The 115,343-nt window shown below is 40.1% G+C and carries 100 protein-coding genes and 2 pseudogenes (1 of these 102 running past the window's edge); 40 read left to right on the forward strand and 62 right to left on the reverse strand.

The window, feature by feature from the left end; translation table 11 throughout:
- From VB733_RS07625 to VB733_RS07635, 3 genes and pseudogenes are all read left to right on the forward strand, one after another.
- A pseudogene (locus tag VB733_RS07625) lies at nucleotides 1-214 on the forward strand (hypothetical protein); the annotation flags it as partial.
- 290 nt (nucleotides 215-504) lie between these two features.
- Nucleotides 505-798: a hypothetical protein gene (locus tag VB733_RS07630; protein ID WP_323339481.1), complete on the forward strand. Its 294-nt coding sequence runs from the start codon at nucleotides 505-507 to the stop codon at nucleotides 796-798.
- Entirely contained in the window at nucleotides 795-1,214 is a 420-nt protein-coding gene (locus VB733_RS07635; protein WP_323339482.1) for a type II toxin-antitoxin system VapC family toxin, read from the forward strand. The genes VB733_RS07630 and VB733_RS07635 overlap by 4 nt, the downstream gene beginning before the upstream one ends.
- Before the next feature lie 162 nt (nucleotides 1,215-1,376).
- Here the strand turns inward: VB733_RS07635 and VB733_RS07640 are convergent.
- The 3 genes and pseudogenes from VB733_RS07640 to VB733_RS07650 all read right to left on the reverse strand — a co-directional run bounded on the left by VB733_RS07640 (nucleotide 1,377) and on the right by VB733_RS07650 (nucleotide 4,248).
- Nucleotides 1,377-2,200: pseudogene (locus VB733_RS07640) on the reverse strand (Rpn family recombination-promoting nuclease/putative transposase).
- A gap of 116 nt (nucleotides 2,201-2,316) precedes the next feature.
- Complete coding sequence (locus VB733_RS07645) at nucleotides 2,317-3,498, reverse strand: MFS transporter (protein WP_323339483.1); 1,182 nt, start codon at nucleotides 3,496-3,498, stop codon at nucleotides 2,317-2,319.
- 9 nt (nucleotides 3,499-3,507) lie between these two features.
- Complete coding sequence (locus VB733_RS07650; RefSeq protein ID WP_323339484.1) at nucleotides 3,508-4,248, reverse strand: SDR family oxidoreductase; 741 nt, start codon at nucleotides 4,246-4,248, stop codon at nucleotides 3,508-3,510.
- Nucleotides 4,249-4,339: 91 nt separating this feature from the next.
- Between VB733_RS07650 and VB733_RS07655 the strand changes: the two genes are divergently transcribed.
- Nucleotides 4,340-5,242, forward strand: coding sequence for a LysR family transcriptional regulator (locus VB733_RS07655; protein WP_323339485.1), 903 nt, complete (start codon nucleotides 4,340-4,342; stop codon nucleotides 5,240-5,242).
- A gap of 383 nt (nucleotides 5,243-5,625) precedes the next feature.
- Nucleotides 5,626-5,826 carry a hypothetical protein gene (locus VB733_RS07660; protein ID WP_323339486.1) on the forward strand — a complete coding sequence of 67 codons (201 nt, stop codon included), beginning with the start codon at nucleotides 5,626-5,628 and terminating at the stop codon, nucleotides 5,824-5,826.
- Between the two features lie 224 nt (nucleotides 5,827-6,050).
- Here VB733_RS07660 and glnA read toward each other — a convergent pair whose 3' ends face one another.
- The gene (gene glnA / locus VB733_RS07665) at nucleotides 6,051-7,469 is read right to left on the reverse strand and encodes a type I glutamate--ammonia ligase (RefSeq protein WP_323339487.1); all 1,419 of its coding nucleotides are present in this window, start codon (nucleotides 7,467-7,469) and stop codon (nucleotides 6,051-6,053) included.
- A gap of 435 nt (nucleotides 7,470-7,904) precedes the next feature.
- On the opposite strand from glnA, the gene apcB reads away from it, so the two are divergent.
- The 3 genes from apcB (at nucleotide 7,905) to VB733_RS07680 (ending at nucleotide 10,689) form a co-directional block, all read left to right on the forward strand.
- Nucleotides 7,905-8,414 (forward strand): allophycocyanin subunit beta, encoded by a 510-nt coding sequence (gene apcB / locus VB733_RS07670; protein ID WP_096614579.1) that lies wholly within the window; start codon nucleotides 7,905-7,907, stop codon nucleotides 8,412-8,414.
- Between the two features lie 317 nt (nucleotides 8,415-8,731).
- The gene (locus VB733_RS07675; RefSeq protein WP_323339488.1) at nucleotides 8,732-9,385 is read left to right on the forward strand and encodes a hypothetical protein; all 654 of its coding nucleotides are present in this window, start codon (nucleotides 8,732-8,734) and stop codon (nucleotides 9,383-9,385) included.
- Between the two features lie 338 nt (nucleotides 9,386-9,723).
- A complete protein-coding gene (locus tag VB733_RS07680) occupies nucleotides 9,724-10,689 on the forward strand; it encodes a lysophospholipid acyltransferase family protein (RefSeq protein WP_323339490.1) in 966 nt (321 codons plus the stop codon).
- Between the two features lie 61 nt (nucleotides 10,690-10,750).
- Here the strand turns inward: VB733_RS07680 and VB733_RS07685 are convergent, their stop codons facing one another.
- Nucleotides 10,751-11,614: a DUF6671 family protein gene (locus VB733_RS07685; RefSeq protein ID WP_323339491.1), complete on the reverse strand. Its 864-nt coding sequence runs from the start codon at nucleotides 11,612-11,614 to the stop codon at nucleotides 10,751-10,753.
- A 68-nt stretch (nucleotides 11,615-11,682) separates the two neighbouring features.
- On the opposite strand from VB733_RS07685, the gene VB733_RS07690 reads away from it, so the two are divergent.
- The gene (locus VB733_RS07690) at nucleotides 11,683-12,075 is read left to right on the forward strand and encodes an MAPEG family protein (RefSeq protein ID WP_323339492.1); all 393 of its coding nucleotides are present in this window, start codon (nucleotides 11,683-11,685) and stop codon (nucleotides 12,073-12,075) included.
- A 98-nt stretch (nucleotides 12,076-12,173) separates the two neighbouring features.
- Here VB733_RS07690 and hemJ read toward each other — a convergent pair whose 3' ends face one another.
- Nucleotides 12,174-12,764, reverse strand: coding sequence for a protoporphyrinogen oxidase HemJ (gene hemJ, locus VB733_RS07695; protein ID WP_323339493.1), 591 nt, complete (start codon nucleotides 12,762-12,764; stop codon nucleotides 12,174-12,176).
- A 966-nt stretch (nucleotides 12,765-13,730) separates the two neighbouring features.
- Here hemJ and VB733_RS07700 point away from each other — a divergent pair.
- Nucleotides 13,731-14,027 (forward strand): hypothetical protein, encoded by a 297-nt coding sequence (locus VB733_RS07700; RefSeq protein ID WP_323339494.1) that lies wholly within the window; start codon nucleotides 13,731-13,733, stop codon nucleotides 14,025-14,027.
- A 190-nt stretch (nucleotides 14,028-14,217) separates the two neighbouring features.
- Here the strand turns inward: VB733_RS07700 and VB733_RS07705 are convergent, their stop codons facing one another.
- On the reverse strand, nucleotides 14,218-15,390 hold the full coding sequence (locus VB733_RS07705; RefSeq protein ID WP_323339495.1) for a glycosyltransferase family 4 protein: 1,173 nt from the start codon (nucleotides 15,388-15,390) through the stop codon (nucleotides 14,218-14,220).
- A gap of 104 nt (nucleotides 15,391-15,494) precedes the next feature.
- Between VB733_RS07705 and VB733_RS07710 the strand changes: the two genes are divergently transcribed.
- Entirely contained in the window at nucleotides 15,495-16,430 is a 936-nt protein-coding gene (locus tag VB733_RS07710) for a tetratricopeptide repeat protein (protein ID WP_416336301.1), read from the forward strand.
- A 100-nt stretch (nucleotides 16,431-16,530) separates the two neighbouring features.
- On the opposite strand, the gene VB733_RS07715 is transcribed toward VB733_RS07710, so the two are convergent.
- The 3 genes from VB733_RS07715 to VB733_RS07725 form a co-directional block, all read right to left on the reverse strand.
- Entirely contained in the window at nucleotides 16,531-18,075 is a 1,545-nt protein-coding gene (locus tag VB733_RS07715) for a sensor histidine kinase (RefSeq protein WP_323339496.1), read from the reverse strand.
- 144 nt (nucleotides 18,076-18,219) lie between these two features.
- A complete protein-coding gene (locus VB733_RS07720; protein WP_323339497.1) occupies nucleotides 18,220-19,305 on the reverse strand; it encodes an iron ABC transporter permease in 1,086 nt (361 codons plus the stop codon).
- Nucleotides 19,306-19,415: 110 nt separating this feature from the next.
- Complete coding sequence (locus VB733_RS07725) at nucleotides 19,416-20,654, reverse strand: ABC transporter substrate-binding protein (protein ID WP_323339498.1); 1,239 nt, start codon at nucleotides 20,652-20,654, stop codon at nucleotides 19,416-19,418.
- A 220-nt stretch (nucleotides 20,655-20,874) separates the two neighbouring features.
- Between VB733_RS07725 and VB733_RS07730 the strand changes: the two genes are divergently transcribed.
- Entirely contained in the window at nucleotides 20,875-22,377 is a 1,503-nt protein-coding gene (locus VB733_RS07730; RefSeq protein WP_323339611.1) for a serine/threonine protein kinase, read from the forward strand.
- Between the two features lie 57 nt (nucleotides 22,378-22,434).
- Here VB733_RS07730 and VB733_RS07735 read toward each other — a convergent pair whose 3' ends face one another.
- Nucleotides 22,435-24,063 (reverse strand): cyclic peptide export ABC transporter, encoded by a 1,629-nt coding sequence (locus VB733_RS07735; RefSeq protein WP_323339499.1) that lies wholly within the window; start codon nucleotides 24,061-24,063, stop codon nucleotides 22,435-22,437.
- Nucleotides 24,064-24,621: 558 nt separating this feature from the next.
- Here VB733_RS07735 and hpxZ point away from each other — a divergent pair.
- A complete protein-coding gene (gene hpxZ, locus VB733_RS07740; protein WP_323339500.1) occupies nucleotides 24,622-25,008 on the forward strand; it encodes an oxalurate catabolism protein HpxZ in 387 nt (128 codons plus the stop codon).
- Between the two features lie 39 nt (nucleotides 25,009-25,047).
- On the opposite strand, the gene VB733_RS07745 is transcribed toward hpxZ, so the two are convergent.
- The 6 genes from VB733_RS07745 to VB733_RS07770 all read right to left on the reverse strand — a co-directional run bounded on the left by VB733_RS07745 (nucleotide 25,048) and on the right by VB733_RS07770 (nucleotide 31,448).
- Entirely contained in the window at nucleotides 25,048-25,437 is a 390-nt protein-coding gene (locus tag VB733_RS07745) for a VanZ family protein (RefSeq protein ID WP_323339501.1), read from the reverse strand.
- A 395-nt stretch (nucleotides 25,438-25,832) separates the two neighbouring features.
- Entirely contained in the window at nucleotides 25,833-26,096 is a 264-nt protein-coding gene (locus VB733_RS07750) for a hypothetical protein (RefSeq protein ID WP_323339502.1), read from the reverse strand.
- A 62-nt stretch (nucleotides 26,097-26,158) separates the two neighbouring features.
- Entirely contained in the window at nucleotides 26,159-27,232 is a 1,074-nt protein-coding gene (locus tag VB733_RS07755; protein WP_323339503.1) for a S1C family serine protease, read from the reverse strand.
- A gap of 916 nt (nucleotides 27,233-28,148) precedes the next feature.
- Nucleotides 28,149-30,026 carry an ABC transporter ATP-binding protein gene (locus VB733_RS07760; protein WP_323339504.1) on the reverse strand — a complete coding sequence of 626 codons (1,878 nt, stop codon included), beginning with the start codon at nucleotides 30,024-30,026 and terminating at the stop codon, nucleotides 28,149-28,151.
- A 282-nt stretch (nucleotides 30,027-30,308) separates the two neighbouring features.
- On the reverse strand, nucleotides 30,309-30,869 hold the full coding sequence (locus VB733_RS07765) for a single-stranded DNA-binding protein (RefSeq protein WP_323339505.1): 561 nt from the start codon (nucleotides 30,867-30,869) through the stop codon (nucleotides 30,309-30,311).
- Between the two features lie 390 nt (nucleotides 30,870-31,259).
- Complete coding sequence (locus VB733_RS07770; RefSeq protein ID WP_323339506.1) at nucleotides 31,260-31,448, reverse strand: hypothetical protein; 189 nt, start codon at nucleotides 31,446-31,448, stop codon at nucleotides 31,260-31,262.
- A 108-nt stretch (nucleotides 31,449-31,556) separates the two neighbouring features.
- Between VB733_RS07770 and VB733_RS07775 the strand changes: the two genes are divergently transcribed.
- Complete coding sequence (locus VB733_RS07775) at nucleotides 31,557-32,270, forward strand: rubrerythrin family protein (RefSeq protein ID WP_323339507.1); 714 nt, start codon at nucleotides 31,557-31,559, stop codon at nucleotides 32,268-32,270.
- Nucleotides 32,271-32,274: 4 nt separating this feature from the next.
- On the opposite strand, the gene VB733_RS07780 is transcribed toward VB733_RS07775, so the two are convergent.
- The 5 genes from VB733_RS07780 to infC (VB733_RS07800) all read right to left on the reverse strand — a co-directional run bounded on the left by VB733_RS07780 (nucleotide 32,275) and on the right by infC (VB733_RS07800) (nucleotide 37,840).
- The gene (locus VB733_RS07780; RefSeq protein ID WP_323339508.1) at nucleotides 32,275-32,511 is read right to left on the reverse strand and encodes a hypothetical protein; all 237 of its coding nucleotides are present in this window, start codon (nucleotides 32,509-32,511) and stop codon (nucleotides 32,275-32,277) included.
- Nucleotides 32,508-32,960, reverse strand: coding sequence for a cyclic nucleotide-binding domain-containing protein (locus VB733_RS07785; RefSeq protein WP_323339509.1), 453 nt, complete (start codon nucleotides 32,958-32,960; stop codon nucleotides 32,508-32,510). Before VB733_RS07785 ends, VB733_RS07780 begins: the two co-directional genes overlap by 4 nt.
- A gap of 191 nt (nucleotides 32,961-33,151) precedes the next feature.
- Nucleotides 33,152-36,193: an MFS transporter gene (locus VB733_RS07790; RefSeq protein ID WP_323339510.1), complete on the reverse strand. Its 3,042-nt coding sequence runs from the start codon at nucleotides 36,191-36,193 to the stop codon at nucleotides 33,152-33,154.
- Nucleotides 36,194-36,533: 340 nt separating this feature from the next.
- The gene (gene infC / locus VB733_RS07795; protein WP_323339612.1) at nucleotides 36,534-37,073 is read right to left on the reverse strand and encodes a translation initiation factor IF-3; all 540 of its coding nucleotides are present in this window, start codon (nucleotides 37,071-37,073) and stop codon (nucleotides 36,534-36,536) included.
- A 233-nt stretch (nucleotides 37,074-37,306) separates the two neighbouring features.
- A complete protein-coding gene (infC, locus tag VB733_RS07800; protein WP_323339511.1) occupies nucleotides 37,307-37,840 on the reverse strand; it encodes a translation initiation factor IF-3 in 534 nt (177 codons plus the stop codon).
- Between the two features lie 915 nt (nucleotides 37,841-38,755).
- Here infC (VB733_RS07800) and VB733_RS07805 point away from each other — a divergent pair.
- Together VB733_RS07805 and VB733_RS07810 are read left to right on the forward strand one after the other, a co-directional pair.
- Complete coding sequence (locus VB733_RS07805; RefSeq protein ID WP_323339512.1) at nucleotides 38,756-39,703, forward strand: alpha/beta fold hydrolase; 948 nt, start codon at nucleotides 38,756-38,758, stop codon at nucleotides 39,701-39,703.
- Nucleotides 39,704-39,940: 237 nt separating this feature from the next.
- Nucleotides 39,941-41,212 (forward strand): FAD/NAD(P)-binding oxidoreductase, encoded by a 1,272-nt coding sequence (locus VB733_RS07810; RefSeq protein ID WP_323339513.1) that lies wholly within the window; start codon nucleotides 39,941-39,943, stop codon nucleotides 41,210-41,212.
- A gap of 171 nt (nucleotides 41,213-41,383) precedes the next feature.
- Here the strand turns inward: VB733_RS07810 and VB733_RS07815 are convergent, their stop codons facing one another.
- Nucleotides 41,384-41,839 carry a hypothetical protein gene (locus tag VB733_RS07815; RefSeq protein ID WP_323339514.1) on the reverse strand — a complete coding sequence of 152 codons (456 nt, stop codon included), beginning with the start codon at nucleotides 41,837-41,839 and terminating at the stop codon, nucleotides 41,384-41,386.
- 89 nt (nucleotides 41,840-41,928) lie between these two features.
- Nucleotides 41,929-42,414 carry a hypothetical protein gene (locus VB733_RS07820; protein ID WP_323339515.1) on the reverse strand — a complete coding sequence of 162 codons (486 nt, stop codon included), beginning with the start codon at nucleotides 42,412-42,414 and terminating at the stop codon, nucleotides 41,929-41,931.
- A gap of 509 nt (nucleotides 42,415-42,923) precedes the next feature.
- Here VB733_RS07820 and VB733_RS07825 point away from each other — a divergent pair.
- Nucleotides 42,924-46,037, forward strand: coding sequence for a hypothetical protein (locus tag VB733_RS07825; protein WP_323339516.1), 3,114 nt, complete (start codon nucleotides 42,924-42,926; stop codon nucleotides 46,035-46,037).
- 171 nt (nucleotides 46,038-46,208) lie between these two features.
- Here VB733_RS07825 and VB733_RS07830 read toward each other — a convergent pair whose 3' ends face one another.
- The 8 genes from VB733_RS07830 to VB733_RS07865 form a co-directional block, all read right to left on the reverse strand.
- Nucleotides 46,209-47,594 (reverse strand): UDP-glucose/GDP-mannose dehydrogenase family protein, encoded by a 1,386-nt coding sequence (locus tag VB733_RS07830; protein WP_323339517.1) that lies wholly within the window; start codon nucleotides 47,592-47,594, stop codon nucleotides 46,209-46,211.
- Between the two features lie 110 nt (nucleotides 47,595-47,704).
- Entirely contained in the window at nucleotides 47,705-48,667 is a 963-nt protein-coding gene (locus tag VB733_RS07835; RefSeq protein WP_323339518.1) for a UDP-glucuronic acid decarboxylase family protein, read from the reverse strand.
- 416 nt (nucleotides 48,668-49,083) lie between these two features.
- Nucleotides 49,084-51,219, reverse strand: a complete 2,136-nt coding sequence (locus VB733_RS07840) for a cation:proton antiporter (protein WP_323339519.1) — start codon at nucleotides 51,217-51,219, stop codon at nucleotides 49,084-49,086.
- Nucleotides 51,220-51,408: 189 nt separating this feature from the next.
- The gene (locus VB733_RS07845; protein WP_323339613.1) at nucleotides 51,409-52,065 is read right to left on the reverse strand and encodes an HAS-barrel domain-containing protein; all 657 of its coding nucleotides are present in this window, start codon (nucleotides 52,063-52,065) and stop codon (nucleotides 51,409-51,411) included.
- An 82-nt stretch (nucleotides 52,066-52,147) separates the two neighbouring features.
- Nucleotides 52,148-52,342, reverse strand: a complete 195-nt coding sequence (locus VB733_RS07850) for an NAD(P)H dehydrogenase subunit NdhS (RefSeq protein ID WP_323339520.1) — start codon at nucleotides 52,340-52,342, stop codon at nucleotides 52,148-52,150.
- 90 nt (nucleotides 52,343-52,432) lie between these two features.
- Nucleotides 52,433-53,743, reverse strand: a complete 1,311-nt coding sequence (rodA, locus tag VB733_RS07855) for a rod shape-determining protein RodA (protein ID WP_323339521.1) — start codon at nucleotides 53,741-53,743, stop codon at nucleotides 52,433-52,435.
- Nucleotides 53,744-53,857: 114 nt separating this feature from the next.
- The gene (locus VB733_RS07860) at nucleotides 53,858-54,931 is read right to left on the reverse strand and encodes an Mrp/NBP35 family ATP-binding protein (RefSeq protein ID WP_323339522.1); all 1,074 of its coding nucleotides are present in this window, start codon (nucleotides 54,929-54,931) and stop codon (nucleotides 53,858-53,860) included.
- A 221-nt stretch (nucleotides 54,932-55,152) separates the two neighbouring features.
- Entirely contained in the window at nucleotides 55,153-55,677 is a 525-nt protein-coding gene (locus tag VB733_RS07865; protein WP_096614518.1) for a polyketide cyclase / dehydrase and lipid transport, read from the reverse strand.
- Nucleotides 55,678-56,710: 1,033 nt separating this feature from the next.
- Here VB733_RS07865 and hemF point away from each other — a divergent pair.
- Nucleotides 56,711-57,784 (forward strand): oxygen-dependent coproporphyrinogen oxidase, encoded by a 1,074-nt coding sequence (gene hemF / locus VB733_RS07870; RefSeq protein WP_323339523.1) that lies wholly within the window; start codon nucleotides 56,711-56,713, stop codon nucleotides 57,782-57,784.
- Between the two features lie 267 nt (nucleotides 57,785-58,051).
- On the forward strand, nucleotides 58,052-58,417 hold the full coding sequence (locus tag VB733_RS07875) for an STAS domain-containing protein (protein ID WP_096614520.1): 366 nt from the start codon (nucleotides 58,052-58,054) through the stop codon (nucleotides 58,415-58,417).
- 115 nt (nucleotides 58,418-58,532) lie between these two features.
- Here the strand turns inward: VB733_RS07875 and VB733_RS07880 are convergent, their stop codons facing one another.
- A complete protein-coding gene (locus VB733_RS07880) occupies nucleotides 58,533-59,135 on the reverse strand; it encodes a chromophore lyase CpcT/CpeT (protein ID WP_323339525.1) in 603 nt (200 codons plus the stop codon).
- Nucleotides 59,136-59,356: 221 nt separating this feature from the next.
- On the opposite strand from VB733_RS07880, the gene psb29 reads away from it, so the two are divergent.
- Nucleotides 59,357-60,049, forward strand: coding sequence for a photosystem II biogenesis protein Psp29 (gene psb29 / locus VB733_RS07885; RefSeq protein ID WP_323339526.1), 693 nt, complete (start codon nucleotides 59,357-59,359; stop codon nucleotides 60,047-60,049).
- 134 nt (nucleotides 60,050-60,183) lie between these two features.
- On the opposite strand, the gene VB733_RS07890 is transcribed toward psb29, so the two are convergent.
- Entirely contained in the window at nucleotides 60,184-61,854 is a 1,671-nt protein-coding gene (locus VB733_RS07890) for an iron uptake porin (protein WP_323339527.1), read from the reverse strand.
- Nucleotides 61,855-62,289: 435 nt separating this feature from the next.
- On the opposite strand from VB733_RS07890, the gene VB733_RS07895 reads away from it, so the two are divergent.
- Together VB733_RS07895 and VB733_RS07900 are read left to right on the forward strand one after the other, a co-directional pair.
- The gene (locus tag VB733_RS07895) at nucleotides 62,290-63,243 is read left to right on the forward strand and encodes a metal ABC transporter substrate-binding protein (RefSeq protein ID WP_323339614.1); all 954 of its coding nucleotides are present in this window, start codon (nucleotides 62,290-62,292) and stop codon (nucleotides 63,241-63,243) included.
- 109 nt (nucleotides 63,244-63,352) lie between these two features.
- Nucleotides 63,353-64,144: a metal ABC transporter ATP-binding protein gene (locus VB733_RS07900; protein ID WP_323339528.1), complete on the forward strand. Its 792-nt coding sequence runs from the start codon at nucleotides 63,353-63,355 to the stop codon at nucleotides 64,142-64,144.
- Nucleotides 64,145-64,195: 51 nt separating this feature from the next.
- Here the strand turns inward: VB733_RS07900 and VB733_RS07905 are convergent, their stop codons facing one another.
- Genes VB733_RS07905 through ndhC form a run of 3 tightly spaced genes read right to left on the reverse strand, consistent with a single transcriptional unit; the run spans nucleotide 64,196 to nucleotide 65,791 of the window.
- Nucleotides 64,196-64,696, reverse strand: coding sequence for an NAD(P)H-quinone oxidoreductase subunit J (locus VB733_RS07905; RefSeq protein ID WP_416336300.1), 501 nt, complete (start codon nucleotides 64,694-64,696; stop codon nucleotides 64,196-64,198).
- On the reverse strand, nucleotides 64,689-65,438 hold the full coding sequence (locus VB733_RS07910) for an NADH dehydrogenase subunit K (RefSeq protein WP_323339529.1): 750 nt from the start codon (nucleotides 65,436-65,438) through the stop codon (nucleotides 64,689-64,691). Before VB733_RS07910 ends, VB733_RS07905 begins: the two co-directional genes overlap by 8 nt.
- On the reverse strand, nucleotides 65,429-65,791 hold the full coding sequence (ndhC, locus tag VB733_RS07915; protein WP_096614526.1) for a photosynthetic/respiratory NAD(P)H-quinone oxidoreductase subunit C: 363 nt from the start codon (nucleotides 65,789-65,791) through the stop codon (nucleotides 65,429-65,431). The genes VB733_RS07910 and ndhC overlap by 10 nt, the downstream gene beginning before the upstream one ends.
- 220 nt (nucleotides 65,792-66,011) lie before the next feature.
- Here ndhC and VB733_RS07920 point away from each other — a divergent pair, with 220 nt between their 5' ends.
- From VB733_RS07920 to VB733_RS07945, 6 genes are all read left to right on the forward strand, one after another.
- Nucleotides 66,012-66,407 (forward strand): rubredoxin, encoded by a 396-nt coding sequence (locus tag VB733_RS07920; RefSeq protein ID WP_323339530.1) that lies wholly within the window; start codon nucleotides 66,012-66,014, stop codon nucleotides 66,405-66,407.
- Nucleotides 66,408-66,589: 182 nt separating this feature from the next.
- On the forward strand, nucleotides 66,590-67,609 hold the full coding sequence (locus tag VB733_RS07925) for a photosynthesis system II assembly factor Ycf48 (RefSeq protein ID WP_323339531.1): 1,020 nt from the start codon (nucleotides 66,590-66,592) through the stop codon (nucleotides 67,607-67,609).
- A gap of 315 nt (nucleotides 67,610-67,924) precedes the next feature.
- A complete protein-coding gene (gene psbE, locus VB733_RS07930; protein WP_096614529.1) occupies nucleotides 67,925-68,173 on the forward strand; it encodes a cytochrome b559 subunit alpha in 249 nt (82 codons plus the stop codon).
- Nucleotides 68,174-68,182: 9 nt separating this feature from the next.
- Complete coding sequence (psbF, locus tag VB733_RS07935) at nucleotides 68,183-68,320, forward strand: cytochrome b559 subunit beta (protein ID WP_096614530.1); 138 nt, start codon at nucleotides 68,183-68,185, stop codon at nucleotides 68,318-68,320.
- 21 nt (nucleotides 68,321-68,341) lie between these two features.
- Complete coding sequence (locus VB733_RS07940) at nucleotides 68,342-68,461, forward strand: photosystem II reaction center protein L (protein ID WP_323339532.1); 120 nt, start codon at nucleotides 68,342-68,344, stop codon at nucleotides 68,459-68,461.
- A 149-nt stretch (nucleotides 68,462-68,610) separates the two neighbouring features.
- Nucleotides 68,611-68,730, forward strand: coding sequence for a photosystem II reaction center protein J (locus tag VB733_RS07945; RefSeq protein ID WP_096618353.1), 120 nt, complete (start codon nucleotides 68,611-68,613; stop codon nucleotides 68,728-68,730).
- 209 nt (nucleotides 68,731-68,939) lie between these two features.
- On the opposite strand, the gene VB733_RS07950 is transcribed toward VB733_RS07945, so the two are convergent.
- Complete coding sequence (locus VB733_RS07950) at nucleotides 68,940-70,229, reverse strand: Glu/Leu/Phe/Val dehydrogenase (protein WP_323339533.1); 1,290 nt, start codon at nucleotides 70,227-70,229, stop codon at nucleotides 68,940-68,942.
- Nucleotides 70,230-70,595: 366 nt separating this feature from the next.
- Nucleotides 70,596-71,414: a M15 family metallopeptidase gene (locus VB733_RS07955; RefSeq protein WP_323339534.1), complete on the reverse strand. Its 819-nt coding sequence runs from the start codon at nucleotides 71,412-71,414 to the stop codon at nucleotides 70,596-70,598.
- Between the two features lie 334 nt (nucleotides 71,415-71,748).
- Between VB733_RS07955 and VB733_RS07960 the strand changes: the two genes are divergently transcribed.
- From VB733_RS07960 to VB733_RS07975, 4 genes are all read left to right on the forward strand, one after another.
- Complete coding sequence (locus tag VB733_RS07960; protein ID WP_323339535.1) at nucleotides 71,749-72,357, forward strand: hypothetical protein; 609 nt, start codon at nucleotides 71,749-71,751, stop codon at nucleotides 72,355-72,357.
- 178 nt (nucleotides 72,358-72,535) lie between these two features.
- Nucleotides 72,536-73,495, forward strand: a complete 960-nt coding sequence (locus tag VB733_RS07965; RefSeq protein WP_323339536.1) for an AEC family transporter — start codon at nucleotides 72,536-72,538, stop codon at nucleotides 73,493-73,495.
- A gap of 151 nt (nucleotides 73,496-73,646) precedes the next feature.
- Nucleotides 73,647-74,249 (forward strand): adenosylmethionine decarboxylase, encoded by a 603-nt coding sequence (speD, locus tag VB733_RS07970; RefSeq protein ID WP_096614535.1) that lies wholly within the window; start codon nucleotides 73,647-73,649, stop codon nucleotides 74,247-74,249.
- 212 nt (nucleotides 74,250-74,461) lie between these two features.
- Nucleotides 74,462-74,794, forward strand: a complete 333-nt coding sequence (locus VB733_RS07975) for a hypothetical protein (protein ID WP_323339537.1) — start codon at nucleotides 74,462-74,464, stop codon at nucleotides 74,792-74,794.
- A 296-nt stretch (nucleotides 74,795-75,090) separates the two neighbouring features.
- On the opposite strand, the gene VB733_RS07980 is transcribed toward VB733_RS07975, so the two are convergent.
- Together VB733_RS07980 and VB733_RS07985 are read right to left on the reverse strand one after the other, a co-directional pair.
- Nucleotides 75,091-75,936 carry a M56 family metallopeptidase gene (locus tag VB733_RS07980; protein ID WP_323339538.1) on the reverse strand — a complete coding sequence of 282 codons (846 nt, stop codon included), beginning with the start codon at nucleotides 75,934-75,936 and terminating at the stop codon, nucleotides 75,091-75,093.
- 2 nt (nucleotides 75,937-75,938) lie between these two features.
- Complete coding sequence (locus VB733_RS07985; RefSeq protein ID WP_323339539.1) at nucleotides 75,939-76,358, reverse strand: BlaI/MecI/CopY family transcriptional regulator; 420 nt, start codon at nucleotides 76,356-76,358, stop codon at nucleotides 75,939-75,941.
- 373 nt (nucleotides 76,359-76,731) lie between these two features.
- Here VB733_RS07985 and VB733_RS07990 point away from each other — a divergent pair, with 373 nt between their 5' ends.
- A complete protein-coding gene (locus tag VB733_RS07990; protein WP_323339540.1) occupies nucleotides 76,732-77,472 on the forward strand; it encodes a 2-phosphosulfolactate phosphatase family protein in 741 nt (246 codons plus the stop codon).
- A gap of 274 nt (nucleotides 77,473-77,746) precedes the next feature.
- Here the strand turns inward: VB733_RS07990 and VB733_RS07995 are convergent, their stop codons facing one another.
- Complete coding sequence (locus VB733_RS07995; RefSeq protein WP_323339541.1) at nucleotides 77,747-78,109, reverse strand: Lin0512 family protein; 363 nt, start codon at nucleotides 78,107-78,109, stop codon at nucleotides 77,747-77,749.
- Nucleotides 78,110-78,335: 226 nt separating this feature from the next.
- On the opposite strand from VB733_RS07995, the gene VB733_RS08000 reads away from it, so the two are divergent.
- Together VB733_RS08000 and VB733_RS08005 are read left to right on the forward strand one after the other, a co-directional pair.
- A complete protein-coding gene (locus VB733_RS08000) occupies nucleotides 78,336-78,884 on the forward strand; it encodes a hypothetical protein (protein WP_323339542.1) in 549 nt (182 codons plus the stop codon).
- Nucleotides 78,885-79,108: 224 nt separating this feature from the next.
- Nucleotides 79,109-81,769 (forward strand): bifunctional serine/threonine-protein kinase/ABC transporter substrate-binding protein, encoded by a 2,661-nt coding sequence (locus VB733_RS08005; RefSeq protein WP_323339543.1) that lies wholly within the window; start codon nucleotides 79,109-79,111, stop codon nucleotides 81,767-81,769.
- A gap of 277 nt (nucleotides 81,770-82,046) precedes the next feature.
- On the opposite strand, the gene VB733_RS08010 is transcribed toward VB733_RS08005, so the two are convergent.
- Together VB733_RS08010 and mnmG are read right to left on the reverse strand one after the other, a co-directional pair.
- Nucleotides 82,047-83,381, reverse strand: a complete 1,335-nt coding sequence (locus VB733_RS08010; RefSeq protein WP_323339544.1) for a hypothetical protein — start codon at nucleotides 83,379-83,381, stop codon at nucleotides 82,047-82,049.
- Nucleotides 83,382-83,693: 312 nt separating this feature from the next.
- Complete coding sequence (gene mnmG / locus VB733_RS08015) at nucleotides 83,694-85,616, reverse strand: tRNA uridine-5-carboxymethylaminomethyl(34) synthesis enzyme MnmG (protein ID WP_323339545.1); 1,923 nt, start codon at nucleotides 85,614-85,616, stop codon at nucleotides 83,694-83,696.
- A gap of 171 nt (nucleotides 85,617-85,787) precedes the next feature.
- Here mnmG and VB733_RS08020 point away from each other — a divergent pair, with 171 nt between their 5' ends.
- Nucleotides 85,788-86,297, forward strand: coding sequence for a MogA/MoaB family molybdenum cofactor biosynthesis protein (locus VB733_RS08020; protein WP_323339546.1), 510 nt, complete (start codon nucleotides 85,788-85,790; stop codon nucleotides 86,295-86,297).
- A gap of 218 nt (nucleotides 86,298-86,515) precedes the next feature.
- On the opposite strand, the gene phnE is transcribed toward VB733_RS08020, so the two are convergent.
- The 6 genes from phnE to dnaK (VB733_RS08050) form a co-directional block, all read right to left on the reverse strand.
- Entirely contained in the window at nucleotides 86,516-87,295 is a 780-nt protein-coding gene (gene phnE / locus VB733_RS08025; RefSeq protein WP_323339547.1) for a phosphonate ABC transporter, permease protein PhnE, read from the reverse strand.
- Nucleotide 87,296: 1 nt separating this feature from the next.
- Nucleotides 87,297-88,025: a phosphonate ABC transporter ATP-binding protein gene (locus VB733_RS08030; protein WP_323339548.1), complete on the reverse strand. Its 729-nt coding sequence runs from the start codon at nucleotides 88,023-88,025 to the stop codon at nucleotides 87,297-87,299.
- Nucleotides 88,026-88,125: 100 nt separating this feature from the next.
- Nucleotides 88,126-89,097, reverse strand: a complete 972-nt coding sequence (locus tag VB733_RS08035; protein ID WP_323339549.1) for a phosphate/phosphite/phosphonate ABC transporter substrate-binding protein — start codon at nucleotides 89,095-89,097, stop codon at nucleotides 88,126-88,128.
- Between the two features lie 424 nt (nucleotides 89,098-89,521).
- Nucleotides 89,522-90,469: an SPFH domain-containing protein gene (locus VB733_RS08040; protein ID WP_323339550.1), complete on the reverse strand. Its 948-nt coding sequence runs from the start codon at nucleotides 90,467-90,469 to the stop codon at nucleotides 89,522-89,524.
- Nucleotides 90,470-90,635: 166 nt separating this feature from the next.
- Nucleotides 90,636-91,631, reverse strand: a complete 996-nt coding sequence (locus VB733_RS08045) for a J domain-containing protein (RefSeq protein WP_323339551.1) — start codon at nucleotides 91,629-91,631, stop codon at nucleotides 90,636-90,638.
- Nucleotides 91,632-91,955: 324 nt separating this feature from the next.
- Nucleotides 91,956-94,265: a molecular chaperone DnaK gene (dnaK, locus tag VB733_RS08050; protein ID WP_323339552.1), complete on the reverse strand. Its 2,310-nt coding sequence runs from the start codon at nucleotides 94,263-94,265 to the stop codon at nucleotides 91,956-91,958.
- Between the two features lie 242 nt (nucleotides 94,266-94,507).
- Here dnaK (VB733_RS08050) and VB733_RS08055 point away from each other — a divergent pair, with 242 nt between their 5' ends.
- Nucleotides 94,508-95,356 carry a M28 family peptidase gene (locus tag VB733_RS08055; RefSeq protein WP_323339553.1) on the forward strand — a complete coding sequence of 283 codons (849 nt, stop codon included), beginning with the start codon at nucleotides 94,508-94,510 and terminating at the stop codon, nucleotides 95,354-95,356.
- Between the two features lie 61 nt (nucleotides 95,357-95,417).
- On the opposite strand, the gene VB733_RS08060 is transcribed toward VB733_RS08055, so the two are convergent.
- Complete coding sequence (locus tag VB733_RS08060; RefSeq protein WP_323339554.1) at nucleotides 95,418-98,555, reverse strand: pentapeptide repeat-containing protein; 3,138 nt, start codon at nucleotides 98,553-98,555, stop codon at nucleotides 95,418-95,420.
- A gap of 170 nt (nucleotides 98,556-98,725) precedes the next feature.
- Between VB733_RS08060 and VB733_RS08065 the strand changes: the two genes are divergently transcribed.
- A complete protein-coding gene (locus tag VB733_RS08065) occupies nucleotides 98,726-100,510 on the forward strand; it encodes a DUF3685 domain-containing protein (RefSeq protein ID WP_323339555.1) in 1,785 nt (594 codons plus the stop codon).
- A gap of 120 nt (nucleotides 100,511-100,630) precedes the next feature.
- Here VB733_RS08065 and VB733_RS08070 read toward each other — a convergent pair whose 3' ends face one another.
- The 9 genes from VB733_RS08070 to VB733_RS08110 all read right to left on the reverse strand — a co-directional run bounded on the left by VB733_RS08070 (nucleotide 100,631) and on the right by VB733_RS08110 (nucleotide 109,764).
- Complete coding sequence (locus tag VB733_RS08070) at nucleotides 100,631-101,257, reverse strand: PEP-CTERM sorting domain-containing protein (RefSeq protein WP_323339556.1); 627 nt, start codon at nucleotides 101,255-101,257, stop codon at nucleotides 100,631-100,633.
- 748 nt (nucleotides 101,258-102,005) lie between these two features.
- Nucleotides 102,006-103,535 carry an NAD(P)/FAD-dependent oxidoreductase gene (locus VB733_RS08075; protein WP_323339557.1) on the reverse strand — a complete coding sequence of 510 codons (1,530 nt, stop codon included), beginning with the start codon at nucleotides 103,533-103,535 and terminating at the stop codon, nucleotides 102,006-102,008.
- Nucleotides 103,536-103,775: 240 nt separating this feature from the next.
- On the reverse strand, nucleotides 103,776-104,864 hold the full coding sequence (gene cobD / locus VB733_RS08080; RefSeq protein ID WP_323339558.1) for a threonine-phosphate decarboxylase CobD: 1,089 nt from the start codon (nucleotides 104,862-104,864) through the stop codon (nucleotides 103,776-103,778).
- Between the two features lie 29 nt (nucleotides 104,865-104,893).
- Nucleotides 104,894-105,178, reverse strand: coding sequence for an HU family DNA-binding protein (locus tag VB733_RS08085; RefSeq protein ID WP_323339616.1), 285 nt, complete (start codon nucleotides 105,176-105,178; stop codon nucleotides 104,894-104,896).
- A gap of 646 nt (nucleotides 105,179-105,824) precedes the next feature.
- Nucleotides 105,825-106,736 carry an alpha/beta fold hydrolase gene (locus tag VB733_RS08090; RefSeq protein ID WP_323339559.1) on the reverse strand — a complete coding sequence of 304 codons (912 nt, stop codon included), beginning with the start codon at nucleotides 106,734-106,736 and terminating at the stop codon, nucleotides 105,825-105,827.
- Between the two features lie 196 nt (nucleotides 106,737-106,932).
- Nucleotides 106,933-108,021, reverse strand: a complete 1,089-nt coding sequence (rsgA, locus tag VB733_RS08095; protein WP_323339560.1) for a small ribosomal subunit biogenesis GTPase RsgA — start codon at nucleotides 108,019-108,021, stop codon at nucleotides 106,933-106,935.
- Nucleotides 108,021-108,275: a sulfurtransferase TusA family protein gene (locus VB733_RS08100; RefSeq protein WP_323339561.1), complete on the reverse strand. Its 255-nt coding sequence runs from the start codon at nucleotides 108,273-108,275 to the stop codon at nucleotides 108,021-108,023. Before VB733_RS08100 ends, rsgA begins: the two co-directional genes overlap by 1 nt.
- Entirely contained in the window at nucleotides 108,272-109,417 is a 1,146-nt protein-coding gene (gene dnaJ / locus VB733_RS08105; RefSeq protein WP_323339562.1) for a molecular chaperone DnaJ, read from the reverse strand. The genes VB733_RS08100 and dnaJ overlap by 4 nt, the downstream gene beginning before the upstream one ends.
- Nucleotides 109,418-109,563: 146 nt before the next feature.
- Nucleotides 109,564-109,764, reverse strand: a complete 201-nt coding sequence (locus tag VB733_RS08110) for a hypothetical protein (RefSeq protein WP_323339563.1) — start codon at nucleotides 109,762-109,764, stop codon at nucleotides 109,564-109,566.
- A gap of 45 nt (nucleotides 109,765-109,809) precedes the next feature.
- Between VB733_RS08110 and VB733_RS08115 the strand changes: the two genes are divergently transcribed.
- Nucleotides 109,810-109,971, forward strand: coding sequence for a hypothetical protein (locus VB733_RS08115; protein ID WP_323339564.1), 162 nt, complete (start codon nucleotides 109,810-109,812; stop codon nucleotides 109,969-109,971).
- Nucleotides 109,972-110,073: 102 nt separating this feature from the next.
- Here VB733_RS08115 and dnaK (VB733_RS08120) read toward each other — a convergent pair whose 3' ends face one another.
- Both dnaK (VB733_RS08120) and grpE read right to left on the reverse strand, forming a co-directional pair.
- Nucleotides 110,074-112,032 (reverse strand): molecular chaperone DnaK, encoded by a 1,959-nt coding sequence (gene dnaK, locus VB733_RS08120; RefSeq protein ID WP_323339565.1) that lies wholly within the window; start codon nucleotides 112,030-112,032, stop codon nucleotides 110,074-110,076.
- A 312-nt stretch (nucleotides 112,033-112,344) separates the two neighbouring features.
- Nucleotides 112,345-113,085 carry a nucleotide exchange factor GrpE gene (gene grpE, locus VB733_RS08125; protein ID WP_323339618.1) on the reverse strand — a complete coding sequence of 247 codons (741 nt, stop codon included), beginning with the start codon at nucleotides 113,083-113,085 and terminating at the stop codon, nucleotides 112,345-112,347.
- A gap of 301 nt (nucleotides 113,086-113,386) precedes the next feature.
- On the opposite strand from grpE, the gene VB733_RS08130 reads away from it, so the two are divergent.
- Nucleotides 113,387-115,343: the 5' portion of a GspE/PulE family protein gene (locus VB733_RS08130; RefSeq protein WP_323339566.1), read on the forward strand. The gene runs 59 nt beyond the window's last position; the window shows 1,957 of its 2,016 coding nt (coding positions 1-1,957); the start codon lies at nucleotides 113,387-113,389; its stop codon lies beyond the right edge, outside the window.

Here is a 115,343-nt window from a genome sequence, read left to right on the forward strand (position 1 = left end):
TATTAGCTGCTGCGATCGCGTAAACGCTATCTTTTTCCTGACCGAAATCGTAGAATTTGAATGTGTAGATTATAACTGCGTATATTACGGAACCTTGGAGTGTACGATGACAGCCGAACCCACGATTAAATTTACTTTTGCCGTTGATGATCCAGAGTTGGATGATGAGAGACGCTTTCAGAAGTTATTTAAGTGCGATCGCAATCTCCCGTAGGTTGGGTGGAGGCTTTGCGTAACCCAACATAACTGAGGGGGAAAAACTAACAAATTTTCAACTACTCTAAATATAGAAATTAAAATGTTGGGTTACATTACCCTCCGGGAAGCAAGCTACACTCCACCCAACCTACGATAAAATATCTACTCACTCTGCTAGTAGAGTCGCATCGATTCGTAGGCTGGGTTAGACGCACAACTATCTGTAAATTTAATCAATAATCTTCAATGCATCGTAATCCAACATTTTATAATTAGGGAGTATTTCGTGATGAAAACTCAACCCCAATGACATTACAAGAACTACAAAAACAGGTGTTACAACTACCAATTTCCGAACGTTGGCAATTAGTAGAAGCTCTTCTTACCTCTCTACAACAAGAAACAGATTCAGAGGGAAAACCCAGAAACCTCTCCAGACTTCGAGGAATCACAAAAACCGCAAATATCTTGGGTGAGTCTCAATTCTGCAAATCCCTAGAAAAATTTCGTCAGGAACAACAATTAGAAGTATCAGGTATTGAACCTGAAATTTTTGCAGATGTGCGAGATTCTTCACCTGGACGTGAGGTAAGTTGGTGAACTTGCGCTTTTTATTAGATACTAATATTCTATCCGAGCCATTGCGCCCAATTCCTAACTCAAATATTCTCGAAATGCTGGGACGACATGAAAATGAAATAGCAACAGCCACTGTTGTTTATCATGAACTACTTTTCGGGTGCTACCGTCTTCCAGAGTCTAAAAAACGTCAAACTATAGAAAAATATCTCCAAGAAGTAGTAGAGCCTAATATACCATTACTGCCATACGATACTAATGCCGCTAAATGGCACGCTACAGAAAGAGCGCGTCTGGTAACTATTGGCAAAACACCATCATTTGCAGATGGGCAAATTGCTGCGATCGCTCAAGTTAACGGTTTGATTATTGTTACTAATAATGTGACAGACTACGCTGATTTTCTCGAACTAAAAATTGAAAGTTGGTTTATATGAACCTAACAAAAACTATTACGTTCTTCAATTCAGTGACATGAGCAAAGAGTAAAATCGCATTGATTTATAGGGATTTATAGGTTGCGTGAAGACGCACAAGTATCTGTAAATTTAATCAATAATCTTCAATGCGTCGTAACCCAACATTTTCCCTACGATTACTTAACTGCTTGTATTTCGTTCAAGCCAAGTAACTAAATCAGATACATTTGAAAAACTTAAAAATTCTTCCCCCAACGCTTCTAATTATTCAGTAGATAATATTCTGATCCGCTCAATTATTGATGAATCTATCTCACCAAAACGTCGATTTAACTGTCGATTCAAAAAGCGAAAAGCTTCCTTCTGCTCACCCTTCTGGAAAATATCCTGATAAATAACTGATTCCTGCATAATATCCTCACTTAATAACTGACGAATCAAACCCTTCTCAAACCGTAAACCTGCTAAAATCTCAATATATGCTGCCGTATTTTGCCTTGTATCCCTATCTGAAATTTTAGCGACTTCCTGAGCAATCTGCGATAATAAATCTCGCGGGGAATCAGTTCGACACAAAGGTGCTAACGGTAACAATGCCGAATTATTCAAAAATAAGCTTGAATCTTGCTCCCACATTCTTACTGCACGATAGCGATGTCTAGTTCTATCATCCACGTATTCTTCAGTAAAAGCGATTTCATCATCCGTCTGCTGCAAAAATATTACAACCTGTACAACTGGACACTTATATTGACGTTTTAACCTCACAGAATAATCTAGCATTCGGAAAGGAATCGCTGGATTTGACTGCGTTAAAGTCTGAAATTCAATATGCAAAATCTGATTAGCAGTTTGTAGAAAAGTTACAGAATCTGCACGAATTGGTTCTAAACTTAACTCAGTTTTTAAACCTTAACATTGGTCGATTCTTCAGCAGTTAACCACCTAACAAAATCTGCTGGATATTTTTCTGCCAGCACTTTACAGACATTATCGAAACTCACAATAATAACCCAATTAATATCATGATTATATTATTAAGTCGGGATAAATCGATTTGTAGGTATGGGTGGAGATGCACAAGCTGTTAGCGAAATATGTCGTAAATACGTTTGGGAAATTAACGCCATTTCCACAAGGTAATTAATGCTACTGCTGCCAAAACTAACATCAATCCTCCTGCGGATGCGTAGGTGTTAGCTAAACCGATTCTTCCACTCAAAGGTTGACTCAACACAGGTGAGAGAAATTGTCCTAAAAATAGTGATGTTGTCACCCCACTTAAAATTTTGCCTCGCATTGCATCAGGTGTAACAGAAGTCAAGCAAAAATTCATATTCGGCATTAATAAGCCTAAACCTGAACCTGCCACAGCTAACCCTAACAATACTACTGGATAGGCTGTTCCCAAACTAATGAAGTAGTAACCAATGCCCATATTTAGGAAAGCAATACCGTAAATGGCGGTAAAGCTGAGTTTAGCTTTGATTTGTCTGTATAATAGCGAAGCGATCGCTGATAATAGAGTTGCAAGTGCGATCGCAATTCCACTTTCAGATGCACCTGCACCAAATAATTGTTTGAGATAAAACGGTAGTTGTACGGGAATTAAGTAAAATACAACCTGTGTAATAATACCAACGCCGTAAGTAATAAATACTAAATTTAATGGTAGATATTGCGGTGTATCTGAAACCATTTCCTTTTCTACTGTTACAGGTTGGTTGCGCTTCGGTTCTGTCAGAAAAATTAAGGCGCATGGTACAAGTAGCAGTGAAATTAAGTAAATACCGAAGGGATAACGCCAATTTCGGTCAGCAATAAACCCTCCAAAGGAGAGAAAAAATACACCCCCCAACCCCATAAAAGCTGCTTGCAATCCCAAAAAATGCGCCCTTGCTGTACCAATATAGTAATCTGCAATTAATGTCGTGGCGGTAGTCATAATACCCGCAACGCTAATACCCAGCAAAGCCCGTCCAACTAAAATTAAATTCAAGCTATTCAGAACTAAACCAGAGCTTCCCGCCAATCCGTAAAGAATTAAGGCTAAAAGTAATAACGGTTTACGTCCAAATCTGTCAATAATAATACCGACTAGTGGCGCACCCAAAGCTATAAATAATGCTGGTAATGTTAATGCTAATCGAACTAAATAATCAGCATTGGGGATGTTAGCAAAATATTCCCGCATCGCCGGTAAAGAGGGAGCAATTGTTGCACCAGACATCACCGTGAGGGTGCTAATTATTAAGAGGGTACTTTTGGCGGAGATTGAGTGAGGATTGGAGGATTGATGCATTCGTTTGGATTAACTCACTGGTAACATTTGTGCTAAAGCTTTTTCCACTGCTTTCGGGTCACTTAGTAACTGTGCAGCTAACTGCTGTGCCTGTTCACCGGGATAAACGTCCTCTACTCCGTCCACAACTGCTTGTAGTCCTTCCCTAACCACTTCTGCGGGAGCAACCTTTGGTGGAGGATAATCTTTACTCATTCCCGTATCTACTGTACCTGGCATCACACCAACAACTAGGGTTCCTTGGCTAGCTAACTCAGCCCTCACCCCTTGCGTCATGGAAAATGTAGCGGCTTTCGCTGCACAGTAGGAACCGTTTGCGGGCAGGTTGACTTTTGCCAAAATAGTCAACATATTGACAATTGCCCCACCACCATTAATTTTGAGAATTGGGGCAAAAGCACGGCACATTGCTAATGTTCCCAGATAGTTAATCTCTATTTCTGTTCTAGCTGCTGATAGGTCTTTGGACGCAATTAAGCCTTGATTGAACAAAATACCCGCATTGTTAATTAATAGATTGACATCAGTACATTCTGCTGCGGCTTGGGCAATGGAAGTTTCATCAGTAATATCAAGCTCGATCGCCATAATTGTTTTGGGGTTTGTCGCCACTAAACTCTCTAGTTTCTGGATATTACGGGCACAAGCATAAATTTTCCCAACTCCACTATTCTGCAATCCTTCAATCCAATAACCACCAAGACCACCATTTGCTCCGGTAACAAGAGCCACAGCATTTTCAAGTTTCATGGGTATGTTTTTGATTCTTCTCTAATAATTTATGGTAAAGCTGGTATTTAAGTCTAATGCCTTCTGAGCAAGGAATCGATAGTTGAAAAGCATGAGTGAAAATATAGAATTACGTCACTTGAGATATTTTTTAGCTGTAGCGGAAGAGTTAAATTTTGGTCGTGCGGCAGAAAGATTAAATATTACCCAACCATCCCTCAGTCGTCAGATTCAAAATCTAGAAAAAGAACTGGATATCTTATTATTTGAACGTAACCAACGTCAAATCAAATTAACTTTACCTGGTGAAATTTTCCTCGCAGAAGTCGAGCAAATTCTGATACGCTTCGACCAAGGAATAAGAGTAGCAAAAAGAGCTAGTCTTGGGGAAATTGGTCAGTTAACAGTTGGGTTTCAAGGGTCATCAATGTATGACATTATACCAACGTCTATCAAAGCATTTCGCGATCGCTTTCCTGACGTGGAGATAGTTATGCAGCACATGACTACGAGCGAACAAGTCCTCGCCCTTGGCAAAAATGATCTTGACGTTGGTTTTGTCACACCACCCATCACCGATACAAATTTAGAGGTGGAAATCTTGCTTCAGGAACCTCTAATTTTGGCTTTACCAGAAAACCACCCTTTAGCAGCACAGCCGGAAATTGCGATCGCTACACTCGCTAATGAACCGTTAATTTTAGCTTCTCGCGATCGAGGTTGTGGATTGTATGAACAGATTTTTGATATTTACCAAAGAGCCGGTTTACGCCCAAATTTTGTCTGTGCAGCTAGAGAAATGCAAGTAATGTTGGGATTTGTGGCTGCGGGAATTGGTATTTCTCTACTACCATCCCATGTGAAAAACTTTCAACGTACAGGCGTTGTTTATCGCGTCTTGACTCCTGAAGCACCAATAGCGGGATTAAGTATTGCTTGGAAAGCTGAAAATTTAACACCAGCATTATCAGCCTTTTTAGAAATTATCAGGAGTCTGGCAAAATCGCTTGCATAGCCCTGTTTTGTCACTCTCGGAAAACAATAATCTCAGGCTGATTCTGAGACTTTGATTTAATCAAGGTTTGAGGCTTTATTTTCTAACAGAAACTAAAATTTATAGACAAAACTTGGAAATTAAAGCCCTGTAACTGTTTGGGCGATTAGATTCTCCCAATCTGACAAAAGAGGGATAGTGACAATAAAACTGATGGGATGGAGAGAAAAATTAATTGGGAATTCATGCCATTGATGAGCCGGACTTGACTTGATGAGGGCAATGACAAATTGTAAAGTTTTATAAAAAAGTATCATTGTGTAACACCTGTTACAGAAAAATGTGAGATAGTATTTAAAGAGAAGAGAAAAATCTAGATTAAAAGATTAAGAGAGGACTCAGTTATGTCTACACAAGAAAAAGCTCGTGCATTGATGCAAAGCCACTATCAAAGCGTTAAAAATCGCCAGCAATCGATGCTAGAACGTGCAGGACAAGAGATTGGTCTTCCTGGAGATGTTTCTGAGTATTGGAACCCAGTTCAGGGCAAGATTGACCCTAGCAAGCGAATGATTTGCGATCGCAGTAATGCATCGATGAGTTAAATTGGTTATTCGTGATTTGATGATTGCTTAATAGTTGCTGGTTATTAGTCACGGGAAAAAGTCATAACCGGAAACTAATCACTGACTAACAGACAAAAAAAGCCACCCATATTGTTGACGGGTGGCTTAAATTATGATTTATCTCGTTGATTACAGTTATGTGTCAATGATTTAGTGACTAAAAATTAACCATTAACTATTAAACGATTACCCCAAAAAACAAATTAACAATCGTAGTAGAGAGTAAATTCGTGAGGATGGGGACGCAGACGCATCGGGTTGACTTCGTTATCTAGCTTGTAAGCAATCCAGTTTTGAATAAAGTCTTCGCTAAATACTCCACCAGCAGTCAAGAAAGCGTGATCTTGCTCCAAAGCTTCCAATGCCGCATCCAAAGAACCAGGAGTCGAAGGAACTTTTGCCAGTTCTTCTGGGGAAAGTTCGTAAATGTTCTTATCCAAAGGTGCGCCTGGATCGATTTTATTTTTAATCCCGTCCAAACCAGCACAAAGCATTGCCGCAAATGCCAAATACGGGTTAGAAGTCGCATCTGGACAACGGAATTCTAAGCGCTTTGCTTTAGGATTGTTTCCAGACAAAGGAATCCGAATCGAAGCCGAACGATTACCTTGGGAGTAAGCCAAGTTAACAGGTGCTTCGTAACCGGGAACCAAGCGCTTGTAGGAATTGGTAGTTGGGTTAGTAATTGCCAACAGTGCAGGTGCATGTTTGAGAATACCGCCGATGTAATGCAGCGCCATCTCGCTCAAACCAGCATATTTATCCCCTGCGAACAGGGGTTTACCATCTTTCCAAATTGATTGGTGACAGTGCATACCCGAACCATTATCGCCAAATACAGGCTTGGGCATGAAGGTTACGGTTCTACCGTATTTCTTGGCAACGTTCTTGATGACATACTTGTAAGTCATCAACCAGTCAGCAGCTTGAATTAATTTACCGAACTTGAAGCCGAGTTCGCATTGCCCCCCAGTTGCTACCTCGTGGTGGTGTTTCTCGATGGGTACACCCAACTCTTTCATCGTCAGCAGCATTTCCGTCCGCATATCTTGAAAAGTATCAGTAGGTGCAACGGGGAAATAGCCTTCTTTGAAACGAGGTTTGTAACCTAAGTTACCACCAGCTTCAGTTCTACCAGAGTTCCACTTACCTTCTACAGAATCGACGTAGTAGTAGCCAGAACTTGCATTTTGGTCGAAACGAACATCATCAAAGATAAAAAATTCCGCTTCTGGACCAAAGAATACTGTATCACCAACACCGCTAGCAATTACGTAATCGATCGCCCGTTGAGCGATCGAACGAGGACAGCGATCGTAAGCTTCACCAGTACGAGGCTCGGCAATACTACAAATGATACTCAATGTCGGTTCTGCCATGAAAGGGTCGATCCAAGCAGTATTGGCATCGAGAACCATTGTCATGTCCGAAGCTTCGATCCCTTTCCAACCCCGGATACTGGAACCATCGAAAGGTACGCCTTCGGTAAAGCTGCTTTCATCAATTTGGTCTTGGTACATAGTCAAATGCTGCCAAGTTCCCAACATATCAATGAATTTCAGATCGATCATCTGAATTTTTTTGTCTTGAATCATTTTCAAGACTTCTTGTGGGGTTGTCATGGTTACTCCTTATCTCCCGGTTATTTCAATCCTCAATTTCCAATCCAGGGAAATTGCCATTTTAGTTATACTCTTCAACGCATTGTTACTCAATGCATTGCTGACCCTGTTGGTCTAACCAAATTCTGAGACACCTGGAATATCCTATGAATAGGCAGTCGATAAAAACGTGCCTTTTGATACAGAACTAAAGTTTTAAAGGTTATATTAACCTTTACCCAGTTATAACTATACAAAACTACAAAGTAGATTTCACAGGGACAACTTTGGCTTAGAATCCTTTATTAGAAGAATGTTTCTCTGCCACCCGAAATATAGTTAAAGATATTTTAGTGGTAAGAAAGTAACGTCAAAAGTTGCTTATGCATTTATTGCATAATTGGCAGCAAAATTAATATCAAAGCATACAAAAGGATTGATTGGGAGATAAAAGGAATGCGGGACGCTGTTACAAGCTTAATTAAGAATTATGACGTTGCCGGACGTTATTTTGACCGGATTGCCATAGATGATCTGAAATCATATTTTGAAAGCGGAACCGCACGGATACAAGCGGCAGCAGCAGTTAATGCTAACGCCGCAGCAATTGTCAAGCAAGCTGGCTCGGCTTTGTTTGATGAACTGCCCGAACTGATTCGTCCGGGTGGGAATGCTTATACTACCCGTCGTTATGCGGCTTGTTTGCGCGATATGGATTATTATTTGCGCTATGCCACCTATGCACTTGTAGCTGGTAATATGGATGTTCTCAACGAGCGAGTATTGCAGGGCTTGCGCGAAACTTATAATTCGTTAAGCGTGCCTATTGGTCCTACAGTTCGCGGTATCCAGATTATGAAGGATATCGTCAAGGAACAGGCTGCTGCTGCTGGAATTGCCAATACTAGCTTTATTGATGAGCCTTTTGACCATTTAACTCGTGAGTTAAGCGAGACAGATATTTAGGATTTTAGGTGGTGCATTTTGTGGAAAGTCGGCGGTGTCGGTTTCTGCCCCGCTAAACTTTCCAAGACTGATTTTGGATTCTACATTCTTGGATTCTAAATTTTTAGATTCTAGAATATAAATATTTTCGCGCTTGCATCTTAGCAGGTGCGATTTTTTATGCAGCAACTGATGTCGGGCTGATGGGGGGACGCGGAGAAAAATGAATGATGGGAAGAATTTGTCCATCATAAGTGTTAGCTCGGTACTGTGATTTGCGGAATCATCCCTAGGAATACTGATGTTAATTAGTACGCTGTTGCTGAGAATTTTTCTAAATGGCTGCAAAAGTAAGGCTGACTGAGGAAGATAAACAAGGTTGTAGAGAGTTTGCTGAGATTTATGCAGACACTGTTGGCGATATTTATGCTCAGAACAGGAATCAAAGAGACATTACAATTATTGTCAATCAAGCGTATTGGGCAAAGTTAGCAGAATTAGCTGTTGAGAGAGAAATCCAGAGGATAGGGGTAAAGATTACTGAAGGGGTTGATTTTTCCATTTATCAGAGGCATCAGAAAAGTTTTGATGCGGATATCAAAACGGTAAATGCCAGAATCCATGTCAAAAGTGTACATTGCGATCGCTCGGAAAAGTCATGGGCTTTTCAAAAAACAGACCCGGTGGTATATGAACCAGAAGATGATGAAATTTTAGTATTTTGTGTCACCTATCCAAACTACGTGGAAATAGTTGGTGCTTGTCTCGCCAGAGAAGCTTTAAGTTTCTACGCACCTCCCCGTAAAGATGAGTTATCGGCAACTAAAGAATGTTTATATTTTCAGAATCATCCTCACAAGCGTGCAGTTCCACAAATATCTCAAATTATTAAGTCTTTAGAAACGGTTTTGAAAGCTAGGCAGGAAAATAGAGTTGCATACACTGATAAATCGCGACAATTGATGCGGGATTTTGCTTGGAAGGAATTTTAAGCGTAATTTGCAATCAAAATCAAATGCCTTCCTCCAGATAATGCACCAGTAGTCCAAAAAATATCGAGTGCATTTTCAAATAACCACATGTATGACAATTAAGCGTCTGTCTACCAAAATTAAGAAAAATTATTTTTATTTCTGGGGATTTCTGGATATTTCTAGAGTTATGGCGGATTTTCGGAAGGACATTAGCAAAAACTGTCTAGGTGATATCCCTTGGTTACTTGATTTCCGGTAGTTTAGTTATATACCTCAATCAATACTAATTATTTCCCAACTGGGATTGAAATCGTATTACTAATTCGCAATTATTATTTCCAGCTAGAGAACTGACAATGAACTCTACTTTGCATTACCACCAGACAGTTAAGCCAGCATTACTTGTTAACAACCAAGTTAATAATCAATCCGAATTAACAGCAGAAGCAATCCAACGTGCCCGTGAAGGCGTAGATTTTGCCCGCGATCGCATTTCTAATCAAATAATAGAACAGGTGCTATCATCGCAGCAAGCATTGGCGGAAGGCGGCAAAGAGTGGAAAATTAGCGGTGAAATTCGGCGTGTGGTAATGCGGATAATTATAAATACTTTATTTCGCGTTAAAGTTGAAAATAGCGATCGCATTCCGAATACTCCGGTGTTGATAGCGGCAAATCACCTCAACCATATTGATCCATTTTTACTACTATCGGAATTACCCGCAAAACCATATTTTCATATTTTGGGTGATGCTCGTACTTTATATAACAATAAATGGAAGCGAATCCTGTTGCATTTTGCAAAGGGAGTGATACCTCTGGAAAGAATGTGGAAGGAGGAAATAGCAGTCATTGCCGCAGCAAAAGCTGGACGTGAAGATTTGACAGAACTTGCTGCGGATATCGAAAAGTATGTGCCTAAGGGAAATTCTATCGAATCAATGCGGAGATTAGATCGAATTGTTCAGGGAATATTTAATCGTGGTGACAGTGTTTTAATTTTTCCTGAAGGTAAATTAGGTAATGTTGAAGGGCAGGTATTACCATTAAAACGTGGTGCTGCAATTTATGCATTACGCTCCGGTGTCCCAATTTTACCTATTGCCCTAATTGGAACAAAAGACCTATTTTTCCGTAAGGAATTAATTGTGAGAATTGGGGAACCTTTGATTTTTCCACAGTCTCATCGACTCAAGGCAGAGCAAATTCAAACAGTAGTAGACGAGTTACAAGTAGCAATACAAAATTTATTACCAACAGATTATTCTGAGCCAGTTGGGAAGAAACCTTTACGGAATTTTTTAAACCATTTGTTTTGGTAAGTGGCTAATCATAGGAAATGCATCTTCAGGTTAAAACTGTATGATTAACTAATCACTATATTTAAGGATTACAATACATACATTGTCCCGGCTCGGCAAGTTCAATCCCATCTGGAAATAATTTTTCTTGCTTAAATCCACATCGTTGACATTGATAAATTACCGCTTTCGTTAATAAAGTTGGTGCGTTGCACATTGCACAAGGTAAACCTGGAATTCGTTGTGTAATTTCAAAACCAGGTGTGGCACACTGTGGGCAAGAACTGTTAATTTTACTAATTAAATTGCGAGTTGCTTTGGCAATATTCTTCATCCGAGTCGGGTTATACATTGCTCTCATATCTGTTTCAAGATGAGCTTTACCTGTTGGAGAATTGTTCAATGTAAAATTTACGGCTTCGACTAGTTTTTCTTGAGTATTAATACCTTTAAATACTTCATGATGCTTTTGAGGATTTTCATTCAACATGACAATTAAAGCATGTTCGGGAAATCCTACCTTTTTCGCAAAAATCAATGCATCTTCTAAGTTATCTATGACTTGATGATTGTGATTGGTTTCAATGGAAAACTCTTCCCCAATTATCTCTAAATCCTGTTCTTTATCAATCAATATAACTATTTCTTTATTACTAGAAATATATGGCAGATGGGGATGGGGAGCAAAACTACCTTCACTGGCGATCGCAATTTTTGCACCTGTTATTTCTAAGGCTTTTTCAGCTTTGAATCTTGCCGCTTCAATTTGCGTTCCGACTCGTTTAATTTCTCGACTAAAAGTTCCAAAAATATCTGTATTAAAATCTTCTGGAATTATTACTTCCATTCCTAATTCTTGTTTGAAAATCGGTGCAATAACTTGCTCTTTTTTATGCATAGTTGCCAGTATTGCCTGCCGATTGGTAAATAATGACTGTTTTTGCATTTTTACCCTTGCCAAAAAGTTACAAAATCAAGTTTAGAATTAAACTAGTTTCATCAAAATATTTAGATATGTCACCCTGGACTAGTCTTGTAACTGCTTCTACACTCCTAGTTTATTTTGTACTCACAATCAATGTTGGCAGAGCCAGAGCTAAATACAAAGTACCAGTCCCACAAATGTCAGGGGAACCTAACTTTGAGCGAGTGTTGCGGGTTCAACAAAATACCTTAGAACAGATGGTTTTCTTCTTACCTGCACTATGGCTATTTTCTTTCTACGTGAACCCTTTATGGGGTGCGGGTATTGGTGCAGTTTGGGTTTTGGGACGTATTGCCTATGCTTGGGGATATTATCAAGCTGCGGAAAAGCGAGCGCTCGGTTTTGCCATTAGCTCTCTGTCTGGGATTGTGCTGCTCTTAGGCGCGATTGTTGGCATTATTTTATCTTTAGTCTCAAAATAAAGTCTCAAAATAACACCATTAAAAATTTACTACGGTGCGTTACGCGATCGCGCAACGCACTCTAAATTTCCGAACTCTTCACAACTCCCATTGGAAGATTATGCTTGTTCTGGCAATTGTTGAGTATTTGCAAGTTCGGCAAGTTCTTTTTCTTTGTCCAGACGACGTTTGCGAGCGTAAAGTTGTATGGTTACTGCCATCAGCAGAACTAAACCAAAAATTACCCAGGTTGTCATGTCTACTGGGAGGTTATTTTTGAAAATCACCAACATGACAATAATTACCAGTAATACTGTAGGCGCTTCGTTCATTGCCCGCATTTGCTGACTTGTCCATTGACAAGTTCCTTGTTCCAGTTGCCGCATTAGGCGTTTGCAATAGTGGTGATAACCTAGCAATAAAGCAACAAAGCCAAGTTTGAAGTGCATCCATGTTTGATGTAACCATTCCGATTGTGTCACCAATAATCCGATCGCACAAGCAACTGTTACTAGCATACCTGGTGTGGTGATGATGCCGTAAAGCCGCTTTTCCATGATGGTGTATTGCTTTTTGAGGATACTTTTGGCGGGTTCTGGTTCCTGTTCGGCTTCGATGTGATAGATAAATAGACGTACTAAATAGAATAATCCGGCGAACCAGACGACAACGCCAATGATATGAAATGCTTTAAACCATTGATATGCCATTATGTATAACCTGCCTTTTGTTATCCTCGCCTTGAGGCTGCTAAATACTAGGTTACAGGGGTAAGGGGATTTTGAGAATGCTATAGATAGTATGCTGGAAGTGCGATCGCTTGATTTGATCAGCTATTTAACAATTTGCAAGATTTTGTTGTTTCTAAAATCAAGATTTTTTAAGGATATCTCTAGATGGAGGTTTATACCAATTCACAATTCGCAATACTCGCTCCGCGAGAAGCAAGCTACGCAATTCGCAATTAAGAAATCCTGATTTTACAAGGGTTTCAGAATTTGGATATGTTTCACGATTTTAGTGAAATGGTATTAGATGAAGTTTTATATCATGTTCGACTAATCACTTACAATTAAAATTTCTCCGTGTCCCCGCGTCTCCATGCCAGTCTTAATAATAAGTATTCAACCAGAGATGATATTACTTCTGTTTCCGTCTTAACCCTGATTGACAATCTTTAGTCACCAAGGTTAATTTATTTATAACAGACGTTAGATATAGTAAAAACTGTAGCGTAAATATTCAGGGAATTATTGCAGTAGTATTTCGCCCTTCCAAGACTATGATGACTGTAATAATCCCTATAACTATCGAAATATTGTAATTAATTGGATTAATTTCATAAAATTTTTATTTATTTAGGTCAATATTTACTAGAGTAAAACGCTAATTAATACTTTTTAATCTTTCCAGAGCAAATTTATATTTCAGTAAATATCCGCTTCAAAAAATAATCTTTCTCCAACTATATTTAATTTAGTTGCGCTACTGTTTCTGGTAGGTTTATCAAACTTCTGTCGTGATTGGCTGAGACAAAGACTGTGAAATTTGAAGTTTTTAGTTATTCTTAATGGCGCAACTGTAACTTTTTATTAATTTGATTTTGCAGTTTTTGAAAACTCTAATTTTTGAACTTAATTTTCTGATTTTTTTAACAATTCATTAATAGGAGTCAAATGTATAAATATACAACTCATCTGCTAGCTTTGGGTCTAGTGGCTAGTTCTGCTATGGTGTTAAACCCATGTTATGCACAAACAGCTACTCAATCTCGTGATGGTGAAAGTAGTAATTTAGAAAAGCTGCCTGCTGTATCGCAAGGGAGTTCAGAAAGTGAAAATAACTCCAGCCAAGATAAGTCAGTATTATCTTCAGATACAGTCAGTCAAGCCTCGCCAGAAAGTACAACTGTCGCCAATTCTAATCCACGTATTCCCATTAGCAGTAGAATTTTTCCGACAATGCAACAGTAATTATTACTTGGATGTTCACAGAATTGATGGAGACAGAATTGATTGAGTTTTTGTGATTCCCTGCTGTCCAAATAACACCACTTGCCTGTTTTGAATCGGATAATACTTAGGTGATAATAGCAATTTAAGAGCAATTGATTAGAGACGTGGTGGAGAACGTCTCTAAATTCATTGAAGCGAAAATCTAGATTTAAAAATCAATAAACAACCGAGAATTTTCTGTTCCCAAACAAACTTGCTCATAACGCTTACCTGCGCTTTCCCAAGTAAATTCCATTTCTACAAGTTGCCTAGCATGATGAGATAATTCTTCTCGCAGATGGGGATTATCAAATAGGCGGCTAATCGCGGCTACATACTCACCCTTTGTATTCGCACGTAAAGCTCGCAGAGGTACATTATTAGAGTCTACAGCCAAACCTTCCAAACCGCGATCGCTTCCTACTACGGGTACACCAGCTGCCATTGCTTCCAAGGTTTTATTTTTGATGCCAAAGCCAGTTCTTAGGGGTACAATGCAGGCAGTAGCGGCGTGTAGAGACTCTACCATTGATGGGACTTTTCCGGTGACGATGACACCAGGATTTTTGGCTAAGTCTTGTACTTCTGGTGTTGGACGCGCCCCAACAATGCTAAATGTCGCTTGAGGATAGCGATTTTTGATTTCTGGAAATACCTCCAAAGCAAAAAAAGTTGCGGCATCGATATTGTGGGAAGCATCCATTGCACCGACAAAAATTAAGCCATTGTCAGCGACATCATAACTACGATAGGGGAATAATTCCAAATCTACACCATTGGGAATTACCTGAATATCAATATCAGGACGAAGTTTTAAAAACTCATTTTTGTCATCTTCCGTCGTCACGACTATATTCTGAAATTTACTGCAATAGCGACGTTCATAGCGGCTCAGAACTAAATTCAAGTATAGGCGATCGCGCAATGCATAGGAAGATGCGCCCATCTCTAAATGATTTCGTACCCATCCGTATACTGAACTATGGATGTCTATTACTGTATTTATACGGTTGCGAAATTCTGGTCTTACATATATCTCGTTAACGCTATGTTCGCAAGTAATCACATCACATTTGTCCTGCGTTACATACTCATCCACAATTTGCTGAATTTCTGGGGAATAGCGATATAAAACATTGGCAGGAGTGGCTTTCAGCAAGGATTCTGCGAATCTCCCTGCCTTTGCAAATATCCCTGCAAAATGATTCTCACTCTTTATCTCTCCTGGAAGTGGAAAGACAATTAATTTGTATACCCATGAACGCAGTTCTTCTACTTCTACATCGGTGACATCTTGATGACGCTGTGTGACTAAAGTGACTTCATGATTAAATTGTCGCAACTCGTAATAGTGGAAATCGGATATTACAGATAGCTGGGTTTTGGGGAAAAGGGACTAATTACCAAAACTTAGGGGAGTATGAACAAGCGATAGAGTGTTTTCAGATACAGTATGCCCTGGCTTGCGAGATGAATGAACGCAGCTGGCAAAAAAGCGCTCTCGGTTCCTTGGGGAATGTTTATCAGTTTTTAGGAGAATTTTCAAAAGCTTTAGATTATGAAAATCGGGCTTTGACAATTGCTCGTGAGTTGGGAGAAGTAAAAGCAACAGCAGACTCTTTGGTTAACTTGGGAAGTATTTACCTACAATTACGTGGTTGGGAAATGGCAATTGATTTGTGTAATCAAGCCTTGGCGATCGCGTGGGAAAATAATTACCGAGATTTAATTATGGTGAGTCTCCATAGTCTTGGACAAGCATATAAGGGTATAAATCAATACGCCAAGTCCAAGGATTATCTGTTAAAAGCATTGGCAATTTCTGATGAGATTGGCGAAAAGCGGGTTAGAAGTGCAATTTTGCAAGGATTAAGCGATGTATGCAGTCAAACAAACCAAATTGAACAGGCGATTGAATATAATATCGAATCTCTAAATATTAGTAGGGAAATTGGTAATCGCTTTGGAGAGGCTGCTGCATTATCGAGAATTGCGATTACTTATCAGAATACTGGCAAAAATAATAAAGCATTAAGCTACTATCAACAGTCCTTGACTATTTTGCAAAAAATTGGCGCGAAACAAAGCCAGGAACAATTATTTTTTAACATTGCTACTATATATTATCGTGAGAAATTGTATGTGAAAGCTCTAGGTTTTTTGCGTACAGCTTTAATCTTGAGTGAAGAATTAAAAATAGTTCCTAAACAAGCAAAGGTTCAACTAGCGATAGGTGCAGTATTTCATAAGTTAAATCAACATGAGGATGCTATTTACCATTATCGTCAAGCATACCAAATTTACAAACGCTTGGGAGATGAAAGACAAGCTCAACAAATGCTCAAAACAATGCACAAATTGGGTGTGGAGCCTTCTATTTAATTTTAAGTTAATTTAAAATTTAAAATTTTAAGTTAATTTTTTAGTTAAAATGATGCCTAAATTCACTCCTCTTGATTACATTTTCTTTGGTAGTTTAATATTATGCTAACTGAGTAGGAATTTCAATCACAAATTCGCATCCAGATGTGGATTGTGTAGATTGGAAATAAAGCTTACCTTGGTGCGATCGCGTAATAATTTGATGTCCAATCGATAATCCTAGTCCTTTACTACTACCAATAGCTTTTGTCGTAAAAAAGGGTTCAAATACCTTTGTTTGAATCTGCGGATTGATGCCATTACCATTATCAATAATTGAGATACGAATCCATCCTGGTTGATATAATTGGCTACGAATTATAATTTGACCTTTGAGGATTTTTGATGCTTCAATTGCTTCAATTGCATTCTTAATTAAACTCATAAAAACCTGATTTAGTTGACTGGGATAACAATCAACTAAAGGTAACTGACTATATTCGCGAATTACCTCAATTTTCAGACTTTGGAGATGATGTTGAAGTAATAAAATTGTACTTTCTAATCCACTATGAATATCTATCTTTTTCCGTTGTGACTCATCTAAACAGGAAAATGCTCGCAGTCCCAAAACTATTTCTTTAATCCTTTCTGTGCCTACATACATCGACTGTAGAGCTTTTGTAATATCTTCGCTGATAAAATCAAAATCTATTTCATCAAATTTGTCAAGAATAATGGCAGGAGCAGGAACTACTTCTTGTTGATATAAATCAATTATATCCATCAGTTCCTGACTATATTGTTGGATATGAGTTAAATTTCCGCGAATAAAACTCACAGGATTATTAATTTCGTGAGCTATACCAGCAACCATTTGCGTTAAGCTAGATATCTTTTCATCTTGAATTAGTTTTTGTGCTTGTTGTAACTGTTGAATCGATAAATTGAGTTCATAATTTACAGTTTCCAGTTTAGCTAATGCCAAATTGCGATCGCGCAAATATGTTTGCAAAATACGTAATACCAAAAACCAAAATGGGATTAGTAAAGATAAGGTTAATGCCATTAAGATAAATGATAAACTTAAGTCTTGATGGTAATTCTCAGTCTGCAATTTTAAAATTTGTTGAATTTGTTGATTGCGTTGTTCTACACCTTGAGCATAAATTTGCTTTTGTTTTTGATATTCTGGACTGGATAGTAGCTCTAATGCAGATTGAGATTGATTTTTTTGGACTAATTCAAACGAACGAGTCTCCATTTCAACTAATTTTTGATTGGCAATATCAACTTGTTGTGCATCCTGACTTGAATATACTTCTGGAATTAGATTAATTGATTCTTTGATTGCCGCATCTAAATCAGATTCAAATTGCTTATATCTTGCTTCCCAAATCCGATTTCCCGTCGCCGCATTCATTCGCGCAGACATCGTTAATACTTCATCTAAATAAGTAATGCGATCGCTCAATTTTTGTAACCGTAATTCTTGTTGACTAATATAATGAAAGTTTTTGTAAGTACGCCAATTCATCACGACTTGGGGTATGAATAGCCCTAAGGTAAGTGTGACTGCGACTACAATACAGTAAGAAGGGCGTTGGTATACAATCGCCTGAATATCCTGAAACCATCGCGTTTTGTGCGAGTCTACATCGACCATGAGGTATTTTTATATAAGTATATGTCAGTGCTAGTAAAGTATATAATAAAACTGAATTTAGATTATGCAGGTTTTAGGGACGCATATAATTACAAAATAAATAGAAATATTTTGACGTTGTTGAATCCGGGTATGATTTGATTTTTAGACTACATAATACCGTCGTAAAATTACCCAAGCAACCACAGGTGTACCAATTAAAGCAGTGACGGAGTTCAGAGGTAAAACAGTTTCATATCCTGGTAGCACACAGATTAAATCAGCAATTAGTGCCAATATAGCCCCCATAATCATCGTAGCAGGTGCTAAAATCCGATGGTCGTAGGTATTAAACAGACTTCTACATAGATGGGGAACTGCTACACCCAAGAATGCGATCGGTCCACAAAATGCTGTAATTACACCTGCTAAGATTGAGGCACTAGTAATTACCCAAAATCTCGTTTTTGGCAAATTTAATCCTAATGTTAAAGCATAGGATTCACCTACGAGCAACACATTTAATGGTTTCGATAACACTACGGCAATTATCAAAGCTAATATTACCACCGTTGCTAAAATGGGCATTTGTTGCCATGTTACGCCCGCAAAGCTACCGAAAGTCCATTGCAGATATACTTGGATTTTTTGAGTATCGCTAAAATGTAACAAAATGCTAACTAAGGCACTCGTGGCATAACCAAATAATAAACCCAAAATTAATAGTGTCATTGTATCTCGGACACGGCGCGATACAAGCAATACTAAACCTAGCACGGCAGCAGCACCTAAACTTGAGGCAATAACTAAACTTAAATCACCAAAAATACCCAAAGTTGGAAAAATTGTCCCCATCCCAGCTAGATTTACTGTGAGTACCAGCAAAGCCACACCTAGGGAAGCACCCGAACTAATTCCTAATACAAAAGGTCCTGCAAGTGGATTTCTAAAAAGTGTTTGCATCTGTAATCCACTGATACCTAAAGCAGCACCAGCAAGCATAGCAGTAATCGCTTTTGGTAATCTAAATTTAAAAATAATGTTTGTCCAGCTAGGTTTTTCTGATTCTCCACCCAACAAAATTTTGATGACTTCAGTTATGGGGATTTGTACTGAACCAAGAGTAATATCTAATAAAAAAGCTAGACTTAAAATTCCAAATATTATTAAAAATAGTAGAGAATTTCTCTTTTTGAAAAGCTGCCGAATATACCTCAAAATATATATAAAAATTCTTGTTTTAATAAACATATATAGAACTATTATTTGATTTTTTTAGCGGTAGTGTAGGGAAAATAAAATATATTTTCAGTCATTCGGAGAGATATTCACAGCTTATTCAGGCGAATATGATATCAAAACTAATTCACATGACGATAAAAAACTAATTTATGTTTTGGTAAGATACCTGGGTGAAAAATTTTAATTAGATCAGATAAAACTACATCAGGATTGCTAATGCCTCCTTCCCAATAGTCATTGCCACCACTTTCATTGACTCGTGCATTATTATTGTATAAATTTCCATTTTTAACAGCTTTAAAATCACCATAACGATTATCTTCAGATAAGATATCTTGTTTCTGTTGCCACTGGGGATTAAAATTTAACCAGTAGTCTGCATTATTGGCGCGATCGCTAATTGTTTCAAAGGATAGGGGTAAACTACCAGAAGACTGATTATCCCGCCATAAATAATTTGCTCCTGCATCTTCCAGATACTTCGCTGCATAACTTTTACCACCTGATATGTACCAAGTGCCTTTAAAATTTGAACCAACAAATACCGTTGGGCGTGTTTTAGTAGACTTGGCTTTTGTCGCTATTTCTGTATATCTTTTGGCGGTTTTTGTAAAGATTTCTTCTGCATTCTTTTCCTGATTAAAAAATAGGGCAGTAAATTTCAACCATTCGCTTCTTCCTAAAGGTGAGTCTTCCATATATTCGGCATTAATTACCACTTTTAAACCAGATTCTAACAACTTAGGATAACTATCTATTGTGGGATTCCCAGAACCGTAAGTCATAATTAATTCTGGGTTTAATTCTAATACTTTTTCAATATTGATACTATTATCACTACCAACAGTAACCAGTTTTTCAGCTTTCATTTTTGCCACAACTTCTGGTGTATTTACGGTTTTAGCATCACTAATACCAATTAATTTATCAACTAATCCCAATTTAGCTAAATGGGGTAAATGAGTTGTGGAAAGAGCAATCACAGAATTAACAGGTACATTAATTATTTGGGTATTGTTTAAATCTTTTTGAGAAAAATCTTGTGGTAGTGGAGTTCCGCACTGTACTAAAATATATTGAAAAGCGGTTGTTGCATCTTTCCAAGGTTCCTTGATGGTAACTATTTTATAGTTTTTGTGATATTCAACATTAAAACCTTTAGCATAGGTAATGTTGATTTTTTCGGAAAAATAATCACGATTCCCATCATATTGCTGCACACAAGCCGGATTCATCGTAGTTTGTATTGGTTGTTGAATCTTATTTTCTTGGTTGTTGCAGGCAATGATTAATATAGAGATAATCAATAGATTGAACCAGAAAATTGCTAATTTTGAATAATGTCTTTTGTATGTCATTATAATCCGAATTTATGATAGGAATTTACGATAGAAATTTATGATGCTTTTTGGACAAATATCTCTAACCAAACTCACCCCTAACTTCTACAAAAAGTCAGGGATATCAAAACTTAACCGGATATTTCTGGAAAGCAAGTGTATCAAAAAGCAGCAAGGTTGAAGCAATCGAGTCTTTTCCTGCTAGATTACTCTCATATTGCGACTATTATCACCTTACATGAGCTACTGCATTAATCCCAATTGTCCAAAACCTGAAAATCTTGGAACCATTATGTTTTGCACAGCTTGTGGTTCCGACTTGCTGCTGGAGGGTTGCTATCGCGTCACAAGACTACTGAGCGATCGCAATAAGCCCAGTGGCTTTGGTACAATTTATGAGGTGAGTGATGGTGGTAAAGTCAAAATTCTTAAGGTTCTACACAACAACCATCCTAAAGCGATCGAACTATTTCAGCAAGAAGCTGAGGTACTTAAGCACCTCAAACATCCCGGTATTCCTGGTGTGGAAACTGATGGATATTTCCAGTTTCCAATTAGCGATGGTATGGTTTTGCACTGTTTGGTGATGGAAAAAATTGAGGGGATGAATTTAGAAGAATGGTTGAAAACACGCAAGTTACAACCAATTACTGAACGAGCGGCACTACGTTGGTTGAAACAATTAATTGAGATTTTACACCAAGTTCACCAACAAAATTACTTTCACCGCGATATCAAACCAGCAAATATTATGTTACGTCCTGATGGACAGTTGGCATTGGTTGATTTTGGAACTGCAAGGGAAGTATCGCAAACTTTTTTGCAAAAATTAGCGGGGCAACAGGTTACAGGAATTATTTCGGCTGGATATACACCAATGGAACAGGTGAATGGGAAAGCAGTTCCGCAATCTGATTTTTTTGCTTTGGGACGTACTTTTGTTTATTTATTAACAGGTAAATCTCCACTTGCATTTCCCGAAAATCCTCAAACCGGTGATTTAATTTGGCGTAGCGATGCACCACAAATATCAGCAGCTTTTGCCGATTTAATTGATTATTTGATGCAACCATTTCCCGCAAAGCGCCCTCAAAATACCCAAGAGATATGTCAGCGCTTACAAGCAATAGAGCAAAATTTACCATATTCTGAATCGACAACCCAAAATTTAGATAATCCAGCTATCTCCAATAAAAGTAACTTTGATTCACAAACAGAAGCAGAAACAATAGTCACTCATACATTAACTAATTCATCTAACCGTAAAAAATCATCGGGACTAAAACTATTAGTTGGTGGAGGAATTTTATTATTAGGATGTGCCAGTCTAATTTACGGAATTCAATCCAATCGTAATCAAATATCTTCAAAAATCTCTGTAGAAATTGCATCCCAAGCAACACCTAATCAAGCAATTAAATCACCAGCAGACTTATCTATTCCTCCTGTGAATACACAACCTCAAGACACAGATAAACAATCTTCTACAAATGCACCAGCAAATACTATCTCTACCCCTTCTCCAATAGCAAAACTGCATTGTACTATTGAAGTAGCTGACCCCCAAGATACGACTTTAAATGTGCGATCGCAACCCAATAAAGATTCTGAAAAAGTTGGCGAATTACCCAACGGGACGAAAATATCAGTGATTAAAAATCAACAAGGTTGGTATCAAATAAATTATCCTTTAAATGGCTGGGTTGCTGCTAACAGGACTCGCCAAATTTGTGTGCGCTAATATGTTTAATTATTTAGGAGTTATTTTCTTAATATTTTTATTTAAAAATCAAACAAATTATACAAAATCATGATTCCGCTTGTCATATTCTATTTGTCCATAATCTAATTTAATCACGCGATCGGCAACAGCAAAATAATGATCATCATGACTAATAACCAAAACTGTTTTCCCTAAATTTTTGAGATTCATGATAATTTGTTTATAAAAAATCTCTCTAAAAATTGGATCCTGATCTGAAGCCCATTCATCAAATAGATAGATAGAACGATTCTCTAAATATGCTGCGAGCAAAGCGAGTCGTTTTTTTTGTCCTTGCGAAAGTGATATTGTTGATAGTTTCTTATTTTTAATCTCAACTTTATCGTCAAGTTTTAACTGCTGCAAATATACTTGAGCTTGCTGATGAGAGAAATTATTATTGATTCCAGGAACTCTGTCAAACAAGTAATAATCAGCAAAAACCGCAGAAAAATGCTGGCGATACCATTCTCTATTATCGTTATTAATTACCTTTTTATTCAGGTGAATTCTCCCTGATTCCGGTACATATAAACCTGTAATTAGTTTAGCAAGTGTTGATTTACCGCTACCATTGCCACCAACAATAAATACTATTTCCCCTTGATTAAAACTTAAATCTAAAGGTCCCAAAGTAAATTTACTATCTTCCTTTTCCCCTCTGTAGGTGTGGGTAACTTGCTGTAATTCAAGCTGATGCCAATTGTTCATAATTGGATGTAAAATCAGCGTATTTGCCTCTTTTTGTGCAGCTAATTCTAAGCCTAGTTTTTCGATTTTTTGTAATGCCACATTAGCTCTTGCAAGCTGCTGTAATTTATCTAAAATACTTTGCATTGGCAACATCATATAAGTCAAGGTAAGTACATAACCTGCCAAAACAGATGGATTAATATTCAGAAATTGTGGGACTACAAATAGTAACAAACCAATTAATATAAAAAATAATAAATTTCCCCAACCAGTAGAAATTGAATATGTAAATAACGCTGCTGCATTTTGATTGCGAGACTTCGCCGCACTTTCCTGCAAATCCTCGCGAAAAAAATCTTGGCGACGGCTAGCATTTAATTTTAACTCTTTAATTCCATCAGTAATTGCCCGAAAATGCTTAAACAAATTATCTTGTTCATCCCGTGCTAACGTTAAAAAATAATCAGCACGATTAATTAATAATTGAACGCTACCAACTCCTATCATCAAAAAACCAATTGTAAAAGCAAATGCTGCACCCGACAACCACAGCATATAAGCTAAACAACCGACAATAACAGCAATATCAACACAAATAAATGGAATTGCATAAACTGTATTTGATAATGTTGTCACATCTTCAGTCAAGGTTGCTAAAAGTTTGCTAGCACCAAGTTCCTCAAGATGACGCAATGGTGAGAATAAAATCCCTTGACTTAATTGCAAACGCAAACGATAAACAGCATTTTGTGAAAGCTTAATTAATAAGACTTGTGAAATAATACCGCTCACAAGAACTATTAGTGCCAAAATCGGAAATTGCCAAGCTAAATCATCGGTGGAATTACCGCTAATTGTACTGTTAATTAATGCAATTAATCTCGCAGAAGTTCCACCGCTAATTAAACCTGTTAAAATTGCGATCGCGACCTGTAAGGAAGAAGCCCGCAACAATAGCCAAATTAAGTTCATTTATAATAACCGCAATGGTCTTAGTTTGGTTTGAATCCAACCAGCAATGCTAATTCTAGCTACTTCCAGTAACAATCAATCCCTAATAAGGACAGTAATCGACTGTTTCCTGTTCCCAAGTCAAGAATGTATTTCGTGTTTTTTGTACGAGTTATAAAAGTGCAGCTTCACCCTCAGTATGATGAGGAATGGAACCCGATAGGGGCTAAGTAGTTTAAAGCATGATTGGCAGATGTTCACAGATTTATATGATTCATGGGAAGCTATTGCAACCGCAATTTTTTTACCCTAACAAAGAAAATTAATAAATAATTTTTTCGGCAAAGTTTCTTATTAAGAACATCTCTTTTGTAAAAGATAATACATTTTTATTTGTCCAGAAGTTGCATATCTGTGAAAAATATTGAACTTCCAGCTTTTGGTGAGCAATAGCAGTAATTATCTCTAAATACATCCTACTTGCGGTATTTGCGATCGCCTTCTGCTCACAATAATATGCTACGAATGTCTATACTCTTGTATAGAATCAACAATTAATCACACAATGGAGAAACTGTAGTGGTAGTTATTAATAATCCCACACTGGTAGCCGAGTTAACTGATTTATATCTGAGATATGAGGATGCACTTTGTCACAATAAGTTAGACATCCTGAATGAATTATTTTGGAATGCACCAGAAGTCGTCAGGTTTGGAATTACAGAAAATTTGTATGGTGGTGATGAAATTAGCAAATTTCGAGCTACTCGACCTGATTTTAAAATTGATCGCCAAATTTATAATCTCAAAGTAGTCGTCTTAGGACAGGATTTCGCAGCCATAACATTAGAATTTCGTCGGATTATTGATGGGATTGAACGTCGAGGCAGACAAAGCCAAATGTGGTTTCGTCTCCCTGAAGGCTGGAAAATTGTCTCTGCACATGTTTCTTTATTGCCTATTTAATTTTTCAATTTTTATGTGATTTATTCTAATTTATCTAATTTATTTAATATTTGAGACACGCCGGATGGGTGTTTTTTCTGCTAACCATGTAAATAGGATAATGCCGCATATATCTGCGGCTAAATCAATTATATCTGCACTACGATGGGGTGTATATTTTTGGATAATTTCATCAATTATGCAAAATAAAAAAACGATAACAGGTGCTAAAGGTAATGCAGTATTTAATATGTGTAGTTGGCGCTTATTCAATGCCAGATGACTTAAATATGCGGCAATCCCTAAGAGAAGAAAATGCAAAATTGTGTCGTAGTAGGGAACTTGAGCAATTTCTGTAGGGATAATTTTCAGATAAGCTGACATCGAGATAGCCAATAAAATCCCTAAATAAAACCAGAAAGCTGTCACCCAAAAACGACTTGATTTCATATAAAATTGTTCAAAAACTGGAGTTATATTTACCAGTTATAATCATTATTCGCAAATATAAATAATGCTTTCGCAAAAGTTAATGTTGTTTCTTGTAAAGTTTTTGTAAAATTTAGAGAGCAATTTGTCTAACTAAAACAATGACGATAGATATTCAGTGGAACTTTTCCGAAATTACTAGCGTCTCAATTGTAGTATCGGACATAACGCTAAATACCCTATACTTAACTTCCTATAACTAGCCTTGGGAACTATATCCCTGACAAACCCAGCCATCTAATTGATGTGACTGGGTTTTTGGCTTGATGTTTTGCTTGGTTTTGAGCTTGTAATATTTAGGGAATTTGGTAAAAGAGAAAAGGTAAATGTTGTTAATTATCAAATCCAAAATATTTTTATCCAGCCTGAAGATTAGCTTGTTCTTGTAACCAAGGGTCTACTGGTTGTCCGTCTTTGCGTCGTAGTTCAATTTCAACCACCATGACTGATTTAGAACCAGGAGGTGCTGGTTTTTGTTTGAACTGTACATCATATTCCATGGGTTCATGTCCCTTTTCCTTGAGCCAATCATGTACTTTTGTAGTTGCAAATAGCGATTGTCCTTGTTCAAACATTCGCGTAATTTGCATTTGCAGCGAGTAAGGATTTAAACGACCCATATTTCACTACCTCTGTATTATTTGTTTTTTCGCTACTCTCAATATTACTTGCCTTCTTTCCCCTACTGTAATGGTGATTCTTCTGGAATAATATCGATCGCCAACTTTTGATGACGACGCAAAATAATTAAACGTGATTTCTGACGAAACGCTCCTGCAACTCCTGACATTCCCAATTGTTCGTGTGTTAGGTATTTGTGTAGCTCATCTACACTACCAATTGGCTGTCCATTAAATCCCACTATCACATCTCCAGCTTGTAAACCTGCTTTTTGGGCTGGGCTGTTGACTTCGGTGGAAATTACCAAAATACCTCGCCCTACTGATAACTCGTGGTACAAAACAAGCTTGCGTGGTAACTCGACATTTTGCCCAGCAATACCAATGTAAGCGCGTCTAACTTTTCCATCCCTTAATAATGCGGGAATGACAATTTTGGCTGTATTAATTGGCACTGCAAAACATAAGCCTTGAGCGGAAAGGATTACTGCTGTATTGACACCAATTACCTCGCCGTGGGAAGTTACTAAGGGACCACCAGAATTCCCAGGATTTAGGGCAGCATCAGTTTGAATCATATTATCAATTAACCGACCTGTGCGACTTCTAAACGATCGCCCAGTCGCACTGATAACACCACTAGTTACTGTAGCTTGAAAACCGTAGGGATTACCAATAGCAATGGCTAGTTGTCCCACCTGCAAAGAATCAGAGTCACCAAAACGGGCACTAACTAGGTTAGGTGCATGAATTCTAATTACTGCTAAATCAGTATCGGGGTCATCACCGATTAATTGTGCCTCGTAATTGCTACCATCAGCAAGCGTCACCTCAATTTTACTAGCTTCGCTCACCACATGACTATTGGTGAGAATATACCCATCGGGTGTAAAAATAAATCCAGAACCATTTCCCTGTACTTCCTGAGTATAGGTTTGGGAGTTGCGGCTACGTCCCCTGACTTGACGTTGTACATCAATATTGACGACTGCCGGACTAATTTTTTGAACAACCCCAATTACAGCTTGTGAATAAGCATCAAGCAACTGCTCGTCAGCATTCAACATATCTCGCGGAATCTTATTTTCTCCACGCGCCAAATAATCGTTCGACACTTGTCGCAGATTTCCTATCATGTCTGCCTTTCCTATAGTTGCATGGTGAAAAGAGAGTTTTTGTTTGCTATGGACTGTTTAATTAAGATTTGATTCAGGGTTTTTCCTCGCCAATATTTCTCAAGTTCTACTCCGTCGATTTTGTTGAGAAGGAGGAAGATAAATCCTATCGTTGTGCAGGAAGTTGTTGAGTGCTGCGATTAGAAATCATGTAAAAAGAAGTAGTGCAAGCGTCTCGCTTGCTATTTTCCAAAGGTGGGCAAGATATTCCAGAGTTTTCCGTGAAGAACATCTCCCCGGAAACTCCTCTCCACACTACTTGTTCAATTTATTTTTATACGAATACTTACTGAATTTTTGCTGTAGCTTCCCGCACTATTATCTGATAATTTTGTTGTGTTGGTGACTACTAGTAAGTAGGAAGGTGCAATTAAATATAAAACCTCTGTAGGATGGGTTAGCGCAGCGTAACCCATGCAGAATAAGACTTTGATGCGTTACGGCTATGCCTAATACCAATTCACAATTCGCAAGTCGCAATTCGCAATTAAAAAACTTAGATGCAGCAAAGCTTTCAGGATTTACATCTGTATCAGATTTTTCGTGAAATGGTATAACACATCCTACCTTTGATTAAACCTGGCTACTTATTGAAGAAGTAAAACATCAGAAAGCAGTAATTTTAAATAATTACTAATACTTGTAATAACTTATATCCCCAACTTTTCAGTCAGGGATATTTTTGACTATATTTAGTAATTAACCCTCTTTTGTCAGATTGGGAGAATCTAATCGCCCAAACAGTTACAGGGCTTTAATTTCCAAGTTTTGTCTATAAATTTTAGTTTCTGTTAGAAAATAAAGCCTCAAACCTTGATTAAATCAAAGTCTCAGAATCAGCCTGAGATTATTGTTTTCCGAGAGTGACAAAACAGGGTTAAGAAGCTTTCGCTTGTCTTTGCTGAATCCTTTCAGGGCTGCCTGTGGGGATTGAGGCAATTAACTTTTGTGTATATTCTTCTTTTGGTTGGCGATATATTTCCTCGGCTTTTCCTTGTTCAACAATTTGTCCCTTATTCATGACTAAAATGCGATCGCTCATAAATTTAACGACGCTCAAATCATGGGAAATAAAGATATAGGTTAAGCCAAATTCTTCTTGCAATTCCTTCAATAAGTTCAATACCTGCGCTTGTACCGACACATCCAACGCAGAAACTGACTCGTCACAAATAATAAACTTGGGATTTAATGCCAAGGAACGGGCAATACAAACCCTCTGGCGCTGTCCTCCCGAAAACTGGTGCGGATAACGGTTCATTGCATCTGCACTCAATCCCACCCGTTCGAGGAGATAGGCTGCACGTTCACGCCGTTCTTTTACCGTTTTGCCCTGTTTGTGAATTACTAACGGCTCCATAATCGCATCCCCCACTTTCATTCTTGGATCGAGGGCACTAAATGGATTTTGAAAAACGATTTGCATTTCTCGCCGTAATATTTGCATTTCGTTACCTTTTAGCTGCGTAATATCACGGTTTTCAAAAATAATTTGTCCGCTTGTCGGTTCAATCAACCTGAGTAAAGTGCGTGCCAATGTACTTTTGCCACATCCCGATTCCCCCACTAAGCCCAAGGTTTCGCCACGCTTAATATCAAATGACACATCATTTACTGCCATAAAATAGCGCTTTGTGCCGCCAAAGACACCTTTGATGGGGAAACCAACTTTGAGATTTCTGATTTGTACTAGCGCTGGTTCTTGTTCTAATCTGGAAAGACGAATATTAACTTCTTCAGGAGTGATTTGGATCGGGTCTTCCGGTGATTTCGCTTGAATTATCACTTCTCCCGTTTGGGTTTCCTCGACGTTCATGTAATCGGAAACTGTTAGGAGTTTGTGCGGACGACTATCAAGTGATGGACGACACGCAACTAAACCTTTAGTGTAGGGATGTTTGGGGTTGTGAAAAATATCTCCAGAATAGCCTTCTTCCACAACTTTACCTTTGTACATGACGGCAATTTTATCCGCAATTTCCGAGATTAATCCTAAATCGTGGGTAATAAAAATCATCGCCATGTTGCGCTGTTGCTGTAATTCCCGCAGCAAATCAATAATTGTTGCTTGTACGGTTACATCTAAAGCGGTTGTCGGTTCATCGGCAATTAATAACAAGGGGTTACAAGAAATCGCCATCGCAATCATTACCCGTTGCAACTGTCCTCCGGAAAGTTGGTGCGGATAGCGTTCTAATATCGAGTCTTTGTGCTGTTTAACTAACTCGGTAAGTTTTTCCGTTCCCAGTACTTCTCCCGTCTGCTTGGCTGTTTCCAGGTATTGTTCTTGCAGTTGTTCATCGCTGGGGAGAAGTTTTACTTCCTGTAAGCCTGCGATCGCTTTTTGTTTGGCTTCGGTAATTGTGATATTTTGATGGCGTAAAATCGCTTCGGTAAGTTGATAACCAATTGTAAATACTGGGTTTAAGGAACTCATCGGTTCTTGGAAAATCATGGCAATATCGCCACCCCGATAAAGTTGCATTTCTTTTTGCGGTAGTGTCACTAAGTCAATTGGGTTGGAATTTGGTTGGGGAAAAAATAATATTTCTCCATTCGTTATTTTTCCCGGAGACTGTAACAACCCCATCACCGCAAAGGATGTAACAGATTTACCACTCCCCGACTCCCCCACAATTCCTAAGGTTTCGCCACGCTGCAAATCAAACGAAATGCCATCAACGGCTTTTAGGCTTTTGCCATCTCCTGCAAATTCAACTCGCAAATTACGAACCGATAGAATTATGTCTTTCATAGAAGTCGGTAGATTTATTTAATTAAAAATAATTGGATTCTAACAGTAGATATAGAAATTTGACATTGATTAGCGAAAAAATACGGGGACGGGGGAAAAGAGGACACGGTGACATAGGAACGCGGGGACGCGGGGACGCGGGGAAAAGGGGAAAAGAGGACACGGTGACATAGGGACGCGGGGACGCGGTGAAAAGAGGACAAGAGAAAATATTTCTCCCCATCTCCCCATCTCCCCATCTCCGCGTCTCCCCATCCCCCCATCTCCCCATTTCCCAATTTCCTAAAACGGAATATCATCCTCATCAGGTGCGTCCATTGCTGGATAGGTGCTTGGCTCAAAGTTTCTTTGGGGTACACTTTGGGTATATTCGTTGTTCATGACACCAACGTTAGTTCTTGTGGGTGTTGGTTCTGATACTGGTGATTCGTAACTGGGGGCGTTATTTGCAGGTGGATAATTTGTGGCTGGAGTATTTGTTGCTGGGTAATTCGTTGGCGGGTAATTTGCTGCTGGAGTATTTGTCGCTGCGGTTGTCATCATTGCAGCACTAAGGGAATGGATTTTTTGGACGGTTAATTCTGCTCGTGTTTCTTTAAAGCCTTCGCGCTGAATCTTATTCATCCCCAGTCTACCTTCGATTAACACGCGATCGCCTTGATGATAATTTGCGTGAATTTCTTTCGCCATGTTACCCCAGCCTATTACTCGTAACATACCTGGTGGATCATCAGGACGCGATGCGGGAAACTGCACCATCATCTCCGCCAATTCTAATCCGTCGGGAGTATGTCGAAGTTGGGGAGGGTTGGTAATTTCTGCCATCAAAATACAATTATTCATGGAATTCTTCTCCTGTTGTCAAAGCACTAATTTACATAAGCTAAAGACAGCTTTGCTCGCTGTCATTAAATACCAAAGTCAAGATTCACAAGTTACATATCAAAATTATATAAATCCAAAATTTGCTGTTGGGAATTTTGAAAATGGATGTGGCTAATTAAACAATTAGAGTCGGTATGGCAATCAGCAAATCATTTCTTTTTCCGGAAACTCCTAAATTTACAAGTCTGATTCGCCAGCTAACTTCTGCATTCTTCTACTAGCTGTATATGACTACCACATATTTATTTTGCTACTAATTATTGTAAGAAATCTTAATTCATTCTCAATTAATTCCATGTTTATACCCTTGGCATTTCATCATTTCTAACATAAAAGTTAAGCAGGAAGTTAAGCAGAAATCATTTGAGTCATTCGATTGTGGCTAAATCGATGTTTGAAAAAGCAAATTTTAATCATCCACTGTACCATCTCTAGTAGTGCAATTGTACCATGTCGTGCGATCGCATGTTTTTGATTCGACTGGATTTCCGCAAGTAGAAGGAAATTTCTCCAAATCCTGATTTTTTTTGTTTTCATTGGTTAATATAGGAGAATAGTCATAGTCGTAACGAGTATGACTTAATTAAAGCAGCCATTCACAGGCGGTTTTTTTGGTGACAAGAGAGCGAACACAGAGAGAAAACTATGGATTTAACAAACTCGAATACTGCAAAAAATTTAGAAGCTGCATTTGGTGGAGAGTCGATGGCGAATCGCAAATATTTATTTTTTGCCGAAGTGACTCGTCAGCTGGGAATGAGCGAATTATCGAAGTTGTTTCGGGAAACAGCGAATCAGGAAACCGAACATGCATTTGCTCACTTTCGCTTAATGCATCCAGAATTGGTAGTAGACGATGTCGCATCTTTAACACCAGAACAAAAAAAAGCGATCGCATCTCGGTGTTTAGAGTTAGCGATTGAAGGTGAAACCTATGAGTACATGACAATGTACCCTGAATTCGCACAGCAAGCACGTACAGACAGAGATGGGAATGCGGTAGTGGAATTTGAAGCACAGGAAGTTGAATCCCGCGAACACGCACAAATATTCCGCAAGGCTGTCAGTAATTTTGGGTTTTTAACCAGTATTGAAAATTACCACGCCAAAAAATATACGGAAGCATTACAAGCTTTAGATGGAATTGCAGCAGCACCAAAAGTCAAAAGTGACAATCCTGCTACACAAAAATGGATTTGTCGCCAATGTTCGATGATTTATGATCCAGCCATAGGGGATGTGGATTCAGGAATTGCGCCAGGGACAGCTTTTGACGCGATACCCGCAGATTGGAAATGTCCGATTTGTGGTGCTGAGAAGAAAATGTTTGTACCCTATGAAGAAGCTGTAGCAGCGTAGTTTTTTAGGTGGAAAAGTAGATGGGGAGATGGGGAGATGGGTAGATAGGGAGACGCGGAGATGGGGAGACGCGGAGATGGGGAGATAGGGAGATGGGGAGATGGGGAGATGGGGAGATGGGGAGATGGGGAGATGGATAGAAATATAAAGATGGGGAGAAATATTTTCTCTTTTCCCCTTGTCCCCTCATCCCCGCGTCACCGCGTCCCCCCATCCCCGTGTTCTCTTTCCCCCGCGTCACCGCGTCACCGCGTCCTCTTTTCCCCGCCCATGTCCACCTTCATTGAGATTGCGGATACGACGGGAGAGAGCGCGGATAATATTGAGGGAAATTTCAGGTGTTTCTTCAATTGCTTCGTAGAGTTGTTCTTGGGTTAATTCCAAGCATTCGCATGGTTCTAAGGTTGTAGCGGTAGCGGAACGGGGTTGAGCATCGAAAATTGCCATTTCCCCAAAGGATTCGCCTTTGGTAAATACTGCTAACTGTCGGTCTTCAATATGAATTTTGATGCGACCAGAAATTACAATAAAAAGCGATCGCCCTTCTTCTCCTTGGCGAAAAATAGTATGGTTAGCGGGAAATCTGAGTTCATCCATGACGGAGGTAAGGCGGACAATAAAATCGTCGCGCAGTTCTTCAAATATGGGGATGCGACGTACAAATAATAAACGGTCTACACTGGTTAACATTTTTGATGAATTGATAATAGTTGAGTGGTGAATTAGTCTACTAAATTCTCTGATAATCAAAATATTTATAAAAAAATATATTTGCTGATAAAAATATAAAAAATCTCCATTTTAAATATTAGTGTTCTGTATTGTTTATTTTGTCATCCTAAATATTAAATATCTTATGAATATGCATTGTCCATTAATTATTAATTATTAAGTCTTAACCCATATTTATTTATTAATTCCTTAATTTGTGCAGTAATTAATGGATGTGAGTCTTTTTGAAGTTGAGGTAAGAGTTCAATCAAGACTCGACTGGAAGCCATACTGAGATATGCGATCGCAGCTTCGCGGACAAAACTGGTGGGATGACGCAAATGTTTGGTAATTTGGGGAATCGTTAAACGAATTTTTGCCGCTTGAGCAAAATGGAAGCAACAAGCTAAACACCAATCTGAAAGTGAATTTTCCAGGGTGAGTAACTGACGAAGGCGATCGCTAATTATCATTGGCTCATACTGGATAATTTTTTCATCTATTAAAATGTGCAATTTTTCTTGGGGATTGCGCTTATCGAGAATGTCGATCAATACAGATTTATTGGGTAATGTAACTGTATGTTCTAATATTTCCAAACCCCGTGCTAAATTTACAGATGAAATTGATAGGAGATTGAATCTAGCTGCTTGCATTTTTTCGTGGGAATAAAGCAACTTTAATAGCATTAACAAACGCTCTTTAACATCATTTTCTAAATCTATTAATGCTGTTTGTAATAAATGACTAATCAACGTTACCTTCTGACTAGCAAAATCACTGTTAAATTCACCATTTTTATCTTCTAAATAAGTGGTATATACTTCACCTTGTGTTTGAAAATCAATATAACCAGCGTAAATTTCACCCAAAAATCCTAATTCTTCATCGATTAATCTTTCGACTGTTGCTTCATAGGATTTATCTAGCAAACTAGAAATACCATCCTGCTGTCTACGTTTGAGCAAACTACGTAAAATGCGATCGCGATTTGTCCCTTTAGATGTTTCTAAGTGTTCCCACAGCGCGTCAATTGCTTCTAATGTCGGAATTTGAGCGATGGTTAGCCATGTATATGTTTTGACACTTTCCGGCTTGTATTGGTTGGTAGCTACGTCCAAAAGCATTGGTAAAGCTTCATTTTCCAGTGTCACAATTGCCCGCATGGCAGTATTCCGAGTTGATTTATAATACAAACCAGCGAAAAGTGCCGAATAATAATCTTCTAAATGGGTAGCAGCAATCATTTCTAAGACAGCACAGCGCACCCGTAAGGATTTATCCTGCAATAAGGTGGGAATTAATAGGCGTAGTGTTTGTAAATATATTGCTCCGCTTAATGCTCGCACCGCGTTTACCCGTTCCTGTTCTTGGGAATGCGTCAGCATTGTTTTCAGAGTCCGGGTGGCAGTCACCTTTTGTTGAGTTGTTCCTTGACGTAGCAGCAACGTCGCAGCTGTAGCGCGAATTAGGGAATGTTGTTCGGGGTAAAGGAATTGTTCCAACTTACTTAAATTAGGATTTTCTTCCACTAACCAGACATAACGCAAAGCCAGTGCAAAGACTTCGGGAGTGACTTCTGTCTTGGAGCCTTGTAACAAGGGTTTCACATCAGCTAAGTATACGGGGCTAGCTCCGGCTCTGAGCATCACCTCTAAAGTCGGTGTCTGTAATTCCGAAGGTAATTTAGTTAACAAAGGTGCGAGAATTTCCACTGCTCCTGGTGGATCAATTTGGGCGAGCAAGTCGATACAAGAATGTTTATCGGCAACAGAACCAGCTTCTTTCAAGGTTTTGACGACAGCTTGTTTAAAGGTTCGCACATCCACATCCACCCCTATTAGTTGTCCTCTTCCCGCACTTAAAACCAACAAGTCTACATAGCGTGATCGCAATATCCAAAGTATTCCTAGACATAAACCAGATACAATTGTTGTCTCGACAACTAATACCCAATTTTTATCTAATGGAATGGGGATTATATATCTTCCCAACCAGATAGTGGCAAAAATGACGACACCAGCGATGCCTGTACCCCAAGCTTCGGCAATTCCTCCTGCTAATGTTTGGATGTAACTACGGAATTTGTCTGGGATTGGTTGGAATAATAAGGGACTACCACTGACAACAAATGTATAACGCAGCAGTTCATCAATGAATTTCAGAATTACCAAGCCCCAAAAAAAACTATTACCCTGTGTCATCGGTAACAAACCCAGCAACAGCACCGACGAGGGTAACAAAATTCCTACACAAATTGGTAAACTTGCTGATGTAAAAAAGACTCCAAACTTTTCTAAAATCCGACTGGAGATAAACAACTGCATGAATAGTTCGCATAGCCCAGTAATCCCGCCAAATATCCCTAAAAAGCTGGCAATTTCTTGATCGCTATAGTTAATTTCAATTTGGGTGAGATACTGAAAATCGATTAATACACCAATTATTTGTAATAGTCCAAAAAAGGCAAACAATAACAGCGAGTATTTCTTTAACTGGTTGGAGAGAAGGGGTTTACTTTGAATTTGAGCGATCGCCGCTTGTTTGCTTAAATGATCGGGGAAGGCTGTTTTGTAACGATGGCTGAGATAACGTAAAATCAGCGCCCCTGCGATAATAAAAATTGCCGAAATGGGAATGATGATATTGTTGAGTCCGACAAATATCACCAGAAAGGGCAAACTAAAACCACTGAAAATATCTGCGACTAGTAACCCACTACTGATGATGGGATAGGTACGCTTGATTTCACGAATATTAAAAACTTGATTTGCGGCAATTGAGGTGTTGAGATCATTGAGAACATAAAACGCATCAACCCATAACCTGAGTAAAAAGACTACTCCTATAGTCAAGGCAGGAATTTCTAAACCCAAACGCAGCAAAAACAAGGGGATAAACATGCAAGGTGCGATCGCAGCTACCACCCAACGTAAGGGCATGATTTTTTGTAGCCAGGAGTAAAAAAAAACCAATAGGGTTCCCATACAAGCACTGGCAATATAAATCACAGGCAGCCACGTTGCCCCATATTTATCCAAAAACAAAGCAACTGTACTATCTTCTGTCCACCGTAATCCCACTGATGTCGCAGTATAACAAGCGAACATTAACCAAGTGCGATCGCTCTCCTCTGGACGGAGATTCACCCATTGTAGTAATTGCCCAATAACACCTTTATATGCAGCCAACCAGTGATTTTTTAGTTTCATGCCATTCTACTTTCTGCTGTAGTCACCCTGTCGAATCAAGAAGGAATGAGGGAAGACGGGGAAATATATCTATTTATCATTAATTCCTCTCCGCGTCCCCCTATCTCCCCATCTCCGCGTCAGTTTTACTCTTAATTAATTTAGGTAAACCTAATCCCACTCCCTAGTCATAAAAAAATCCTGAGCAACTGAGTATTATTTTTCCCACTCAGCGCTCAGGAATATCATTTTTTACTTAAATTTTTGTGATTAGTGATTGGTGGTTGGGTAAGTAATTAAATATTAGTTTCCCAGCACCGATTAACTATATAACCACCAAATACTAACCATTAACTAAACATCATTTCTTGGGTGCAATCAGCATCATCATGTTCCGCCCTTCTTTCTTCGGTGCTTGCTGCACCTCTCCATAGGGTTCCAAATCAGCAGCCATGCGCTTCAACAAAATTTCTGCTAAATGACTATGCTGAATCTCCCGACCCCGGAACATTACAGTCACTTTGACTTTATCATTATCATTCAGAAAGCGTTCGGCATTTTTGACGCGCACATTATAGTCATGTTCTTCTATTTTGTAACGCATCTTAACTTCTTTGACATCTTGGGTTTTCTGCCCTTTGCGGTCTTCCCGCGCTTTCTTCTCTTGCTCGTACTTAAATTTACCATAGTTGATAATCTGACACACTGGAGGATCAGCCTTATCAGTCAACAATACCAAATCCAGACCTTTCTCCTCAGCTATAACTAGCGCTTCTTGGGGAGACATAATTCCCAACTGGGTTTTATCGGAATCAATTAACCTAATCGCAGGAAAGCGAATACGTTCGTTGATTTGGGGTAGGTCGCGGGTTCGTTTTTTCTCAATCACAGGCGTTTTTATTGGTGTAAACTCTTTAATTAGGGTTAAATTTTGGACTTACTACTGGAAACTCTATTGAACTGAACTTAACTCTGTTTCTCGATTGTCTTTCGGAGAAGTTAAGAGACGCACTTCCAAATAAAATACCAGCTAGATAGGTTATGATAAACCGCAAAAGCGAGAAAATTCCATAACCCGATTGGCACATTATTAACAAAGCATCTCTCTAACCATTATCATATTCCCTTTCTTGATTATTTCTTCGGAGAGATGAGCATCATCATGTTCCGACCTTCTTTCTTCGGCATCTGCTGTACCTCACCCACTGACTCTAAATCACTAGCCATGCGCTTGAGTAAGGTTTCCGCCAAATCGCTATGTTGAATCTCTCGACCTCGGAACATGACGGTGGCTTTTACCTTGTCCCCATCTTTCAAGAAGCGCTCCGCTTGCTTGACACGAACGTTGTAATCGTGTTCTTCTATTTTGTAGCGCATCTTGACTTCTTTCACGTCAGCAGTATGCTGCTTTTTCCTCGCTTCCCGTGCCTTTTTTTCTTGCTCAAACTTATATTTTCCATAGTCCATAATTCGGCACACAGGAGGTTCGGCTTTGTCACTCAGCAGCACCAAGTCCAACTCGTTTTCATCGGCTAGCTTTTGTGCTTCTTGTGGTGTCAAAATACCCAACTGGGAACCATCCGTATCAATAACCCGAATTTTGGGGAAGCGAATCCTCTCGTTAATTTGGGGCAAATCGCGGTTTCTTCTTTTCTCAATCACAGACATGTATGATTTGTAGGAGCTGTTTATTTTTATAGTTTGGGTTGATTTGGAAAACTACGCCTCAGAAGAAAAACTGAGATAAGCAATGCAGATGCCTGCCTAGGAATCTACATGAAAAACCTATGTTTATAGGGTAGCGAATTTGCACAATAAATGTGCGATCGCTCTATGTTGCCATTCTACTCACTCTCCAAGTTTTTCTCTCAAATCGTTAACCTAAATTACACAGCAGCAGCAAACTTTAAATTATTGTAACACTTTCAGTTCCATCATTGATGTGTCTTGTATACCGTAATTTCACTTAATGATTGTAGTATATATAGCAATGTTGAAATGTAGGTTGTTTTAGCATCTTAATGATGAAGTCTATGGAAAAAGTGTTTGCAGACATCCACCTTCTATAGGCACTGAGATGCCGTTTTCAAAAGTGCTTTGTAAAACCACAATGTTAAAATTCTTTGCAAACCTTAATTTACAATATTTAATATATTGTTCAATTATCACTGCTCAGGGGTAGCCTGTTGACTATCGGTTCCCAGGCAGAGCCTGGAGAACCAGTTGACAACACAAAAATTGTAGGAACAAAATGTGGGCAAATCCTACCAAAGTCAACACCCTAGCTCAGGGGTGACATTTTTCAAGCTCTGATGATGAATAAGTATTGTGATATATATCTGAGTTATCTGATAGCGCTTTCTCTAAAATCTGGCAACACATAAATCTCCCTTTCTCTCCGTCTCCGCACCCTCGCCTCATTATCTGTTACTTGCTTTTGGAGAATTGGTATGAGTCTGTCAGGTTATTCTACTTGCCCTCGCAACTGTTATCTCGCAACTGTTATATTGAAGGTGAAATGATTAATACTCAGAATTTAATCCTCAATCTCCTCCATGGGGAAATTTTCAGGAAGTGCGAAAAATGCTGATAGAGTGGCAGCACAGAGTCGGGAATCAACGGGATTGGGTTTGGCGAGGTTGGCAAACACGTTACACGTATATTCGTCATGCCAGTCAAAATCCAGAAGCAACACCAATAATTTTGCTACATGGTTTTGGTGCTTCCATTGGACATTGGCGACAAAATCTGGAAGTCTTTAGCCAACAACATACTGTGTATGCCTTGGATATGTTGGGATGGGGTGCATCTGAAAAAGCCCCGGTAAATTACAGCGTCCATCTGTGGGCGGAACAGGTATACGACTTTTGGAAAGTATTTATTCGTAAGCCAGTAGTGATTATTGGTAATTCATTAGGTTCCTTAGTATCAATTACCGCAGCCTCAGCTTATCCGGATATGGTACAAGGATTGGTAATGATGAGTTTACCAGATCCCTCCTTAGAACAGGAAGCGATACCGCCATTTTTGCGCCCTACGGTATTAACAATCAAGAATTTTGTCGCTTCACCATTATTTCTCAAACCCTTATTTTACTTCTTGCGGCAACCGGGAGTCTTGCGTCGTTGGGCTGCGATCGCCTATGCTAATCCCGAAGCTATTACCGATGAACTTATTGATATATTTGCATCTCCAGCACAGGATAAGGGTTCAGTAAGGGCATTTACAGCTTTATTTAAAGCCAGCATTGGTGCCAACTTTAGTCCCAGTGTCAAAGCTATCCTCCCCAACCTCAATGTACCCATGTTATTAATTTGGGGTAACAAAGATAGATTTGTTCCACCTTCGTTAGCACCCATCTTTGCCCAATACAACACTAAATTAGAAATTCTCAACCTGGATAACGTTGGGCATTGTCCTCACGATGAAAGTCCAGAAGAAATCAATCCCATCATTCTCGATTGGATTAGCAAGAGTTGTAAGTCACCTGTTCCTGTAGCTCAAGATAGTCTTGCTGACGCGGAGACTTAGAGACGCGGAGATGCGGAGAAATGTTAATTATCAGATTAGCAGAACATGATATGAATACAAACTAATACAAGCGTACTTTTGTTTGCTTTCTAAAGAATCATTACAAACTTAGTGTTTTAGGCATTGTTAATTGGGAGAATCTTCCTCTTAGGAATTATTTTACTTCGCAGTGAAATTACTTGCGATCGCTATTTTCCATAAATTTACCTATCTTCCCCTCTTCCTTTCCCCTAAACAATGACTGACAATTCAACCGTCAACCAAAAGCTACACCATCAAATACTCATCATCGGTGGAGGTGCTGCTGGAATTACAGTCGCATCACAACTACTTGTCAAGAATCATCAACTAGATATTGCCATCCTCGAACCCTCAGACAAGCACTTTTACCAGCCAGCATGGACTTTAGTGGGTGGAGGACAGTTTCGCATCGAAGATACAGTTAAACCAGAGGCTCTGTGTATTCCCCCCGGTGTCAGATGGATTCAAGAATCAGCCGTTAAACTTGATCCCGATAATAACACCGTCATTACCAACCAAGGTAAATCCATCAACTACGATTATTTGATAGTGTCTCCCGGCATTCAAATTGACTGGCATTTAATTGAAGGTTTGCAAGAATCTATTGGTAAGGATGGAGTCTGTAGTAATTACTCATTTGCCCATGCAGCCTACACTTGGGAAGTAATTCGCAACTTTAAAGGTGGAAATGCCATATTTACCTTCCCCGCAACCCCCATCAAATGCGGAGGAGCGCCTCAAAAAATCATGTACCTAGCAGATGACGCATTCCGTAACGCTGGGATTCGGAACCAAACGAATGTTATGTTTTGTAGCGCAGTTGGTGCAATTTTCCCCGTTCCTGCCTATGCACAGTCATTACTCAAAGTAGTAGAACGCAAAAATATTCAACTTCAATTCAAGCACAATCTCCGGGCAATTCGGGCGGCAACCAAAGAAGCTGTATTTGATGTGACAACCGATGCAGGAGTCGAACAAGTTGTAATTAAATACGACATGATTCATGTGACTCCACCCATGAGTCCACCAGATTTTATTAAAAATAGTAAATTAGCGGTTGCCGATGGTGCTGGTAAAGGTTGGGTAAATGTGAACAAAGATACCTTGCAGCATCATGTTTACGGCAATGTATTTAGTTTAGGTGATGCTTCTTCACTACCAACCTCAAAAACTGCCGCAGCAATTCGCAGACAAGCACCAGTATTAGTGGAAAACCTGCTAGCTTTGATGGAGGCAACAGTTCTAAAAGCGCATTACAACGGTTATACTTGCTGTCCATTGATTACAGGGTACGGCAAAGTCATCATGGCAGAATTTGATTATACCAACCAACCCATGTCTACCTTCCCATTCGATCCTAGAAAGGAACGTTACAGTATGTGGGTGGTGAAACGTCATATTTTGCCTTGGGTTTACTGGAATCGGATGTTGAAAGGCAAAAAGTTTGAAGGCGATGCGTTGAAAATCCAAGGTTGGAAGCCTGTTTAGTTAATTGGGAATGTAGATTAAATAAAGTACAAAAGTAGTAAAAAAGTAGGGTGCTGTTAGCCGAGTGTAACGCACCATTCTCAATCAAATCGAAAGTTGAACTGGATTAAATCTATTTCAATCTATTTTAATTTATTTCAAAATATATACTCAAAAATTTGCTGTATTTATCTAATCGATAACAGTAAATTTAAAAGTATACCGATAATTTCCCACCTTCAAACGACTACCCTTATCCACATATAAATTAATTGATAAAGCAGTGGTTCCCGCAGGTAGAGCCAAAGGAGCCTCATTAGACTTAGTCGAATCACCCATTGCTGTTGTCACCGTTGTAAATGCTGACACAGGTTTAAATTCAGGTCCCCCCACCTGAATAGGAGCAGAAACAAGCAACTTAGCAGGTTGGCTACAAGTGACATCCATCTTAATCGCTGCACCACCAGCACTTTCAAAAGTAACTAACTTACTTGGCATTACTCGTCCCTCGGTGACTAATTGACCACCAGCACCTTCCGAGAAAGTACATACCTTGTTAGTTTCAGATGCTACTGATTTTTGCAACCAAGCTACAGGAATAGTTATGATTACTAGCAAAAATAAGAGCGATCGCATTTGCACCATCATCTGCTTTTCCTCAAATTTTAAAATATATTTGTAATCCAGAAAAATAAATAAATATAACCTAAATAAAGATAAAAAAATCAATTCAAATTTCACTGAGGAGTAACAGTAAGAGTAACAGTAAAGTTATATGTGCCAGGACTAATTACACCACTATTTTTTCTTGCTTCCATATCAACTTTAACCTCCCCAAAATAACCATCTTCTTCACTATCTGTTAGAGTTTTGCTAAGTTTTCCAGGATTAGCAGTATCTAAATCTAATTCTACATTCTTTGCTGTCGCAGATAATATATCTCCTGAATCTATAAATGTTGTTGTACCACTATTTTGTACAGGTTGAACAATCGCAACAACAGCTGAACCAGTACAGTCGATGGTGACAATCCCAGATATTCCACCAGATATGGTACTACTAAGAGTCTTGCTATCATTTGTAACTCCTAGTTTTCCATTTTGTACTTTCTCCACAACACAACTACTTGTTACTTTTGTATCTAGAGTTGGTTCTGGTTCTGCTTTAGCGCTTTCAGGGAAAGTAGTACCACTTACAAGGATAAAAATAGAGCCTAGTAACAAGTGATAAATTTTGTATAGGTATCCGTGCATATATGGAAATATGTAGCCACTAGCAACGGTTATAGATTAACTCCTATCAATAATCTTTGCTTTCAGTGATATCACGTATTTTTAGACATCCTACTTCTCCAAAAAATCGAGAATATGTGCCTTTACAAATGATTTATGTCCAATAATCTCACACAAGAATCTGAGTCAAACCTAGTGTAAATACTGATGCTTTCATTAGTATAAAATATAATAATGGTAATCTAATTTAAGAATCTATTTTCCTAAAATTCAAACCTATTCTTCTTATTGATATGAATCAATTAGAAATGAATGGTTTCATAATTTTATGAAAGTCTATTTATCTTAACAAGAGATAAATTTTCTTCATTTAATAAGCGCTGAAATATAGATGCACTATCAAATTTCAGTAACACAATGAACGCTTTAGATTTGTTGATTTAGCAAAATAGGTATATTTCTACTTAGTTTTAATCACAATAATAGAAAAATTTTTATATATGTCGATAATTTTAACTGGTACACAATACGACGAAAATTTTGATGGTATTATCTCTGGTCTACCTTCTGGCTGGTTGGTATATACAGGTGCAAATACTACAACTGTTGGAACTCTAGGTAGTTGGACAACGGCAACTGTGACTTGGGCAGACACAGCAGGTGCTTTTAAAAATTTTGCAGCAAATGACAGTGGTCTTACATCAAATTCTTCACCATCAGTTCAAAATTCAGCTACAGACAGAGCATTAGGTATCCGTCAGACAGGTAGTTTTGGAGACCCTGGAGCATCCTTTGTGTTAACTCTTGATAATACAATTGGATTCCAGAATTTTGGGCTTTCTTTCAAAGCTCAGATGCTGAGTGTTCAAGATCGTTCTACAACTTGGACAATTGATTATCGAATTGGAAATTCTGACAGTTTCAATATTCTTGGAACTTATTCAGACCCAGGTACATTTGGCTCTTCGACTTTAAATTTTTCAAATTTCGGCACTGATATTAACAACCAGTCAAATCAAGTTCAAATCAGAATATCTGCACTATCTGCAAGTACAGGTAGTGGTAGTCGAGATAGCTTTGGGATTGATGATTTTCAACTGACTTATACTCCTGTTGAAAGTAATAGTAATCCTCCAGTTGTGACTTTACCTGGTGCGGCAACTATTTCTTATGTGGAAAATACCGGAAATCAGCTTGAAAATATAATTCTTGATGCTAACGCCACAGTTACAGATACTGATTCGCCTAATTTTAGTGCTGGTAAACTTATCGTTCGTTTTACTGCGGGTGGTACTGCTGATGACCGTTTAGGTATTCGCAACGAGGGTACTGGAACAAGTCAAATCAATCTTGATGGTAAGGAAATTTACTACGGTAGTGACAAGATTGCTAGCTTCAGTGGTGGTATCGGAACTGAAAATTTAGTCATTAACCTAAACGCTAATGCAACTCCGGAAGCAACTCAGGCTTTATTACGTAATATTACTTATACAAATACTTCTCAAAATCCTTTAACACCTAACCGCACTCTTGAATTTATTTTGAATGATGGTAGTGGTGGTATTAGTACAACAGTTACAAAGACAATTCAAGTCGCAAGTAATAATGATGCACCTCTTGTTGGTACAACCACAATTTTGTACGATGGGGCTTTAGGAACACTACCGCAAAACCAAGATTTAAAATACTTTGGATCGGGCGTGACAACTATTAGTGGTGGTGTTACAACCTTAAATACATCAGCAGATTTTAACTTCCAGGCAGGATTTTCTAACTACTTGGGAACAACTAATTCTTCTTCATTTGTACTCGATCGCACAACAGGTTATACCATCAGTTTCAGTGCCAAAGTTACAGATGAAGCACGAACTACAACGGCTAACAAAAATAACGATGGTAAGGATGATAGGGCAGGATTTAGTGTTATTGCTATCAGCAGTGATGGTAAATATGGTATTGAACTTGGTTTCTGGAAAGACCGGATTTGGGCACAAGATGATGGTACTACGCAAAAAAACCCTTCTCTAGAACCAGATACAGCCCCAGCCAGCAATTATCGTACTCTCTTTACTCAAGCTGAAGGTGTAAGTTATACCACCACTAGTTTAGTTAGCTATGACTTGACGGTGCTAGGTGATACTTATACTTTGTTTGCCAATGGTAATGCTATCCTCAGTGGTAAATTACGGGATTATAGTGCTGTTCCCAATGGACTACTTGATGTTTACGAAAACCCAAACTTTATCTTTTTTGGCGATAATACACCTTCTGCGAGAGCAAATATTGATTTAGGAAAGGTGGCTGTTACTACTTACGATACACTTTCTGCTGTATCAGTTAATGAAGATGAATCTTTTGTAATTCCCAACCTCCGTATTGACGATGTAGATGCGGGAAGTAGTGATATTTCTGTAACTTTATTGGCTTCTCAAGGAAATTTAACACTAAATAGTACCGTTTCCGGTGGTGTTACAGCAGGTAATATTATTAACAATGGTACAAATAATGTCACGCTAACAGGTACTCTGAGCCAAATCAATACTACCTTGGCTGCGACGAACGGACTTGTTTATAAAGGCAATCAAGACTTTTTTGGTAATGACACTCTCTCGATTACTGCTACTGATGGGGTAACTCCAAGTACCCCAAAAGCAATATCAATCAATGTGAATCCCATTAACGATGCTCCTACTTTCTCTATTGGTGGAAATCAAAGCGTCAGAGCAATTTCTGGTCAAATAGTGACAAGAACTATCCAAGGTTGGGCTTACAATTTTAACCCTGGTGTAAACGAAACACAAACTAATACTGGATATATGGTTAGCTTAGTCAACCCATCAGACTCTAGTTTCTTTACCGAAACTCCAACAATTAATACCAATGGTGACTTAACTTACACTTTAGCGAGCAATATTACTGGTAATGGTAGTAAAACCATAGATTTTCAGGTTCAAGCCGGAGATAGTGAGGGTGGAATTTCGCAAGCCAAAACCTTTAAAATAACGGTTACTAGTGGTGCTATTAATTTTGTCACAACCAATCCGACAAATAACAATATTGCACTTCCTACACCTAATCCTGATATTCTCATGGGAACCGATGGGAGCGATCGCATTGATGGTTTAGCTGGTGATGATACTATCTATGGTGGTTTGGGTAATGACCGCATTATTGGTGGAGCAGGAAATGATATTCTCTACGGTGATTTGCCCAATATGCCAAGTTATGCGTTAGTAAATGGCTTTACGTTTGATGACATTATTCAAGGTAATGCTGGCGATGACACCATTTATGGTGGTTGGGGTAATGACACGTTGTATGGCAATGATGGTAATGACACCATTTGGGGTGGTGCTGGTAATGACACCATTTGGGGTGGTGCTGGTAATGATACTTTTGTTTTGAATGCAACTGACCAAGGTACAGATACCATTCAAGATTTTACACTTGGGGAAGATATATTTGGTTGTGCTGGTGGTTGGGGATATGCTTCGCTCACATTTACACAACAAGGTAGCGATACTTTAATTAAAGCTGGGAATCTAAATTTAGCGATTGTGAAAAATATGACTGTATCGAACTTAGATAAGTCGGCTAATTTCCTTAGCATCTAACATTGAGTGCCCCTCCGGGAAGTAAACTAACGTGAGTTCGACGAATAGTATATTGTTAATTTTTTTAAGTGATGAATAATGCCGCCAATCAAAAAATTAGCGGCATGACGTTGTTATATTTCTTAACTAGTTAGCTAACGGACGCGATGTATCGCGCCCCCACATTATTGACTATCGACCAACCCCAATATATTGGAAGCCAGCTTTTTGCATTGTTTCAGGATTCAGGAAGTTACGACCATCAATAATTACAGGATGGCTCATAAATTGAGCCATTTTTGCATAATCTAGGTTTTTGAACTGATCCCACTCGGTGACTAATACCAAAGCATCACAACCATCAGCCAAACGTTCAGCATCAGTTTCCACCAACACACCAGAAAGACCGTGGCGCATTCCAGTTTGGGAGATAATGGGGTCGTATGCTTTGACTTTTGCACCCAAACGGTTAAGTTGTTCAATGAGATTCAGTGCAGGTGCATCGCGTAAATCGTCGGTATCTGGTTTAAAGGTTAAACCCAATAAACCAACAGTTTTACCCTTGAGAATTTTCAATGCTTGCTGAAGTTTTTCCAGAGCAATTAAGCGCTGACGTTCGTTAACACTAACAGCTGCTTTGAGTAATTGCGCTTCATAACCGTAGTCATCGGCTGTATGTACCAACGCAGATACATCTTTGGGAAAGCAGGAACCACCCCAGCCAATACCAGCATTGAGGAATTTGCCACCAATACGGGAATCCAAGCCAATACCTTTAGCCACTTGAGTGACATCAGCACCAACACGATCGCAAATGTTAGCAACTTCGTTAATAAAACTGATCTTGGTTGCTAAGAAAGCATTAGCGGCATATTTAATCATTTCTGCCGAACTCAGATCAGTTGCCAGTACAGGTACAGCAGGTAAAGATTTATCTTCCGCAAACTGGCGCTCAACAATCGGTGCATATAATTCCTGCATTAATGCGATCGCTCTTTTGCTATTGCCACCCAAGACAATGCGATCGGGATTAAATGTATCATATACAGCCGAACCTTCACGTAAGAATTCGGGGTTACTGACGACATCAAATTCAGGGGATTCAGGTAAACGTTCTGCGGGGGCACTACCTGCTGTCACCAATTGTTTTTGGCGTTCAGCAATACCATCCAGTACAATCATCCGCACCCAGTCACCGGAACCGATGGGTACTGTCGATTTATTCACAATAACTTTATAACCACCCTTAAGATTGGCACCAATACTACGAGCAACAGCTTCAACATAACGTGTATCGCTTTCACCTGTAGGTAGTGGTGGAGTTCCCACCGCAATAAATAAGATTTCGCCGTGGGCAACACCCGCAGCAATATCAGTCGAAAATTCAATTTTTCCCGATTGAATTGCCGACTGCATGATTTCTGATAGTCCCGGCTCGAAAATCGGCGACTGCCCAGCTTTCATGATTTTGACTTTTTCTTCGTTGTTATCAATACAAATAACATCATGTCCAATATGTGCCAAGCAAGCACCTGTTACCAAGCCAACATAACCAGTTCCAATTACACAAACACGCATTCGTTCCAATCCTCGCTCTACAAAAGGGGTAGTATCAAATCAGACAAATCATCAAGAGATTTGTCACCTGTTCAATCGCCAATATTATGATTCCCAGCGACAGGTCTTTACTAACTGCGACTGCTAAGAATTGCCGAATCAGTATTCTTGTTCATGCGATCGCGGAAATCTTCGATGGTCAGTTTTAATCCTTCTCGTAAAGGAATAGTAGGTTCCCAATTTAACAATGTTTTGGCTTTGGTGATATCGGGGCGGCGACGACGAGGATCATCAGCAGGCAGAGGTTCAAAATTAATCTCTGCACCCGGATTCACCATATCTCTCACAGCTTCTGCCAGTTGCAAAATCGTATACTCACCAGGATTACCAATATTGACAGGACCAACGTAATCGCTATTCATTAATCGAATAAATCCTTCGATTAAGTCGGAAGCGTAGCAAAAACTACGGGTTTGCGAACCATCTCCATATACAGTTAGGGGTTTACCCTGCAAAGCCTGAACAATAAAATTACTGACGACCCGACCATCATTTTCCAGCATTCGCGGACCGTAAGTATTAAAAATGCGAACCACCCTAATATCTACTTTGTTCTGGCGATAATAATCAAATGCCAAAGTTTCAGCAATCCGCTTACCTTCGTCATAGCAAGCCCGCAAGCCAATTGGATTGACATTACCCCGATATTCTTCATGCTGGGGATGAATATCCGGGTCGCCATATACTTCACTAGTAGATGCTAAAAAGAATCTTGCTTTGACACGCTTTGCCAAGCCCAACATGTTTAGGGTTCCCATAACATTTGTCTTCACCGTTTTTACCGGGTTGTACTGATAATGTACGGGGGATGCTGGGCAAGCTAAATGGTATATTTGGTCAACTTCTAAGCGAATCGGCTCTGTGATGTCGTGGCGGATGAGTTCAAAGTACGGATGACCTATCCATTGCAGGATATTGCGCTTGTTACCCGTATAAAAGTTATCCAAACAAATGACTTCATGTCCAGCAGTCATTAATCTATCGATAAGATGGGAACCAAGAAACCCAGCTCCGCCCGTCACCAAAATTCTCATACTTTTCCTACGTTTAGAGATATTTGCAATCGCAGTTGCGCTTGTTACTAGAGTACCCAGCCTTCAATCAAAAATTCATCAAAAATATACTTTGCCAGTAACTTTTTGGAAATAGTAAACAAACACTTACTATTTTAGCTACACGGTCACTATTGAGTTTTGGTAAATGCCATTAGCAAAATAACAAATTATTGTTGACCCAATATGAAGTTATTTTAAAGATTTACAAAATCTTTAAACTTTAGGAATTTTTTAAACTACATGCTGAAATCGTGGTATCAATACCAAAAAGTGGTTTACAAATAAGGAAAATACGTAATAAATATTGTTAAATTTGATGTATATAGGCGGAGAAACATTTCTTTTTCGCAAATCACCTTATTCCCAAGGTGAATAGTTTTGGGAAGATATTGTACTTAAACAATAGCAGTAGTATTTGCAACTCCAGTCGCCAGGGCTACAGGTTGTCCGCGTTGGGGTTCTCCCAGCATAACTATAGAACAACTCAGTTGTCTGGCAAGTTGGGTTGTCACATCGCTAATTGCCAAGCCACCTGGTATGGTTCTGTTGCGAATGAAGGGTAACACAACTAGATCGTAAAGTCTTGCGGCTTGCAGAATTGCTTGAGTGACGTTGTCGTGGGCGATGATTTGAATATCTGGTGGATTTAATGGTGCTAATTTTGATACTAATAACCTGAGTTGAGAACGTTTAGCAGCGATTTTACTCGAACTGGTGCGTCGTTCGCAGACATTTAACACTGTCACCTGTGCTTGATTCGCCTCTGCAAGAATTTGGGCAAAATGTACAGGTTGCAACGTTGGTGACGTTAAGTTTTCTATGGGTACTAAAATACGCTGGATTTTCTTCGGAGATTCCACGAGTCTGGTGACAGCGACTGGACAGTGGGATGACCAAAGCACACTATCAATAACATTACCAAATAATCTTGCCCACAATCCCGTGCGTTTTCCCCATCCCATGACAATTAAGCTGGCTCGTTGCTCCCGTGCTGCTCGACATATTCCTGGGGCAAAAGCATCATCGATACGCAACAATGACTCAGAATTGACACTTAATACTCTTGACAATGCATTAGCTTTGATTAATAGTCGCTCACTACGCTGTAGTGATGCTTCTAACTGCGGTGCGTCCATATGTGCCGCAGCAGTGGCGATCGCCAGAGGTATAATTTTACCGTTTCCTTGTTTTGCCAGCAATGCTGCCATTTCAATTAAATATTGCTGGGTTTGAGGATTATAGATGGGTACGACAATTGTATATTGATTTTTGCCTGGACTTAGTGATGGATATAACACTGACTTGACGGAGGTGGGGATTTGAGTCAGCGATGAATTTAAACCGACTGCAACCCGACTAGTAATCAAAGGTCCTAAAGTCGAAGTCACCAGCATTAAGATAATAATGCTTGTGAGTAAAGTTTCTGAGACTAAACCAGTTCGATATCCAACCAAGGTTGCGGCTAATGTGGCTCCCACTTGCGGTATTGAAAGTGACCACATTGTCATCACTTCCTGCCAGTTGTAGTGATAAATTAATTTTGCCAATAATGCTGCGATGAATTTACTCAGTACCAATCCGGCAACAATAAACAAAGTTAATTGCAAGGCGCTGATATTTCGGGTAAGTGCAGTGAGATTAACTAACAATCCTAAATTCACAAAGAAAATGGGGATAAATAAAACATTACCAACAAATACGACCTTTTCTTTAACTGGTCCTTCCCCTAAGGTTTCATTGACTGCCAATCCCGCCAAAAAAGCTCCAACAATTTTCTCTATGCCAATTAATTGTGCCCCCACAGCAGCTAGAAAAACAGCCAAAAGCACAAACAAAAATTGATTCCCTTCCTCTTCTCCTGATCTTCTCAAAAATTCCTTCCCAGCCCAATCGAACCCAACTAATACTACTGTTGCGTATATTGTCAAACAGCCTAATAGAATCATTAAACTGGAAGGATTTAAGTGGGCTGTGTGCACAGCGATACAAACTGCGAGCAACAATAATGCACTGATATCAGTAAAAACAGTAGCGCCGATTGTGACTATTACAGCCTCGTTATTCACCACCCCCAGACGATTAATAATTGGATATGCCAGTAACGTATGGGAAGCAAATAAAGAGCCAATTAATATTGCGGCATTCCAATCAAACCCAAACATCCGTCCCACGAAAGTACCAACAATGAGAGGAACTCCAAATGTAAAACTCCCAAAACCCAAGGAACGATTCGTGGTGTGACGAAACTGATTAATATCTATTTCCAGTCCAGCAACGAACATCAAATAAACTAAACCAATCTCCGATAGCACTTTCATCATCACCAAATCGGAATTTAGTAGATTCCATCCACGTGGTCCGAGTATTACCCCTGCGATTAATAAACCCACCATTCCCGGTAGTCGTAATCTTGCAAATATTGTTGGTACAACTAATATGACTACCAGTAAAATCGCCAAGGGAACAATTGGCTCTTTGCTGAGAACGTTTGCTGTTGGCTCTAAAGCAAGTACGTGAGAGATAAGTTCCATAGGTAGGTTGGGGGGGGACATTGGGGCACGACTGGGCAAAAAGCTATAAGACGTGTAGAAGCACTGGACTTTACGCCACTTTACTTGGGAAAAATCGTCATTCTGAACAAAAATATAAAAATATAATACAAAAATACTAACAATTAATCTTGATGATATATCTATGTATTCTTTAGGAGAATTTACTACCTATGGGTGAATTTGACTCAGTATAAACCGCAGGCGGTCATAATCATCTTTTAAAAGTATACTCAAAGTTCTCCCGGCTTGGATAAGCCAATCGCGGTCAGCTTGACGTAGTTGGTAGACTTCACGGATTGCTGCTGCAATCAATGACTCAACGGGGGCGCTACTGAGAGAAAGTAAAGTACGTAAAAAATCTAGTTCCTCCGTAAACTTAACTATGTTTTTGGCTTCGCACCGATAAACTGCTTGGTGAATTTGCGGTGGACGTGGTGGTAGATATTGATACATTTTATTGGGGAAAGAGGCATGACTGGCTGATGTCTCAAATCCGACAATAGCAGCCCGAAATTCAGTTTTGAGCATTGCAAAGATTTGGGGTTGTTCTTCGCGTAAGTCAGCAAGTGACATTCCCAAAGCTCTTGCTCGGTGTACAGAGTCAATGGGTGAAGTCGTAGCGTGGTAGACTACCGCATAAACTTGGTTGCCTGATTCCTCATCTTGTGACTGGATCCAGCTACCGAAAGGGGGCATTGAGGGAAAGCTCAAGTCATCGGGCTCGAGACATTGAGCTAAAAACTCGCTGGTTGCAGTCTCAATCACCTCTGCAATGTGATGAGGATGGCGATCGCGACTATCAAACTGTGGTAAAGGAAGGCGCATAACTATCGAAGTTAAGAGTTGTGAGTTATGAGTTGTGAGTCCAGAAATCATTGACTCCTAACTCCTAACTTGTTACTAAAATTTATTTACCTTTTTTGCGTGTTGCCGCTTCAACAGCTTCTAATTCCGATAGGCGGAAAGTAATTAATTTATCCCAATTGCCGCCTTCAAACAAGACTGCAACTTTGCCATCACTCACCCGTTGGACAAGTCCTTCAAAGCGGTAGTAGGTATCGGCGGGATTTTTGACACGAACTGTAGCTCCAGGTAAAATCATGGTTTGAACCTTTATAAGTTTCCTTTTCTCTAGCTTAATACTTGTTAGTAATCTCTTGGCATTAAGGTAAAGGGTAATTAGTCATCATCCCTAAGACCAATATTTCTTGCGATTGCGATAATTGGCAACAGATTCAACAATCCCTAAGGAAATGAAGTTAGTTAGCATCGCCGATCGCCCATAACTCATCCACGGCAAAGGAATACCTGCAACGGGTGCTAGTCCCACATTCATGCCAACGTTGACAATTACTTGGAACACAATCATTGACAACACGCCAATTGCGAGGAGCGAACCAAAATTATCTTTGGCATTTTGGGCAATATGTAACAGTCGTAGACAGACTACAGCAAACACAAACAGCAATACCAAGCAACCAATAAAGCCAAATTCTTCACCAACTGAGGAAAAGATAAAATCTGTATGCTGTTCGGGAACGAAGTTTAATTGCGTCATTGGACCTTTATTTAAACCCCAGCCAAACCATTCTCCAGCACCGATTGCAATTCTTGACTGATATTGGTGATATCCGGTTCCTAGTAAATCAGTATCGGGATTCAGGAATGATGTGAGTCGGTTTTTTTGATAGGGCTTTAAGTTATCCCAAAGGAAAATACTAATTTCACCGCCCAACATATTCAGTGCCCAAGCACCAATCGCACTCAAACCATATCGCCGCCAAGGTAAAGTTTGCCAGCCGACAATACCCATTGCCACTGCCCAAATTAAACCTAAAGGACCAAAAACTAAATATTTGGTAAAGGCAATAGTAAAGGGCCATTGAATACTAAATAAAATGGCAGCGATAATTGGTGATATCAGCAGCACCAACCAACCAGGATTGGCATTTGCCCAATACAACATTCCCAAAACGATCGCCCCAAATACTAGCGATGTTGCCAAATCTGGTTGTAAAAATACCAATGCCCAAGGAACTACCGTAAAAGCCAATACTCGAAACACCGCAGGTAGAGTGGAGGCTGTTGTTTTATGGAGTAAAGCTGCCAAGGTAATAATCATGAAGATTTTGGCAAACTCCGATGGCTGCACGTTAAACCCCAGGATGCTAATCCACCTTTGTGCCCCTTTGGCTTTACTACCAATGAGCATGACGGCAATTAAACTAAAGTTAGTCAAACCATAGGTAAACCAGTGGAATTGCAGGAAATTTTCGTAGCGAATCCGGGCTAGCACCAAGGCAATCACAGTACCAATTCCAGCAACCAGCAAATGCCACCACCAGTCAACTAATCCTTGGGCTAACTCCGTACTCCGAATCATAATTCCGCCGAAGAAGCTAATCCCGACGATTAAGAAAAATAATAACCAATCAACCTGTTGCCAGGGTTTAAGCCAGTAATTCCAACGTGAATTGGGGCGCGAAGCCTTTTTTAATAACATTGTGCGATTTTAGACTTGAGCTTTATATATATTAAATTTAGCTATCACCAATTAGCCATCACTAAAATCTGTATTCCCAGGTATCACCTGAGAACCAGAATGAAAAATTGATTTTTAGACTAACGCTGCAACCGATACTTTACCAGCGAGATTGAGAGCGATCGCACGTAATGCTTTGGCACTGGCAGAGTCGGGGTCTGCAACTACAATTGGTACACCATTATCACCACCAATCCGCGTAGATATTTCTAGGGGTATAGTTCCCAGCAATGTTACTCCTAACTCCTGGGCGGTCTTAGCACCACCTCCGGAACCAAAGATATCGTATTGTTTTTCGGGCATGTCAGGGGGAATAAAGTAGCTCATATTTTCCACTATTCCCAAGACGGGCACGTTTAATTGTTGGAACATCCGCAACCCTTTACGTGAATCTAACAGGGAAACTGTTTGTGGTGTAGTTACAATCACTGCGCCTGCCATGGGTACTGCTTGTGTCAAAGTTAACTGAGCATCACCCGTTCCCGGAGGCATGTCCACGATTAAATAGTCCAGTTCTCCCCAGTCTACTTGGTATAAAAATTTGCGAATAATCCCGTTCAACATCGGACCACGCCAAATTACAGGTTGGTCTTTGTCAATCAAAAAAGCCATTGAGACTAATTTGACACCGTGATTAAAGGCAGGTTCTAAAATTTCGCCATTGGGGCTAGAGTGAACTACAAGTTGCGCGTCGGATAAACCGAGCATTGTCGGGTCGTTGGGACCATAAATATCGGCATCGAGCAAGCCAACTTTCGCACCTGTCTGAGCGAGGGCGACGGCAATGTTGACTGCAACAGTGCTTTTCCCGACTCCACCTTTACCGCTAGAAACTGCCAGAATATTTTTAACTCCAGGAACTCCGGTGCGGTCAGGAACACTCTTTTGCTGTGGGGTTTCCGCAGTTACTTCAACAGCAACATTAGTTACTCCTGGTAGCGTTTTTACAGCTTTTTGGCAATCCTCAACGATAAATTCGCGCAACGGACAAGCGGGAGTTGTTAGCACTAAGGTAAAGCTAACATTGCCACCGTCATCTATTTGGACGTTGCGAATCATGTTTAGTTCCACAAGACTTTTGCGGAGTTCGGGGTCTTGTACTGGTCGCAAAACTTCGAGAACCGACTGAGAATCTAAAATTTTATTCATAAGTGTTTTCAATCTTACTGCCGCAAGATTTGTTTACATTCCAGCAATTTTTCACTATTTGCATCTTAAACTGTTTGCGGCTTGGTTTGAGACTGATTCCGAGCGATCGCACATTACTATATTTGCTGGTTAGTCATTGAGTATGGGTTCTTAGTCAGGAACATTTGTCACAATCAATACTTGTTAATCACTAACCATTCCCCAGCAGTTACTAGTCAATCTTAAAAATCAAAACAACCATCTTTTAAGGATTTTCTTTTTCGAGATACCGCTTTCAAGGCTGTTTCTTCGACTGCGTCAACTAAAGCACGTGCCACGCGATCGGCGTACGGGCGCGATAATAACCAGATAATTGGCGATAACCAACCTTTGAGAGTGACTGAGTAGGATAAACAGGTACCACATACCGTTGATTCGACTTTGTAAATAATGCGCTCTTCTATACCAGGAATTGCTAATATACGAATACTGAGTAATTCTCTCGGATTTACTCGCTCCACAAATATCCGAATCGGAATTGGTGACAGCCGTGTTACCGCTTGATATATTAATCCTGGTTTTGGTACTAAACCATAGGGAACATTTGTACTTTTTAATAAGGGATGCCAAGAAACATCCGCAATGTCCACTACTTTTTGCCAAAGTTCATCGACTGAAGCGGAACTAATTTCGCGATAGGTTCGCACCAGAGAAACGCAAACACGACGACTTTTGCGCTGGATGAATTTGGACAAACAATTATGCATTTTCGCAAACCCCCTCACTACACACTTTTGGCTACTATTTTTGGCTACTTTGGTTGAATCAACAATACAGCGTTTTTATTTGAGTGAAGTATGCTTCCTCCCACCATGCATCTGTGAGTTTATTCTGTTGTCTGTACTTCCGACAATTTGAAACTGACTGTATTACATTTATTGTTTTTGGGAATCACTATAATTTCTGGCAAGCTAAAATTATGTATCTAAAATTGATCTAGAAACTATAATATTTTGCTTGTAGAAAGCTGAGAAACAGGTCTCTTGATCGTAAAGTAGGCTGTTTAAATCTTGACATCTTCCTCCTTTGGTTGGAAATGTTAATTATTTTGATGATAGGGATGATTCTGGATATAGATTTTTACTAACTAAGTCTACAGATTATCTCAAACAGATGGGCTTTGGATGGGTGAAAAGCTAAAAATATATGGGATTCCTGGAAAGATGTTTGTAATCTACTATTAGCGTCCGTGCTACCTTCTGCAATCTCGCTCTTTCAACTCTGAACTGACCCCAATCACAATTGCTTCCCATTCCCGTTGCAAATATTAATTAAGTAATTCTTACTTTTGTTTCATTTTGTATATTTTTACATCGAGCATCTTCATGGTGAGTAATGGCTTTCCAGATAGGGTAAATGCAGCTTTAGTATGGCTACAGATTTATCGTTCAAGCCAACCCTCTGACCGCTAGAAGCACTGATATAAGAGGATTGAGAGGAATTAGCTCAACCCAGGAATAGGGCTAAAATTGTCGAGGAAATTAGTGATTTTGCCGAAAAATTAAAATATTTATCACTAAACCTTCATGCAAGCAAGTTTAAAAATAATAAATCGTATACAAGTGCGTACACAATTTAAGGGAAAATAGCTTTTACCGACTATTTTTTGTGTGTGTCAATGTTTGGGTTGTACACATTGAGGTCAAAGTGGGGTGGCTGATGACGATTTCGCGTCTGCTGCACCTGCGTAACGGATTAACAACCTTATTGGTGGAAACTGTAATTTAGGTTCTGGAATTTATGTTGATTAACTCGCAATCCCCCACTGTGCAAGAAGAAGCACCATCAAAATTTTTACCACCAGCAAATGCCAAAGAGCGAGTCAGCGCTTTCATGCGTCAGTTACAAGACGAAATTACTCAGAGTTTGGAAGTTGTTGACGGTGCGGGTAAATTTCAAGAAGATAGCTGGGAACGTCCTGAAGGTGGTGGTGGGCGATCGCGTGTTTTACGTGATGGAGCAATCTTTGAGCAAGCTGGGGTGAATTTTTCGGAAGTTTGGGGCGACCATTTGCCTCCATCGATTCTGGTGCAGCGCCCAGAAGCAACGGGTCATCGTTTTTATGCGACGGGAACATCAATGGTGTTACACCCACGCAATCCCTACATACCCACGGTGCATTTGAATTATCGCTATTTTGAAGCGGGTCCAGTCTGGTGGTTTGGTGGTGGTGCCGACTTAACTCCCTACTATCCTTTTGCAGAAGATGCAAGTCATTTTCATAAAACTTTTAAACAAGCCTGCGATAAAAATCATTCAGAATATTACCCAGTATTTAAGCGTTGGTGTGACGAATACTTTTATTTAAAACACCGGGGAGAAACAAGGGGAATTGGTGGTTTATTCTTTGATTATCAAAATGGTCAAGGAGAATTGTATCCAACTGCCCATAACAGCGTTTCGCCAACTTACAGTATTGATAGTGAAGCTGCTACCTATAGTCAGAAACTCGGAGCGATCGAACCTCGCGGTTGGGAAGAGTTGTTTGCTTTTATTCAAGATTGTGGTCGGGCATTTTTGCCTGCATACGAGCCAATAGTTGAAAAACGACGCAATATCGAGTATGGCGATCGCGAAAGAAATTTCCAACTTTATCGTCGTGGTCGTTATGTTGAGTTTAATCTGGTTTACGACCGAGGTACAATTTTTGGCTTGCAAACCAATGGTCGGACTGAATCAATCCTAATGTCGTTACCTCCTTTGGTACGTTGGGAATATGGGTACCAACCCGAACCTAATACCCCCGAAGCCGAACTATACGAAACCTTCCTCAAACCCCAAGATTGGGCAAACTGGTCGCCAAGTCAGACCTAAAATCCCTGGGTATAAACCAGAATTAATAGCTGTAGCTTGTTTTTGCAGGCTACAGCTTCAATGTGTCTAAATATTTCTAAATCTTTTGGAGATTGGGTAAAATTTATACGGATTGTGAGTAAATAAATTAGAAAAACTGGATGCTGTCAAAAATACAGGTTATAAAAAATACTAGTGAAGTATTTTTTTTGATGGCTAGTAGCTATCAAAAATCAATCAGTTATATGCAAACTTCAGTAGCTTAAGAGGGTAAGGGGGGATTCTGTGATGATACACATTGACCAAAAAATTTATGCCATCCAAGATGGTAATGATGTAATCGTGCTGACACCATTAGGTCGTTTGGACATTACCACAGCTTGGCAATTTCGCTTAAAGTTACAAGAATGTATTTCTAAGCTGAGTCGTCATGTAGTCGTCAATCTCGGTCAAGTTAACTTTATTGATAGTTCGGGTTTAACTTCCTTGGTTGCAGGAATGCGGGACGCTGATAAAGTTAAAGGTAGTTTCCGAATCTGTAATGTTCATCCAGAAGCCAAGTTAGTTTTTGAGGTGACAATGATGGATACTGTATTTGAAATATTCGAGACAGAAGAGGAGGCTTTAGAGGGTGTACCTCGCAGTTTAGTCTAAGTACCACCTGTGTGCGATCTCTACAAAATTGCCAATTTTGCAAATATTTCCATCAAACCTTAATTTTGTTGATTCAAGTCCACAAGCTCACAACTTCTTTTGACAAAAAGTTTAACTAAAAGTTAAATTGCTTTCTCTTGGTGTAGCGATATGGTCCTAAAATCGCTCCCCAAGTAGCTTTTCCCGAATTTGGGTCTATTCCTTTATCATAAGTTTTTAATTCTTCTTGAGTCACTTCCAACCCTAATGAGACTTGGATTGTGTCCCCCTGGTAAGTGAAAGTGCAACAGGCTTGAGGTGGTGGCGTAGCCAAAAAATGGTAGTGATTTGTAGCCAGTTCACGAACAGAAACGTTTAAAATGCAACCTGGTAGTAATTCTAATTGTTCTGGTGAGAGGTGTTTTAATAAACTTGGGTTATAACCTCCACCAGCTAATGAAAGTGGGTCTTTTGGCATATAGTATTGAACTTGTAATGGCGCTTCGGGATGATTATTTTCTCGCAGTCGCATGATGCGCTGGCGGTAGGGTTGATCAAGTTTGAGTATATTTGCTTGTTCGGCGAATATTGTCAGGCTATCTTCGGAAAATATAGGTAGGGGAATTTGCCATAAACGCAAGTGAACATACCAGACAGGGTTATCGAGTGCCTGTTCGCGATTATCAAATTCACCTGCAAGGTAGTTGGCGAAGGATAGTAGCTGCTGCGAAAGATGCATATTGTGATGTATTATTAAGTTTAGTTGCTTATGGCTAGTAATCAAAATCTCGTTTTTTTGCCAAAGCAAAAAAATTTGCTGAAAATTGTTGTAGCTATAATTATCCTAAATTGTTAGGTAAGTTATCAAGTTTCATCACTAATTGAAACTTAGCAAGTGCAACTTCGCCAACTTGCCAGCACAATAGAAAATGAATACCAGTCGCCCTTAGAATTATTTTTGTGAATAACGTCCGTACTGTTTCCGATACAAAAAAAACTTTCTACGCCCTTCACACCCGTCCGGTTAACACTATTTATCGTCGGGTTACAGAAGAAATGATGGTAGAAATGCATCTACTATCTGTGAATGTTGATTTTAGCTACAATTCAATTTATGGTTTGGGCGTAGTCACTGCGTTTGACCGCTTTATGCAGGGTTATCAACCCGAAACCGATAAAGCCTCAATTTTTAACGCCCTTTGTCAGTCAATCGAAACAAATCCCGAACAGTATCAGCAAGATGCTCACAGATTGCAAGAAATTGCCAAAAGTCTTCCTGTCAAAGACTTAGTTGCCTGGCTGAGTCAAACCCAGCCTCTAGAGCGGGATGGACAATTGCAATCGGAATTACACACTATTGCCAACAATCCCAAATTTAAATACAGCAGGTTGTTTGCGATCGGTTTATTTTCATTAATTGAGGCAGCTGATCCGGAATTGGTAAAAGACGAAAAACAACGTACCGACACCTTTAATGCGATCGCTCAAGGTTTGCATATCTCTGATGATAAACTCAACAAAGATTTGGAATTGTACCGCTCAAACCTAGACAAAATGGCGCAAGCAATGGTAGTCATGGCGGATATGGTAGCAGCCGATCGCAAAAAACGCGAACAACGCTCTCAACAGCAATCACAACAAATTAGTAGCTAGGGAAACAAGGAGAACAAGGAAAAGAAAAAGTGATATTTCTACCCTTGTCTTCCCCTCCCCCCATTAGTTTGTTTGTGGGGTTTCCCCCACTCTCACCATTTTTTACAATTGCGATAGCTTCCTACTTCGTGGAACTAGAAGCTAAACGTAGTCCGTAATGCACCAATGACAACAGCATCGTTATTCTGATTGTGGTCGGGTGCTGTTAGCCAAATGATACCAGGGGTAATGGTAATGTTATCGGAGACTTTGTATTGGTAGAAAGCTTCGATGTGGTAGGAAGTATCTCGGTCTTTACCATATCCATCAATACTAGAACCTGTGACTTTTGGCTCCATCCCTACAATGACACCAGCCAAGTTACCTTTTTTACCCAAGTCAGGGAAACCGAGAGTTACTGCCCAATTCCAAATATCCAGGCTACCACGTTCAACCAATCCACCTTTAGTGGAAACGTTACGGGAATTTGTGTATCCCACCCAACCACCTAAAACAATATTATTACTGATACCCAAGGAAGCCTGTAAACCATAGGAGTTACTGGAGAAGGGTACATCTAAAGCATCTTCTTCACCATTGCCATCAAAGTCGAATGTACTCAATCTAGAAATTGGATTTGCTCGCGAGCTACCAGCACCAAGTTCTTGCTTATAAGAATTAATGTAGGTCAAACCTACTGAAATGCGATCGCTCGGTTTAAAGGTTAATTGGGCTAAAGCTCCGTAAGCGCCATCGGTTAAACCAGATTTTGGTGCCGGATTATTCGACTCACCAGCTAAATATCCTAAACTCAGAGACAATTTATCCCCAAAATTTTGGGTTATCCCTAAGCCTGCGCCATCCATTTGATAGTAAATTGGGTTGCGAGTACCAAAGGTTGACAACGCTCCAAATGCCCCATCACCATCGAAGATATTGATTGTGCTAGTTATATCATCAGCAGCACCAGCATTGGCGATCGCAATTACTTCCGTACTTTTACTCAGAGGAAATTTGTACCATAAAGCATCAATGACTGCATTCATGCTGCCGTCATCACCAGCGAAAAACAAAGAACCTTCCGGTGTCCCAAGTTCGGGATTAAGAATGTTGTTTGCTTGAATCCGCGTAAATAGGGTATCTTCCCCAGAAAAACTAGTAACCAGTTCTATCCGTGCCCTGGCTCCCAAGGTGGTGTTGTTATCATTTTTGGGGCTGACACCATTCACATTGTCACCGCTAAAGACATCGCTAATGACACCAACCACCTGACCTTGCAACTTAGTTGTCGTCGAAAATTGATTCGCTTCTAACTCTGCTGTTCTGACTTCTAATGTATCAACACGTCCCCGCAACGTTGCTAATTCTGCTGAAAACTCTTCTTGCAACCTACGTAACCTGTCTAAATCTTCCTTAGTAACTAAATCACCCGTCGCAGTTGCAATTAATTCATTTACCCGTTCCAAACAAGCATTCAAACCAGCAGCAAACTCGTACCGTGTCATCGCTCGGTTCCCACGATAGGTTGCATTCGGATATCCTGCAATACACCCATAGCGCTCAACTAAGGATTGTAGTGCTTGAAATGCCCAGTCTGTTGGTTGTACATCAGATAGTTGGGAGACCGAAGTCACCTGTGAGATTATGGTTGGTTGGGGAATGTTGCTAGTTAGATTAACTGGAGTGTTTGTAGAATCTTTCGATACTGATAACGCTTCTTGAGCGATCGCGGAGTGACTGCCAAGAAGTATGACTGTTGAATTAACTAGGATAGTTGCAACAAACAGCCCTGGATTAGCAACTAAGAATTTTTGAAAATTTTGCATGATACCCCTAAGATTCCTATTTTATTGACAAAGATGTGCTGTCTGTGGCGATTATTTATTAACAAATAATCTCATTAGATTATCAGATTTGAAGACGTAATTAACTAGATTTTCAATCAAGAATCTAGAATAGGGAATTTTTGACACTGGATGTGAAAAATGCATCAATGCAATGCCAAAGTATTGATTCCAGATAGATTTCAATATGGATTTTAGGTAGTATAGTCTATAGATAATGAGAATAATTATTGCAATAGTATATATTTACATTACAATTAGCTTTGTTGTCAATAGTGACTGTTCTCTGACGAAGAAGGGTAAAAAGGAATGGAAATAAAAAAGACTGTTACTGAAAATCACTTGTTTGTAAACTGGTATCGCCAAAGAAGAATTAATATTCAACCTCGCACCATCAATTTATTGGTGTTGTTTGTCATGGGGTTTGTCGTAGGTTGTAACCAATCCGCTAGTAACCAAGTTACGACTACGGAGACTTCACCTCCAGCCCAAGAAGTGACTGCGACACCTTCAATCACAGCAAACTCAAACAAAAAAAAAGTTGTGACAACGTTCTTGCCGATGTACTGGTTTACTAAAGCAGTAGCAGGAGAAACAGCCAATGTGGAAATCTTAATCAGACCAGGGACAGAAGTTCACGAGTATCAAGCGACACCAGAAAATGTCAAAGCAATTGTAGATGCAGATATACTGGTGAAAAATGGTCTAGGGCTAGAAGAATTTCTCCGAGATACAGTCAAAAATGCTCAGAACAAGAAATTAACAGAAATAGATGCAAGTAAGGGGATTCAAGTTTTGAATAAAACCTCTCCCGTCGAAAAAGTAGTGAAAGAAAAAGGACATGATCATGACCACGAACACGCAGAAGGAAATCCCCACGTTTGGATAGACCCGGTTTTAGCAAAGCTGCAAGTAACTAACATTCGCGATGGTTTAATTACGGCAGACCCAGCCAATAAAGAGATATATACAGCAAATGCAGCAGCATATATTCAAGAACTGGACAATTTGAACAGTGAATTTCAGCAAGTGTTACAAAAAACACCCAACTGTACTTTCATTACCTTTCATGATGCATATCCATATCTAGCCAAGCGCTACAACCTCCAACAAGTTGCAGTTGTGGAGATACCCGAAGACCAACTATCGCCAGATGAAATTCAAAAAGTAATTAATACTGTCAAAAAATATAAAGTCAAAACTCTGCTGGGTGAACCAGGCACAGATAATAAATTGTTGAATAGTCTTTCTAAAGACTTAAATTTGACATTACAAGAAATTGACCCTTTAGAATCAGGTGAACAAAATCCCCAATATTATTTTCAAGCAATGAGAAAAAATTTGCAAAGTTTGGAATCTGCCTGTAAATGAGTTAGGAGTTAGGAGTTAATGGTTAATGATCAGAAGCTATACAACAGTAGCTAATAGTCAATCATTAATCATCATTAACGTGCAATCTATCAATAATTATTTTTGAGCAATGACAATTGATGCTGCTGTTCTGAAAGTCGAAGGTTTAACTGTGTTCCAAGGTAATTATTTGACACTTCGTGACGTTTCATTTGAATTACTACCAGGAACTAACACTGCAATAGTGGGTCCCAATGGTGCGGGGAAAAGTACATTAGTGCAAGCTATTTTAGATTTAATTCCCCATAGTAGCGGTACAGTTAATATTTTTGGTCGTCCGATTTCACGTTTAGGTAATTTGCGTTTACAAATAGGCTACATGCCGCAAAATTTTATTTTTGACCGTAGTTTTCCAATTTCGGTTGGAGAATTAGTTGGTTTGGGATGGGTAAGAGAGGCAAAAAGTGGAAACAGAAACAATAAAAAGCGATTATTACGGAATTTATTTCAGCCGGATCGACAAAAATTAGCAGCAGTGGAAAAGGCTTTGCAACGAACCGATGCATTACATTTACGAAATCAAGCCATCGGCACCCTAAGCGGAGGACAATTCAAACGGGTATTACTTGCTTACTGTTTAGTAATGCCGCGAAAATTGCTAGTATTAGATGAAGCCTTTGCTGGAGTAGACGCACAGGGTACGGCTGAATTTTACGACTTACTAAATGAATTAAAACAGCAAGAAGGATGGACAGTTTTGCAGGTTTCCCATGATATTGATATGGTAAATCGACATTGCGATCGCGTTATTTGCCTGAACCAAACTATAGTTTGTACTGGCAAACCAGAAATTGCGCTTTCACCTCAAAATCTTCTCGCTACCTACGGTCCTAATTTTAGTTATTACCATCACCGACATTGATGCAAAATGAGGGTTAATTGATGAAATTAACCCTCTGAAAATATCACTTAATTAATAAGCATCTTGTAACTCGTAGAAATCAGGGGAAACATAATCTTTACGTAATGGATATCCCACCCAATCTTCGGGCATCAAAATCCGTTTTAAGTTGGGATGTCCTTCGTAAACAATCCCATACATATCGTAAGATTCCCGTTCCTGCCAATCGGCGGTTTTCCAAATCCAGTACACTGAAGCGACTCTTGGATTCTCACGAGGTAGAAATACTTTAATTCGTACTTCTTCGGGTCTGTCAGCGTTATCACTGACCTTAATTAAATGATACATGCTGACTAAGTCTTGTCCTGCTCCCATATCAATACCACACTGGCATTGTAGGTAATTAAATCCGTAGGCATACAAAGCCGTACAAATTGGTAGCAAGAAATCAGCTTCAACTTTGATAATCTCAACGTTGTTACGATCTAACTCCAACGACTCATGTTCAAAGCCATTGTCAGTCAGCCATTGAGACACTTTACCCACTTGTGCTATTGCTTGTTCTTCAGCCACGTTTGGTTGCCTCCCTCTGCTTTTGGGATGTGAGCAGCGCTGGCGGTACGGGCATACCCATGCCTTCAGTTAGTTCTTTGGGTGGGGTGTAGCGAGTATCTGACTGCATATACTTACCAGTCAAAATTGGCTCAACTTGCTTCATGTTATGCATAGTGCTGTAATAGCGGTGAGTTTGTTTAATAACTCCGCGCTCCTGCATCGAATCGTCAGATATTTTCTTCCGTAGCTTAATAATCGCGTCCATAATCGCTTCTGGACGGGGAGGACAACCTGGTAAGTAAACATCTACTGGTATAAGTTTATCCACGCCACGCACTGCACTTGGTGAGTCAACGCTAAACATTCCACCAGTAATCGTACAAGCCCCCATGGCAATCACATATTTAGGTTCGGGCATTTGTTCGTAAAGACGCACCAACTGGGGTGCCATCTTCATCGTGATTGTCCCTGCCGTGATGATTAAATCGGCTTGGCGGGGGCTAGAACGGGGAATTAGTCCAAAACGATCAAAATCAAATCGCGAGCCAATCATGGCTGCAAATTCAATGAAGCAGCAAGCTGTACCAAATAGTAGGGGCCACAAACTCGAAAGTCTTGCCCAGTTATAAAGGTCATCAACGGTTGTTAAAATGACATTTTCCGACAGTTCTTGGGTGACTGTCGGACGCTGAATCGGGTTGAGAATACGCTCTGTTTGCTGCTGGGCGATGTCTTTCGCCGAATTAGCATCTAAGACCATTCCAAAGCTCCTTTACGCCATGCGTAAACTAGGGCAACTACAAGAATTGCGATAAATATTAGCGCTTCAATAAACGCCAACAAACCTAGACGGTGGAAAGCAACCGCCCAAGGATATAAAAATACAGTCTCGACATCAAAGACTACAAAGACAAGCGCAAACATGTAGTAACGAATGTTGAACTGAATCCAGGCTCCGCCAATCGGCTCCATTCCGGATTCATATGTGGTGCGCCGTTCTGGGTTGCGACTGCTGGGTCGCAGGAGTTTTGACGCACTCAGAGCTAGGGCTGGTACTAGGCTACAAATAATCAGGAAGCCTAGAAGGTATTCGTAACCGCTAAGGACAAACACAATATATATCTACCGCCAGAGTGAAATTGAGTGAATTAACCTTGTTACCTTAATTTACATACATTATATCGTCTTGGGATTTTTGAATCTTAGAAAACAGATGCAGAGGTAATTTGAATCGTTTTTGGTTGTGATAGAAAAACCTAACAGTTGTGTCATAATTTGTAACGTATATTTAATATTTCACCTCGCCTGTCAATTACCCATTGCATCTGTAACCATGAGCGAACAAGGTAACGAACCAGCAGTCGAAGCGACTGTTGAGACAAATGTTGAGACAGACGTTGATACGCCTGTGGAAACAACAGAGTTAGACCGCTACGAGTGTCGAGCCTGCGGTTACGTGTACGAACCGAATAAGGGAGATGATAAACGCGATATTGTTGCGGGTACACCTTTTGAGGAGTTACCAATCAATTGGCGTTGTCCAGTTTGTGGTGCGAAGAAAGCAGCTTTTGCCAATATTGGACCTGCTGGTCTCGCATCTGGTTTTAAAGAAAACCTCGGTTTTGGATTAGGCGTAAATAATTTGACTCCAACACAAAAGAATATTTTGATTTTCGGTGGTTTGGGAATAGGTTTTTTACTCTTTATCAGTTTGTATGGTTTGCAGTAAAGAAGTCAGAAACGGGGAAATGTAGAGAGACTAGAGATATATGTGTCAGAGAAAAGGGTAAGTATTACAGTTTACAGTCAATATCCGTAACTCACCTTCTTTAACTCTTTTTCATAACCCCATTTTGTAACCCATACCTCAATTTCATTAGATAAATTTACATCAATACCAACAGAATACTGATGCTGGCAATTTCAAGATTTTGGCGAAAAATATTGGCTGTAGTGGTGGTTGTTTTGGCTTGCGTCGGTTGCAGCAGTGTCCCCTCTACAGGATACAATCCTTGGGAATTAATTTCTGTGCCTACGGAGGCAAAACTACTTGACATTGCCTTTGTAGATGCTTCTCCCCACGGATTTTTGGTAGGTAGCGATTCGACTTTGCTGGAAACAAAAGATGGTGGAAATAGTTGGGATACGATCGCACTCCAACTTGATGAGGAAACTTTCCGCTTTAACTCGGTAAGTTTTTCAGGTAAGGAAGGTTGGATTGTTGGCGAGCCTTCATTAATGTTACATACCACTGATGAAGGTAAGTCTTGGTCGCGCATTCCCCTCAGCGAAAAATTACCAGGTAGCCCGATCAACATTGTTGCTTTAGGTACAAATAAAGCTGAGATGGTCACCAATGTTGGTGCTATCTATGAAACTAATGATGGTGGTAAAAACTGGAAAGCTCAAGTTGCCGAAGCCGTTGGTTTCGTTCGTAATATCAAGCGATCGCCTGATGGTAAATATGTCGCTGTATCGGCAAAAGGTAACTTTTACTCAACCTGGGAACCAGGACAAGCTGCTTGGGTTCCTCACAACCGCAATAGTTCACGCCGAGTCGAAAATATGGGCTTTACCAACGACGGACAAATGTGGATGCTTGCCCGTGGTGGTCAAGTTCAGTACAGTAATCCCGAAAATCCCGAAGAATGGCTGGAAGCACAATACCCTGAACTTTCTACCAGTTGGGGTTTACTAGATTTGGCATATCGCACCCCCGATGAAGTTTGGGTAGGTGGTGGTAGCGGTAACTTGCTACGGAGTGCTGATGGTGGTAAGACTTGGGAAAAAGACCGTGATGTTGAAGAAGTTCCTGCCAACCTTTCTAAAATCGTCTTTTTATCACCCGAAAAAGGTTTTATTATTGGCGATCGCGGTGGCTATTTACTCAAATATCAATCCAATGTTGTATCTGAAGGTAAATCAGCTTAATGGGAAGGTAGTCAAGTTGTGACGCGGTGACGCGGAGATCGGGAGACAAAAAAGAATTGTAGAAAACTTTCATCTCCGCCTCTTCACCCAATCAATATCCGTTAAAAAAAAGTTTTCTGAGAAACACGTTGCAAGTTGTAACTCTTTCTTAACTTTGTAGGATAATAAACTCATTAAGCCATTAAACTATCAACGTTTGGCTCTGAGCTAAGTGTATAATTCTCTCTTAATAAAAGAAAATAAACACTGACTGCGAAATGCCAAAAGCGTTGTCACGGTTTGCGTTCCCACGTTTAAATTATAGGTAGGAAAAAAATGTCAGGTACCACTGGAGAACGTCCCTTTGGGGATATTATCACCAGCATTCGTTACTGGGTAATCCACAGCATCACCATTCCAGCATTGTTCATTGCTGGTTGGTTATTTGTACAGACTGGTTTGGCGTATGATGTTTTTGGTACACCCCGTCCCGATGAGTATTTTACTCAAACGCGGCAAGAAGTGCCCATCGTCAATAACCGTTTTGAATCAAAAAATCAAGTCGAAAAATATATTGGTAAGTAGCCTGAGATTATGACTAGCGGCAATAACATAAACCAACCTGTTCAGTATCCTATTTTTACGGTTCGTTGGCTTGCGGTTCATACCCTCGCTGTACCCACCGTCTTCTTTTTGGGCGCGATCGCGGCTATGCAATTTATTCAACGCTAAGAACACAGCTAGGAGAAACTCATGGATAGATCGCCTAACCCGAATAACCAACCAGTTGAGCTAAACCGGACTTCATTATTCCTGGGTTTATTGCTCGTTTTCGTACTGGGAATTTTATTTTCTAGTTACTTCTTTAACTAGGTAGCTAGCTTGTAAATAAATTTGTTTTTTGTCCTTGTTATTTGTTGTAGCTGAGGGTAGGGTGCTAGCACCTCGATGACAATCACTAACTAACCAAATAACTAGTGACTAAATCATTGTTGTTAATTTTTGTGAAGGGAGGAAAAGCTGTGTCTGGAAGTGGGAGAATTCCCCTGTGGATTGTAGCGACAGTCGCAGGATTAGGCGTGATTACTGTAGTAGGTATTTTCTTTTATGGAGCTTACGCAGGAATAGGTTCTTCAATGTAATCTCATGAGAACCGATTGTGCAACGCTGATGGCTAATTGTATCTACAAATTTAGCTATTAGTCATTAGCATGAAATGATACACATAATTTGTTGCTGGTTGTGAGTAATTTTAATAATTGTTTGAAAATCAGCATTGGAAAAACCGTCTATCTATAAAGGTAGGCGGTTTTAATTATAATTAAACGTCACGGTAAATTATTTAGTTGTTCTAAGGATACAAACCTCTATCCGTCAGAGCCTTCGCCACTCTACCTACACCCAAAGTATAAGCAGCTAAACGCAAAGGAATCTCTCTTTTTCTTGACTGTTCTACCACTTGATGGTATGCGTGAACCATCAAATTTTCCATTTCCCGATTAACCCGTTCCTCATCCCAAAATAGATAGGACAAACCCTGTACCCATTCCAAATAACTCACAACCACACCCCCCGCATTTGCCAAAATATCGGGTAATACAATCACTCCTCGTGCTTGTAAGGAGCGGTCTGCTTCCAAAGTTACAGGACCATTCGCGGCTTCCGCAACTATCTTAGCTTGCACCTGATTCACATTTTCTTCCGTGATTTGGTTTTCCAAGGCTGCGGGAACCAAGACATCACAAGGTAAAGTTAATAATTCTGCGTTACTAATTGCTGTTGCCTGGGGATAACCAATTAAACTTTGGTGGTTCGCCATCATGTAAGCTTTAACTGCGGGAATGTCCAAGCCAGTTTCCGAGTAAATGCCAATTGTACTATTTGATACCGCAACAACCTTAGCTCCGGCTTCGTAGAATAACTGTGCTGCGGCACCACCGACATTACCAAAACCCTGAATTGCCACTCGTGTGCCATGCAAAGATTTACCCAAATCTTTCAAAGCTTCCCTAACAACAATCATTGCACCACGCCCGGTTGCCATTTCCCGTCCCAAGGAACCACCTACGGATAGAGGTTTACCTGTCACCACTCCTGGGACTGCATGTCCAACATTCACGGAATATGTATCCATCATCCAAGCCATTTCGCGCGCGGATGTTCCCATATCCGGTGCTGGTATATCTACGGAGGGACCAATGTCTTTAATTAACTCGCTGATAAACCGCCGGGTAATGCGCTCCAGTTCGCCAACACTATAATTTTTAGGAGCGATCGCAATTCCTCCTTTTGCCCCACCATAGGGTATTCCCAATAATGCACATTTCCAAGTCATCAACATTGCCAAGGCAGAAACTTCGCGTAATGTGACAGCCGGATGGTAACGAATACCACCTTTATAGGGTCCCAAAATATCTGAATGCTGTACTCGATGTCCGGCAAAAACTCGAATTTCACCATTATCTAATTTGACAGGAATCGATACTGTAATTACTTTACGTGGGTTGCTTAAGATTTCTAATATACCTTGGTCTAGCTTTAATTCACGTGCTGCGGCTTCAAGATAGCTACAAGCTTGATCAAATGGGCAAATATGGGCTGGAGTTGGGGTTTCAAGGGGCAACAAGGAAGTCGAAATCATACGTTGCTCTCCTAATAGGAAGTAGATTTATGTGTAGATTGAACAATAAGGAATCGGTTGTTGGCAGTCAGAATTCAGTCTGGAAATTTTGTACGAGTGACGGGATGTCTCAAAGTTTGCATACTCCGCCTTAGAAGTGTTTTGATTCCATCGCTTGATTTATTCTGACTTATGCTGCTTTTCCTTTATATATTCGATTATCCAGCTTTTTTGGAGAAAATGAGATTTTTTGTAAAATTCGTTACAGTTTTTCGGTTTTTAGTTTGGTAATGAAAGTCAAAAAAATGTAGAATCATGAAACCAGAGATACACATAGACGAACACAGGTATAGAATTTATATAATATCTGTGTTCTTTTTCTAAATATTAAGGTGTTGGTACTGGTTTGACATTTTTTGCCTTATAAAAAGTCTCTAAACTTTGTGTATCACCAACAAAGCGCCAGTGCCAGGGTTCGTAACTTACACCTTGAGGATTATTTCTAGGGAAAGATAATTCAAAGCTGAATTTGGCAGCATTTTGTGATAACCATTCGTAAGCCTTGGTTTTCTCAAAATTTTCGCTTAAATTTGTTGCTGGAACATTACCGTCACCAATATCAACTGCATAACCTGTGTGATGTTCACTATAACCAGGTGGTGCAGAGAGTGATGCGCGTTCAGCTGGAGTTTGGTTGCGTTGGGCACCCACGGTAAAGAATAATTGCTTTTGTTCTTGAATCGAGCGGAAAGCAGAAATTGGGACTAAATTCACTCCCGCGCTGCGTGCAGCTTGTTGCATTGCCTGGAATTGTTGTGCAGCTGTTTTCCGCATTCGCAAGCGTCCATTGAGGGAAATAGATGCGAGTTCCGTTTCTGGTGCTTCTGGATAGGGAAAATGCCCCAGTAAGGCATCATTGGTTTTTGCTTGATTATCTCCTGGAATCGGTGATGAGGAGGATGCAGCATTTGTGTTGGTGGAGATAGGTTGTTGATTTGTGTCTTTTTTTTGTGCGGTAATAAAAAAGAGAAATCCACTAGCGATTGCTAGGAATACAAATCCGACAACACCACCCACAATTAGTAGCGGTAATCTGAAGCGACTTTTTTGTGATACATCAGGAGTATCGCGTAACGCTGCTGGAATATCGTCACCAGAACTAGATGATGAATTTTGCGGTTTTCCAGAAAACCCACCGTTATTCAAAGGTTAACTCCTGCTTTTGTTAAATTGCCATAACCGATTGTAGTCTGGGAAATAAATAACGCAATAGATAGTTTGGAATTGGGAATTGGGCAATGGGTAATCAAGCCCAGCTAATTACTTAAGGATAAAATTTTCCATGCCTCCATATCTCCATATCTCCATATCTCTATATCTCTATGTCTCTGCGTCAGCCTTAATAATAAGTCTTTAAGCGTGATATATTGCTCAAGTCGCCAGAAGTGTTTGATTGGCTACGAGAAACGAGAATAGCTACCTTTCTAATAGCGGCTATAATAGTTTGGTATAATCCTAGCCACCACAACATAAAATTACTGTGTCATACAGCGATTTTAAAACTCTTGATCGAGCAATTAATGACTTAAATCTGATTCTTGAGGAAAGTCATAGCTTATTTAGTCAAGTGATTCCAGTTAAGCCATCTCAACGATTGCAAGAAGCCCTCGAAGAAACTTTAGAATTAGCGACTAATATTAGTACGGAAAAGGCAAGGTCTGAATTAATTATTACTCCAATTCTTCTGGAAGTGAGAAGAATGTTTCCCGGTAAAATTGGTTATTTTTCGGGCAATTCATTTAATGTTGACGAAAGTAAGGGACTCACTGGTGTCTGTGATTTTATTTTGACTGCTTCAGAAAACCAGTTATTAATTACTGCTCCAGTCATGGCAGTAGTTGAGGCTAAAGATAATGACATTAAGTTAGGTTTAGGACAATGTGCAGCAGAAATGGTAGCTGCTCAAGTATTTAACGATCGCAAAGGACAATCAAAAACAATTTATGGTGTAGTATCAACTGGTACGCTGTGGAAGTTTTTAATGCTCGAAGCCGAAATCCTCAAAATTGACAGGACTGAGTATTTTATCACCCAACTCGAACAAATTTTGGGCATTTTAGCTGAACCATTTAGGGGTTTAAGTAATTAGGTTTAAGTAATTAGGTTTAAGTAATTAGAATATAGAGGCGCAAGCGATTTCTAAGGAATGTAAATTAAATAAATGCCAAAATTAGGGTGCCATTAGCCCAGCGTCACGCACTATTTCATATTCGTTCAGAATTGTAAGTTATTCAATTCTAGTTCCTCATCAAGTAATTCAAAATTGGATGACTCATCTTTTAGAACTTTACGCCAAGTTAATCGGCTTAGGTTTGATTGGTTTTATTTTGGGGCGAAAACTCCCGGCGGCGATTCCGGCACGTTTAGGACAGTTTTTGTTTTGGGTGGGTGTACCGACAAGTATTGTGGCGTTTTTGCGGAAGACTGATTTATCAGAGCAAGTTTGGATTGCTCCGGCTGTGGCGTATGCTGCGATTTTACTTGGTGCAGTTGTGGCTGTGCTTGTCATCTACTTGAGAAGCACTTGGGCAAACAAAGTGATGTCCAAATCAACCCAGGGTAGTTTAATCTTGGCAGCGATGGTTGGCAATACAGGATATCTCGGTTATCCAATTGTGTTATCCCTGGTGGGGACTCAATATTTTGCTTGGGCGCTATTTTATGATTTACTCGGCACTACTTTGGGCGCTTACGGTTTTGGGGTGGCGCTAGCAGCAAAATTTGGCAACGGCAGTCCAGATAATATTACTAACAGCATTAATAGTAAACAAAATAGCGATCGCTCAAGAGTTCTTAAAGCAATTCTCATCAATCCGGCTTTGTGGAGTTTCGGCTTGGGTTTACTATTACGTCAAGTTACATTACCAAACTTTGCTGTGTCTGGTTTAGATTTTATCGCTTGGAGTGCGATCGCGACATCTCTAATTTTAATTGGGATGCGATTGAGTCAACTCAGTTCTTGGGGAAGTCTCAAATTAGCCAGCATAAGCTTAACGATTAAGATGATTTTTATTCCCTTGATTCTCGGAATTTGTCTACATTATTTTGGGTTGACAGGGAAAATAGCCCAAGTCATCGTTTTGCAAATGGCAATGCCTCCCGCCTTCGCAACTTTGGTACTTGCAGAAACTTTTAATCTCGATCGCGAATTGGCTGTGACTGCCCTAGCCCTTGGCTCCATAGTTCTACTGATAACTCTACCATTTTGGTTGTGGTTTTTTCGATAGCTAAATTCAAAATAAGCTGCTATGATAGTTAGCTTGTGGGAGAAAGATTTTTACAGGAGTAAAAAGTCGCTTGGCGATCGCCTCTTGTGATTCTCAACCTTTCACAACAACCAAATTCCCACGATTTTATGTTTTTTGTAGGTACATCAAAATGGAAGATTTGCGCGATCAAATGGGTGGCAGTTCCGTGGAACACTTGACAATTGGAGCTGCTGTTTTTGACTCAGTTGCAGAGTTCAATACCAGCGAGAATTACTCGAATACTGGACTGGCAATGAAAACAAAAGAGTCAGTATCGCTACAACAAGACAGTCAAGAGAGTTCTCCGGTTATCACAAGTAATATTCCCTTAGACTATATCCCTCAAGACCCTCAGGTTCCCGTCGGCACTCACTGCATGTTAGAGTTATACGGTTGCCCGGCAGACCTTCTCAACGATATTGAGTTTATCAAACAGACTTTAGCAGATGCAGCTGCGATCGCGCGATCGACTTTGTTAGAAAGAATCGCCCATCAGTTCCATCCCCAGGGAGTCACAGCATTAGCACTTTTAGCAGAGTCGCATATTTCGATTCATACTTGGCCCGAAAATGGGTATATTGCGGCTGATGTGTTTACATGCGGTGAACACACAACACCTGTGGAAGCCTGTGAGTTTATTGCTCGCGCGTTTAAATCCAGTAAACATTTACTGATGAAACTTCCCCGTGGTAAGTTTTCACCTACTGTGCAACCACATATTGAGATTATTTAACGATTTTCCGTTCATATAGTCTAGATGTTGAGACGTTACATGTTGTAACGTCTCTAGATTGTTTTCATCTTCAAAATTGGTTTGAGTTGGATTAGATTCAGTTCTGGATGATGAACTTTTTTTAACATCTGCATAAACACCCATTAATTCCCCTATGGATTCAATAAGGTTTTGATTTTACCTGCATTGTCAATTTCCAAAGGGTGAAAAATATGAGATTGTTTAACTATCCAATTTATGCGAATGCAAGCACTCAAATTGTTACTACTACAACCCAAGAAAATCTCTTAGATAATCAACTCAATGTGGAAGTTTCACCTGTAGTCAAGATGGCGGAAACTATTACATCTTTATCTGTCTGCGACTATTTAGGTGGTTTAGGGATAATGTTAATTTTTATAGCAGTTGTCCGAATTATTTCTCAATCCATGAATCCATGCAAACAGTCGCAATCAAAATCGCCACAATCAAAATCACAAAGACAATTAGATGTTGAGTTTTTAGAACGTGTTTGGATAATGAATGCTTCTAAGGTTGAAGATTAGACTTTCATTCTTTATTGGCAATAAATATCATCTTCTCTGTGCCAAAGTCTGCCTAAAGAATCATGTAAAAATAAGCAGTGCAAGCGTCTCGCTTGCAATTTCCCAAAGGTGGGCTTTTCGTCCCCGGAGTTTTCCGTGAAGAACATCTCCCCGGAAACTCCTCTCCGCACTACAATAAATTCATATTTTGCCTTATACAATTTAACTGCACATCAGCTTACTTGTTCAATTTATTTTTACAGGAATACTAATAACTAATGACTGAGTTATTCTCTAATCTCTGCATTGGCTCTGTATTACTGGTGGAATAAAATAGTTACAAGTGGTAGCAAGGCTAAGAGCAGGCGATGCCAAGGTAAAGCAGCGAATTCTGTTGTCGAAGATTCCGGCTGGGCAAGTAAAGCTTCAATACGCTGTTCTAGCTTGTTTCCGTGACTCGAAGAACCCAAAGCGGCACAAAGAATATCAGTAGATATGGGCTGATTGGAAACTACTAATAGTAACGACTCAGCTAATAATAAATTATCAACTCGTGAGGCTGCATAAGCATCGGCACGAATTTCGCGCAAAATTAATAATTCTTGCCACAATTCTTGGGTATTGGGCAACCAAGCAGTACATTCGCGTATCCAACCCAACCAGAAAAACCAAAATGTATCACGATAGTGATAGTGTCCTTGTTCATGTGCTAGTACAGTTTCCAGATGTTCTGGTGAGAGACTTTGCAGTAAACCTTGGCTGATAACAAGTTCAGATTGCCAAAAACCAATTTGTCCGGCAAACATGGCTTGGGTGTTTAATAATCTTGCTGGCTGGATACCAAGTTGAGTTTGGGGATACTGACGAAGGGATTGGATTGACTTCCAGCCTTGGTAAGCGAGTTTGACTAACAGCAGAGAGAAAAACAGCAAACTGATACATGCAAAAGCATAGCCACACCAACCTGTATGCCAAGTACCCATTTTTCCTTGCGTTCCCATACATAGTAGAGCGATCGCAGTGGTAAATATAAGTAGTGGAGGGAACAGGAATAAAAATAATGTTTGTTGCCATCTCGTATTCCAATTACCTTGGATTTTGGTAATGGAACCTCGCATCCCCACAGCAAATGCGATCGCAGCAAAAATGATTATTAGATGCATAATTATTGTTCCTCCCTAGCTTGGCGTGCGGCGGATATACGATTGGCAATGGCTTGAATTTGAGCGTTAGTGGCTTCGTCGAGGCTATCAGCAAAGGCGGCAATCACATCCGGATTACCTACCGCCAAAAATCGCTGTAACTGCTCATGTGCCTTAATTACTTCAGCTTGCTGCTTAGTTAATAAAGGTCGCCAAAAAAACGCTCGTCCACATTTATCACAAGCTAACCAACCTTTCTCCGTCAAACGACGCAACACTGTAGTCACAGAAGTATAGGCAAGTTCGCGGTTAGGATCAGACAAGATGCGATCGTGTACATCTTTAACTGTAGCCGAACCAAGTTCCCAGACAATATTTAAAATTTCCGCTTCCAAGGGACCAACAGATAGTTGTTTGGGACGGTATTCAGGTAAAGGTGACATAGGAGGGGTTATGGATTTAGTTATGGATGTGATGTGAGAATTGGAGGTTTGGGAAAAGATTCAGATAAACAGCCCTTTTCTTGTAATTTAACAAAAATAGTTATGTAAAAGTTATGCATAGGATTACAAATTGCAATAGTTTGCTGAATTTGCTCAAAATGAGCCTTAGCCCTCATTCTCATGGGTTTGAGATGTTTGTGAACCATACATATACTTTAGAAATAATAGTGGTTTAGTTGACAAGATAGGTAATAGTAATAGGATAAGTTGCGCCTTCACACAATTCAGTTGTGGGTAAAACTGTAATTTTAGTGGGTGATATCACCTCCTAAGATGTAATTTCTACAATCTACAATTTAGGTGTATATAGAGCGTGAAGCTATTCGTTTATCACACTCCCGAAGAGACTCCCAGCCATGAAGTGCCCGAATGCGCGATCGCGGTTGATGTATTACGGGCGACAAGCACAATTGCAACGGTGTTGGCTGCTGGGGGTGAAGCAGTACAGGTTTTTAGTGACTTAGATAAGTTAATGGAAGTCAGTGAACAATGGCAGCCAAACAAGCGGCTCCGCGCTGGAGAACGTGGTGGTGGTAAAGTTCCTGGATTTGAACTGGGTAATTCTCCTCTTGACTGTACTCCCGAAATAGTCGAGGGAAAACGTTTATTTATCAGTACCACTAATGGAACCCGGACTTTGCAGCGTATCCAAGATGCCAAGACTGTACTTGCCGCAGCACTAATCAATCGCGCATCGGTGGTACGTTATTTGGTGGATAAACAACCCGAAACGGTTTGGATAGTTGGTTCTGGTTGGGAAGGTAGTTATTCCCTCGAAGATACGGTTTGTGCGGGAGCAATAGCCCACAGTCTTTGTCAGGAGATGAATGCACCTATGGAGAAAATTGCTGGGAATGATGAAGTTGTCAGTGCGATCGCATTGTATACTTCTTGGGAAGATAATTTGCTGGGACTGATGCACCACGCTAGTCACGGACAACGTTTGTTACGTTTAAATTGTCTCGAAGACCTAAAATATTGTTCGCAAACAGATGTTTTAGATGTCTTACCTATGCAGCAGGAACCGGGAGTCTTGAAAAGACACGCTGAATAAATTTGTCGCTCAAAATCTTGACTATATATTTTTTAATTCTACATTTCCCCCTCGATAGCTTAGTCTGGAGAGGGTTTTATTTTCTCTTATTTTTTGATTTGGAAATTTTAAACTTCATAGCTATTTATAAAGTCAAACTTAATCCCAAATAAACCCAACTTCTCATCCAACAAGTAGAATCATGTTCGCTACTTAATCTCAGAAACCGGGTTTATCTATGCATGAGTATGCTGAATATTCACTTTACAAATGGTTGTTAAATTTAGATTTCGATTTAAATATCAACATAAACCTTCACAGCAGCAACAGCAATTAACATATCATCGTTTTTATCATTGAGAACTGGAATTGCCCGACCTTGAACTACCATGCCTCCAGGCTCCAGAATCAATGTTTTTTGCCCAAATGGCAAAACTGCTAATACTTCCTCTGCACGAACCTGTTCTGGGCTAGGAACTGCAACCTGTACTTCAATAATCATTTGATTTGGGTCATCTAAACCAGCTACTTCCCAAATACCCAGAAGAGCATTGTGAGCGATCGCATTTCGCACGGCTCTGGCTGCTGCTACTGTCGGTTCTTGCCCATGCTGATCAATACCCATTCCCATCTCAATGATAAAACACTTACGAGCCACAATTACCTCAATATCATGAAATTATTTATCTTTAAGAGTAAAGGTAAAAGGGACAAAAAGAAAAATATTTTCAATTATCTACTTTCTTGAACTAGAATCGTGCTGGTTTTTGTTAATATCGCTGTAAAATTTGTTATCTGAATAATGAAAATTAAATTCCTTGGCTAAATTTTTCGTTTACATGATGATTAAATTCAATTTCCAACTATTAAATCTCAAATTAATCTTGAAAAAGCCTATCTTAATTAGTGCTATATTTCTGGGAGGAGCTTTTTTAATTTTATATCTTTGCCTATCAACTAGTTTACTAAGAGCTAGAGTCATTCATGTGGACGATTTAATTAAAAGATTTTCAGAGCAAGAAGCACAAAATCAGTTAGAGACATTTAAAAATACCCCACTTCAAAAAATCACTATTCAAAGAGGTTTTAATTCCGACAAAGGAATAGATACTCGCTGCTCTTCCTGGTCTGTTGAAGCTGTTGGTAGTGGCTGGACACCAGATTCCCAAGACCATGATTTTTATGTTGATTATTATGTACCTCCAAACACAAAAGCAATAATTTGTACTACGCCAGCATTGGCAGGTGCATTAACTGCTCACAGTGATAAACCTTTTTTGTACGAGGTGTATCCAACTCAATATGGTTTAATGATTCGGATTGTTATCGGCATATCTGAAGTTAGAGATACATGTGAAAAATTAACTGGTAATGTCAATTGTGCTAACTCTCTTTTGAAGCAACAAGCGATCGTTCGGTATGAGCCTTTATAAATAAAGAATAAATGATTTGTTGAGATTTGCTATTTATGGTAAGATGGAAGCTATCAAAAGTAGAAATTCCGACTAGTTCCTATACTATCTCCAAAGTTATAAAATAATATAGTAATTAATTAATCCTAAATTAAATTATTGCTGAATTTGCAAGTCATAAATAATTATCTCAAATATTTATTGTGATTGAGATTAAAACTTAACTATAAACCAAAGTTTGAACGATGCAAGTTTACTGTACTCGTCCACGAGGTAGGGAGCAACCTCCACATATCAACCATGTTGAAGAAGACTATTTAAATAATGGGAAAATCCAGCAGAGATATTGTTCTACTTGCGGTATGCCCTTAATTATCAAAAATAGATATGTGGCATTAAGTGAAAAAGGTCAAGGTGGTTTTGGTAGAACATTTGTTGCTTTAGATTTAGATTCACCTGGAGAAACACTAGCACAAAAACGCTACAGGATTCTCAAACTTTTACATCCAAATACCCAACTATCTCCAGCAGCCCTGCAATTAGTCGAGCGTTTATTTAAAGAAGAAGCAGAAGTTTTAGAGGAATTACGACACAATCAAATTCCTCGACTTTATGCATTTTTTGAATTATCAGTTGCAGCATACCCCCAATCTTATATACAAGATAATCAGAATTTTACAAATAACGAACAGAAGCTATTTTATCTAGTTCAAGAATATATTCAAGGTCAAGATTTAGAGAAAGAATTATTACATTTACGTAGTCAAGAAAACAGAAATTTTTCCGAAACAGAAATTTTAGAAGTGTTATCTGAAATATTAGGAATCTTGAAATTCATTCATGCAAATCCGAAAAAGCCACTGATTCATCGAGATATTAAGCCATCTAATATTGTACGTAATGGGCGGGATAAACAGCTTTATCTAATTGATTTTGGTGCAGTGAAGCAGGTTGTACAAGTTGTGGAAGAGGGTGCTGATTCTAGCGAAACTGTAATTATCTCTCCGGGCTTTTCTCCCCCAGAACAAGTACATGGGAAGACTGTTACATTTACTTCAGATTTATATTCTTTAGCTGCTAGCTGTGTATGCTTGTTAACTGGTGCAAATCCCCATAGTTTTGATATTCCCTTTAATTTAGAAAAATGGAAAGTATCTGCAAATATTAGTCCAAAATTAACAAAGGTTCTGAATAAAATGCTAGAACCAGACCCCAAAAATCGCTATCAATCTGCTGATGAGGTACTTACAACTTTACGTCGTGAAGGTATTATTGAAGTTGAGAAATCAAAGGATAAAATCATTTGGTGGTGGGGATTGCTGGGAATTACAGGATTAGGTTTATTACTAACTTTAATCTGGCTACTAATTAGTGAACTTCAAAAACCACCTCTTCCGGCTCTTTCCGCAGAATATTTTACTCGTGGTGAAAAGTCCTTACTAACCCCAGATATTCCTCAAAATGTTAAAAATAACGTCAACTGTCAGGATGCTTTTGCTAAAAAAGATGCCGGGATGAAAGACTTTGGCGCACAAAAGTATCAAAGTGCCGAGAAAAATTTTGAGGAAGCAATTCAATTATTTAAGAAAGGGCTGCAAAGTAATCCGAAAACTTGTTATGTAGACCCAGAAACAGTAATTTTTTGGAATAATGCGAAGGCAAATAATAGTAGCAAAGCTCCATTAACAATCGCTACTGTAATTCCAATCGATGGGAAGCAGGAGGAATTAAGAAAATTTAGCGAACAATTGTTACGGGGTGTGGCTCACCAACAAGGTAATTTTAATCAAGTAAATATTCATCAAGTCAATAATTCAACTAACAATAGCACGCCAGGTTTGAATGGCAGATTGATGGAAGTTGTGATTGCAAGGGATAATAACAACCAGGAAATTAGCCAACGAGTTGCGAAACATATTATTAATAACCAAATTCCCGGTGATACTCGATTTAAGGGTCGAAATATTCTCGCAATAGTAGGTAATTTTACAAGTAAAGCAATTTTAGCTGGGGCAGAAGAATATCATGGGAAAATTGTCGCTGTATCTCCCAGTAGTACCGCAGTTCGACAATTTCAGAAAACACCAGATTCGGATTACGAATATAAATTGAGTAAATATGTGTTCCGAATTGCCCCAAATGATGCGATCGCAGCTAAGGATTTATCTAGATATATCAAAGGTAAAATTAGTCAGAATCCCACAAATAATTCTGAGAAAATTACAATATTTTTCAAATCTGGAGAAATATATAGTAAGTCTTTAAAAGAATCTTTAGCCAAAAAATTTGATGCTAATGATTTGATGTTTTGTGATTTATCTCAAACAATTATTCGAGACTGTCGAAATCTCCTACAAAATGCCAGCTTTTTAATGCTTTCTTTAGGAATTGGTGATGCAAATCTTGTATTTTCTGCTCTCCAAATCAGCAAAGTCCCATCTCTGGGAGGAGATGCTTTATATAGCGATGATAAAATCACTGCTGATAGTGACGAAAATCTCAACGAAAATCTAGCGAATAAAGCTAACAATCTTGTTTTAGCTATACCCTTTGATGTTGAATTTGCACCTCAGTTTTTTAAAGAAGAGTCTAAACAACTGTGGGGAACGCAAAGAGTTGGCTGGAGAACTGCTGCAACCTACGATGCCCTCCAAGTCATTATCGATGGTTTACAACGACAAGGTAATAACCCAACCCGCCAAGGATTATACGATGTCTTAAGCTCAGAATCATCACCCTTTCAATCCTCTGGTGCTACTGGGGCAATTGAATTTGACAATCAGAGCGATCGCCTAGTAAAACCTGAAGATGACGATAGACTTGGTGTTTTAGTTCAAGTTAGAGACAGCAAATGTAAACCGGAAGACAAGGACGACGGTGCTAAATATCGCTTTTGTCCCATTTAACCATAAAATACATCACCAAATGCATAATCGGCAATGGGTTACACCCCTCACACCATAAGTCCATTGGCACTATATAATATATTGTCAGGTAAAATTAAATCAAGTTTAGGCGACTATTAAATCAGCTTATTGACAGCCGGCAAAAGATTAGTTCTGGTAGATGCACGAAATAACTAGACAGCAGACTGTTTTTCAGAGTCAAATATGTCACTGATGACTGGAATTAATTGGGAATCTTCCCTTGTTTAATTTAATTTCGTAGCTTTATTCTGAGTGTTTAGAAGTTTTGACCTGCGTAAACAGAACGAACTTCCCCATTGCGACGAACAATTGCTTCACCGTTAGCTACATCTACTAACGTCCAACCACTTGTACCAATATTTTCACCGATTTCTATCCGGCGAGTAACACCGTTGATTTTGAATAAAGCCGCAGATTTATCACCCAGTTCTAATAACCCTTCTAGAGTATGAGCAGGGGTATTCATAGGTGCAACCGCTACTTCCTGCTGTTTAGGTGCAACTGTAGTCGCAGTTGGCATTTTGGGTGGGACAGCACGGAAAGGTGCAATGGTGATAGTAGGTGCTTTTGGCTGGCTGAGGGTGATTGGCTTGTTTTGTAGTGAGATTGGTTTGATAGAGGGAATTGTCGGACGCACTGCTGCAAAAACATTTAACGATTTATTTGCTGGGTTAACGTTTTTGCCAACATTATTTGACGCGGTTTTTCCTGTTGCTACTTTCGCTTGATTGCCTGAAATGAGCGGATTTCTACCAGGAATTGGCGGTAAATTTCCCCGAACTCCAGGAATGGCTGGGGGAGCATAACGCATTGGTAAAGGTGCTTGATATACAGGGATGTAAATTCGCTCGACTACGCTTGTTGAGCGCCCTTGGGCTGGTGTGGCATTATTTGCAGCTAGTGGTGGTGGTAAAGTTCCGGTTCCAGAAGTGCTTGCCATTGTCATGGCGACGGATTGTTGGTTGACTGCTGCAACTGTATTCAATCCTGGATTTTGCGATTGGCGGTTAGTTTTAGCAGACTGTCTGTCAATTACATCTAAAGCGCCAAGGGTGTAGTCAACTAGCTTTCCTAGTTCTGTGTGAGTACCTGTTGTAGTTGTGACTTCTTCGGAAGTCAATAAAGACTGCTGGAAGGACTGGGAAGTAAGACGATTGAGCAAACCAGAATTTTGGATAAAAATTATAGATGCAGCCGCAATACCCACAGTTGCGCCCAGACTCAGTAGCTTACCTAACCAACGACGAGGTTGGCGACGCTGTTTGATGACGGTTTTGGGTATGGTTTTTTCAGTGACAACTGGACTGATATGTTGCTTCTTGACCTGATTAACCTTAACAGCTGTCTGTGTTGGTAAAATATCGGTTTCCCGTAAACCAACGTTGGGTATTTTTACCGATTGTAGGCGAACAAATTCCGGTTCAATTGTTTGTACTGGTATATTACCCCGACCATCCAGAATGCGATCGACATCGGCGAAAAGTTCGTCCATCAAGCCATCAGCATAAGCGTCTATTGACCAAGGTTCGCTGACGATGAGGTCGTCTGATGGTTCTGAAAGAAGAATTTGGGTGCTGGCTTTGGTAGACATAGCGACTATAATTATTGCTTTTAGCTTGGCTTGGATTCTTTTCCCCTACAGTCAATCAATATTAATAAACAATTAATAAACTGGGACTGCGGATTAAGTATCCAAATTTTTGTTTATTGGAGATTAAAGTAATCGTGAATCTGTATTAAATTAAACTGATTTTACCACTTTCACCAGGGTGAAAACCCTGAGACAAGATTGAGTCACCTGTGGAAAATGCGGAGAAAAGCAAGGATAAATTTGCTTCACTCAGAGCATAATCACCCTTAGATATATACACTACTACTATAAGCGCACTTCATGAAGTTTGTTTTAAGCTAATGTGGAAAACTCGCTATGTGACTGACTTTTACGGATTTCTAAATGAATTAGTAGGGCATTGACATCAGCTGGGTTGACTCCACCAATACGGGCGGCTTGACCGATGGTGAGCGGTTTAACTTTGCTTAATTTTTCTCGCGCCTCCTTTGATAGAGTATCAATCGCTGCATAATCTAAATCAGCAGGTAATTGACGGTTCGCCTGACGGGCAATCTGTTCGATTTGGCTTTGTTGACGTGCCAGATAACCTGAATATTTGATGTCAATTTCTGCTCCTTCTCTCTCTGCGCGGTTGAGTGAGGGATTACCAAGTTCATATTTATCGAGGTCAACATAATGGAAACCGGGACGACGCAGCAAGTCTGCAAGGGTGATAGAACCTTTGATTGCTTGTTGGGTAGCGGCAAATATCGCTTTACCTTGATTGTCGTTTTCCTTGATGCGGGTGGTGTGAAGTCGTTCTTTTTCGGCAGTAATATTTGCTTGTTTGCGGGTGTAGAGTTGCCAACGTCGATCGCCAATTAAACCGATTTCTCGCCCTAAAGGTGTTAAACGTTGGTCAGCATTGTCGGAACGTAAAATTAAGCGGTATTCCGAGCGACTTGTGAGCATTCGGTAGGGTTCGCGCAAATCTTTGGTACAGAGGTCATCTACCAAAGTCCCAATATAACTTTGCTCACGGGGGAATATAATCATTTCCTCATTCCGCGCAAACCGAGCGGCATTAATTCCCGCAACAATTCCCTGAGCGGCGGCTTCTTCATAGCCAGTGGTACCATTTACCTGCCCCGCACAAAATAATCCGGCAATTTTCTTGGTCATTAAGGTGGGGAAACACTGAGTCGCGGGTAAATAATCGTATTCCACCGCATAAGCTGGACGTAGCATCACACAATTTTCCAAACCGGGAAGCGATCGCAACATTTGTAGTTGGAGATTTTCTGGTAAACCCGTGGAAAATCCCTGTATGTAAAGTTCCGGTATATCTCGACCTTCCGGTTCAATGAAAATTTGATGACTATCTTTATCCGCAAATCTGACGATTTTATCTTCAATACTCGGACAGTAACGTGGTCCTTTTGCTTCTACCCAACCACCGTATACGGGTGACAAATGTAAATTTTCTCGAATGAGGCGATGGGTTTCTGGGGTAGTTCTGGTCAGATGACAGGGAATTTGTTCCCTTTCCACCCAAACTTCTGGGTCAAAACTAAACCAACGCACCTCGTCATCACCGGGCTGGAGTTGCATTTTGCTGTAATCAACGGAACGCTTATCAACCCGCGCCGGTGTCCCAGTTTTTAGCCTTCCGGTTTCAAAACCAAGTTTGTTGAGAGTTTCTGTCAAGCCCTCAGCCGCAAACTCTCCTGCACGTCCCGCCGCCATCGATTTGTTGCCAACCCAAATTCGACCACCTAAAAAAGTACCTGTTGTTAAAATGACGGCTTTACAAGCAAAAGCTACGCCAAAGTAAGTTTGAACACCAACAATCTCGTCATTTTTCCCTAAAACTAAATCCGTCACCATGCTTTCGCGAACCATGAGGTTTTCTTGGTTCTCGATAATTCCCTTCATAATTGCCGCATATTCACGCTTATCAGTTTGGGCGCGCAATGCCCACACTGCTGGTCCCCTGGAAGAATTGAGGATACGTTTTTGTAGGTAAGTACGGTCTGCCATCTTACCGATTTCCCCACCTAAGGCATCAACTTCATGTGTCAATTGGGACTTAGCAGGACCACCCACAGCCGGGTTACAAGGTTGCCAAGCAATTTTATCTAAATTGAGGGTCAATAGAAGAGTGCGACAACCAAGACGTGCTGTAGCGAGTGCAGCTTCACAACCTGAGTGACCCGCACCAACGACGATAACATCAAAAGCGTCTTGGAATTCTACAGAATTGGGCATGGTCATACTATTAAAGACAGCAGGCTTACGGATATGTAAATATTAACCGAATACAGTACATGATTGCATTTTGCATTCAGAATCTTTAATGATAGCGAAGTTAGGTTTAAGTTTGAGCGATCGCTTTCAGGCTACGAGAAAATCAAAAGGGCTAAACAAATACTGTTCAAAATCTTTATGTCTTACCTCCCACACCCCGATTCATCATTAAGAGTAGTCAACTGTGCAATCATCACTGTGAGCGATACCCGCACCATGGAAACCGATAAAAGTGGTCAATTAATCCGCAAATTATTAGAAAATGCCAACCATCAAGTCACTGCTTACACAATTATTCAAGATGAACCCGCAGACATTACAACTGCGCTCCAAAAGTTAAAAACATGTGACAATGTTGAGGCAATTATTCTCAATGGTGGTACTGGAATCGCACCTAGAGATACAACCTATGATGCGATCAAGAAACTATTAGAAAAAACATTGCCCGGTTTTGGCGAAATATTTCGATTTTTAAGCTATCAAGAAATTGGTTCCCGTGCGATCGCATCGCGTGCAGTCGCTGGAGTTTATCAAGGTAAATTAATTTTTTCGCTCCCAGGTTCGAGCAATGCTGTGGCTTTAGCGATGGAAAAGTTGATTTTACCCGAACTCGTTCATTTAGTAGGACAGATAACAGGAATTAAGTGAAGCATTAGCAATCAAAAGGTGGATAATTCCATTCCCATCCAGGGTGTTCCCCCATTGGCAAGAACAGGAGTTGAGAAAAGTGCGATCGCTAAAGTAAAAGTAGCAATTAGTTTCCAGCTAATTTTCATTACGAACTCCGGTTTACCATCTCTCAAATTTAACTTCGATCAGTTGTCTTTTGACAAAAATTAGTATTTTTGGTATTCGATTTAGGCGATCTAAATTTGTTCTAAACGTTGACGCAACTTGCTACTCAAAGCATCAATCAGGGTGACAACTACAAGTAAGACTAACATCATGGTTGTGGCTTTGGTATATTCAAAACCATCGATGTAACTTTTGAGTTGAAAACCAATACCTCCTGCGCCAACTACACCCAAAACAGAAGCAGCGCGAATATTATATTCAAACATCCACAGGGTGTAACCTAAAGCTAGGGGTAACACTTGGGGCAAGATGCCATATTGGGCGATTTGTAGTTTTGATGCACCGATGACTTGCAAGGATTCCAAGGAACGGGAATCTACGGCTTCTATTGCCTGTTGGTAAAATTTTGCTAAGTAACCAATAGTATAAATACTGAGTGCTAAGGTTCCCGCAGGCGCTCCCAAGCCAGTAGCAGCGACAAAAATTAGTCCGAGAATGATGGAGGGGACAGAACGGACAGCGTTTTGCAGGAAGTTTGCTATCCATCGTAACCAAATTGGGGCGGTGTTACGGGCACTAGCGATCGCAATGGGAATAGAAAGAATTGCTCCAATAGTGGTTCCCCATAAGGACATTTGGATAGTTTCAATTAATGCTTTGACTGCAATATCTAAAACTTCCCAGTTGGGAGGGAAAAAGTCAGCGAGGAACTTGGTAACATACTGCCAGCTATCCTGCATCACCTGGGTATCTACTTTGATTCCTTGGAGTGACCAGGTATAAACTGCAACAACAACTATAAATATGAGTAAATATTTAACCCATTGATACAGATTTGCAAGATTTTTCATTTTACACTTGGACAAATTGTGAGGGAAGGTTATCCCCATTACCATCGTAAATCACGCAACCAGCTTCTAAAACAATCACTCTTTGGGCATATTTAGCTGCGATCGCTAAGTCATGTAAAACTGTAACAATGGTAATTTCCTGCTGACAATTCAATTCTGATAAAATCTGCATTACCTGCTCTGAAGCGAGAACATCCAAACCAGTAATTGGTTCATCTGCAAGCAGTATCTGGGGTGATTGGATTAATGCGCGGGCAATTGCTACCCGTTGTTGTTGCCCACCACTGAGGTTACTGACTTTTTCATGGATTTTCTCTTTTAACCCTAATTGTATCAAGAGTTCCTCTGCTAAATAGCGATCGCGTTTGGGAAAACCCCAGAAAGTTTGCCAAGTATTCCTAACTCCCAATCTTCCACACAGTACATTCTCCATGGCTGAGAGTTGACGAATTAAGCCCCCGCCCTGAAATAACATTGCCACATCCCGACGGGTTTGGCATAAGGTGCGAGGGGTGAGAGCTGTACCATGAATGCAGATATTACCCTGATGAATGGGAACTAAACCAACTAGCGATCGCAGTAAACTAGATTTACCTGCACCATTGAGTCCTAACAATGCCACAAACTCACCTCGCTTGATTTGCAAACTTATTCCATTGAGAATTGGACGCTGTAAAGTGGAGGCATAGGCTGTTTTAACATTTTGACACTCAATGGCAATATCATTCATCTTTACTAGTTGCTAATTATTTTAGATAATTACTTAGTCATGGGTGATTATGACCTGACTGATATGCCATCACCCATGTCTGTCTGGAGATTGTCAACTACTATGGCTCCATTCCTACCACTTTCAAAGCATTACGCACGGGTGCTAAGTGGGTATTATGATCAATCTTTACCAATTCCGTAGAGTTATAAAGACCACGTAACAATTGATTGTTCTGGGGTTGATTCAACTTCAGCATTGCGTTAATAATTTTCCCCCGTAAAGGTGCGGGCACATCATCATCAATCGCCACACCATGTGCCGGTACATTGGGAATTTTATACAATACTCGCAATTGATTTTTCTCTTGGGCGGTAATATAGGGAGGGAACAAAGCATATTCTGATACTGCGGCTACCTCCGCTTGTCCACGGAGAACAGCTTGTAAAGCTTTGCTGTAGTTACCACCGTAACTCACCTGCCCAAAGAAACCATCCAAACGATCTTTATTGGGGACAAAACCTGCTTGCACCAATTGACTCACAGGGAAAATAAACCCGGAACCAGAGGTAGGAGAGGTGAAAGCCATTTTCTTCCCCTTCAATTGTCCCAAGGTTGTCTTGGGGTCAGTACCTGTTTTCAAAGGGCTATTTTTGGATACAACGAATATCGAATTGTAAGTATATTTACCAGAGTAGTTTGCACGTACCTCTGCTAAATATAACTTCGCTTGTGCTAAGCTTTCTGCTTTCAGTGCTGGACGACTACTTAAAAATGCCACATCTGCACGATTTGCCCGCAAGGCTTCCACTGCTGCGGTGTCATCACCGACTTGTGCTTTGACTGGAATTCCCAGTTCTTTACTCAAAAAAGCTGCTACTGCATTAGCTTTATTTTGTAAATCTGTGCTGTCAGAACGACTAGGAAATACTACTGTTAAAGTCTTTTGGTTTTGAGCAAGTAAGGTTTGCTCTTTTACATTCGCCAATGGATTAGCGATCGCTTTTATTGCTCCCAATGGGCTACTAGCCATTGCCGTCACTGCTAAACAGGCAGCACCAAGCCCCAGCAAACCTTGTTTGCCAACTCTCATCTCTCACTCCTCATTAGGAAATATTCGCAAGACTATTGCTAAATAATATCAGTAATTTTCAGTATTTATTTATCCGGATAAATAATTTTTATTGCCACTTTCGATAAGCTTCGCTAATGAGATGTTTTGAGTAGACAAGCTATTGCCACAACTAAACGAAACTACTCATCCCCAGATTTACTTTTCCTGCATTTCTCACAAGTTTGGGGATGAGTTTTGCAAAGCCTTGAATAGAATGTATTTTGGAAGTTTTGGATTTTTAGCTATGGTGCAGAGTAAATATAGAAACCCGGATTTTGCATGGGTTTGAAAATGTTGTGAGAAATCCGGGTTAAACCATCTGCCAACTATTTTTCCAATACTTTATAGAGCCAGCCGCAAATCTAAACACAATAAAAACCGTTTTTTCTGGCTCATTTCTTTACTAACTATAAATTGTGCCAGTGTTGATTACAGGTTGAGCAGTTTGCTCGGATGTCAATACAACTAAAAGATTGTTAATCATAGAGGCTTTGCGCTCATCGTCCAAATCTAATGTTTGTTCACTACTGAGACGATTAAGTGCCTCATTCACAATCCCTACCGCACCTTCAACAATTTGTCGTCTTGCTTCGATTAATGCTTTTGCTTGCTGTCGTCGCAACATCATTTGAGCAATTTCGGGTGCGTATGCTAAGTGTGACAGTCGCGCTTCGAGCACTTCTATACCTGTGACTTGCAAACGTGCTTGCAGTTCTCGTTGCAATGCTTGAGCGATTTCATCGGGTATCCCTCGCAAAGATGGGGTTTCTAAGTCGGTGGATGTATGGGATGTATCGTAGGGATAGCGAATGGCTAAAGCTCGAATTGCAGTTTCGCTTTGAATCGCAATAAATTCTTGATAGTCATCGACTGCAAACTCACATTTAGCAGAATCTACAACTTGCCAAACGACAACTGCGGCAATTTCAATTGGACTTCCTTCGGCATCATTAACTTTAATAATTTTACTGTTAAAATTACGTACCCGCAGTGATATTTGTCGCTTGCTGGCAAAGGGATTTGTCCACCAAAAACCAGCCTCACGAACCGTACCCATATATTTCCCAAAAAAAACCAGCACTATGGCTTGATTTGGTTCAACACTAAAAAATCCGGAAATTGAGGGAATCACAATAATTAGTAATGTTCCCAATAACCAAGCGATCGCTTGTGCAGTTTCCTCTTCACCCATAAAGTCTGTAACTTTCAAACTCCGTGCAAGTACTGCTTGTAAACTATACAGACTATGAAAAATATACCAGCCTCCCAGAAGCGCGATCGCACCCACTACTACCAGCATCACAAATCCGTTGATTTTAAATGCCGGAAATTCCTTGATTTTTGGCTCCATAGTTTTATCAACCTACTTGGAAATCAAAGTGATATCACTATGTTATAAAAAAATGCAATCACGAAGCGGGTGGGGAGATGTCTATTCGGGATTTGGATTTGTCCAAAATATTTTTGCTTGGTTGCGTGGGGGAACTTGCCGCAGACATCGTAGAGTCATAAGTCAGCTAAATAAAATTGGCACGAGGTTTGAAAGTTTCAATTTGTCGCAATTGTTCGTATAGTTCTCGCTCTTGCTGACTGATATTTTTCGGAGTGACTATTTGAATTTCCACGAGTTGATCACCGCGTTTTCCGGCTTCGTCGGGGTAGCCTTTATTTGCTAAACGGAAACGCTGACCAGAACGAACTCCTGGAGGGATAGTCATTTTTACGGGTCCATCCAGGGTTGGAGCTTCAATTTGCCCACCTAAAACTGCTTCGCTGGGGGTGACGGGGACTTGGCAGGCAATATTCAATCCTTCGAGTTTGAATTGGGGATGAATCTCGACGGTTATTTTCAAGTATAAATCGCCACCATTGATACCTTGGTCGCGTAGGCGAATTGTTTGTCCTGTCACCATTCCTGGGGGCATATTAACTTCTAGAGAACGCCCATCCTCAAGACGAATACGTTCTAATCCACCGAGATAAGCTTTTTCTAGAGGTATTGTTAATCTGGCTTCGATGTCACGACGTTGGGGGCGGCTATTTGGGCTGTAGGATACTTTGGTTCTGGTGTTGCGAAATGGGTCGCTATTGGCGGGATTTGGGGGATTATTTGGGTTATTTCGAGTTTTTTCGGTTCCCACTCCGATGACTTCATTGATGAATTGGTCAAAACTGTTATATTGAGCAGGGTCTACGGATGCGTTGCCATTGCGACCATTTTTAGCACTATTTCCCCATGTTGGTCCCTTGGGGGCTTTGCCTGTAAATCCTTTTTGCTTCCAATATCGACTGTATTCGTCGTATTTGGTGCGACTGGCTTCATCGAGGAGAATTTCTTTGGCTTCGTTGATATCTTTAAATTTTTCTGCTGCTTGCTCGTTTCCCTGGTTCCTGTCTGGATGATATTGCAGCGCTAATTTTCGATAAGCTTTTCTAATTTCTTCGTTAGAAGCGTCTTTTGATACTCCTAAAATTTCGTAATAATCTCGAAAATTCTGCAAATTCAGTGGCATAGTCTGTGGTTAAATTTATAGTTTAATAGTTGAGATTTTTCGATCAAGACTGAATAAATAGAAAGTATAAGATTTCCAAAATATATTGAAAACGTCTAATAATTTATCAATAATTACTAATTACTAGTGATTAGACCTGCATTCCGTATTAAGTTTGTAGTTATTGGCGGAAAAACTATAGTCTGGAACCAATGGAGTTTCTCTACTGGCTGCTTTGTCGAAATTACAGAAGTAGCATAATTTAGAATTAGCAGATTATAGGTATGAGGTAAAGGCGAGAAACCCCGCCTTATCTTAATCTTTACAACTTTATCTTGACAACTTTTACAACCAATCGTCGTCATCGTCGTCCCAATTGTCTCGATAGCTGGGACGGGGTTTGGATGAGCTATTACCATAGTTGCTGCGATCGCTTCTGTCACTTCTGTCATAATCACGACGGCTATCTCTACCATAGTCGCTATTTGAGCTTCTACCATAATCGCGTCCGGCATCTCTACCGTAATCTCGACTCCTATCTCTATCAGTTTCCCTACCAGTATCCCTGCCGTAATCCCGATTCCTATCTCTATCAGCATCCCTACCAGCATCCCTGCCGTAATCCCGACTGCTGTCTCTACTAGTATCCCTACTAGTGTCTCTGCCGTAATCCCGACTACCATAGTCCCGACTACCATAATCCCGACTACCATAGTCCCGACTACCATAGTCCCGACTAGAATCTCTGCCGTAATCTCTGTAATCGTCCTTGTCGTCTTTATCGCCACCTGTGAAAATGTCGCGAATTGTACCAAACAAATCGTCGTCTTCGTCATCAGCATAATACTGACGAACTTCGCGGTTTAGTTCATATAGAGCATCTTGAAGATCGGCGTAGGTTTGATCAATTCCTCGATCATCATTGGCTTGTAAGGCTTCGCGTAATTCTCGGCAAATATTATCGATGCGCTGGCGACGACTACGGGCAAATTGCATCCCGAAATCTAAAGCGATTTCGCGTAACTGGCGTTCGCCTTGGAGGATTAAGGCTTCGGCACGAGTACGTTTTTCTACCTTCTCTTTACGCTGTCTATCTTGTTCGGCAAATTTTTCGGCTTCTTTGATGGCGAGATTAATTTCTGATTCGCTTAGTGTAGAAGCACCTTGGATAGTAATACTTTGTTCGCGCCCGGTGGTGCGGTCTAGTGCCGTCACCTGTAAAATCCCGTTAGCATCGATATCAAATGATACTTGTATTTGGGGAATTCCTCGTGGAGCCGGGGGAATGCCGTAGAGCTTGAAGCGTCCGAGAGACTTGTTATCAGCCGCCATTTCCCGTTCACCCTGAACTACGTGAATTTCCACAGTATTTTGGTTATTTTCCGATGTGGAAAAGATATCGGAACGGCGCACGGGAATAGTTGTATTCCGGGGAATGAGCTTTTTGGCAACACCACCAATGGTTTCTAAGCCAATTGATAGGGGTGTTACGTCGAGTAATAACACGTCTTTGAGTTCGCCACCGATGATGCCAGCTTGAACTGCTGCACCAACAGCGACAACCTCATCAGGATTAACATTTTCGTTGGGTTCGATGCCAATTAGAGCGCTGACAAGTTGTTTCACCATCGGCATTCGTGTGGAACCGCCAACTAAAACAACCTCTTCAATATCTTCGGGGGTGTAACCAGCGTCCCGTAGGGCTTGTTTGACTGGTTTACGGATTCTTCCCAATAAATCGTCGCATAATTCTTCAAATTGCGATCGCGTCAATCGAGTTTCAATATGTTTAGGACCATCTTCGGTGGCGGTGATAAAGGGTAAATTAATATCAGTGATGCTGACTGCGGAAAGTTCGATTTTGGCTTTTTCTGCCGCTTCCATCAGGCGTTGTAGTGCTTGTCTGTCTCGACGTAAATCAACACCTTCGGTGGCTAAAAATTGTTCTGCTAACCAGTCAACGATCTTTTTATCGAAATCATTGCCCCCAAGTTGGGTATCCCCACTAGTTGCTTTAACTTCAAATACGCCATCACCAATTTCCAACACCGATACGTCAAAAGTACCGCCACCCAAATCGAATACGAGAATTAGTTCGCTGCGTCCTCGATCTAAACCATAAGCCAAGGATGCTGCGGTTGGTTCATTGAGAATCCGCAACACATCCAAACCAGCAATTCTGCCCGCATCTCGCGTTGCTTGCCGTTGAGAATCGTTGAAATAGGCGGGCACTGTAATTACTGCCCCCGTCACTTTATCTCCCAAATAACGGCTAGCATCGTCAGCCAATTTCTTCAAAATCATCGCCGAAACTTCTTCGGGAGAAAAGTCTTTACTCAAACGGGGACAGGCGATTTTGATATTACCAACTTCATCTTTACGGATGGTATAGGGAACCCGCTTCGATTCCGGGCTTAATTCCCCATATTTGCGCCCGATAAAACGCTTGACAGCGAAAAAAGTATTTTGCGGATTCAGGACAGTTTGCCGTCGCGCCATTTGTCCGACAACTCGTTCACCATCTTTACTAAAGCCAACTACGGAGGGAGTTGTTCGCATTCCTTCTGCATTGGCAATCACCACCGGCTTGCCACCCTCCATGACGGCAACTACTGAGTTGGTTGTACCCAAGTCAATGCCGACTACCTTGCCCATGCGTCACTGTTCTCCTAATTTCTTATATATAAACTTAAAACTTATTTGTTTAGAAGCAATGCTTGATTTATTCTATCTTGCAGTTGAAAAAATGAAGGTAGCGAGAACAGAAGACATCAAAGTCAAGTTGGCAAAAAGGCAAAAAATTGCGATTGATTTAGATTATTTTAAATAATCTCTTTTATTTATCACCCTTTTCTCTTTTCTCTTTATCCTCTTTTCCCCTTATCCCCAGTTAGTTTGTGAACCTAAAGACACAACTGCAAACACACCTAAATGAAATTGTGCGCGATCGCGACCCCTATATTGCATCTGCGGGACATTTTTTTGTCCAACAATACATTCACTCGTCATTTTCCCAATGGGGAAGTGTGGAAATCCACACCTTCCGCGTCGGTGGTAAAAGCTACCAAAATCTGATCTTGAATTTACCTTGTCAAGCGGAATCTGAAAAGGATAAATTACCGCCCATTCTGATTGCAGCACATTACGATACTGTTCCTGGTTCCCCTGGTGCTGATGATAACGCGACTGGTGTGGCAGTGTTACTAGAATTTGCTCGAATTTTCGCTACTTGTCCGGCAAAATACCCATTGCGTCTTGTTGCCTTTGATATGGAGGAATATGGATTGCTGGGTAGCACAGATTACGCTACCAAACTAAAGGCAGAACAGCAACCTTTGCGGTTAATGATTTCCTTGGAAATGTTGGGGTACTGCGTCAAGAGTCCGCGATCGCAACTTTATCCCCCTCCATTAGATAAAATATATCCAGATCGGGGAGATTTTATTGGTTTAATTGGGAATTGGCGAACTTTACGCGACTTAATTTGTATCAGTCGCAGTATCCGTAAAGTTGGTGTTCCCAGCCAATGGCTACCTGTTCCCAATCGGGGCTTAATTGTCCAGGATACCAGACGCAGTGACCATGCACCATTTTGGGATACCGGCTATCCCGCCATTATGGTGACAGATACAGCAAATATGCGGAATCCTCATTATCACAAACCCAGTGATACAATTGATACTTTGGATTTGGATTTTTTGACGGGTGTTTGTGAAGGTTTGGAGAGGGGAATTAGGAAATTATGATTTTTCCTATATCATGATTAAGTAAAAAAGTCAAGCTCCTGTCAACCCGTTTACTCCTTAATTATGAACGCATCTCCACAAAGGTTTCATCATCTACCTCGTCTTCGTATAAATCTTGGGGTAACATTTCTCCCTCAATGCTTTCAATCAATCCCATTTCCGGCATATTGCTAAACCAGATATCCGTATTGGCGGTGGAATTATGAACGTTAGATAGTTCCAGCCGCGATTGTTGGGATAATAAGTGTTTGAGGGCTTGGTATTCTTCTAATGCAAACATTCCTCCATTCAAACAAACCCTTTCTTTATCACTGGGAGAAAGTATGGCGTTGTGCAAGCAAGCATTGGTAAAAATGGCTGGTTGTAGTTTGGCATCTGTGAGGTTGGCGGCTGTCAGATTTGCGCCATAAAAGTTGGTTTCTTTAAGGTTTGCGCCCGTGAGGTTTGCGCCTGTGAGGTTGGCATTTGCCAGGTTTGCGCCTGCGAGGTTACTATTTGCTAGGTTTGCGCCTGCGAGGTTGGCATTGCCTAAATTGATTGCTTCTAAGTTTGCTCCCGATAAGTTGACTTGGGTTAAGTTTGCCCCCGATAAATTCACGTGGTTTAAGGATTTGGCACGTATTCGTCTTTGGAAAGCTTGTGGAGCTAAAACACTTACCCGATTGATTAGTTGGGTGAGTATCTCTGGATGAAATTCTTCCCAGTTGGATGGGTTGTGGCAGGGAAAAAATGAACGCTTGGCTTCGCGATGGCAAGCACAAAGCAAGAAAAATAGGTTGAGTGCAACTGCGGCATTGACTTGTTCGACGTTGAGGTGATTATGTAAACTTCGCAAATACTGCCAAGCTTGATGTGCCATTCCCTCATCTAGCCAACGCCCCTGACAATGGGGATACCAGACAAGCAATAAGCGATCGCATAGGGTGGCAAAGGAAAATTCTGTCGCTGGTAGGTGGTATAATCCGGCGATTACTAGTTCTTCGATTTCTGGTGTTAATATTCCATAACCAAGTAAATTATAGATAACTTCGGCAATGCGATCGCTTGTATCTAAGACAAACTCGTTTTCACCATAAGCATTACGCTGACGTTGAGTCAGTTGTTTGAGTTGGCTGACAATTGCCTCTGCACAGAGAAAGTCGCCAATCTTGGTGTGGGAAAATTCAATTTTCGTTTCTTGATAATCGGGAAGTAATGATGTTGATGGAGATGATTTTCCCGAAATGGGGCAAGGACGAAAATAAAAGCCCGGTAAATCTTTGTATTCGCCAGCAATTTCTGCATCGGCAATCTGGCTGTAATGACGTTGAGATTGGAGAATTTTCAGGGCGATGGCTTGGATTTTTAATCGTAAATCTTGGCGATTGTGGGTTTGGAAAAGATGGGCAATTGCATCTTGGGTACGATGAATATGTGCTGTACCTTCGCGAATGAGCATTGGTTTAATTCCATCCACACCAGGATATCCTAACAGCCATCGGTTGAGACGTTGATATATTTCCCACAACAATACTGCTCCTCCGGTTTGTTGCTGTTGGGCGGCTAATTCGATTAATTCATTGTCAAATAAGCCATCGCGATACAGAATCCCCAATAGGTAAAGATACAAGGGTTGACGCACCAGCAAAGAAAATTCTGGTAATTTAGAATTATTAGCAAATAAGCCAGCTTGTTTTAAAAATGTAAAGAAATTTTGCGCTAAGGGGATTGATTGCAGTGTCGCCCAATTTTGAAACCACAGACGTAGTTCCTCTTGCCGAAAAGGCTGAATCACAATTCTGCGTAACTGCTCTGTATCAATAATATGAGTATTAGAATCAAGAATTTCTTGTAAAAATTGCGATCGGCTGGTAATAATAATTTTATGCTGTGAGACTCCACTAGCAACATGACGCGATCGCAATTGAAAGTGAAGTAACTGCTGGATAAATTTTGTTGTGGAAATTCTCCCATTCCCCATGGGTAATTCATCCAAGCCATCGAGAATCAATAAACATTTGACATGTTTTAACCCTAACCACTCTCCCAATTGAGTTGAGACATACTCAGGAAGTGCAGAAGTAAGAGTTTCCAGTAAGTTTTCACCATGCTTGATATCCCGCAAGCGAATCAACACGGGCATCCAATTGGGATACAATTCCTGGGCGATTTTTGCTGCCAATATTTGACAGAAACTCGTTTTCCCATAACCAGGTTCCGATTCAACCACGGTAATACTTTCAAAATCCTCGATTTCATCCTGTACCCATGGAATTAAATCGACTGCTTCCGAAGTTTTTGCCTCTGTATACGGATTGGTAGAGCCAGAATTATGCAAATGACTAGCTGCAATTGGCAATCCCTTCGGGGAAATATAAATATCTTTGAGAGAAAAATATTCTAAAAATAGTGGTTCTGCAAGACTTTTAATGAAACTAGCCCGATATTGTTCTCGGTACAAATCAATTTTGTCAGATGCATACAAAGATAGTGATTTATTATCCCCAGGTACACCTACATCTGTAAAAAAAGAATTTCCCAAGCGGACAAATTTTTGCAGTTGCGCCAAAGCCGCAGCATTTTCAGCAATTACCGTGAGTAAATGTCCAGGTAGGCTATTCGCTAACCTTTGTACCATCAACTTTGCTTCGCTCTCCTCTGCACCATTCGCCATAAACCAAGCCACAGTAGCATGATTCATTTGCTGTACGAGCAATGACTCTGTAACTAATGTTAAAGCTTGTTCGGCTTGAGTATCACTTAACTTGCCCGGATTTAATGTTTTCAATAATCCTTGCAATTGGGAATCCTGTGAGAGAAAAGGAGTCGCATCAATTTCCCGATGCCAAAAAAAACCTCGATTTAGCCAAGGCTTTTGTAAACGAACTTCCTGCTCTAAAATTTGTTGTAAGGCATTGAGATAAGCAATCTGAAATCCCAACCAAACACCCTCATTACGTTTTAACGGCTTTTTTTGGCTCAGACTAAAAAGTAAACTTTGTGTTAACTGGATGATTCCCGGTATTTCTTCCCAAGCCGCACTTACAGGTAATTCTAGGATTTCTCCTAGAGTCGAGATATCAAAAATGCTTAAACCTTTAATATCAATTTCATTAATAATACGTAGAGAAATACCACCGACTGTATCGCCTCTAAGTATTTCTCTGCAATAATCTTTTGTAAATTTAACTGCCAACCAATGGCGAATACTTAAGTGCATTATTTTACTCAGTAAGTAGCCTCCTAATGTCATTATGGACTATTTCACCTCGAACCGGAAACTGGTAAAAATGGGGAATTATGGAAATTGACAAGAGATGAAAGGCAGAGACTTGGTACTCAGCACTTTTAGTTCAACAATTTCAACTCAGCACTTAGCATTCCCCAACTATGAGCGATCGCACAATCAGGATATTATTAATAGACCAGGACTCAATCTTTAGATTGGGTTTGCGCGTAGTCTTGGAGGCTGAGGCTAATTTCGAGGTAGTTGGAGAAGCTCAAACTGATGTGGAAGCATTGGAAATCATTACCCGACTCACGCTAGAAAATCAGAATCAACTCGATTTAGTCATCTTGGATATTGATAATGGCTATGCAACTGCGACTCAAGCAGCTAGTTTACAAACAAACTTACAAGCAAATTTACAGCTTTGTCAGCAATTAAAAGCCCAATATCCCCAATTACCAATCTTGATTCTTAGTGCTACGCAAAACCAGCAATTGGTTGCCACAGCACAACAATTAGGAGTAAATGGTTATTATTCTAAAGGAATTCCCGTTGGCGAGCTAGTTGCAGCTATCAATGCCGTTACATCAGGCTATCCCCTCACTTTCCCGCCTCCCTTTTTACCTTCTGCCCCTTCTCACTCCTCTCCCTTTTCCCGTTACCTCAATAATCTCAAATTGTCAGGGAATCGTTACATTCAGGAAAATTTAGTCCAGGTGACAGGGAAATTACAAATTCCGGGATTACCAGTTTTAGATAAGGCTATTTTGGCAGGTAAGCAACGTGAATTAATTGCTGCCCGTTGGCTATTAAATAAGATTTTGATTGTCAATATCCCAGGTTCGCAGACTGAAACAAGGGGTGAGCTTCCGAATATTCCGCATATTGCTAATGTAATTGAGCCAGGAAATCAGGAGAATATCTTTACTAAAAGTAATAGACAAGTTGATACATCACCAACCCCTAATTTACTATCCCAGTTGAGTCCCAGAGGACTACAATCTGATTTATTTTCAGCTTGCGTATCTCAACTTCAGCTACCACTACAAAATGTGACGGATGTCAATTTAGAAATTGATATTTTTCGGGTTGAGAAAAAACGCGAATTACTTTATCTAATTTTACAAAAGTTAGCAGAAGTATTGGATGATTTGCGAAGCTCGAATATTGAAGTAAATCAATTATATGAGATGAATAATTTGATTTTGCGGGACTTGTGGCAAACTGTAACAATCGATTTTTTTGGCAAGTTTTCGCGAGTAAAAATTGGTGATAAAAATGTTGAGATAGCTAATTTGCTACTAGCAGATGCAGAGATTATTCAATGTGAAATCTTAGATTATATTCCCTTATTTCCAGAATTATTATCATATTTAATCTTTCAGACAGAATTTTATATTGATAATAATGTATATTTAGCTGGTACTCTAGAAGCAAAATCTCATGCTTTAAGAATTTTAGAAAATCTTCTCATTCAAGTTGCTAATAGTGTGATTCAGCCACTACTGAATAAAATAGCTGATATAGAAGAGATTAAACAAAAATTTTACGATCGCCAATACATTTCTACTAGAGAAATCGAGAAGTTTAGAAATAACTTATCGTGGAAATATCGCCTGAGAAATTATGTTACAGAACCGCAGGCAATTTTTGAAAGTCGTTACGAATTGTTTGTATTTGCTCCTAGAGGAATAGCGAAAATCTCAACTTACGCACCTCGACGTGTCGAATTATCACAACTCAAAGGTATTCCTCTTGTAATTACATTATTACTTGAATTGAGAGATGCAGTTACACCACGTTTACGTTCAATTCTATCGTTATTAGGTAGTGGAGTAGTTTTTATTTTAACCCAAGTTATTGGTCGTGGATTAGGTTTAATTGGACGTGGTATCCTTCAAGGTATTGGTAGCATTTCATTTCTGGAAGGAAAAAATAAGAAATAATTGCTATGTGGATGCTGAAGTGTAGCTCCAAATTCTCACCTTATATTCTGGAAACAAGTCCCAATTTACTAGGAAGAATTTGGAGATTTTTCATGAAAATGTTGAGTAAATTTTCAAATTTTAAGCAGATTGGCTAATGCGACGACGCGATACTAATATTGAACCCCCAACCAAACTTAAAGCAACTATACTAGCTGGCTCAGGAACCGAAGTAACAGGTGGTTTTGCTCCTTGGGTATAGTAAACACTAATGTGAGATACATCCTTAGTTCCATTTCCATTGAAACCGAATGCAGCTTTTTCAAAAGGTGATAACCAGCTCCCAGAAGTCACACCATCAGTAACCTTATAGCCAACGAGATTAGTTCCGTTTCCAGACTTGAAGACTAGCATGACATTGTTCCAGGAGCTTTGAATTACATTAGATATATCCCAAGTTCCCGACTGTCCTTCTTTTGTGCCCAGAAAGCCAGAATCGGTACCAATTTTACCACCGAATGTCCAGTTACTTATATCAAAGAAATCAGCTTGATTTACAGTAGAAGAACTGGGGTTTTGGATATTAAGAAAATCTTGATTAAAGTCATTACTAATTTGACAGCCAGATGTACCTGTTACGTTGTCTGCAATATTATATGTATTGGTAGTACATGAACTAAAGCTAACTGCATGAGCTGGAGCCGAAACAACTACTACGCTAGCAGCAAAAATAGAAGCAGCAATCAATGTAGAGGTGATGTTTTTCATTATGTGAATGTTATAGATGAATCAGATTATGTGAGACAAATATTGAGGCTAAAATCAAACTTGATAAAAGTTTGATCTGATTATTTGAATCGATTCAACAGATTTTTTAGAACTCAATGTCTTATGTATCAACAATAATCTCCCAATTGGGAAACTGTCCACTCTCAAGAGGAATTTTCAGTTTTTTTAACTAAAATCTCATACAATTCTTCTGAATATAAAGTCCTAAAAACAATATCTAAATATTACGTAGATACAATATAAGTTTTTTATGAAAAAGTTAGAGGGATTTGAAAAGAGAATATAACTTTCTTCTATAACGATTGTGAGAAATAAATTAGAATCCTCGATTCATGACAAGTAAAATCAAAATTTATTTCGTCAATAGTAATTACACTATAAATAATCCAGATGCCGAGTATCTAATTAAGCTTTGTACTGAGGATTTGCAGGAAGTATGAACGATGCTTTTAAATTTGACGTGAAGGCTGGCTCAAAATTTGTGTTTTTAACCTCAAATGTGGACAAGATTTTCAGCACTATTACTTATTGACAAATCATTGATAACCTTAATTTGTCACCAATTAATATAAGAATCCTCTAAAATACTGCGACACAAGAATCTCTACGTCTCCAAACCCTCGTATCCATACTTCAGTAGCAAACATTGAGAGAATCGATATGATGCAACTGTCACAGAGTAATTGCAGACAATATTATATTGATGCCTAATTATTAGAACTTACAATCAAATATCCCAATTGCGGCGAATTTGGAAGAAATCATCTAGCAATTCCTGCTTAATCAAATTATGATTTAATCTTTGTAATTGCCAATCCTGTGCGATCGCTTCTAATATACTAGAAAAACTGGGATAACTAAAACATAAGCTCGCCAGTTGATTAATTTTCAGCTTTCGATTCATCGCCACAGCAATAATATTAATTATCTCCCTAGCTTCGGCTCCAATAATAGAAGCACCTAAAATTACCCCATTTCTTAAGACAACTACTTTACAAACACCCGTAGTTTCATCTCTAATTTGGGCTGTAACTAGAGATTTAAAATATTGTCGCAAAACTAAAACTGCACTCGAATTATATAAATTTTCTGCTTGAGATTGAAGTAAACCCACCTGAGCAAACATTGGTTGAGTTGATATTCCCCAAGCAATATTTTTATAATCTACTTTAGCGGTGGAAAAAAATAGAGCATTTTTTAACGCAATATCCGCCTCATAATGTGCGACATTTGTCAATGTATATCCACCAATCACATCACCACAAGCATAAATACGTGAATTAGTTGTTTGCAGCTTCTCATTTACATGCAAGCGATTTTGATACCATTTTACGCCCACAGATGCTAAGTTCAAAGACTCTATATTTGGTATTTGATGAGTTGCTACAACTATTTCATCAGTTTCAATTGCTTTATCACCAGCTTGTAACCATTTTTTCCCGTCAATTTGTAAAACCTGTGTTACACAAGTTTTGGTGAAGATACGTACACCTTCAGCTTCTAATTGTGCTTGCAGTAATTGGTTTATTTCAGTATCAATATGGGAGAGAATATCAGAGCGATCGCAAATTAATGTAACATGATAACCAAGTCGATTTAATGTTTGCGCCAGTTGAATACTTTGAGGAATTCCACCAAGAATTACCCAATTTTGAGGCATTTTATTCGCATTCACAGAGGGAGCATTGAAAACTTGCCAAATATTTGCCAAAGTCAAAAAGCCAGTTTTCTGCAATCCCTCAATATTATCTACCTTGGGAAGTGAACCCGTTGCCAGTAAATATCTGCGTCCAATTATTAGACGATTATTGATCAAAAAACTTAACTTTGCTTCTGCTTGAAAATGCCCCGCACCAATGACAATATCAATACCTTGTGCTGCTAGATATTTTAACGAATAATGCGATCGCGCTTGTAATTCTACCCCTAGTGTTCGCAGCATTAAAGTATCCCAATCTACACCAACTATGGGAGTGACAGTTGCTGCTTCATCTCCAGATAATTTTGCGTCTTCGCTTTCTGGGACACTACTATACTGAGAAAATAAAATACCAAAATCCGATGCATTTTCCAGTTGTAACTTGCGTTTAGAAACCTCAGATAAAGCATCAAGATAAACCAACCCGGAACTTAAATTTTGACTTAAATTATTCTCTGGTTCAATTAAAGCCACCTTAGCACGTAATTGCGAAGCTTTTAGCGCCGCATATCTACCTGCTAAAGTCCCACCAATAATCACAAGATCGTAGTCAATCACAGTTTAGAAAAGAGGATGAAAAAGGGATAATTAGAAGCAGCAAGAGGCATAATCTCAGCGAAGGGAAATACTAATTTACAGTTATTATTAGAGGGAAAATACTTGAGTTTACGCGATTAATAAAATGGTAGATAAGGCAATGATAACTTTAACTTTCATCTATTACCTAATTTGGGGAAGTTGCTATAACTTGTATCAAGTTTGAACTTAAAAATTAAAAATCTTAAATTTCCCCACATCCTACTCTTGATTTTCCACTACACCCTGTAAAGCTGTTAACAAAAGTTGATTTTCCGATGTTGTGCGAACAGCAACTCGAAAAAAGCGATCGCCTAATTCCGGAAAACTATGACAGTCCCGAATTAATATTTTATATTTTTTCAGCAGTTGTTCCTGCAAATATTCACACGCATGTTCAGACTCAACCAGCAAAAAATTAGCAGCACTCTTCCAAGGTGTCAAACCAGGAATTTTTGCCAAACCGTCAAAAAGTTGTTGTCGCGCTAATGGCAGCCAACACCAAGTTTGCTGCTGAAACTCTTGATCTTGAATTGCAGCCACTCCCGCAGCAGTAGCAAAGCAATTCACACTCCAAGGATCACGCCAGCTTTGCCAACGCTGCAAACGCTGGGGACTAGCAACAGCATAACCCAAACGTAATCCCGCTAAACTATAAAACTTAGTTAATGACCTCAAAATTACTAAATTGGGATAATCCTGCACAACCCCTAAAAGACTTTGTTCCTCATCAGGTGGCAAAAAGTCCATAAAAGCCTCATCAACCACCACCAAAGCGAATTTATCCAACAATGGTAAAATTTCTTCTCTGCGGAACAGCCTTCCCGTTGGATTGTGAGGATTATTGAGAAGAAGTCCTGAGGTTTGAGCGCTAATTGCCGAGAGTTGAAATTTTAATACACTCAGCGACTCTGCACTAAACAGGGAAAACTCCAGCACTTTTGCATCATAAGCAGCTAGTGCCCGATAGTAATCGCCAAAAGCTGGAGTTATCAACACAGTCGCACCTAAATTTGTACTTAACCCTGCTAAATCTCTACCAGCGAGAGTTAGTAATTCTGCCGAGCCATTACCAGGCATAATCCATTCTGAAGGTAGTTGATGAAAGTGACTGAGGGTATTCCTCAAATCACTATAATTGGGGTCTGGATAATGCTGAATATTACTCAATTGCGACTCAATAGCAGCTAAAACACTGCCAGGAGGTCCCAAAGGGCTAATACTCGCAGAAAAATCCAGAATCGCACTAGGAGAACAGCCAGCCAGCGCTGCTGCCCAAACTAGATTGCCTCCATGTGCTTGCTTCCCCATCCAACAACAATTCCTAAAAACTGAACAACTTAAGCTTTTGGGGGTGCTACCCGCTCTCTAAACAGTTTTCCAGCTGAGAAGGCAGGAACTTTAGTGGCAGGAATTTCCATTTTCTCATTGGTTTTGGGGTTACGCCCTTCGCGGGCTTTTCTTTCCCGCGATTCAAACGAGCCAAAACCAACTAGTGTCACCTTATCGCCAGAAGAAACAGCTTCGATGATGGTTTCCAAAGCCGCAGAGAGAACTGCATCAGCTTGCTTTTTAGTCACGCTAGCTTTTTCTGCTACTGCATCAACTAATTCGCCTTTATTCATGTCAAGCTCCTTGGGGTTTACTTTCGGATTGCGACAGATACACTGTTGTGCATCCTTATTACGAGTCACTGAAATCTCTGTTCGGAGATTTACAAAGTCTACCTTTGGGAGTAATTTTGCTTAAAATCGCTGCAACTCCTGTTGGCTCGACTTTTCAATGAATCATTCTAAGGGTTATACGACAGAAGTGAACAGATGAAACCATTAATTTATATAGATTTCAGGTTTTCCGTCAAAAAAAGCAACTCTGTTTCCCTCAAAACCTTCTCCAAGGTAGGAAAAAATACTTAGTAAAAACCCTTATTCTTTAGAGAACAGAGGGTAAATTGTAGTCTTTTTTGGCAAAAAAGTAGCAAAAATAGCTTTGAGGTAGCCAAAAAAGTTTTTTTTGATAAGTTTTTATTAGAGTAAATTGCTAAAAAATGCTTAATTAATTTAAATTACTAATTACTCCGAAAAATCATCATAATTTATATGAAGTTGAGATTTTTGACTGAGATAGAGAAATTTTTGTGAGAAAATTTGCCGCATATTTTTACATATCGCAATCAAAATATCTATTGACAAGAAAGAACTCATATCAGCCTCGTCTAAATTGTCAGCACCCAAATTCATCCCTGGAGTAATTCTGCTGCTAATATCGAGACTATGTTAGCTTCTCAAGGCTCTGTTCATTAATCCAATCTTGTAAAATTGGATTGACAATCTCAGGCGCTTCATCCTGCGGACAATGACCGACCCCTGCTAGTGGTATAAATTTTACTACTTGTGGATAATTGGCAAACTCTTGACCAAGTTCTATTGGCTCCCATGGGTCTGCTGCACCCCAGAGAATTACTGTTGTACAGGGTAGCTTTGGTAACAAATCCTCCGGTAAGGGACCACTGGAATAAGCTGTAAATGCTAAAAATACCGCAACTGCACCGGGATCACTAGTTGGAGCCATTAAAATATCAACTAATTCGTCGGTGACAGCCTCTGCATTCGAGTAGGCTTGCAATAAAATCTTGCGTACTGTCTTGGGTTTGGCAATTTGGTTAAAAAAGAAATTTCCTACCGATGGAATTGCTAATACTTTTTGTAAAAATGGCGTACCCAGACGACGATACCAAGGTAAAACGTCACGTTTGCGATCGTGTAACAGGCGTAGTGAACAATTAAGTAAAGCGATTCCACGGGCAATCTCTGGATTATCTACAGCCGCCTGCATCGCCACAATACAGCCAATCGAATTTCCCACCAAGAAAACAGATTCCCCGACGACTTCGCGACAAAAATCAGCTATTTGCTGTCCCCAAGTTTCAAAGGTATAAGTCATTTCCTCATTTGGTTTCGGCTTGGCGGAACCACCAAATCCAATTAAATCGATCGCAAATACACGACAATTTTCTGCAAGTGCGGGAATATTTTTTCGCCAATGCCACCAAGACGCGCCAAAACCATGTATAAATACAACCGCAGGTCCAGTGTCACCTTGAGTTTGATAGCAAATGGGAAAACCTCGCCAAATCCAGATTTGCGATGGGGCAAGTGTTGAAGTTGAAGTTGATATAGTCATTTGAATTTTAGGTTTGAGGTTTGAGGTTTGAGATTATTAGATTTTGAATTTCATTATTGAGCATGTGGCAGAAACCATGTATTTCCAAGGTTCTATCATGTCTGGCTAATCACTTACGATTAAACGTTCTCCGCGTCCCCGCGTCTCTAAGTCTCTCTATCAGTCGTCATTCCTCAATTCATCAACTAATTTTTCCCTAGTCATCGTCACTATCTTGATATAGGTTCTGCAATTCCTGTAACTGAGTTCTGCGAGACTTTTGACGGTATTTTTTTGTTTCGAGTTTGGGTTCATACCCACTCTTGCCTTTACCTTTTGTTTTTAACTTCAGGGTAGATTCCGGATCAGCTTGTTGATGAAGTTGAGTTTGTCGGAAAATAGCTTCTTCTAAAAATACTAAATAATGTTCGTAACGTTCCCAATCTCCGCTAACCACACAATCCGGTTCATCTCGGTGCAGACAATTACTAAACCGACAATTGCCATTCACTAATTTTTCTCTTGCTTCGGGGAAATAGTAGGCTAAATCTTCAGGATTACAATCTAAATCGGGCTGATTAAAGCCAGGGGTATCCGCAAGTAAGCCACCACTAGGTAACTCAAATAACTCCACATGACGGGTAGTATGACGACCTTTTGCCAACTTACCCGACACTTCATTGACACGTAAATTGACCCCTGGAATCAATGTATTAATTAAACTCGATTTCCCAACTCCAGAAGCGCCTGCAAATACGGTAATTTTGTCTTTTAACTTCCAGTAGATAAAGTCAATATTTATACTTTTGTATGTACTAATAAAAAGTGGCTGATATCCCCAACCAGACAAACGTTGCTTAATTGCTGCTTGTTCTTCAGCAGAAATTAAATCGCACTTATTCAGACATAAGACGACATCTAAACCTGTTGATTCAGCCTTAACTAAAAAGCGACTGAGTTGATAAGGCTCCAAAGGTGGATCAGCAACAGCAAACACCAAGAGAATTTGATTGACATTAGCGATCGCGGGACGGTCTAATTGACTCTGACGGGGGATAACTTCCGCAATTGCACCTCGTCCACCACTCCAATCGGGTTCTTCAATGATGACGCGATCGCCTACCATCACCTGTTGACCGATTTTTTTTAAGCGACTTCTGCGGGTGCAAAGGAGGATGGAGGGAGAGGGAGGGGAAAACCTCAAATTCTCTATGTCCAAATCCAACTGAACTTGATAAAAATTTGCCTGTACGGCAAGCACCGTACCTAGTAACCGTCCGCTAGCTGCCAAATCCTCAGCTTTCATTAGACATTAACCGGACGGCGTACCAGCAATGAAAAGTAGCCGGAACAATCTGTAATTTGTTCGACTTTGTAACCAGCCATTGTTAAACTGTCGGGGACTTGCTCAATTGGTTCACCTGGATCGAGCCAGACTTCTAGCAAACTGCCAGTTGCCATCTTTTCCAGGTATAATTTTGTGCGGACAAAATTAATTGGGCAGGGAGTACCCCGTAAGTCCAATTGAGCATCCGGAGATGAAAGGGGAGATACACTCATCGTTGGTGGAAAAAATTTCCCAAGAATCCTTCAATACCGCCTTTACCTGTGCGTTCTCCTCTAATTTTAGCGAGTTCTTCGAGCAATTTTTTCTCCTCAGCAGTTAATTTTGCGGGATTGGGAATATCTATTAACACTGTCACCAAATGATCTCCTCGACTGACGGGATTACCCAATTTGGGTACGCCATGATTTTCGAGACGGAATTCGCTGTAGGGCTGAGTACCTGGCACAATTGTCAATTCTTCTGGTCCATCGACTGTATTTACCTGCAATCGACAACCTAAAATGGCTTGGAGGTAGCTAATAGTAATGGTAGAACGAATATTGAGGTCTTCCCGTTGGAATTCTTTATCTTCATTAACGGTTAGCTGTACGTACAAATCCCCTGCTGGACCACTACGTTGTCCGGCATCACCTTCACCTGGTATACGTAGACGTAATCCATCATATACGCCTGCCGGAATTGTAATTTTTAGTTGCTTGGCAACTTGATTTGTGCCTTTACCTGCACAAGCATCACACTTATCTTCAATCACCATCCCGGAACCATTACAGGTTGGACAAGTTGATACTTGGGTGAAACTACCAAAAGGTGTTCTGGTGACGCGGCGAACTTGTCCACTGCCGCTACATGTCGAACATGTACGGGGACGAGTACCTGGTTTTGCTCCCGAACCACTACAAACTTCACAAGTTTCTAAGTGGGCGATGCGAATCTGTTTTTCGCCACCGAATACAGCTTCGCGAAAGTCTAATTTTAGGTCTAATTGGAGGTCATCACCGCGCACTGGTCCACTACGGCGACGTTGTTGAGTTTGTCCCCCCATGCCACCGCCAGCAAAACCACTGAAAATACTTTCAAAAATATCGGCGAAACCACCCATATCGCCCATATCTTGGAAGCCAACACCAGCCCCTGCATTCACACCATCGGGACCAAAGCGATCATAACGAGCGCGAACTTCCGGCTCAGATAGCACTTCATAGGCACGATTAATTTCTTTAAAGCGCTCCTCCGCACCCGGCTCTTTGTTCACATCCGGGTGATACTTCCGAGCTAAACGACGGTAAGCACTTTTGATTTCATCTTTGTCGGCATCACGAGAGACACCGAGAATTTCATAATAATCACGAGACATAGAGTACAAGGTGAGGGTTAGAGGGTAGAAGAGCTAGGGTTAGCTAGGCAGAAGGCAAGAGTTAAGTTTTATTAATGATCTGATTAATAGTAAATTCTACCTTTTACCTTTTACAACGAGCGCGAAAAAACAAATAATAGATAAAGCTATACAGCTAAAGAACCTTTGAGTCTGCCAAATACGAACCAATTGATTCGCTGACACTCACCTTTCGGACATAAATTAGCCTCGATTGGTAGTAATTGAGTAGTTGGCAAAGCGATCGCAGTGAACTGTAATAATTTAACATTGCACAATTTTAATTTCTGATCAGCAAAAGCCACCACTCCAGTTTTTTCTTGACTCAAAATTTTAGTTGAGTTAGTTGATCGATTTGAATATACGAGCGCGAAATGGCACTCTCTTTTACAATTGTGCTATCTAGTCGGCTAAATCTCAGCCAGACAAGAAGAGGGGCTAGCCGCACTTATGAGGTGTGGAAAACCGAAACAGCCTCAGGAGAAGCATTTTGGCTGGGATTTTTGAATGCATTGAGAGTGATTTACGTTTATTGAGATTAATTGAGCAAATATATTGGCGATCGCTATTTAAACATAGCATTGCCGAGACTCGAAAGCCTCGGCGATGTCATCTATCACACAAAATCCAATGGAAAATTAATCGATCGTTTCGTAATCTGCCTGTAAACTACCTTCTTCTTCAAAATCAAAGTTAAATTCGGGTGTAATCATCCCATTTATTCCCCCATTCACTTCCGAGTTCATGGAATCATCGTTAATTTCGACAATTTCACCGGGCTGGGTGTTGGCACGATTGTAAACTTCTGCACCTAATGCAAATAGGGTTTGCTGGAAGTCATCTAAATGTTGCTTAAACTCATCAACAGAGATTTTGGCATTACCCATTGCTGCTTGGAGATATGAGACTTTTTCCTCGACTTTCTCTTTGATTGAGTCGCTAACCAAGTTACCGTTATTTTTGAGAGTTGATTCATAACTATGCAATAAATTATCGGCTTGGTTCTTCAAAGCTACCAATTCGATCCGTTTTTTATCCTCTTCGGCAAATGCTTCAGCTTCCAGGCGCATTTTTTCAACTTCGTTAGCGTTCAAGCCACCTGTATTTGTAATCCGAATGCTTTGCTCTCTGCCAGTTCCTTTATCTTGTGCCCCGACTTGGAGAATCCCGTTAACATCCATTTCAAACGATACTTCAATTTGGGGAACTCCACGGGGCGCAGGGGGAATCCCTGTGAGTAAAAACTTACCCAAACTCTTATTATCACGAGCCATTGCCCGTTCCCCTTGGAGTACATGAATCTCCACCGATGTTTGTCCATCAATCGCAGTGGAGAAAACTTGGGATTTGCTCGTGGGTATTGTCGTGTTGCGCTCGATGATTTTGGTGAAAACCTCGCCCAAGGTTTCAATTCCTAGAGAAAGTGGGGTGACATCGAGTAGCAGCAAGTTATCGACTTCACCACCTAATACCCCAGCTTGAATGGCTGCACCCAAGGCAACAGCCTCATCGGGGTTGATGGAGCGATCAGGGGCTTTACCGTTAAAAAACTTCATTAAAGCATTTTGAACGGCGGGAATGCGCGTAGAACCACCGACTAAGATAATTTTATCGATATCTTCAGGCTTCAGGTCGGCATCCTTGAGTGCTTGTGCCATTGGTTCGATAGTAGCAGTGACTAAATTAGTTGCTAACTCTTCAAATTTGGCACGGCTGAGTTCCGTTTCTAAGTGCTTAGGACCAGTGGCATCAGCTGTAATGAATGGTAAATTAATCGAAGTGTTACCCATGCTGGAAAGTTCAATTTTTGCCTTTTCCGCAGCTTCCCGCAGGCGTTGCAGCGCCATCTTATCTTGAGCTAAGTCAATATTTTCTTGTTGTTTAAAATCTTCAATCATCCACTCAACAATGACATTATCAAAGTCATCACCACCAAGCTGATTGTTACCACAAGTTGCCTTAACTTCAAATACTCCATCCCCTAATTGCAAAATGGATACGTCAAATGTACCGCCACCAAGGTCAAAAACAAGAATTAACTGCTCTTGATCTTGCTTTTCCAAGCCAAAAGCCAAAGCAGCAGCAGTCGGTTCATTAATAATCCGCAGCACTTCCAGACCGGCGATCGTCCCAGCATCTTTGGTCGCTTGACGTTGAGCATCGGTAAAATAAGCAGGTACGGTAATTACTGCTTGGGTAACAGTTTCACCCAAAAAATTCTCAGCATCCTGCTTGAGTTTTTGCAGAACCATCGCCGAGATTTCTTGAGGGGTGTAATTCCGTCCGCGAATTTGCACATCAACAGTATCATCACGACCTTTGATACATTGATACGGAACCCGCGATCGCTCAGTTTCCGTATCTTCCCAACGGCGACCAATAAATCTTTTGATACTGTAAATCGTATTTTCTGCATTTGTCACAGCTTGACGCTTTGCCAACTGCCCAACCAAGCGTTCGCCGCCTTTACCAAAGCCAACAATACTTGGAGTAGTTCTTCCACCTTCGGAATTCGCAATTACGATTGGTTGACCACCTTCCAAAACTGCGACACAACTGTTGGTAGTGCCTAAGTCAATCCCAATAACTTTTCCCATAAATAATTCAGTATTTTTACACTTGTTTATTGCGGAGTATTTATGATTTGGGTATTGGCGAGCTAGCACTTAGACAACTTTCCTGTCTTCAGCGAACCAAAAGGTGCAAGATTGAAAGCCAAGACTGAAGCACTTTTGAAAACAAGAAGTCAGCGCAAAAGAAGTAATTTACATTACCAGCATCAATCTCAGAAAATATTTAGTATTTGAGCGATAACAATTTACCACAGGCAAAACTGCCTGTGGCTGTCAACTAATTACTGACAAAAAGTTTAGACGCTCACAGAAGGTTTTCCCCGTTGAGAAAGCCGTTTAACTATCTGCTGGACTCGACTGACTATCGGAATAATCAGGCGTATCTTCCTTTGGAGCTGCCACCTTAACCATTGCATGGCGTAGCACGCGATCGCCCAAAAAATATCCGCGTACTAACTCTTCTAACACTGTTCCTTCTGGATGTTCATCCGTAGGTTCGCGCATAACTGCTTCATGAAGATTGGGATCGAAGGGTTGACCCTCTGGACGCATCGGCGAAACACCCAAGCGTTTCAAGCAGTCTACTAATTGCTTATAAACGCTTTGGTAACTTTTATGAATTGCCAGTTCCCCATCATCTTGGGGTTTAATTTGGGCACGCGCCCGCTCAAAATTATCAACAACCGGTAATAATTCTGTAATCGTATTCCGCTTTACTTGTGTATCCAGGTCTTCTTTTTCTTTAGCTGTGCGTTTGCGGTAGTTATCGAAATCCGCTACCAGGCGCATGTACTGATTATTAGATTGTTCGACCTGAGTTTTAAGTGATTCGATTTGCTGCGTCGTTTGAGATGAAACTTCGGAATCTTTATTTCCTGTCTCAGCAGCACTATTTTCGGAGTCAGACACATTATTTGTATCCGTCGTTACATTTGCTGATACAGCTTGCTCAGTCGCTTCGCTGCCAGACACATTGACATTAATTTCTGGGGAGTCGCTATTCATTGCTTGCGTTACCTCTGTTAAGTCTCCTGATTGTTGAGTAATAGTTTCTAGCAGTTTATTTTCGTTTACTATTGTCTACTTAATCGGTGATAATTTATTTGGCTTATCACCGTCATCTATTGTGACAAATGGCGAGCAAATTAGCGTATCGCTCCAAGGTCGGCTTTCCGTAGAGTAGCGTAGTGTGGGTTCCCGTAAAAGTAATTATTTGAGATTGCTCAGACTCTAGGGGAAAACCTCGAACTAGGCAATCTGAATGACCCATCTGCATCCTCAATCCCAATTTGGAATTTTTTCTGAGCCGAAATGAAAGTTATTGCTAGTGGTTTGGGAATACTTAAACCAGAGGTTTCGGCTACTCTTAATTGGATATATGACTTATTCGTCGTCACAACAAAGGCGCAGTACCGCTCTAACCACTAGGTCGGAGTTTTCGCCTTTCGGCAACAAACTGGTGCAATCTGGCTTTGTCGATAGCGAACAAATGCGGCAAGCTTTGATGGAAAGCCGCAAAACTGGCAGACCGTTAATCGACATTATTGAATCTGTGTCTGGACGGCAATTATCGCCAGAATTGCTCAGACTATATAAAAAACAACAACTTTTTGAACTCAAAATACTTTACGGGGTTGAATCACTCGATCCGGAAGTTAGCGAAGTTGGGAACTCCATGGTGGGTAACTTGATTGAAACCCTCATCCCGGTTGATATTTGTCGTCGTCATCGTTTAGTACCGCTTTTGCGTAATGATGACCAAAACCCACCTTCTTTGCTGGTGGCAATGGTTGCTCCAGATAATTTGGAAGCTTCTGATGACCTCAATCGCATTCTACGTCCGCAAGGATTAGCACTGCAACGGATGGTAATCACCCAAGAAGACTATCAGCAAATAATTAATCAATATCTAGATGAACTGTCAGTTAAGCAGAAAAATTTAGAGCAAGCCAAACTAACTGATATCAACCAGGATTTAGAGAATCTTGACGATCTCGATTTAGCTGATGCGCCAGACGAGGCAGAAGCCGATTTAGGTTCAGCGATGAAAGGTGCAGAAGATGCTCCAATCATCAATTTGGTCAATCGGATTCTCGCCAAAGCACTGCAAGAAAATGTATCTGATATTCACATCGAACCTCAAGAAGAAAACTTACGGATTCGTTTTCGTAAGGATGGGGTGTTGCGTGAAGCATTCGATGCTTTGCCGAAGAAGATTATTCCTGCGGTTACGGCTCGATTTAAAATTGTTGCCAACTTAGATATTGCTGAACGTCGATTACCACAAGATGGACGGATTCGTCGGGTGTTTGATGGACGTAAAGTTGACTTCCGGGTGAATACATTACCCAGCCGTTATGGTGAAAAAGTGTGTTTGCGGATTCTGGACAACTCCTCTACACAGTTGGGTTTAGATAAATTAATTACCGACCCAGAAACTTTACAAATTGTCCAAGATATGGTTAGCCGTCCCTTTGGCTTGATTTTGGTGACGGGACCGACGGGTTCGGGTAAAACTACATCACTATATTCGGCATTGGCAGAGAAAAACGACCCCGGAATCAATATCAGTACCGTAGAAGACCCAATTGAATATAGTTTGCCGGGAATTACCCAGGTGCAGGTGATTCGTGAGAAAGGTTTAGACTTTGCCACTGCATTGCGGGCATTTTTGCGTCAAGACCCTGATGTATTGCTGGTGGGGGAAACACGAGACAAGGAAACAGCAAAAACGGCTATTGAAGCCGCCTTAACGGGACACTTAGTATTGACAACTTTACATACTAATGATGCACCAGGCGCGATCGCTCGATTGGGTGAAATGGGTATTGAACCTTTCATGGTATCGAGTTCGCTACTGGGTGTATTGGCACAGCGTCTTGTGCGCCGTGTCTGTCCTGACTGTCGTGTTCCCTATACTCCCACGCCTGAAGAACTGGCACGTTATGGGATGACAGCTTCGCAAGATTTGGGATTAACCCTCTACAAAGCTAATTCCCTGAGCAACGAACAAATTTCCCAAGCCAAGGCAAGTAATACACTCTGTCCCACTTGTAATGGTGTTGGTTACAAAGGACGTTGCGGTGTTTATGAAGTAATGCGTATTACCGAAAATCTCCAAACCTTGATTAACGCAGAGGCACCCACCGAACGTATCAAAGAAGTGGCGATCGAAGAAGGAATGAAAACCTTACTGGCGTACAGTCTCGATTTAGTGCGTCAAGGCAGCACAACCCTTGAAGAAGTTGAACGGGTAACTTTCACTGACACAGGTTTAGAAGCTGAACTCAAAGCCAAGCGTAAGAGCGGCTTAACTTGTGGGACATGCAGCGCTG

The sequence above is a fragment of the Calothrix sp. UHCC 0171 genome (assembly GCF_034931845.1).
Lineage (GTDB): Bacteria > Cyanobacteriota > Cyanobacteriia > Cyanobacteriales > Nostocaceae > Brunnivagina.

What these genes read in the sequence shown, in the direction of transcription:
- VB733_RS07630 (WP_323339481.1), top strand. Translation starts at nt 505, where the DNA reads ATGACATTACAAGAACTACAAAAACAGGTGTTACAACTACCAATTTCC.
- VB733_RS07645 (WP_323339483.1), bottom strand. Translation starts at nt 3,498, where the DNA reads ATGCATCAATCCTCCAATCCTCACTCAATCTCCGCCAAAAGTACCCTC.
- VB733_RS07650 (WP_323339484.1), bottom strand. Translation starts at nt 4,248, where the DNA reads ATGAAACTTGAAAATGCTGTGGCTCTTGTTACCGGAGCAAATGGTGGT.
- VB733_RS07655 (WP_323339485.1), top strand. Translation starts at nt 4,340, where the DNA reads ATGAGTGAAAATATAGAATTACGTCACTTGAGATATTTTTTAGCTGTA.
- VB733_RS07660 (WP_323339486.1), top strand. Translation starts at nt 5,626, where the DNA reads ATGTCTACACAAGAAAAAGCTCGTGCATTGATGCAAAGCCACTATCAA.
- glnA (WP_323339487.1), bottom strand. Translation starts at nt 7,469, where the DNA reads ATGACAACCCCACAAGAAGTCTTGAAAATGATTCAAGACAAAAAAATT.
- apcB (WP_096614579.1), top strand. Translation starts at nt 7,905, where the DNA reads ATGCGGGACGCTGTTACAAGCTTAATTAAGAATTATGACGTTGCCGGA.
- VB733_RS07675 (WP_323339488.1), top strand. Translation starts at nt 8,732, where the DNA reads ATGGCTGCAAAAGTAAGGCTGACTGAGGAAGATAAACAAGGTTGTAGA.
- VB733_RS07680 (WP_323339490.1), top strand. Translation starts at nt 9,724, where the DNA reads ATGAACTCTACTTTGCATTACCACCAGACAGTTAAGCCAGCATTACTT.
- VB733_RS07685 (WP_323339491.1), bottom strand. Translation starts at nt 11,614, where the DNA reads ATGCAAAAACAGTCATTATTTACCAATCGGCAGGCAATACTGGCAACT.
- VB733_RS07690 (WP_323339492.1), top strand. Translation starts at nt 11,683, where the DNA reads ATGTCACCCTGGACTAGTCTTGTAACTGCTTCTACACTCCTAGTTTAT.
- hemJ (WP_323339493.1), bottom strand. Translation starts at nt 12,764, where the DNA reads ATGGCATATCAATGGTTTAAAGCATTTCATATCATTGGCGTTGTCGTC.
- VB733_RS07700 (WP_323339494.1), top strand. Translation starts at nt 13,731, where the DNA reads ATGTATAAATATACAACTCATCTGCTAGCTTTGGGTCTAGTGGCTAGT.
- VB733_RS07715 (WP_323339496.1), bottom strand. Translation starts at nt 18,075, where the DNA reads ATGGTCGATGTAGACTCGCACAAAACGCGATGGTTTCAGGATATTCAG.
- VB733_RS07720 (WP_323339497.1), bottom strand. Translation starts at nt 19,305, where the DNA reads ATGTTTATTAAAACAAGAATTTTTATATATATTTTGAGGTATATTCGG.
- VB733_RS07725 (WP_323339498.1), bottom strand. Translation starts at nt 20,654, where the DNA reads ATGACATACAAAAGACATTATTCAAAATTAGCAATTTTCTGGTTCAAT.
- VB733_RS07730 (WP_323339611.1), top strand. Translation starts at nt 20,875, where the DNA reads ATGAGCTACTGCATTAATCCCAATTGTCCAAAACCTGAAAATCTTGGA.
- VB733_RS07735 (WP_323339499.1), bottom strand. Translation starts at nt 24,063, where the DNA reads ATGAACTTAATTTGGCTATTGTTGCGGGCTTCTTCCTTACAGGTCGCG.
- VB733_RS07745 (WP_323339501.1), bottom strand. Translation starts at nt 25,437, where the DNA reads ATGAAATCAAGTCGTTTTTGGGTGACAGCTTTCTGGTTTTATTTAGGG.
- VB733_RS07750 (WP_323339502.1), bottom strand. Translation starts at nt 26,096, where the DNA reads ATGGGTCGTTTAAATCCTTACTCGCTGCAAATGCAAATTACGCGAATG.
- VB733_RS07755 (WP_323339503.1), bottom strand. Translation starts at nt 27,232, where the DNA reads ATGATAGGAAATCTGCGACAAGTGTCGAACGATTATTTGGCGCGTGGA.
- VB733_RS07760 (WP_323339504.1), bottom strand. Translation starts at nt 30,026, where the DNA reads ATGAAAGACATAATTCTATCGGTTCGTAATTTGCGAGTTGAATTTGCA.
- VB733_RS07765 (WP_323339505.1), bottom strand. Translation starts at nt 30,869, where the DNA reads ATGAATAATTGTATTTTGATGGCAGAAATTACCAACCCTCCCCAACTT.
- VB733_RS07770 (WP_323339506.1), bottom strand. Translation starts at nt 31,448, where the DNA reads ATGAAAACAAAAAAAATCAGGATTTGGAGAAATTTCCTTCTACTTGCG.
- VB733_RS07775 (WP_323339507.1), top strand. Translation starts at nt 31,557, where the DNA reads ATGGATTTAACAAACTCGAATACTGCAAAAAATTTAGAAGCTGCATTT.
- VB733_RS07785 (WP_323339509.1), bottom strand. Translation starts at nt 32,960, where the DNA reads ATGTTAACCAGTGTAGACCGTTTATTATTTGTACGTCGCATCCCCATA.
- VB733_RS07790 (WP_323339510.1), bottom strand. Translation starts at nt 36,193, where the DNA reads ATGAAACTAAAAAATCACTGGTTGGCTGCATATAAAGGTGTTATTGGG.
- infC (WP_323339511.1), bottom strand. Translation starts at nt 37,840, where the DNA reads ATGTCTGTGATTGAGAAAAGAAGAAACCGCGATTTGCCCCAAATTAAC.
- VB733_RS07805 (WP_323339512.1), top strand. Translation starts at nt 38,756, where the DNA reads ATGCTGATAGAGTGGCAGCACAGAGTCGGGAATCAACGGGATTGGGTT.
- VB733_RS07810 (WP_323339513.1), top strand. Translation starts at nt 39,941, where the DNA reads ATGACTGACAATTCAACCGTCAACCAAAAGCTACACCATCAAATACTC.
- VB733_RS07815 (WP_323339514.1), bottom strand. Translation starts at nt 41,839, where the DNA reads ATGATGGTGCAAATGCGATCGCTCTTATTTTTGCTAGTAATCATAACT.
- VB733_RS07825 (WP_323339516.1), top strand. Translation starts at nt 42,924, where the DNA reads ATGTCGATAATTTTAACTGGTACACAATACGACGAAAATTTTGATGGT.
- VB733_RS07830 (WP_323339517.1), bottom strand. Translation starts at nt 47,594, where the DNA reads ATGCGTGTTTGTGTAATTGGAACTGGTTATGTTGGCTTGGTAACAGGT.
- VB733_RS07835 (WP_323339518.1), bottom strand. Translation starts at nt 48,667, where the DNA reads ATGAGAATTTTGGTGACGGGCGGAGCTGGGTTTCTTGGTTCCCATCTT.
- VB733_RS07840 (WP_323339519.1), bottom strand. Translation starts at nt 51,219, where the DNA reads ATGGAACTTATCTCTCACGTACTTGCTTTAGAGCCAACAGCAAACGTT.
- VB733_RS07845 (WP_323339613.1), bottom strand. Translation starts at nt 52,065, where the DNA reads ATGCGCCTTCCTTTACCACAGTTTGATAGTCGCGATCGCCATCCTCAT.
- VB733_RS07850 (WP_323339520.1), bottom strand. Translation starts at nt 52,342, where the DNA reads ATGATTTTACCTGGAGCTACAGTTCGTGTCAAAAATCCCGCCGATACC.
- rodA (WP_323339521.1), bottom strand. Translation starts at nt 53,743, where the DNA reads ATGTTATTAAAAAAGGCTTCGCGCCCCAATTCACGTTGGAATTACTGG.
- VB733_RS07860 (WP_323339522.1), bottom strand. Translation starts at nt 54,931, where the DNA reads ATGAATAAAATTTTAGATTCTCAGTCGGTTCTCGAAGTTTTGCGACCA.
- VB733_RS07865 (WP_096614518.1), bottom strand. Translation starts at nt 55,677, where the DNA reads ATGCATAATTGTTTGTCCAAATTCATCCAGCGCAAAAGTCGTCGTGTT.
- hemF (WP_323339523.1), top strand. Translation starts at nt 56,711, where the DNA reads ATGTTGATTAACTCGCAATCCCCCACTGTGCAAGAAGAAGCACCATCA.
- VB733_RS07875 (WP_096614520.1), top strand. Translation starts at nt 58,052, where the DNA reads ATGATACACATTGACCAAAAAATTTATGCCATCCAAGATGGTAATGAT.
- VB733_RS07880 (WP_323339525.1), bottom strand. Translation starts at nt 59,135, where the DNA reads ATGCATCTTTCGCAGCAGCTACTATCCTTCGCCAACTACCTTGCAGGT.
- VB733_RS07890 (WP_323339527.1), bottom strand. Translation starts at nt 61,854, where the DNA reads ATGCAAAATTTTCAAAAATTCTTAGTTGCTAATCCAGGGCTGTTTGTT.
- VB733_RS07895 (WP_323339614.1), top strand. Translation starts at nt 62,290, where the DNA reads ATGGGGTTTGTCGTAGGTTGTAACCAATCCGCTAGTAACCAAGTTACG.
- VB733_RS07900 (WP_323339528.1), top strand. Translation starts at nt 63,353, where the DNA reads ATGACAATTGATGCTGCTGTTCTGAAAGTCGAAGGTTTAACTGTGTTC.
- VB733_RS07910 (WP_323339529.1), bottom strand. Translation starts at nt 65,438, where the DNA reads ATGGTCTTAGATGCTAATTCGGCGAAAGACATCGCCCAGCAGCAAACA.
- VB733_RS07920 (WP_323339530.1), top strand. Translation starts at nt 66,012, where the DNA reads ATGAGCGAACAAGGTAACGAACCAGCAGTCGAAGCGACTGTTGAGACA.
- VB733_RS07925 (WP_323339531.1), top strand. Translation starts at nt 66,590, where the DNA reads ATGCTGGCAATTTCAAGATTTTGGCGAAAAATATTGGCTGTAGTGGTG.
- psbE (WP_096614529.1), top strand. Translation starts at nt 67,925, where the DNA reads ATGTCAGGTACCACTGGAGAACGTCCCTTTGGGGATATTATCACCAGC.
- psbF (WP_096614530.1), top strand. Translation starts at nt 68,183, where the DNA reads ATGACTAGCGGCAATAACATAAACCAACCTGTTCAGTATCCTATTTTT.
- VB733_RS07940 (WP_323339532.1), top strand. Translation starts at nt 68,342, where the DNA reads ATGGATAGATCGCCTAACCCGAATAACCAACCAGTTGAGCTAAACCGG.
- VB733_RS07950 (WP_323339533.1), bottom strand. Translation starts at nt 70,229, where the DNA reads ATGATTTCGACTTCCTTGTTGCCCCTTGAAACCCCAACTCCAGCCCAT.
- VB733_RS07965 (WP_323339536.1), top strand. Translation starts at nt 72,536, where the DNA reads ATGACTCATCTTTTAGAACTTTACGCCAAGTTAATCGGCTTAGGTTTG.
- speD (WP_096614535.1), top strand. Translation starts at nt 73,647, where the DNA reads ATGGAAGATTTGCGCGATCAAATGGGTGGCAGTTCCGTGGAACACTTG.
- VB733_RS07975 (WP_323339537.1), top strand. Translation starts at nt 74,462, where the DNA reads ATGAGATTGTTTAACTATCCAATTTATGCGAATGCAAGCACTCAAATT.
- VB733_RS07980 (WP_323339538.1), bottom strand. Translation starts at nt 75,936, where the DNA reads ATGCATCTAATAATCATTTTTGCTGCGATCGCATTTGCTGTGGGGATG.
- VB733_RS07985 (WP_323339539.1), bottom strand. Translation starts at nt 76,358, where the DNA reads ATGTCACCTTTACCTGAATACCGTCCCAAACAACTATCTGTTGGTCCC.
- VB733_RS08005 (WP_323339543.1), top strand. Translation starts at nt 79,109, where the DNA reads ATGCAAGTTTACTGTACTCGTCCACGAGGTAGGGAGCAACCTCCACAT.
- VB733_RS08010 (WP_323339544.1), bottom strand. Translation starts at nt 83,381, where the DNA reads ATGTCTACCAAAGCCAGCACCCAAATTCTTCTTTCAGAACCATCAGAC.
- mnmG (WP_323339545.1), bottom strand. Translation starts at nt 85,616, where the DNA reads ATGACCATGCCCAATTCTGTAGAATTCCAAGACGCTTTTGATGTTATC.
- VB733_RS08020 (WP_323339546.1), top strand. Translation starts at nt 85,788, where the DNA reads ATGTCTTACCTCCCACACCCCGATTCATCATTAAGAGTAGTCAACTGT.
- phnE (WP_323339547.1), bottom strand. Translation starts at nt 87,295, where the DNA reads ATGAAAAATCTTGCAAATCTGTATCAATGGGTTAAATATTTACTCATA.
- VB733_RS08030 (WP_323339548.1), bottom strand. Translation starts at nt 88,025, where the DNA reads ATGAATGATATTGCCATTGAGTGTCAAAATGTTAAAACAGCCTATGCC.
- VB733_RS08035 (WP_323339549.1), bottom strand. Translation starts at nt 89,097, where the DNA reads ATGAGAGTTGGCAAACAAGGTTTGCTGGGGCTTGGTGCTGCCTGTTTA.
- VB733_RS08040 (WP_323339550.1), bottom strand. Translation starts at nt 90,469, where the DNA reads ATGGAGCCAAAAATCAAGGAATTTCCGGCATTTAAAATCAACGGATTT.
- VB733_RS08045 (WP_323339551.1), bottom strand. Translation starts at nt 91,631, where the DNA reads ATGCCACTGAATTTGCAGAATTTTCGAGATTATTACGAAATTTTAGGA.
- dnaK (WP_323339552.1), bottom strand. Translation starts at nt 94,265, where the DNA reads ATGGGCAAGGTAGTCGGCATTGACTTGGGTACAACCAACTCAGTAGTT.
- VB733_RS08060 (WP_323339554.1), bottom strand. Translation starts at nt 98,555, where the DNA reads ATGCACTTAAGTATTCGCCATTGGTTGGCAGTTAAATTTACAAAAGAT.
- VB733_RS08065 (WP_323339555.1), top strand. Translation starts at nt 98,726, where the DNA reads ATGAGCGATCGCACAATCAGGATATTATTAATAGACCAGGACTCAATC.
- VB733_RS08070 (WP_323339556.1), bottom strand. Translation starts at nt 101,257, where the DNA reads ATGAAAAACATCACCTCTACATTGATTGCTGCTTCTATTTTTGCTGCT.
- cobD (WP_323339558.1), bottom strand. Translation starts at nt 104,864, where the DNA reads ATGGGGAAGCAAGCACATGGAGGCAATCTAGTTTGGGCAGCAGCGCTG.
- VB733_RS08085 (WP_323339616.1), bottom strand. Translation starts at nt 105,178, where the DNA reads ATGAATAAAGGCGAATTAGTTGATGCAGTAGCAGAAAAAGCTAGCGTG.
- VB733_RS08090 (WP_323339559.1), bottom strand. Translation starts at nt 106,736, where the DNA reads ATGACTATATCAACTTCAACTTCAACACTTGCCCCATCGCAAATCTGG.
- rsgA (WP_323339560.1), bottom strand. Translation starts at nt 108,021, where the DNA reads ATGAAAGCTGAGGATTTGGCAGCTAGCGGACGGTTACTAGGTACGGTG.
- VB733_RS08100 (WP_323339561.1), bottom strand. Translation starts at nt 108,275, where the DNA reads ATGAGTGTATCTCCCCTTTCATCTCCGGATGCTCAATTGGACTTACGG.
- dnaJ (WP_323339562.1), bottom strand. Translation starts at nt 109,417, where the DNA reads ATGTCTCGTGATTATTATGAAATTCTCGGTGTCTCTCGTGATGCCGAC.
- VB733_RS08115 (WP_323339564.1), top strand. Translation starts at nt 109,810, where the DNA reads ATGGCACTCTCTTTTACAATTGTGCTATCTAGTCGGCTAAATCTCAGC.
- dnaK (WP_323339565.1), bottom strand. Translation starts at nt 112,032, where the DNA reads ATGGGAAAAGTTATTGGGATTGACTTAGGCACTACCAACAGTTGTGTC.